Here is a 115,343-nt window from a genome sequence, read left to right on the forward strand (position 1 = left end):
GGCTTCTGCCCCCCAACCCCCAATTTTGGGGGACTTTCAGAGAGGAATTCTGGTTTAAAGTCCCTCACTCGTGGGGGATTTAGCGGGCGTTCCTGGATCTAAAAGCGAAGCGAAACGTTCATCGAACTGACGTAAAATTAGGCTTCCAGCGCCGTTGAAAATTCGCCTCACAATTTGCCTCACAAACAAAGATCCCCAACCTCTTGAAGAAATCGGGGATCTTGAACGTTTTGGGACTCTTTTTGGGACTCTAAAATAGAAGTTTTTAAGGCATCGTTTTGGGTCTGAGCCGCTCAAACCTCAATCTTTTCTTCGTTGGGATCGACTATCTTTTGGTCGATCGCTTCCTTGATATCCTGAGACTCTGCACCAGAAGGCACTTCTACAGAAAGCTTACGCTGTGAGAAACCCCATGCAAAAATCCCTGCGATGAATGCGACCATTACCCACTCAGGCGGCACAAAGTCAGGATTGACCACTCGTAGCAGCAAGCGCACCCCAACTAACGCAACCGTGAGATAGCCTGCATCTTCTAAATGCTCATACTCGGTCAACCAGCGAATAAATAGACCCGCCATAAAGCGCAACGCCACGATCCCAATCGTTCCGCCAACCAGAATCAGCCAGGTATCTTGAGAAACCGCGATCGCCGTCGTTACACTATCTAACGAAAACGCTAAGTCGGTTACCGCAATCACGGGGATCGCCTGCCACAGTGACGCAAATCGCGGCCCATGATGCGCCGACCCTTCTTCTGGCTGAGACGTGAAGTATTGAAATACAAGCCACAACAGATAGGCCGCACCCGCTAACTCAAATTGCCAATACTTCATCACCCACGATGCTGTCAATATCAGCGTCATCCGTAGAACATAGGCAAACACCAGCCCAATGTTGAGTGCGCGTTTTTCGAGTTCGGGGTCTTCTAATCCCTGGGTCAGGGCAGCAAGTGCGATCGCGTTATCCGCCGACAGCACAGCTTCTAATGCCACCAAAACAGGTAGGAGCAAAAGGGTTTGAGTGTTAAACTCGCTCGGCAAATTCAAAAACTGGTCTAGCATCAATCGTTTTAATCTAAGCGTGACAAACCACTCTTGACAATTTTACTTCTCAAGGCGAGGTAGACACTGTACCTACCTATCAGCCTACCCTCATCAAGGTGATTCTGGACGAGCCAGATTAATTCGCAGCTTAGAAAAAATTAGAGCCTTGATTCTTCAGATCAAAATCTTCTTTAACTCAAAAATCTTCTTTAACTCAAAAATCAATGCTGCTGCTCTGTTGCATCTTGTTACAAAGTCTTCCGCAGTGGCGCGTTTTCGTTCACATTGGGGAACTATAAACGCTGAGATAAGGAGTTTTCAAACAATGCCTTTATCGGATACTCAAATTCTGGTTGCGCTAGTCGTTGCCCTCATTCCTGGAGTGTTGGCGTTTCGGTTAGCGACAGAGTTGTATAAGTAGGTTCTGGTGACTTGGCGAGAAATGTGAGCAGTTGGCTGCTGGCAAGCGATCGAGCGATCCCCAAAATTTGGATGATCGTTTTTGAGCAAGCGAGTTAAACTAACAGGACAGATTTCTCGCCTGTCTGATGAAAAATAACTTCTTAGACAGGGAAGCTGGAAAGCTGCTTAGTTCAAACATACTTCTTGATTTTGACGGTTAGATTTGCGATTTTAGGTTAGCTCGATCGACTGATTCAGATAACTAATTTGGGGCGCGGTTTTGCTAGAAGTTTGACTTCTCAAATTTTATCCCTTCATTAGAAAAGCTTCTAGATTTGTGGTTTTGCCTCTTAGGGGCGAGAGATTTAGTCTAAAATTCAAACTCCGAAATTCAAAATTGCTTCTGGCAGTTACTCTTCAGGCATGGCTTTTAGTGCCTTAAATTCTGCCTTTGTTCTCGCACCGTATGAACTGATGAACGCACTCCAAACGCCCCCTCCTGTCCGTTCGACTCGATCTCCTCGATATACCCATAAGGGGTCGCCCCGATCCAATCCTCGCCCCATACAGCGCCACCATCATCGCGCGATCGCCGTAGAAACTTCGATCAAGCTGACGGTAAATCTAGTGATTTCGGGAGCAGCGATCGCGGCGTTAACACAGCTATTGCCCTACAGCATTGCTCAACAATCCAAACTTCAAGAAGTGAGAGCAGAGGTCAAAACGACCCAGGCGCGGGTTGGTCGCCTCAAGTCAGAATTTAATCGCTACTTTGATCCCCGTCAGGCTAAGAGCATCATGCAGGAAGAAACCAACCGGGCTGACCCCAATCAGCGAGTTGTAGTTTTAGAAGAACCTGTGCCTGACACGGCTGCTCAGTTGCCTTAACCTTTGTCAAAGTCTCACTTGCCGAAGCGTTCCCAAAAGGGGCGCTTTTTGGTGTTTGTGGCTAAGTTTGCATTAATGTGGTCAGTTCGACTACGGTTTTTCGCTGCGGTGTTCTGAAGGTGTTCTGAACTTTTGCCCTCCAAGCCGCTAGTTCTGGGGGTCTTTCAGTCCAGACTTTCAGTTCAAAGTCCCTCGCACATGAAATCTGGCAAGCGCCTCCGGAGTAAGATTTTTGCGGCGGCAATCCGATACAACTTTTTCGCTTCGTTGTGAATCACTTCTGCCCCCAACCTTCCAATTCTGAGGGGCTTTTGGATAAGATTTTCAGTTCAAAGTCCCCAGAATTGGGGGATTTAGTGGGGGCGAAAAGATGGACACTTCCCACAGATTCCTACCTCTAATCAGCAACGCCTAAAAAAACTCCACAACGGTCTTGCTGCGGAGCTTCTGCACTGGAGAGATTAAGTCGCCAAGTTAGCGTTTGTTTTTACCGGGGTTGCGTCAGTCTTCGTCATTGCTGCCACCGCGGGGACGAGAATTTCCAGGATCGCAACCTTCCGCACCGTTGCCAATCCCTTGATTACAGCGCCGCTTTCTGCCTTTCTTATCGTCGTCATCGTCATCGTCATCTGAGTCGTCATCTGAGTCGATCGTCTGATCAGTGGTCAATAGCCGATCTGCTTCATATACCGAAACATTTGTGCTGCTGATGTCGATCGTTTGCACCACTCGCCCCGGAGCCGACACAAACACCGAACTGAGGTCGGACTGAAACACCTCGATCGACTGGTTGACCAGCGAAAACGCCCCACTTGTGAAAGAAATTGGGTAGACACAATTAGAGCGCGGCATCGGCAGCCCAGACAGCGCAAAGGAACTCAAATTCTTCAGACTCCGAACGCTGCGAAAAAACGTCACTCGTGCATTTTGATAGCTTTGACGAGTCACTTGAGAAACCTGGGTGAAATAGTCGTAAATTTGCGTGTTGGAGTCGATCGCCCCATTTTGATCAGCGTCAATGCCATAAACGGTGCGGACGATGCGATCGGAGGAGCGATCGGGCAAAACTAAAGTCACGGCAGCATTTTCAGACAGCAGTTCAAATTCGCTGTAGCCGATGAATTGATTTTCCTGGTTAAAAAGTCGCACAATCACCCGATCGCCCGATTTCAAGCCCTTCATAAATTTGGCTTTTTTGTTGACCTTGTAGCGAAAGTCTCCTAAAAATCGCTCACTTGAAAAGCCCTGTGACGTTCTGTTGCGAACTGAAACCCGCGCCACTACTTTTTTGGAAGACGCTTGCTTTTGAGCGATCGCCAGACTAAAACTGCCTTGATTGACTCCATATTGGCTACTAATCTGCTGTGTGATCAACTGAGAACTAGTGGTTTGAGCGATCGTCTGATAAGACTGGGTTTGCTCAAAAAAGACGGATCTGTCGCGCACACTCCCCCGAACGTCATAGCGCAGTTGAGCCGTGACCCGCAGTTCAACATTGTTCAGGTTTATGTCACCTAGTTGTCGGCGCAAATCATTCAGCGAAATCACTTCGGGTGCCAGGATGGTTTGTCCTGCGTTATTGCTAATCAGCCGTGCCCCTGTCGAGGTAAAAATCTGCACCCATTGGTCATTTCGTCGCGCAAACACTTGATAAACCGCATTGGCATAGCTCGTTTGAGGCTTGTCGAGAATGCCCAGTTGCACCACCAGTGAGGTATCTTGTCGTGTTTGCACCAGTCGAGCCACCTTGAGAACAGCGTTCCAGCTTCGCTGTTGACTGATCTGTAAGGGAGCCGCGATCGCCATCTGCCCATAACTTCCCATCAGCAGCGTTGAAGACAGGAGGGCGATCGTCGCTTTTCTCCAAAGTGACTTGCGAGTATAACCAGGCACAGAGTTTTTCATGAGTTCCGTTAGTGAATGTGAGTGTGAATTTGCTCAAAATGACTTGAGTAGACACAGCAAAACCTTCCCTCACAGGCTCATTGAGCGATCCCCGCAAGCCAGTGAAGTTGGGTCATCCTGGCTTAAGTGACCTGTTGGAAATATGACGAGTTCCATACGGATGTAAAGCTTTTATCAAGAAATTTGCTCACTGTATGAATTTCAGTCCTTCACCTTCCGTTAGAATGAATGAGATTCCTGACCCGCTTTGAAAGAGGCGATTCACAACGATATTCGCGGCTCACCATATTGAAGGCTCTGTGTTGAGTACTCGCCCAGTTTATGGAAAGCTAGGCACCGCGCATCTTTTAGCGGATCGTGGCTGAAAGTCCTGTACAGTGGTTAGTCTGAGTACACTTTCTCTGGGAAGGTACTTTCTCTGGGAAGGTCATGAAGGACAGGCTGCTCATCTCTCCAGATTTTTTAAGCAGATATAGTGTTTTCTTAATTCATTTAGTTGATTTTCTGTTTGATTGAAAATTGACGCATCTTTACAATGTGTTACACAATGGGAGATACCGTTGCAGATAGAAACGATGTTCAATGGATTCACAAACGTGAAAAATTCTCCTGGAACTGACTTTGGGGAGCGGATGCTCAATGCAGCAGCAAGTGAATCTATCCGTCACCTATTTACCAAAAGTGAGTCAGTCGAAGTTTCTATTCGCTGCTTTCCGTCGAGCAAGCTCTTGCAGGGAAGCATTGACAACTTTAAGATGAGCGGACGCGGGCTAGTGATTCGCCGTGATTTTTGGGTGGAGGAGATGCGGTTTGAGACTGATGCAGTGGCGATCGACTTTGGGTCTGTCCTGGGGGGAAAAATTCGTCTTAAGCAGCCGACTCAAGCGATCGCTCAGGTGACCTTAACCGAATCGGGGATCAACGATGCCTTTAAATCAGAACTGGTCGTCAAGCGGCTGCAAAACATTACCGAACCCGCGCTGATGAATCTGTCTGGCGGCGAGCCTGTCTCGTTTGACGATGTGCAACTCAAGCTCTTACCAAACAACAAAATTCAGATCTTTGCCAAGGCGGTTTTGCCCAATAACACGGTGCCGATTAGTCTGACGGCGAGTGTGGCGATCGAGCGACGGCGACGAGTGGCGTTTCAAGACCCCAAGTTTGAGCCAGAAGCCGTTCCTGAAGCGCTACGCGGCATTTCTGAAATTCTCACAATGGCGTTTGCTGAGATTCTAGACAATATGGTGGATCTCGATCGCTTTGACCTCGATGGTGTTTTGCTGCGAATCAATCGTCTGGAAACGGAAGGCGACAAGCTAATTTTTAGCGGCTACGCCCAGATTGAGCGATTTCCGAACACGGGACGCAAATAACCTGTGCCAAGTGAGCAACTGAGGGATTAGAATAAACCCTGCTTCTACAAGTGGCTCGACGCGACATGCAGGCGACGAATTGGTTTACATCCGGTGGGATTGTCATGGTGCCTCTGTTGGGATTTTCGATCCTGGCGGTGGCGCTGATTTTTGAGCGGATTTCTTTTTGGGCAAAGGTGACAAAACGCCACGATCGCATCATCCGCGAAGTGTTGACGCTTTATCGGCGCAGTCCCAGAGCCGCCTTTTTGATGCTAGAACAAAACACGGATCTGCCGATCGCCCGCATCTTTCTAGCGGCTTTAGAACTCGAAGAGGCCACTCCCGAAGAGTTTCGTCTGGCGTTAGAAAGTGCGGCTCAAGCTGAAATTCCCCTTCTCAAGCGCTTCAACACTGTCTTTGAAACAATTATCAGTCTGGCTCCGCTGCTGGGACTATTGGGCACCATTTTGGGATTGATTGCTTCATTTGCCAATCTGCGTCTGGGCGACTTGGGCGGCACTAATACGACGAATGTGACAGGCGGGATCAGTGAAGCACTGATTTCAACGGCATCGGGACTGGTGGTGGCGATCGTCACGCTGGTGTTTTCCAACACGTTTCGAGGGCTATACATCCGTCAAATTGCGCTGATTCAAGAATACGGGGGACAGCTTGAATTGCTCTATCGTCGCCGCCACGAAAAAGGAGGGTCTTATGCGTCTACCTGAAGAACCGGATTTGCCGCCTCAAATTTATATCGTGCCGATGATCGACGTGATTTTTGCCCTGCTCACGTTTTTCATCATGTCCACGCTGTTTTTGACGCGCTCTCAAGGGTTGCCTGTCAGTCTGCCGACGGCCGTCAGTGCCCAATCTCAACAAGCCGCTCCCGCAACGGTGACGATCGACCAAAACGGCAAACTCGCCCTCAACCGCAAGGCCATTCAACTTAAAGATCTACAAGCTCAAGTTCAGGGATTAAAAGGGAAGAAAAATCAGATCCAGGTGATCGTCAATGCCGATCGCCGCGTCAGTCATGGGCTAGTGATTACAGTAATGGATCGATTGAGAACAATTCCGGGGGTGAGGCTGGCGATCGCAACCCAGCAGCCCTGATCCGTAGGGGTGACTTCCTTCACTGCGCTGCTTGAATCTTTTGCCCTCCAAGTTGCCAATTCTGAGAGACTTTGAACCAGGAGCTAGTGTTCGAGTGGGGACGCTAAGAAGGGGGAGAATGTATTTTAGAAAACCTCTGGCTGACGCTGATTTCTTCACAAGTCTTATCATTGGAAGGAAGCCCGATCGCAGGATTCCTATGAAAGACCGCATCAAAGAACTCGCTACTGCCCTTGCGCCTCGTTTGATTGAGATTCGTCGCCATTTGCATAGTCACCCCGAACTGAGCGGACAAGAACAGCAAACGGCCGCTTATGTGGCTGGAGTCCTCTCTTCCTGTGGGTTACAGGTGCGGGAGTCGGTAGGAAAAGTGGGCGTAGTTGGGGAATTGGCGGGAGGGAGCGATCGCCGTCTCTTGGCCATTCGCACAGATATGGATGCGTTGCCGATTCAGGAGCGCACGGGGCTAGAATTTTCGTCTCGCAAGTCAGGAATTATGCACGCCTGCGGTCACGATGTCCATACGACGGTGGGCTTGGGGACGGCCATGGTGCTGTCTCAGTTAGGTATTCAACTACCGGGTAATGTGCGGTTTTTGTTTCAACCTGCCGAGGAGATCGCACAAGGGGCGGAATGGATGATCCAGGATGGAGCGATCGAGCAGGTCAATGCGATTCTCTCAGTCCATGTGTTTCCGTCGATTCCGGCTGGGAAGGTGGGCATTCGCTATGGGGCACTAACGGCGGCGGCGGATGATCTGGAGATTACGATCGTCGGTGAGTCGGGACATGGCGCAAGACCTCATGAGGCAGTGGATGCGATCTGGATTGCGGCTCAGGTAATCACGGCATTGCAACAGGCGATCGCTCGCACTCAAAATCCATTGCGGCCGGTAGTGCTGACGATCGGCAAGATTCAAGGGGGACGGGCCCCGAATGTGATTGCGGATCAGGTGCAGATGATGGGAACGGTGCGATCGCTCCATCCCGAAACCAGTGAAGCGTTGCCGACCTGGGTTGAGAATATTGTGTCCAGTGTGTGTCAAACCTATGGGGCAAAATGTCAGGTCAATTACCGTCGAGGAACGCCTTCGGTACAAAACGATCTGAAGTTGACGAGTCTGTTGGAGTCTTCGGCGAAGGAAATCTGGGGCAGCGACAGTATTCAAATTATCCAAGAGCCATCGCTGGGTGCAGAAGATTTTTCTTGTTACCTGAAACACGCACCTGGCAGTATGTTCCGTTTGGGGGTTGGCTTTAAGGACAGGCGAAATTATCCCTTACACCATCCTCAATTTGAAGTGGACGAAACGGCAATCTTGACGGGCGTGGTGACGATGGCGAATGCGGCTTGTCGGTATTGGCAGGGATGAGGGATGAAAGGATTGATCTGTTTGGGTCAGCGTCTTTCATCTTTTCTTGAATCTTTGAGTCGTGGGTGGCTTTGAGGCAAAAATCATAACTCTGGAGAGATTTGCGATCGACTCGTCTGGCTGCACATTGGAAGGCGATGCAATAAAATTTTGGAGCAACTGATGGCATCCTCTACCCCACTGCAAGGTTTGGATTTGGTTGATTGTGCGCGGGCAAACGCGAAGCAAGGGGTCGAAACGGCGGCCGATTTGTGCGGCTATGGCTCAGATCTCAATCGCTTTCGACAAGAGTTGGCGGCAGCTTGTCACCATATGGGCGTTCAGTTTCACGAGTTGAGTGATTTGATCGCAGATGAAGCGCCTTTGCTGCAAATGGATGGAGAAGTTATTGCACCGGATGAATCTTCTGAACTTCTTAAATAATTCTTTGGAATCGGGTCGTTAAACAGAAATTGCCCTCTACCAGTTTTGGATAAAGGGCAAACAACAGAATTTTTGAGACTTTACGGATTCAGAATGGCGGACACGGTAAGAACGTCTTTGTCGCCACGACCTGAACAATTGATCACGATGCGAGGGCTGCCCGTGAGTTGGGGACAGAGGGTGTCAAGGTAGGCGATCGCATGAGCCGTCTCCAACGCAGGAATAATTCCCTCTAGCTGAGAAAGCTTCTGAAACGCTCCCAACGCTTGCTCATCGGTGACGGCGTAGTACTCAGCCCGTGCCGTTTCCATCAGATAGCTGTGTTCTGGCCCGACACCCGGATAGTCTAATCCAGCGCTAACGGAATGCGGCTCGATCACCTGACCATCGTCGTCTTGCAGCAGATAACTCATCGCCCCGTGGAGAACGCCAACTCGTCCCTTGGTCAAAGTCGCGGCATGTTTGTCGGTTTCCACGCCATGACCCGCTGCTTCTACACCGATCATTCTCACGCTGGATTCGTCGATAAATTCGTGAAAAAGTCCCATCGCATTAGAGCCACCGCCCACACAGGCCAGCAGAATATCTGGCAAACCGCCCCACTTTTCTTGAGCCTGAGCGCGAGTCTCCTGACCGATCACCGCATGAAAATCACGCACCATCATCGGATACGGATGCGGGCCAGCGACAGAACCCAGGATGTAATGGGTCGTTTCTACATTCGTTACCCAGTCCCGAATCGCTTCCGAAGTGGCATCTTTGAGGGTTCCTGTTCCCGATGAGACGGGGCAGACTTCGGCTCCCATCAGGCGCATTCTAAAGACGTTGAGCGACTGCCGCTCCATATCCTGCACGCCCATGTAGATGATGCACTTTAGCCCAAATCGAGCGCAAACTGTGGCGGTAGCGACTCCGTGTTGACCTGCTCCCGTTTCGGCAATGATGCGCTGTTTGCCCATGCGTTTCGCCAAAAGTGCTTGAGCGAGGGCATTGTTGATTTTGTGGGCCCCAGTGTGGTTGAGATCTTCGCGCTTAAGATAAATCTGCGGCCCGGTGCCGTCGGGTCTAGCGTAGTGAGTCGTTAACCGTTCGGCAAAATATAAGGGACTGGGGCGACCCACATAGTCTTTTAACAGTCCTTGAAGCTCTTGTTGAAAGTCAGGGTCTTGGCTGTATTGATGGTAGGCTGCCTCTAGCTCAAACAAAGCTGGCATCAGCGTTTCAGGGACATACTTGCCGCCAAACTGGCCAAATCTCCCCAACGGATCAGGGCGACTTTGAGGAGAAAGATCGGAGGCCGGCTGGAGATTTTTGGGAAGTGGGGTTGTCGTCACGATTCCTGAATCTTATAGGTGCAATTGATGCTTAATTTTGACACTCCCACCTCTAAAGAGAGTGGGATTCTTGGCTCTACGAATGACCTTAAAATTCACTATCCTTGCGGCAATGCTTAAACCTTTCAACCGCGCCATCGCGCCAATTGACGAGCTTAACTTAGTCAATCCCAGAGAGTCTATCTCCCCAAGCGTACTTAGGATACGAACCTAGCGTTTAGGCGTGCCCCGCCTTACGTTTTCGGACTCTCAAACAATATTCGGTGCTCTGGTGGTGGGAAGACGTGGCTATCCCTGACTGTTTTAAGAGTTTTCGCCGCTCTTTGCCCTACTCATTGATGCCTGAAAGTGTGTCTTAACGGTTTCACGATGGCAAAGGAGTTTCACCTTGACAAGTGTTATTGTACCAAATATTGACTCTGTGGCTTGCCAGCCACGCCCGAACCCTAACTACATCCCACGGGTGAACCACATGGGTTTTGTGGGTTCCCGAACCCTCCCACTTCTATAAGCTTGAGGAAAGCTGCGTTACACTGGCCCTTGCTGCTGATTTGGCACTGATTTTTATGGCGAGTTCTAAGAAAGCGAAGTCGGGCACCTCTCCGGGTGATCGCATCGTCTATTCCGAATTTGGTAACGCGAATCATTCAGACGCATTGGAACGAGGAGTTCCTGACCTGCCGCCCAATCAGCAAAACATTCGAGTTCAAGTGTCGCGCAAGGGACGAGGCGGAAAAACCGTAACGGTGATCAGTGGATTTCAGTCCAAGGCTGAGACGTTGACAGATTTGCTCAAAAAGCTGAAAGCTCAATGTGGAACGGGCGGCACCGTTAGAGAGGAGACGCTAGAGATTCAGGGCGACCATGCTCAGAAGTTACTTCAGATTTTGGTGCAGTTGGGCTACAAAGCGAAAATTAGCGGCGGTTAAAACGGGCAATTTTTCTCCTTTGCGATCGCGTCCTTTGGAATAGTGACGCATCAATGATCTCTCTCCAAAGCACGAGGGAGATTTGTGCGGCGATTGTCATGCTTATTTAGCGCTCAATAATTATCTAAAACAAAATCTAAAACAAATATTGGAGAATCACTATGGTAGAAGGAACTTCGAGAGACGTGAAGAAGATTGATGTAGGCGATCGTCCCTTAGTGCAGAACGATCCACTGGATTCGGCCAATCTAGATTCAGCAAATGACTCCTATGGAGTGGGCTACGATGGCGGAACTCCGCTCGACCAGGATCAAGATGGCGATCCAATCAATCAAGCGCATGGGGTGGGATACGACGGGACGAGTGCGATCGCGCCAAACGGTAACTCGGTTGATGAGTCCTACGGTGTAGGGTACGACGGCGGTACTCCTGTTGACCAAGATTCAGATCGCAACCCGGTGGATCAAGCGCATGGCATGGGATATGACGGGCTGGATACAGATGCCTCAAAGCACCATTAAGGTTTCACTGCGCTGAATTTTCTAAAAGATGGGCGAGGGCACAAACACCCTGCCTTTACCCATCTCTTTGCAATTCCTGGCAGATTGAAGCGATTTAACGAACCTAAGTGACGATCGTGAACTTGCCAGTTGTCAGGTCGTAGCGCCCCCCCACAATCTTGAGCTTACCCTTCTGGATCAAGTCAGCCAAGATAGTCGAACTCTCTGCTAGCTTTTGCGCCTGATACTGCACATTGGCGATAATCGAGTTTTGTTCTAAGTCTCCCGTTTTAGCCCTAACACGAGCGACAGCAGGCTTAATTTCTTCGACAAATATACCAATTCGGCCGGGTAGGGGATCTCCTTTTACGGCTGCTATGACTGCCCCACAGCGACTGTGCCCAACCACCACAATTAGTTGAGAACCCAGCACGGCTGTAGAAAATTCTAAACTACCGATCGCCGTTTGACTGGCGACATTTCCGGCAACTCGAACGACAAATAAGTCACCCAAGCCCTGATCAAACACGATTTCAGAAGGCACTCTAGAATCTGCACAGCCCAAAATCGACGCAAATGGATATTGAGCGACGGCAGTTTCTTGAAGACGTAAGCGAGATTGCCCAGGGTTTTGGCGCTTATCATCCACAAATCGCGTATTGCCGTCTAGGAGAAGCTTTAAGGCTGCATCCGGACTAACAGGTTGAGGTTTTTTAGAAGTCGCGGGGCTTTGTGCGAGAGCTTCTTCGGGATGCCAGATCGATCCACTTCCTGCGACCGCCGCAATGCCCAGTCCTCCCATTCCTGCCAGATGCAGAAACGATCGCCGTCCAATAAATCCATCCGTTCGAGTCATATAGTCAATCTCAAGCTATTTCTAATCGATGCAATAGAGTTAAATCCATAGCATCGCTACGAGTGATGAGGAGAAATATATCAGAATCCCTGTTCATCTATTCTGAGAACTTGAATTCGTCAACACGATATTTGAAAAAGTTTTGTTACGAGTGGTACGGGCGAGATTACCTTTTTGAAGAACGAATTACGGAACCGGACGGAGTTGATGCGAAAGTAGAAACCATGACAACATTTCTCCTGCATCAGGGAGTGAATTATGGCGCGGCGTTGGCGGTTTCTCTGGATTTGTTTGATCACTGGCTCGCTGGCCTTGACCGGAGTTTTTTCTGGTCGGTTAGAACCTGCCTCGGCTCAAGTTCGCTTTAACGATATTCAAAACTATTGGGCAAAAGCCTGTATCGAGTCGCTGGCTCAGAAAAAGATTCTTAACGGCTACCCGGATGGGAGTTTTCGGCCAAATGCGTCGGTGACTCGTGCAGAATACGCTTCGCTGATGGTGACGACGTTTCCAGGAATTGTGAATGCAACGCTGCCTGCCCGATCGCTGCAATTCAAGGACGTTCCCAGGCAGTTTTGGGCGGCCAGCGCGATCGGACAAGCTACCAACGCCAACTTTTTTTCGGGCTACCCAGATGGCACCTTTCGCCCCAATCAAAGTATTTTACGAGTCCATGCAATCGCGGTTCTCGCCAGTGCTGCGGCGGGTTCCACTTTGACGGCTCCAGTGGATCAGACGCTGGCTGTTTTTCAGGATGCTCAAGCGATTCCTGACTATGCGAAAAAGGCGATCGCAGCGGCCACAGATCAACGCATCGTCGTCAACTATCCCAATGTCAAGCAGCTAAATCCTGATGCGGCGGCCAGTCGAGGAGAAGTTGCGGCTCTAATCTGTCGAGCACTGCCAGAAACCGCTTCGTTGATTCCTGATCAGTACGTTGCGGGTAAGCCAGCGGTTCGCAGTGAGATTCGCGCCGTTTGGTTGACGAATATTGACAGTGACGCAATGTTTAGCCGCGATCGTCTCAATGCGGCTGTTCAAGATCTCGCTCAACTCAATTTCAATACCATTTATCCTGCCGTTTGGAATTGGGGCTACACGCTATATCCGAGTCAGGTCGCCAAACAAGCGATCGGGCTGTCCGTTGATCCGCGACCCGAAGCGATCGGCTTAAAAGATCGTGACATGCTCAAAGAACTGATCGAACAGGGACACCAACGCAAATTAACGATCATTCCCTGGTTTGAGTTTGGCTTTATGGCACCCGCCGATTCAGAACTGGCCAGTATGCATCCTGATTGGTTGACGCGACGACGAGACGGCACTCAAGTCTGGCAAGAAGGCAAGTATCCCCGTGTCTGGTTGAATCCGTTTAAGCCAGAGGTTCAGAAATTCATTAGCGATCTGGTTCTCGAACTCGTTGATAATTATGATCTCGATGGCATTCAGTTTGATGATCATTTCGGGTTGCCTTATGATTTTGGCTACGATGAGTTTACTGTTGCCCTTTACAAGCAAGAAAATCAGGGGAAACAGCCGCCGATCGACCCCAAAGATCCCAATTGGATTCGCTGGAGAGCTAACAAAATCACTGCTTTCACGGCTCAGATCCTCCATGCGATTAAAGCCAAAAAACAAAACGTTCTGGTCTCGTTGTCACCCAACAATTACAATTTCTCCTACAATCATTCGTTGCAAGATTGGCGCACATGGGATCAACAAGGACTGATCGAAGAACTGGTGCTGCAAGTTTATCGAGACAGCCGTCAGGGGTTTATCGACGAGTTAAATCAGCCCGAAGTGCAAGCGGCTAAAAGTCATATTCCAACAGGGGTTGGCGTGTTGACGGGACTCAAAGATCGTCCAGTGGGTATTCGGCAGATTCGAGATCAGGTGCAACTCGTTCGAGATCAAGGATTTGCCGGGGTTTCGTTCTTTTTTTATGAAACGATGTGGAACTTGTCTAATGAATCGGTGAGCGATCGCAAAGCTACCTTTAACACGCTGTTCTCTTCTGCTTTGCCCCGTCCCAATATTGCTAAAAAAGCTGCAAGTTGAGAAATGGAGCGATCGGATACGAAGTTTGGTTTCGTCACTTCCTAAGTCCTTCTGCCCTCAAGCTGCCAATTCTACGGCACTGCTGGAGTCTGTGAGTGAAGTGGGAGCGATGGAATTCGCGCTGGCTTGAGGAATGAACGATCGCTTTACCTCTATCCCAGGGGCGAATATTCTACAAAAATTCAATAATTTGTGAAATTTGGCGTTCTCTAACGGAATCTGTACTTAAAATCGATTCAGTAGTTGGGGCACCCTTTCATGACAGCAGCCACACCGTCCACGACACGCACTTACGACATTATTGGGTTTGGTGACGAAGTTCCGGGTATTCTCGCGATCGTTGCAGCCGCTAGAGAATATCGTCGCAGAATTGGCAAATTTCCCAAATCCCTGATCATGTTTAAGGGCAACTCTCAAGAAGGCGTGGGCGGCCATCTGGTACGAGGCGGATTGGCGTATCTCGATCGCACCCACGTTCCTCCAGATATCCGACAAGCGACGGGTGTAGGGTTGTTTGGTGATCCGTCTCGGTTATATACCGAACTTTTGCAGCGATCGGGCGTTCCTCAAATTGCGCTTGATCCCCGCAAGGCAAACACCGCGCTGCGTCAGATGTTGAGCGAAATCAGTGCAGACATCATCAGTCGAGTGCAGATTCAAGCCATTCTCAAACAGGGCGCAAAAATCTCTGGCATTCAGTTGATGAATGGAGAAACTTATCTTGCCAAACAGTTTATCGACTCGACCGTCAACGCCGAACTTGCTCAATACGCGGGAGCCGATAAGCTGCAAGGATTTGGCACTTTTGGACTCCCCGAATCAGAACTGCCCGTGACGCTGGTGTTTGAAACCGAGGGACTGACGATCGCCGAACTCAAATCCGTCGAAATGGCTTACCTCAGACGCTTCACCAACCCCAGAGACACCGAAGCGCAAAGATTTATGCAGCTTGCTGCCGGGGGCGACGCGAGAATTATAGAGCGCTTCAAAAAAGAAATGTTTGACAGCAAAGGCGCTCTGGCAGATATGAACGTCGGCTCTGATCACATCGATATTTGCAGCAAAGCGTTATCGATCGCCTATCACGCCTACCGGGGCACAAAATTTTCGCTCAATAGCAACAGTTCCGCCTTTGACTCCGGCAATATCGCCATTCTTCCAGGGGGTCGGCTTTCCTGGAATGCGCTGCTGTGTCATGTGTCCGGTTCTCAAGCCGAAGCGCTGGCTCGAAACGCCGCCAAACCCACGCCCACCATGCTAGAAGAAATCAAATTTCTCGATCGCTTCTTCAAAAGTCTCGGTGCCACCGCCGTTCGCCCCATGCCAGAACTCTACATTCGTCATGCCGGGAATGTGACGGGCGTGGTCGAACCCCTAAGCGGAGCCAGAATGCTCGAAGGCGGCGTGTCTAGAGAAGAAGCGATCGCCACCTTTGGCTACCCCTTAGACGTGCGCGGCGGCATCGAAGGTCTGGGACTCAAAGCCCTAGAAAGAGGCATCACCAGCATCTCCTTTCTCAAACCGCCCCTCTTCAACGTCGGCATTCGTCACGCCCTTCTCAGATCCGTCCCTAATCTTGCTGTCATCAGCCCCGCATCCGGCTTTGATGGATACGCCTGTGCCGCAGGTCGCATTGTCGAATTTAACGTCGCCGTCGGTCAAGGAGTCGGAATCGCCGCCGCCCTAGCCATCACCACCAATCGCGACCTAATGAATATTTCCAACACCGAAGTTCGACAAGTCCTGTCCCAAACCAAACAACTCCCCATCATCTACGGCAAAAACTACTCGATCGAAGCCTCCCGCCTCCAACAGTTCGAGGAAACGATGATCGCCTAATTCACTCCTCCCTCCTCCCTCCTCCCTTTGTAATGCTTTGTTGTAATTTCGTGCAAACCTGCTCATCTTGACGTAACCTACCGTTAACAATCGCTTTCAACCGACTGCATGATCGATTACAACGCGCTGTTTGATTTTTCGCGATCGCACTGCATTGCTATCTGCGCTTTTCTCGTCCCGGCTAATCTACTGACGACCTCCCAAACCCTGATATTGACAGGAATGCGTCGTCCTCCGATCCAAGTTTTATTAGCCGCTGGAGTCGCTTCTCTGTTTTCGGGCATTATGGTGCTGCATGTTCTCACCTGGTTTTTAATCGGCGTGGTGATGCCGCCCACGTTTATTTTGCTGTGGCTAGGAACGGTGTGTTTGGGAACTAACTTGTGGGCAGTTTTGGCAAGAGAAAGCCTGGCTCGATTGCTCGGTGCGATCTATAAAATTTGCACTAGAGTAGATCTGCCTGCATTCCGCCATTTGCATGAGTGATTCTCAAAACGCCAGCCCAAATTCGCCCAGCTCTAACCAGCCTTCCGATGAGGAAAACTGGCTCGACGACATCGTACCCGAAGTTCAGGAAGCCTCTGATCGACCGCGCTATGTTCGCAAGGTTGATCCCGCAAGTCCGATCGTCATGGTTGAGACGGCGTTTTTAGCCAGTGCGGCCAGTCTGATCTATCTGGTAAATTCCTACTTTCCGATGGGTCCGCTGTTGCAGATTTTTTTCCCGATTCCGATCGCGCTCGTCTATCAGCGATGGGGAAGTCGGGCTGCATGGATGGCGGCGTTGGTATCGGGGCTATTGCTGTCGGTGCTAATTGGCCCCACTCGCAGCATTCAGTTTGTGGTGCCCTTTGGGTTACTCGGCGTGTTGTTAGGAGCGTTGTGGTATCGTCGCGCTAAGTGGGCCGTTTCGATTCCCCTTGCCAGTTTACTGAATGTAACGGGCGCTTTTTTTCGCATCTGGCTACTGTCTATTTTGACGGGTGAAGATCTCTGGCTATATGGCACCAATCAAATAATTAACCTGTTGGAGTGGGTGTTTCTCAAACTGGGATTATTGATGCAACCGTCGTTAGTGCTGGTGCAGTTTGCAGTGCTGGCGATGATTGTCACCCACAGCGTTGTTTATTTGTTTGTGGTACATGTCGTGGCGTGGTTTTTGTTTGATCGCCTCAACAATCCCATTCCCAATCCGCCAAACTGGGTGCAAGTGTTGCTTAATTCAGAATGATTTCGATTTATACTCAGCCTCAACAAGCGCAGCAGTGGCTTCATCAGTATCAAGGACGATCGCCACTTTTTGCCTGTGTTTTGGGCTTTACCGAGACGGGACTGATTCCTGGAATTTCGGCTGCTGGTGCGACTCCGACCGATCGACAGTACACAGCGATCGCGGATGCAGAATTTCTAATCAATGGGGTGCAAAAATCGCCTCGTTACCCGTTGCCTCCTCTGCATGTGGGCGCGTCTCCCGTCTTAATTTCTCGTGCCATTCTCGCTGCCCAAAACATTCCCATTTATCTATTTAATGCAGGGTTGCCCAATCCGCCTGCTGTCTCTGCGATCGATCTGCAAGGAATGCCCGCCCGCTGTCTAAGTACAGGTCAAGCGATGGAGCGAGCGATCGTCGAACACCTATTTCAACAAGGACTCATCTGGGGAGAAAAACTAGCCGCTCAAGTTCCTGAGAGTTACTTAATTTTGAGTGAATGTGTGGTGGGAGGTACGACGACTGCATTAGCAATTCTCACAGGTTTGGGAATTGATGCCGCTCAAAAAGTTAACAGCAGCCATCCCGTCTGCAATCACGCCCAAAAGTGGCAGCTAGTCCAAGACGGGTTACAGAATTTCTCAAGCTTAAATTCTCACGCACCACGCCCATTACAGAAGTCTGATCAAAACCTCACGCCTCACGCCTCAGACCCGATCGCCCTCGTTGCCGCTGTCGGAGATCCGATGCAAATTGTGGTTGCTGGCATGACGATCGCCGCCAGTCAAACCTGTGGAGTTCTATTGGCCGGAGGCACACAAATGTTGGCCGTGTCTGCCTTGACACAAGCCATTTCCTCAACCCATTCTCTTCCCTGGCACCCTCAAAGAATTGTTGTCGGAACCACTCGCTGGGTAGCCGAAGATCCCACAGGCGATACGGTAGGGTTAGGCAATCAAATCGGAACCATTCCTCTCCTCGCCACACAGTTAAGCTTCGCAAAATCGCGCCATTCCCAACTGCGATCGTACGAACAAGGCTACGTCAAAGAAGGTGTGGGCGCTGGAGGATGCGCGATCGCAGGCCACCTCTTTCAAAACTGGGGACAACCCGAACTTCTTGAAGCGATCGAAACTTTGGCAGATCATCGTTTAAAGAGCGATCAACCACCAGAAACAAAGGACAAGGAATAAACGACTATCCGATTCATCCCTCATCCCTCATCCCTCCTCGCGAAGCGGATTACCCCCAAAGGGGGAACAGATCATCGAAGTTCTCCCTCATCCCTTTCTTAGGAATGAGAATTAAATAACTTCGACAATTGTAGAGTCTCGGATCGCCATCCTCACAAAGTGGGGCAAAGCCCTCGCCAACCCTTCTTCCTAAGAAGGAGGCTAAAGTCTGGTTCCCTCTCTTTGGGGCTACCGTGTACACACAAGTTGATTGATCCGTCATTGCCGAGACCCTTCGCCCCCTAAATCCCCCACAAGTGAGGGACTTTGAGCTGTCGTCATGGCTTTGAACTTTGGAAATCTTTCCTTTGTCAAAGTCCCCCAGAATGGGGGATTTAGGGGGCTGAAGCCGATTGAAACGAAGCGATTCCGGACTTGTGTGTACACGGTAGCTCTTTGAGGAGAGGGTTAGGGTTAGGGTGAAATTTCGGAGTTATTTAATCCACGATCCTTAGTGAACTCTCTGCGCCAACAACTGTTCTTCAAGCGCTGCAATCCGGTTGTAGGCGGCGGTCAGTTGTGCGGTCAGTCGCTGAATCTGAATTTCGGGTGAGAGGGGCTTTTCTCCACCTTGAATCGAGGCCTCGCTGCCCTGATTGTCTACCAAAACATCTTTGTGTTCCATCGACGGATCGCTGTAGCGATGACTCTGATAATAGCGCCCGTTGCTGGTGCCTGATAGGGTGTAGCCCATTCCCTGATTAGGGGTCTTGATCTCGGTGACGACTTGAGAAAGATTGTGAGTTAGCTGCTCGATAAGCTGATACAGGGTATCAATCTTGCTATCCATTGTGCCGATTTGCTGTTGAAGCGTGTCCATTTACTGCCCTACTTCCCCTACTTTTGTTATGGTTCATCTTAGTGAAAAAACCTGCGATCGCACGGTTACTCCCGAATCATTTAACTTTTCATGCAAAAACAAAATGTAGCTCAGGAAACGATTGAGCAACTGCTTTAAGAAAGGCTACAAACTGTTCGCACAGTTCAGAAAATGTTGAACGAATTTCGTTAAAATAAGCGTTCAAAATGCTTGTAAAACGCTGAAAGCGGGACGCTGTAAAGATCAAGCACTTATCTGCTTCTAGAGTGAAATGAAAGAGCCTGGTTACGATAGTTGAGGATTACAAAGAAAGTTTAGATCAAAGGAAAAAGATCTGCCTTTAAGCCATTTTTTCTGTTCTGAGAAACGAGCTATCACGCCTCATAAAAGCTTGTAACCTCTCAAGAAAAAGTGAGCCGTGCATTAACCCTTCTACTGGTGCAAAAAAGTACGATCGGTCGTCTGGCTCCAAAGTGAGATGCTGTCTGAGATTTAGAGCAGATGCTATGCTTTCGGAGAGTCGTTTGATTCAAGTGTTTTTGTGCTGAGTATTTTTGTTAAACGCCGTTCTACTAGAGAGAAAAATGCTGAGTTTTCAAGAATTCTTTGCTGTTTGTGCGGGCACCTGGACTACTGAACGCACCTACCACTACCTTGAGCAGGGAGAAGTTGAGCGCTCTTATACCGAGTTTAAAGTAGACGCGCTGACGGAAACCGAAAAACAGCGTATTCTCATTCCCTCTGACGAGTCTGCAACGGGGCACTTTCAAGTAGACACCGCTAAAGTGACTCAACCGGACACCTGCCCAGGGTTTGAGATCGCCTTCAATACCGTTTCTGAAAAAGGTGAAGAGGTGGCGATGAGTCTCAAAGCCTTGTTTGTGCCCGATGCCTACATGATTCAAAAAGTCACTCCAGAGGCGCTTTTACCCCTGGCAGCCCAGGTTTCTACAGACACCAATGGCGACATCATTCAAGGCTTTTACCTGCGAGATCAAGGCTACTCAGAGGCAGGCACGATCGCTGGACGCTTTACCTACCAGACGACTCGCCAAACCCTGGAAATGACAACCCACTACCAGCGATCGGTCGCGGTCGATCAGATGCGGCTCTTATCGCCTACCACCCGCCTGAGAACGATCGTCACTTACCAGCGCCCCCAACCCGGAGAAGTGCCCTCGGTCATGACCCTGATCGGCTTTGGGGTAGAACATAAGCAGTAGACTTAACTTTTTCCTTCATGATGGATCGTCGATCGTTTCTCACAGCCGCCAGCACCTTTGCCCTCAGTACGACGCTGACAGGTTGCAATTCTCAAGGTCAAGCCGCGCTCAAAATTCGGCTGTTAAAGAACTCTATTCCGGCTCAGTTGCCCGGTCAGTTTCGCAAAAGTTTGAACGATCGCCAGGTAGGACTCGACTTTAAGCCAGAAAATCAACTCCAAACGCTGTTCTCACTGCTGCAAGCCTGGAAACAACAGGAAGGCTCCCCTCAAAAATCCCCCTTTTCTCTCCCGTTTTTGGCAAATGATTCGGCAACACCCGACCTCGTGACCCTGGGCGACTACTGGCTAGAAACGGCCATTCGTCAGGGACTGATTCAACCCCTCAATCCTGATAATTGGCAACAGTGGAAGCAACTACCGGATAGATGGCGAAATATTGTGACTCGCAACGATCGCGGCATTCCAGACCCCAAGGGCAAAGTCTGGGCAGCTCCTTATCGGTGGGGCAGCACGGTGATTATCTACCGCAAAGACATTTTTCGTCAAAAAGATTTGCAGCTACCAACTGACTGGAGCGATCTCTGGCGCGAAGATCTCAAAGGTCACATTTCTCTACCTGACCAGCCCCGCGAGGTCATTGGTCTAACGCTCAAACACCTGGGTAAGTCTTACAACACGGCTGATCTCAAAACCGTCCCCAATCTAGAATCTGAACTTCTCAGGCTGCACCAACAAGTCAAGTTCTACAGTTCTGATACTTACCTGCAACCCTTGTTATTAGATGACATCTGGTTGGCGGTGGGGTGGTCTACTGATGTTTTACCGTTGATTCAGCGAAACCAGCCGATCGCTGCGGTTTTTCCCCCGTCTGGCACTGCTTTATGGACAGATCTCTGGGTGCGCCCTGCCCGTGTTCAAAACGCTTCAAACCTGCTGTCAGACTGGATCAACTATTGCTGGCGAACGGACGTTGCTACACAGCTTTCTCAATTTAGCTTTGCGGCCTCCCCGATTTTGACGACGTTGAATTCTACAACGCTGCCGCCGGAGGTGCAAAGCAATCCTCTTCTGATGCCCAGAGCAGAAAGCTTAGACCGCAGCGAGTTTCTCGAACCCCTCACCGATACTACGGTCGAGCAGTACCGCCGCCTGTGGGAGACCCTGCGTCTATCCCGTTAGGGCGACCCCGAAATCCTGCTTTGCCAGATGAGTCCAGCGAAAGGATGCAGGCAGCGGGTTGAGGGTTAGAGGCTTTTTCGACGGCTTGCTGAAACGCACAGGTATAGGCTGCTAACAGCGTTCCCTGACGGTTAAAAATTCTCATGTTGTAGCCATAGCCACTAGACTCTGTTCCTAACTCCTGGACAAACTTGTAGCGCTCTAAATAGTCTAACAAGCTCCAGACCTGCTGATTGACTACAAAATCTGCCTGACCGGGAGTTGTCCGTTGACCAGGGCAGGCCAGCCATTTGTCAAGTAACCTGCTCCCAAACTGAGGCTGGGCGGCAATTTGATCACGAGTCCACCAAAAGCTAGGGATGGTCAGATTGGTTTGAGAAATCGAGGTTTCGGTGATTCCTAATGTGTCATCTGCACAGCGCCCTTGTTGCAGTTTCTCAAAGTCCAGGGGAGCTAAAGAAGGCTGTAGGGCAGAGAGTAAGACTCTTTGTGGATCGCTCGAAGCGGTCGAGTCGGCAATGGCGCTTTGATTTCCCCAAACTAGCATCACCCCAATCAGCGTCTGAAATAAAAAAGCTGTTCTTTGAAGTGCTGAAACCTGCATGGATTGACCCTTGTCTTGCTCAACTAAATCGTATTCTCAAACTCAGGCGTACGGTCACAAATTGTAGCGATTGTCGTCCCAATCATAGGTAGGCGAGTCTGAGGTCGCTGGAATGAGCTGTTTTTGCTCACCTTTGCCTTCTCGCTTGGCTTTGCGAAGCGATCGCTCCACCACATCAACTAGCGTATCCCAGGAGAGATTTTCTTTCCCCAATAGCTGTCTGAGACCCTGTAAAGCAGTATAAGGTTCCAGTTCTTCTTCCGTGATTTGCAGGGGAGCCGCAACCCGCAGGGGATCACGCTGAACGGCGACTAACGCTTGACGGACGACTGTGTTAACCTGATTTTTGAGTTCGTTTTTGCCCCGGAGTCTTTGTTGTCTCCAGCCTTTTTCACTGGTGGCGTAGAGGGCGGGTAGTCGGTTGAGCGCGTAGGCGATCACTTCGGCGGTGCTGATGTATTCGACGAGTTTGGCGGGGAGGCGTTGAAGCTGGCGATCGACCTCCTCGACGACTAGAGATTCCATTGCGTTTCGATAGCTGATGGCGCGGTTAAATTGCATGATAGATGGATAAAGTGAAGTTCACAAGGATCACAACGGCTGGCGCGTGTCAAAATTGAAGTCTGCTAGAAGGGTCACCGAGCCGCAAATTTTTTAGTCTGCTCACGCTTAGATTTTTGATCTAGTTGATTTTTGGATACCCAAAATCAGATTGCAACTATCGAATCTAAGCGATCGACGGTTGATCGGCAGGGTTTTTTACGGTTGACAAAAATATGTTTGACCCGCTACGTCGTTTAAAGTTTCTTCCCTGGACGGCGCTGCTTCAGGTAGCTCTCGTGACGGTTGCGATCGTGGCTGCTTTTGATGTGCTGATTATTCAAATCTTTAGGGCAATTCCAGCGGCGCTTGAAGTGTTGACAACGGTGCTGAGTTCTCCTTTGATTTTGCTGATCGAGTTAGCGATCGCCGTTGGCATAGGAGCGTTGAGCGTTGCCATTTTGGAGCGATGGTTTCAAAGAGTCCCGATTACAAATGCAAGTCTCTGGGCGCTGGTTCCTTGTCTGGCGCTGTGGCTGTTGTTGCTCTCATTTTTACCAATTCCAGTCGCGCTTGTGCCTCAAATCAGTATCTTTCAGATAGTCGGAACTGTGTTGGGCGTTTTTTGGAAGGGGCGATCGTACTGGAGATAGTGTAAATTTTCTCAATGAATGCGACTGAGGCGGCAAAGACGGGAGACGTTGAGCGCTAAACACTATACCAAGGAGGTTGGACGTAAACTGAAGCCCCGAAACCGCTCTGTCCAACGTCAGTTCGATGAACGCTTCGCTTCGCTTTTAGATTCAGGAACGCCCCCTAAATCCCCCACGAGTGAGGGACTTTGAACCAGAATTCCTCTCTGAAAGTCCCCCAAAATTGGGGGGTTGGGGGGCAGGAGCCGTGAACAACGAAGCGAAAAAACTCTCATCGAATTCACGTTGTCCAGAGTCGAAAAAAGTTCAGTGTCCAAAATCCAGAGTCTCAAAGTCCTAAGTCCCCTTCATTCTTGCCACAGTCGTCGTCCTGGTTTGCCGTTTAGTCGCTGGTGGGTGTCTCTAAGCAGGGTGGGAATGTCAAGATTTTGGGGGCATCGAGGCAGACAGTCGCCACAATCATTACAGCGGTTGGCTTTGCTGCCTGGAAACCAATGTCCCGCATTTTCAAACATTCGATAGCGATACTCCCCAAAGGACTTCATGTCGTAGGCGACGGCCAGATTTCTCAACCGCAGTACTTCGGGGATGTGAATGTCGATCGGGCAGGGCAGACAAGCATAACATTGACTACATAAGTCCGTTTTGAGGGTTGCGGTCTGGTGAAGCTCAAGGCGGCTCAGGACAGCAATTTCTTCTGGAGTCAGGGGAAAGGTACGATCTCCTTGAGATACCTGCAAAGGGTCGCTCACCTGTAGAGGCAAGTCCAATTCTGTCGGGTGGGCGGCTCCGACGCTGAGGGTTGTAATCCGAGGATCACTGAGTAGAAATCGGTAGTTTAATTCTAGGGGCGAAAAGGGGACACACAGACGAGTCAACGTGTCTGGCGGCGTATAGAGCATTCCAGCTTTGTCGGCGGGGGAAATGATGAACACACCCATATCTTGCCGATGAGCCAGATCGATCGCTGCCGCATTGCGTTGAAAAAACAAAGAATAGTGCAGGTTGACAAACTCAAATTGTTGGGTGGCGATCGCCGCTAAAATCACGTCTAAAAATCCGTGGGTCGAAAACCCGACATGCCGAATTCTTCCATCTGCCACAGCCTGCCTGACTGCCTGCATACCGCCCTTTTCTGCCTCAACCCAGGCGAGATGTTCCCAGGTGTTTAAGCCGTGGATCGCTAAATTGTCTAAATAATCAACCTTCAGGTGCTGTAAGGATTCATCAATGTGGCGATCGACGATCTCAGCATCGGTAGGCGAAATTTTCGTTGTAATGTAAAGCTGACTCCGCGACAGCCCATTTTGAAGAGCCGTTCCCAAAAACTTCTCACTCTGACCGTAGCCTCGCGCTGTCTCCAGGTGATTGATCCCTAGCTCAATGGCCCGTCTTACCGTCTGTTCTGCGACTTCCTGCGACGCTAGACAGCGCATTGTCCCCAGCGAGAAAACGGACAGCGGTAGATTTGTTTGACCAAAGCGACGATAGTGCATTTAAGGAGAGCAATGAGAAATCAGGACAAAAGTTCTATTCAAAGTCCCTCGCTGGTAGAGAACTTAGGGAACGTTTCCGCATCTGTCAGCGAAGTCGCTCCTACCAATTCACGTCAACCCAGTTTCATCCCTCATCCCTTCCTACTGCGCTTCTCCACTGCTAAAGCGACCTTTTTGAATCAAGTCTTCGGGGCGCAGGGTCGCCAAAAACTCGCGGAAGGCTTTGCGCTCGGCTTCGTCAGCATCGCGATCGACCGGAATCGAAGCATCCGCAATCACTTCTTCCATCACCCAAATGGGACTATTGGTACGGAGGGCAATGGCGATCGCGTCACTGGGACGAGCATCAATCTCGCGCTTTGCCTCACCTTGAGAAACAATTAAGACTGCGTAGAACGTATTATCCTGTAGAGAGTGAATAATAATCCGCTCTAGCTCCATGTCCCAGATTTCCATGAGGTTGACAAACAAGTCATGGGTGAGCGGACGGGGCGGGGTTTGGTTTTCTAAGGCGTTGATGATCGCTTTCGCCTGATCCTGAGCAATATAGATAGGAAGTGCGCGGCGATCGGTGCCATCTTTGAGAAGCACGATCGGGCTACGAGTTGCCGCGTCCAACGCAATTCCAGCGACCTTCATTTCAATCATCGGTATAGCCTCTAGAACACCTGAAGCAAAGGAGGAACTCTTCATCGTGAAGACCCAGGAGAACCAGGCGTAAGACCTGGCACACCACGAGCAAGTTAAACACGAGCAAGTTAAAGTAGATGACCTTAGTATGCCCTGATCTCTGCCCTGATCCTAAATCATCCCTCCCAGATTTTGACAAAATAAAGAAGAGTTCTCGATTTCCCCAAATACTTGAGCAAAAGATTAATCTCAGGACAAGCTGGTAAAGTTTCTTTCATCCAACTACCCCATACTACTCGTGTTTACTGGACTCATCCAAACTGTCGGCACCCTGCACCCGATCGGGGTCGAACATTTACAAATCACATGCCCAGAGCCGGCTGCCGGACTTATTTTGCAGGGATTGGCGCTGGGCGACAGTGTGGCGGTCGATGGCGTTTGTCTGACGGTGACGGAGATTTTGGGGACGGGATTTGTGGCCGTGGTATCGCCGGAGACTCAGGTTCGCACGACCCTCAGCCAGACCGAGGGCGGCAGTAAGCGGGTCAATCTAGAAACGTCGCTCAAGGTCGGCAGCAAGCTAGGTGGCCACTTTGTCACAGGTCACATTGACGGGGTGGGCGTTCTCAAATCCTCGGTGCAGACGGCGAGTTCTTGGGAGATGACGTTTACGACAACGAGCGATCGGGTGTCTCGTTATATTCTTCCCAAGGGCAGCATTGCGGTGAATGGGATCAGTCTCACGGTAGCGGATTGTGACCCGTCAGGTTCCTGGTTCAAAGTAGCGGTGATTCCCCACACGTACGCTGAGACCAATCTTTCTCAACTCCATCCGGGTAGCTGGGTCAATTTGGAGGGCGACATTTTAGGAAAGTACGTCGAGAAGTTTTTGCGATCGAGTTCCGCTTATGGCGAGATGGGCGAGGCTTCTCCCAATGGTCTCAGTCCTGACTTTCTAGCCGAACACGGATATTTGTAGAAATGATGTGGGGCGAGTGAGCCGAGAATCTAGCAAAGGAAGAACTTAGCTCTGGCTGCCTAGAGCCTCTAAGCAACCATAGGGAAACTGCCCCCACAAATTTCATCCCTCATCCCTCATCCCTCATCCCTCATCCCTACCGAACGGCCGCAGTAATTTCGTCCAGAATCTCCTTTGCGCCCTGCTCGATCAGTTGGTGAGCCAGTTGAGTCCCCAGCGTTTCGGCATCGGCAGGAGAGCCAGAGACTTCACCTTTGACGATTTTTTGTCCATCGACACTGGCGACGATTCCGGTGAGCGTCAGCGTGTCGTCTTTGAGCAGGGTGTTGACCCCGATCGGTACCTGACATCCGCCTTCTAAGGCTCTCAAAAAGGCTCGTTCTGCATAACAGCGATCGGCGGTGGGCTGGTGTTGCAACACGTTGAGAACGTTCAGCACTTCTGGATCGTTGGTACGGCACTCGATGCCCAAAGCGCCCTGACCGACTGCGTGGAGAGAAATTTCGGGGGGGATAACCTGGTGGACGCGATCGCCCAGATCCAATCGTTCTAGTCCGGCTACTGCCAAAATCAGCGCATCGTATTCGCCTGCATCCAGCTTTGACAGACGAGTGATCACATTGCCCCGCACATCTTTGAAGACAAAATGAGGAAAGTGATGTCGCAGTTGGGCTAGCCGTCTGAGCGATGAAGTGCCAATGACTGCGCCTGCGGGTAGCGTGTCAAGCTGTTTGTCCTGGTGTTTTTCGTGAACGACCAGCGCATCGGCAGGATTTTCGCGATCGGTGACACAGCCCAACATCAACCCTTCGGGCAAGCGAGTCGGCAAATCTTTGAGCGAGTGAACCGCAAAATCAATGTCGCCGTTGAGCATTCCGACTTCTAGCTCTTTGGTGAAGAGACCTTTGTCGCCAATTTTTGCTAACGCCACATCCAAGATTTTGTCACCCTGGGTACTCATCGTGTGAACTTCAAAGGTGCGATCGGGAAACGCCTTTTGCAACTGAGCTTGCACCCAATGAGTCTGGACAAGGGCAAGCTGACTTTTGCGAGAACCAATCCGAATGGTGCGGTTAGAAACGGGGGTTGCAGTAGGAGACATATCAACGAGTGTTTGAAACAGGCTTCGATCGTGACTCTTTCCACATTACCGCAGTGAGTCGCCCCATTTGTGAGCATTCACCCTGATGGATCGTTACAGATAGTTAAGCATTCGATCTAGGCTCTTCGCTGCCTTGTTGAGCGCTTCTGCTCTCCGACCCGACAATTCTGGGGGACTTTTAGAGAAGGTTTCTCGTTTCGTTGCTGAAATCTTCTGCCCCCCAATTCTGCTACGGTGTAGACACAAGTCCATACTCACTTCGTTCTAGTCGGCTTCAGCCCCCTAAATCCCCCATTCTGGGGGACTTTAAGCAAAAAAGACTTCCAGAATTTAGAACCCTGATCAGCGTTCAAAGTCCCCCAAATTTGGGGGATTTAGGGGGCGAAGGATTACGGCAAGTACAGATCAATCGACTTATGTATACACAGGTAGCAATTCTGGGGGACTTTTCAACAAGAGTTTTACGCCCCAAAGTTCGACAACTTAACCTGATCGCCAAACTCGATCGTGAGATTTAACCGCCAAACTTAAATTGCTCTGTCATACCCAATCAATTTGTTAGTGCTACAGATCCTTCGCCCCCCAAATCTTCCATTCTGAGAGACTTTGAGAATCCGAGACTTCTTTGGCTTGAAGTCGCCCACAAGTGGGAAATTTAGGTTGCTCTCCCAGATCTGTAGCACTCAAAGATCAATTTGGTGTCAATCATCAAAATCAGTCTCGATAATGGAGTAGTACAAGTGACCATTTTTGAATGAATCGCACGATCGTTTGGTTTCGTCGAGACTTGAGAATTTCTGACCATGCGCCTTTACACCGGGCGGCTTCTAGAGGGTTAGTCATTCCAGTTTTTGTTTTAGACCGGGCCCTGTTACATCATCCAGAGACCAGTTCGGCGCGGGTGGCGTTTATGTTGGCATGTCTGCATGACCTGGATCAAGAACTGCAAAAACGAGGCGGACGACTGATATTGCGTTCAGGAAATCCGATCGACGTGCTGCCCCAACTGATTCGTGAAACTCAGGCGGACGGAATCTACGCCTACATTGACTATGAGCGGATTTATGGGCGAGTGCGAGATGCCCAGTTGAATGCGACATTGACTGAGCAAAACTTAAAGATTCGCTGGTTTGAGCCAACTGCGGGCATGGGCGATCTGGTTTCGGCTCCTGAATATGGCAAGCACTGGTATGCAGAAATGAATGAAGCCCAGGTGCCTACGCCCGGTCGGATTCTGACTCCTGATTTGCCCAGTGATCCGCTGCCGACTTTGGCTGAATTGGGACTGATCGCGGATCGCAAGCCCATTCCCCCAGGGGGCACGCAACCTGCTCGTCAACTATTACAAGATTTCATTAGTCAGAAAGCCGATCGCTACTACTGGCAACTGTCCTATCCCAATGCCAACGCGACTTCGGGACTTAGCCCTTACATCAAATTTGGCGCGATTTCGATTCGTGAATGTTACCAAACAGTACGCTTTCTCAAAGATTCTCCAGACTATCGCATCCAACGCAGTGGCCGCCAACTGATCAATCGATTGCGCTGGGGAAGTGGATTTGCTCAACGATTTCGCTATTTGCCTCAATTGGAACTGCGATCGCTTTATACCGTCTTTGAGAAAGAAGGCTGGACATTTAACGAAGACGACTACCAGGCATGGCAATCGGGAAACACAGGCTTTCCGATCGTCGATGCGGCCGCCCGCTGCTTGTTAGAAACTGGAGGCTGGAAAGAAATGAACTTTCGGACTCGCGCCCTGTATGCCAGCTTTTTGAGCAACCTTCTGGGAATGGATTGGCGATATGGAGCATTGCACTTTATGAGGCATTTAATCGATGGAGATTGTCCGATCGACCACTATCAATGGGCCATGCAAGCGGGCGTAACTCACTGTGCCAACAAAACCTGGACACGCATCTATAACCCTGGACAAACCGCCGTCAATCGCTGTGACCCAGAAGGTCTGTTTATCAAACGCTGGGTGCCCGAACTGGCAAACTTACCGATCGCAGCTTTAGGCTCACCGCCCCGCATCAACGGCTATCCATCGCCCATTTTGAACTACAAAACCGCCCGCCAGCAGCGAGTCCAACAGCTATTACACCAACGACAAACGTTTCTACAAAGCGAGAATGTCTTGCCTCAACTGGCTCGATTGCCAGATTCCTTTTTGCCGTTTGGGTACGATCGCGTTTCCTGTGACATTGCCTGGGCCCAATCAGAAAGCCGTGAGTTGTTTCCGCCTCCGCTCAATCTGGATGATTTAGACCTTGAACAGTCCAAACGCCTTCGCACTTGGTTTGTGTCTCCCGCACAGGCAACTTCTCGATCCAACAAATCCACGCCTCGCTCCTCAAAACCGCCCGCAAATGTCCAGTTAAGCCTATTGGAGTGAGTAAAGTGGGTGAGTCCAACGCCAATTTGAATACAGTTCTTTCGCTTCGTTTGGACAATAGTTTCGGTTCAAAATCTTTGATTGGTGAGGAATTTAGAGGCCTTCCTGAATGGACAATCGCAAAAGACTACATCAAATTTACGTCAGTTAGATTAGAGCTGCTCTCTAGCCCTGGTTCTCCAAAAAGCCCGATCGCCAGGGGAGCCTTATGGAATCCACTATACTGTCCATACTGTCTGGTTATTTTATGAACGTTTTACTGCTGTATCCCCGGTTTCCGAAGAGCTTTTGGTCATTTGAAAAAACACTGGCACTGCTTGATCGCAAAGCGATGTTGCCCCCTTTGGGGTTGGTGACGGTGGCGGCGATGTTGCCTCAAGACTGGGAATTTAAGCTGGTCGATCGCAATGTGCGGCAAGTCACAGAGGCAGAATGGGCCTGGGCTGATCTCGTCATTCTGTCGGCGATGATTGTTCAAAAAGAGGATTTACTAGAACAGATTCAAGAGGCAAAACGCAGAGGCAAACAGGTAGCCGTCGGCGGGCCCTATCCCACGGCGCTGCCCGATGATGCAAAACTGGCAGGAGCCGACTTCTTGATTTTGGATGAGGGAGAAATTACCCTGCCCTTGTTTATTGCAGCCATTGCTCAGGGCGATCGATCGGGTATCTTTCGATCGGATGGAGTTAAGCCAGATGTGACGCTAACTCCGGTTCCTCGCTTTGACTTGCTGGAGTTTGAGGCTTATGCCGAAATGTCGGTGCAGTTTTCGCGCGGCTGTCCGTTTCAATGCGAATTTTGCGACATCATTGTTCTCTACGGACGCAAACCTCGCACCAAGTCTCCCGGTCAACTCCTTGCAGAACTCGATCGCTTGTATGAACTCGGCTGGCGACGCAGCATCTTTATGGTGGATGACAACTTCATCGGCAACAAGCGCAACGTTAAGTTATTCCTCAAAGAACTGCATCCCTGGATGGTGGCTCACGAATATCCCTTCTCATTTGCGACTGAAGCATCGGTTGATCTCGCCCAGGATCAAGAGTTAATGGATGCAATGGTGTTGTGTAACTTTGGAGCCGTCTTTTTGGGCATCGAAACGCCCGACGAAGAAAGTCTTGCCCTAACTCAGAAGTACCAAAATACAAGAGATTCGCTCACCGATGCTGTAAATGCGATTACGCGCACAGGTCTCCGAGTCATGGCGGGTTTTATCATTGGCTTTGATGGTGAAAAGGCGGGAGCCGGGGCGCGGATCGTCAAATTTGTCGAACAAACTGCCATTCCCACGGCCTTGTTTAGTATGTTGCAGGCGCTTCCCGACACTGCCCTCTGGCACCGACTCGAAAAAGAAGGACGACTTCGCAGTAAGTCAGCCAACATTAACCAGACGACTTTAATGAACTATGTGCCCACGCGCCCTCTCGAAGACATCGCCCAGGAGTATGTAGAAGCCTTTTGGGAACTGTATGACCCTGAGAAGTTTCTCGATCGCGCCTACCGTCATTATCGTTTACTCGGAGAAGCGACCTACCCAAACAAGGGACGATCAACGCGCAAAAATGTCAACTGGGTGATGGTGCGAGCTTTATTAACGATCTGTTGGCGACAAGGGCTAGTTCGTAAAACACGCTGGCAGTTTTGGCGCAATCTAGCAAGTATGTATCGCCACAATCCTCGCGGTATCAGCAGTTATCTGGCAGTCTGCGCTCAAATTGAGCATTTTGTAGAATATCGGCAGATTGTGCGGGACGAAATTGAGGCACAGGTGGCTGAGTTTTTGCAAGGCGAGGCGCAACGGAAGGTGGAAGCGATCGTTTGAACCAAGTAGATAGGGAAGGGATGAGGGGTGAGGGATGAGGGATGAAATAGGACTGGCTTTGTCTCTCATTCTTTACTTCACGCTGCGTTCATCACACTGTTTGTTACACATTGTCAGTCACATTGTCTGTTGTTTCTAACGCATGACTAAGACGGGACAAGGGGCATGTCTGACTAGCTGCTCGGCGACGGAGCCAAATAGAAAATGACTGAATACACCTTCGGTATCGTCTTGAGCAGGAATCACAATTAAATCGATCGCCTGCTCTTTGACATATCGCACAATCTCCCCCGCCGGATGACCAATGACTACCGTAAAATTGGAGTCTGCTCTCTTGCGGGTGGTGAGGGTAATCCTTGTATGCAATCAGCCGTGGAATTAGGAGTCAAGAGGTATGGCTAGCGATCGTAATCTTGCCGCAACAAATACAGAAAATAGGGCGCACCCAAAACGGCAGTGATGACTCCACAAGGTAGTTCGATCGGGGCAAACACACTACGACCAACGAGATCCGCCGCTACCACAATCAAGCCTCCGATTAAAGCAGCAGTGGGAATCAATCCGGCGTGGGAAGACCCCACCAGTTGACGAGCTAGATGGGGAGCCATCAGCCCAATAAATCCGAGCGTTCCGGCAATGGCAACGCTGGCTCCCGTTAGTGCCACGCTAGTCAGCACCAGCAATCCTCGCTGCCACTCAACTTGGCTGCCCAAGCCGCGAGCAATGTCGTCTCCTAACGTCAGCGCATTCAACTCCCGCGCCAGCCCCCACGCCATCGGCAAGAATATCAGCAACCAGGGAAACAGCGTTGCCACCTGTTCCCAACCGCAGCCGTAGACGCTGCCGATGAGCCAGACCAATGCCTGACTTACCTCACGGATCTCCCCAAACGTAATCAGCAGCGTGGTCAGTGCCGTGGCGATCGCAGCCACCCCAATTCCCACCAGAACCAGCCGCAGCGGGGTGCTGCCCCGATTCCACGCCAGCAGGTAGACTAGCAGTGCGGTCAACAATCCGCCGACAAAGGCAGCAACAGGCAGCAGCACCAGCGGCAGCGCAGGCAGCAGCACTAGAATTGCTACCGCGACTAACCCTGCGCCTGCTTGCACACCGACAATTTCTGGAGCCGCTAAGGGATTGCGAGTCACCCCCTGTGAGATTGTGCCAGCCACCGCCAATCCCATCCCCACCTCCAGTGCCGCGATCGCCCGTGGCAACCGCAGCGTCAGCACCAGCAGAGACGCATCAGGATTGGTTGTTTCTTGTCCTAACAAGGCTCGAACCACTTCCAGCGGCGGCAAGAAATAATTTCCGTAGCCGATACTAACAATCAGCATCCCCAGGATCATCAGCACCAAAACCAACAGCACGCCAGGAACCCGACGATCGAGCCGAATAGAGAACAGCCGCGATCGCCAGACCAACCAGGGTTTTGTGAGTGCTGCTTTAGTTCCCTTTGACTTCATGACTTCACCCGCGATCGCGCCAGGTAGACAAAAAATGGCCCTCCCAGCAAGGTCATCATGACACCCACAGGCAATTCTTGGGGTTGCAGTAGCCAGCGAGCCGCTAAATCTGCCAGCGACAGCAAAATTGCTCCCCAAATAGCAGCATACGGCAGGAGCCAGCGGTAATCGACCCCGACCCAAAATCGCACTAAATGTGGCACCACCAAGCCCACAAAGGCGATCGGGCCTGCCAGTGCCACTGACCCGCCCGCCAGCAGCACCACTGCGATCGCGCTCATCGCCTTGACCCGTCCAATTCGCAGTCCTAACCCATGAGCCACTTCTTCTCCCAGTGCCAGTGCAGTCATTTGTCGTCCTAAACTAAAGGCGATCGCAAATCCAGCGATCAGGTAGGGAGAAACTTGCCAAAAGGCTTCCAAATTTTGTCCAGCGACCGATCCCGCCAGCCAAAAGCGAATCTCTTCTAGAGTGCGTTCGCTCAAAATTAATAGCCCTGTGGTGAATGCAGCCAGCAGATAGGACAGAACTGCCCCCGCTAGAACGAGCTTCAAAGTCGTCATGCCCCTGCGCCCCAGGGAACCGAGGAAGTAAACTGCACCTGCCGCGATCGCCGCCCCAACAAACGCCACCCAAGAGTAGAGTTGCATGGAAGCATTCCCCAGCCAAACGGTAGTAGCGACAACAGCAAGCGCGGCTCCTGCATTGATTCCGAGCAAACCGGAGTCTGCCAAAGGATTGCGGGTCAACCCCTGCATCAAAGCACCCGCGATCGCCAGCGCGGCTCCGACTGTGGGGGCAATCAAAGCGCGAGGCAATCGTGCTGTGCGGATAATCACCTGTTCGGTCGAGTCGTTAAAGGCAAAGAGGGCATTCCAAACCGTGTTGAAGTCAGTCCTAGCTGCGCCTGCAACCAGGTTGACTAGAAAGCAGCCGATCAGCAACAGCACCCCGATCGCCAGACCGATCATTCTGCTTCGCAGCCGTGGCGATTCGTTTGAGGAAGCGGGAGGATCAACCATCACAGCGCCTCAATTGACTGACGCGATATTGCTTTACAGGTTGCAGCTTTAAGCGTTGCCTTCGGCTCACGTGAGCGTGTCCGCCTGACTGCAAAGCACTGATTACTTCTCCACACACCTCAACTCGCGCTTCATAAGCACCTGCATCTGTACCATCGGGTGAGCTAAATTCAATCCGAATCTCTGCCCAATTTGGTTTATGGCTTCGCTGTTTGATCAAAAACTGCAATCGTTTGGAGGGAATCTGTTTGAGCAGTTGATAGAGGTAACGGCTGACTCCTCCCGGATCGCTAGTTAGAATTTGTCCAGTTTTGCGATAATCTAGCCAGTCCCAGCCTTCTCGCATCCAGATCTCTCGCTCGACCATTTGGGCAAATTTTTCCAACCCAGACCAGCCGCGATAGCACGATCGTAGCTTGGAGAGTTCTCCCCGGCGATACACCAACAAATCCAATAGATCAGGTTCAAGATGTCCCCAGTACTGTCCCTGTGGTAGGTCAATTAAGGTGGGTGCAAATTGGTGTCCCCCAAAGTGACTACAGCGCCAGACTCGCAGAGATCCCGCAGACTCAGGCGCATACTTGTCTCGCAGCGTTTTATAGATGGGGAAGCCGAATCGAGAACAAGCAACATCCACATTTCCATGAGTGCAGACCAATAATTCTCGGATGTGGCGGCTGTCAATTTGGTACGACTGAAAGGCTTCTAACTCATTTGGATGCCCTGCAATTTTTTGTAGTAAAGCCGTTGCTAATCGAGTAGTCTCTGCCTCTGGCACCCAATATTCCTGCTTTTCAAACTGGGTAAATAAACGAGTTGGTTGATGGTAGTAGAGAACACGATTGTAGCCAGCACGAGAATACTCACGATCGGGTGCAATCACGATGGGTCTCAGTTTAACTTGCTGCTCTAAAATCAATTTTTTTATCAGCGTGATCAGAGGCTTGATGGCAGGTTCTTCCATCAGTTTTTCTGACCAGGGGAGCGCTGCCTCCAGGATTAACCAGTGTTCATGATTGCCTGCTGTGCCGATCGGATCTTCTCCATTGGTTTTAGAGACAACGGAGCAAAACTGACAATTACTAAGGGGTTCTAACGCTGTCATAATCGATTTGCTATCTGATCGCTGTATCATGATCGGGGATAAGGGTTTCCACATCTCGCAAACGGTGGATACTATATCCACTCAAGCCGATCGCCAATCCACAGACTGCCAATAGTGCATATTGTAGAGCGATTCCTGCCCCGACTCCGGTGCCAAATAGCCCACCCAGTAAACCTGCTAGCCGTCCACCTGGCAGCATGGCAGGCTCAAATACATAATCTGCCAAAGGGCCCGCGATCGCAAATCCCAAGGGTGAGGCTGCTTGAGCAATCAGATACCGAGCCGCAAAAACTCGACCCTGCACTTCTGGCTCGACCTTAGCCAACCAAATTGCTTGATTGGCGCTGCCAACAAACGGAACAAAAAAAGCCGTAATCCACGCCGCAATCACCCAAATTGTGAGTCCTCGTCCCACACTCAGCAGCAATAGTCCGACTCGACTGAGGGCTGCGCCTAGTAATAAGCCATGAATGCGGGGAGTCGTTCCACCCCAAAGACTCAGCAAGATAGCTCCCACTAGCCCACCAATGCCAAATGCACTTTGTACCGTTGCCAGCGTTGTCGCACTGTTGCCGCTGCGAGCCAGAATTAAAGCAGGAGTTAACGCAAAATTGGCGCTAAAAAACAAATTAGAACTCAGCAGAAACAGCAGTATAGAAAGTAAACTCGATCGCTGCCAAATATAGCGAATGCCAAACGTCAATGTTTGCCAGGGAGTTTGCTCAGAGACTACGGCTGTTGTGGGTTGGGGAATTGGGATCATCAGAAGTGTGCTAATTGCAATCACAAACGTTACCAAGTCGATCGCCAGAATTCCAATTAGCCCAATCGATGGATAAAGCACTCCTGCCAACGCGGGCGAAAACACATAAGCACTGGAGCCTTTGATCGTTTCCATTGCAGAAGCTCTAGCGTAGTGCTGCTTTGGAACTAACACTGCCATTGAAGCAGAGTGCGCCAAACTTTGAAGGTAGCTAAACAACCCATTTGCAGCTCCGATTCCATAAAGATGCCAAACTTGTAAACGCTGAGTCAGCAACAAGCTCAACAGCCCGATCGTAGACAACCCTGCTACGAAATCTCCTAACAGCATCAACTGTTTGCGATCCCACGCATCCACCAGCACCCCGGCGAAAGCAGCAGCGATGACCTGGGGCGATCGCGTAAAAAAGACCATCCAAGCGATCGGGGAGGCTTGTCCCGTTTGCTCCCACACCCAAATCGTTAACGCAAACGTAGTCATTTCAGACCCCAAGAGGGAGACAAGCTGACCCAGCCAGAGGGTTCTGAATGTTCGCATTTGAGGGGGTTGCTCGGATTCCATGCAGGCTCCTAAGTTCCAGGTTTACGCGCCAGTAACGACTGTGACACCTCCTGCAAAATCTGATTCGCTGCCAGAATGCTGCGTCCTGCCGTCCACACTTCGGCATTCACGGCATACACTCGCCCTTGTTTGACAGCATTCAAGCGCGAAAATAACGGGTCAGACTTAAATTGATCGAGCGTCAGAGAATTGGGTGTAAACGAGGACTCAATTAAAAAAATCGCATCCCCATCTAAACTTGTGAGGTCTTCGCGCGACACTTGAATTGCCCATCGCTGACCCGATGCCTGAGTCGGAGGACGCGCCAATCCGAGATCCTGCAACACCGCACCCGAAAAGCTGCGGGTGGTGTATGCGCCGATTTGCCCAGTCCCCGTCGCCACAACAGACACCACAGGAGATTTGGAGAACTGCTGCTGAATTTGCTGCTTCAGGGTGTCGGCTCGCTGTTGATAGTCCTGTAGAAGTTTGTCTGCGGCGGCAGATCGATCGAGGACATTAGCATAAAAGCGAACGTTGTCTTTCCACTCGCCCGATCGTCCACTGCCTTCTGCCATGACAGTCGGCGCAATTTCTGCCAGCCGTCGATAGAGCCTGTCTAGCCCAATTTTGTTGCCCAAAATTAGATCTGGCTGTAACTGCGCTACTGCTTCTAAGTTTGGCTCATTCGTCTTTCCAATGACTTGAATTCCCTGAGTACGATCGCCCAAATAACTAGGAAATCGCTCTGGCAAAATGGAGCCAACAGGTTTTACGCCAAGGGCGATCGCGGCATCCAACGGAGCCGTATCCAAGACAATCACTCGTTTAGGCTGCATTGGCACTTGGGTTTTACCCATTGCGTGAGCAATCGATCGCGTTGGCGTTCCGGGGGGCAGAGTTGCAGTGGGGCTACTCATCCAGGGCAGACCACCCGTGCAAGCAGCCAGCCAGCACACCACAACGCTCAACAACAACAATTTGTAGATTGATCTCTTATGGATTGATCTCTTATAGATTGATCTCATTCCTGCGCCCCCGTCCTTAAAATGTGATGGCATAGCGGAGAAAGATCGTTCGTCCTCTGCCTGCAAATCGCAAGTTCTCCAACAGTCCCGTGCGCTCCTGACTACTGAGCGGCAGGTATTGATTATTCAACAGATTTTCAACTCCCAGTTCTAGTCTGCTTTGACCGAGCTTGAGGCTGCTGAGGAAATCCAAAGTGGTATAGTTTTCTAGCCTAAACGGATCAACGCGATCGTCAAACGCTCGATCACGATCGCCTACCAAAAGTAGCTGCAAGCGATTGCGCCAGTTAGGGAGCGTTTCATTTTCCACATAGAATGATAGTTTCAGGGGCGGCACCTGCAAAGAACTTAAGGCCAGAAAATCATCATCGTTGTTAGTATCGTTTTCGCCCTCGCTCCAAGTAAAGGTGCTGCCCAAGCGCCACTTTGTGGCTGGCTGCCAGTCTAGCGTGGCTTCTAGTCCATAGTTACGTTGGGGAGCGCGCTGTAGCTCGGTGGTACCATCCGGTCGAATCCGAACAGTTGCGCCAAGGTCAGAGGTGCTGTAAAAGCCTGCCAGAGAAGCCTGGACTGTTCCCCAATTGCCGCGAACTCCCAACTCAAAGCTGTCTACTTTTTGGGGTTCCAGCAGGTCAGAACCGCGAATGCTGGCTCTAGGGGCAACGCTGCTAAAGGCAGTGCCTAAGTCTGGCAGCGAAAATCCTTGAGCAAAGCTGGCAAACACACTCGTCTGGGGCGTGATCTTGTAGACGAGGCCTGTGTTAAAGGAGATGCCACTATTGTCTGCGCTGCCGCCGCGTCGAATTCCAGGTGCGGCAAAGGCCAACTCATAATCGCCCACCTCGTAGCTGAAGGTGTCATATCGTAGCCCCCCGCTCAGGAGAACCCGTGGGCTTAAATTCCATTGCAGTTGAGCAAACAAGCCCAGATTATTCAACGTGTAGAACGGGGTCTGCGGACGGGTGCTACTTGCCGTTAGAGTGCGGGTGCGATCGAAAACCGATGTCTCCGAAATCAACACAGGACGGCTATTTTCTTCATAACTGTAATCTACTCCCCAAAGCAGGTTAACTGCTGTCGAGAAGGGCGTTTGAATTTGCAGACGCGCTCCCAATTCCTGACTGTCCAGGCTAGTTTGCCAAAGTGCTGGAAAAAAGGCGGGAAATGGCCGTCCCCGCAGGTCTGTAAACGGTTGAACCAGATTGGTGTCGCGGAAAAAGAGTTGCGCTGTCACCTGAGAACCCAAGATGTTCTGGTGTGTGTAAGTCAAATTAGCAACTTGATTAGTCTGTTTCGGTTCTTCCTCGTACTGCGCCAAAAATCTCTGCGCTCTGGCGGTTTGCAGTCCTGGAATCGAAAAGACGATCGGGTCTGAGCGAAATGTAGTATCAAACGATTCGTTGTAAATGTTGTAGCTCAGTTGCAGTCGCTGCTGTGGGTCAATATCAATTCCCAGCTTTGCGAGCAGATTTAGGCTAGTTGTATCGTTAATCCCAGTTGGCGGAATGCGATCGCCGTTGGCATCGAAAAAGCTGCCGCTCTCGTTGAGGGAAGCTCGAACTGTAACGTCGATCGGCCCTTCTTTCCCCGATAAGCCATACTGAAAGTTATAGCCAAATCCTTCATCAGAAAACGCATCGAGAGCATTGCGAACCCCGATAGAGACTTGGCTTTCTAGTCGCTGTGTGGTGGCGCGTCGCGTGATGATGTTAATGATGCCACCCGTAGCACCGCGCCCGTAGAGTGCAGAGGGGCCCCGAACCACCTCAACTCGCTCAATGGCACTAGGGTCGATCGTATTTAACTCCGTTTGAAATCCGCTATTTGGGTTTTGCGGTACTCCATCAATGAGAATTAATGCCTGCCGACCGCGCAAAGTCAGCCCTCTTGTCAGGTTTCGCTGGGTGGGTGGCCCTAGCCCTGGCACCAGCTTTCCGAGCAAATCTGGCAGGTTATTGGTGAGGGCTGTTTGCTGCTGAATTTGCTCACGCGGAATAATCGTGACAGAGCGCGGCAGGTTTGATAGCGGTTCTTCTGTCCGGGTGGCAGTGACAACGACTTCTTCCTCTAATTCATCATCTGGCTCAACACTCAAAATCAATCCAGACCGATTTGGCACAATTTCTGCGAAGGGCGCTGTCTTTGTTCCCGTCACCGTTACCTGAATTCTGGTTGGCTCAACCTGAGTCACCGTTAAGTTTGAGATTCCTGAGAAAGGCTTCTGCGATCGAAACTCCTGACCCTCTGGCAGTACCAGCACTGCGTTGGGAATGTCTGCGATCAGCACATTGCCCTCAGTCCGCGTTTGAGCTTGCAGCGTTTGTCCAGAAGGAACTTCCAGGACAATTTCAAGACCTTGCTCGGTCTGGTTGAGCCTCACGCCTCGAACCTCGATCGCGCCTGATACAGGACGATCGACGGGTGCAGCATCCTGCGTCAGTAGATTTGCACGAGTATGAGGACGAGCAATTTCGCTCAGGCGTGGAATTGGAAGTGTAGAAGCCTTTGAACTGCCAGTTACAGGTGCAGCGATCGCAACCTCGGTATAAATCGGCAGCATAACAAAAACAGGAACGGCTCCAACTAACCAAAGATAGCTTGATAGCTGCTGTTTCACGGACTCCTCACTTAATTAGACTGATAGGTGGACTCAAACAATCCAACACAACGGACAATAACTATCCACAAGGCGGCCTTGTCAGGGTAAACCTGTGATCTAATATTGAGATAGATTCTCAATAAAATAATGCCCCTACTGATTAAAGACTGAAGTATTTTTATTGTCAAGAACCTGACAAAGCTCTGACTAAATATAAAGTTGAATCAAATCCATATATTGCAAAGGTCTAAGCTACTCAACTTTTATTTCATACTAATTCTCATTAGGTCTTGCTATTCTGCGGTACTTTGTGCATAATTCTCAGTGGATGTCCAAAAGTACTAGCTTTCATTCAAGTTAGCTCTCCCGTTCAGCCCTTTATTCTGCAAGAATCCCTCGATCGGGAGATTTGAAAGATCGCTACCAGCAATTAATCTAATCGCGCGGCTTCAGTTTGTCTTCACCACTGAAGACTGGATGTATCAGTCCTATATCGCCTACTCACCGTCATAGTTTCAAAGTCATACAGCTATTTGGACGCTTGCTCAGAGCCGTGCTAGATCGCCTTTGTCAAGTCTGGTCTTAGATTCAATAGATGGGGGTGCCTCCATGCGTGATCACGATCGTCTACCAGACGACTATCAGCCTATTTCTACGCTTGTTGATCTGCTGCGCTGGAGAGCGTTCTCTCAGCCTGATCACTCAACTTACAAGTTTTTGACAGATGGCGAATTGGAAGCCGTTTCGTTAACGAATCGAGAGTTGGACAGTCGGGCACGCTCTATTGCTGTGCAGCTTCAACAGATTGGAGCGGAAAAAGCGCCTGTATTACTGCTCTATCCGCCTGGTATTGACTACATTGCAGCATTTTTTGGTTGCTTGTACGCAGGCGCGATCGCAGTACCAGCCTACCCGCCTCGTCCTAATCGATCGGCAGCGCGATTGCAGGCGATTGTGGATGATGCACAACCCAGCATTATTCTCACAACGACGGCTATTCTAAATCACGCAAACCGTTTGGTGACCTGTCATCAATCCCATTGGATCGCAACAGATGTACTGACTGATTGTGCAACTGATTGGGAGGCACCACACATTCAAGCGGATGCGATCGCGTTTCTTCAATACACCTCTGGCTCAACGGCTGCTCCTAAAGGAGTAATGGTTACTCATACAAACCTGCTGCATAATTTGAGCTTGATTCGTCAGCAGTTTGATGTAACCTCGGAGAGTAGCGGTGTAATCTGGCTGCCGCCCTATCACGATATGGGCTTGATTGGTGGGGTCTTGCAGCCACTCTATAGCCAGTTCAGCGTGACGCTGTTTTCCCCAGTTCTATTTCTGCAAAAACCAGTTCGTTGGCTGTCGGCAATTTCCCGCGATCGAGCTACTATCAGCGGCGGCCCTAACTTTGCCTACGAGCTTTGTATCGACAAAATTACTCCAGAGGAACGCGCTACCTTAGATTTAAGCTGCTGGGAAGTGGCATTTAGCGGAGCAGAACCAATTCGCGCCGAAACCTTAGAGCGATTTGCGACCCAGTTTGCAGGCTGTGGATTTCGTCAACAAGCGCTCTATCCCTGCTATGGCATGGCGGAAGCGACGCTGTTTATTTCTGGAGGAGCAAAGGAAGCCCCACCCGTTTTTCAAAGGGTTGAGAGTCAAGCACTGGCAGAAAATCGCGTTGTTGTGTCCCCACAACAGTATGATCATCAACGGTACGATAGCCAACGGTTGGTAGGCTGTGGAACAGCGGCACCCGATCAGCAAATTCTGATTGTTGATCCAGAGACGCGAACTCCCTGCGATTGCGATCGAGTGGGCGAAATTTGGGTGGCGGGTTCCAGTGTAGCTCAGGGCTATTGGAATCAACCGGAAAAAACCAGCGAAACCTTTCAGGCAGCCCTTGCAAATACTCATGCAGGCTGTTTCTTGCGAACAGGAGATTTGGGATTTCTCAAGGATGGTGAACTATTCATTACGGGTCGATTGAAAGATCTCATTATCATTCGAGGTCGAAATTACTACCCTCAAGACATTGAATTGACAGTTGAGCAAAGTCATCCTGCACTGCGATCGGGCTGTGCGGCTGCGTTTTCAGTGGATGTAGCAGGCGAGGAGCGTCTAGTCGTTGCTCAGGAAGTGGAGCGACATGGCTCAAAAACTCTCAAGCTCGATGAAGTGATCCGGGCGATCCGTCAAGCAACTTCTGAGCAGCATGAACTTCAGGTTTATGCCATTCTTTTGCTAAAAACAGGGAGTTTGCCAAAAACCTCTAGCGGCAAGGTTCAGCGTTATGCTTGTCAGCAAGGATTTTTGGATCATTCACTGCAAGTGATCGGAGATTGGGTAGAAGCTTCTCTTGGTACAGACTTTTCACAATTACAGCATGAGATTGATGCACCTCACCCACAAGTAGAAGAGATCCGTCAATCTTCTCACTCTGATCAAACGGTGGAGGTCATTCAAGCCTGGTTAATTGACCAAATTGCTCAACGATCGCACTTGCCCTCTAATCAAGTCAATCTTCACGAACCCTTTGTGCAGTATGGACTCGATTCGGTTGCCACTGTCAGCATTTCAGGTGAGCTAGAGAAACGATTGGGAAAACGGCTTTCCCCAACCTTGATTTATGACTATCCCACGATCGCCTTACTAGCAGATTATTTAGCTGGAGATAGCACTACACCTGCCTCTAATCAGGATAAAAACTTGACTCGTACGACAGAGCCGATTGCGATCGTAGGTTTGGGGTGTCGCTTTCCGGGTGCAACTGATCCAGATGCTTTTTGGGAATTGCTACATCGTAGCACTGATGCAATTACACGAGTGCCCAGCGATCGTTGGGATGTGGATATGCTTTATACAGCCGATGCTCCAAAACCAGGAAAGATGACAACTTGTTGGGGTGGCTTTTTAGAGCAAGTCGATCAGTTTGATGCTGACTTTTTTGAAATCTCCCCGCGTGAGGCAAAGTCTATTGATCCACAGCAACGATTGCTTCTAGAAGTCTCCTGGGAAGCCCTGGAACAAGCGGGACAATCTCCTGCCCAGTTAGCAGGGAGCCAAACTGGAGTCTTTATTGGCATCAGCAGCAGTGATTATGCCCGGTTACTTGCCAGCGATGTTACCCAGCTCAATGCTTATTCAGGAACGGGCAATGCGATTAGTATTGCGGCAAATCGGCTGTCCTATTGGTTCGATTTGCGCGGCCCTAGTTTGGCGATCGACACGGCCTGTTCCTCTTCTCTAGTCGCAGTGCATACAGCTTGCCAAAGTTTGCGAACTGGGGAATGCAATTTAGCATTAGCAGGCGGCGTGAATTTGATGCTATCACCAGAGTTGACGATCGCGTTTTCTCAGTCGCAAATGATGTCAAAGGAGGGGCGCTGTAAAACATTTGATGCCAGTGCTGATGGCTATGTTCGCGGAGAAGGCTGCGGTGTTGTAGTTCTCAAACGCCTGTCTGATGCATTACAAGATGGCAGCCAGATTCTAGCGATCGTGAGAGGTTCAGCGATCAATCAAGATGGTCGTAGCAATGGAATCACGGCTCCAAATGGACTGTCTCAACAGGCAGTGATTCGTCAAGCATTGTCTAATGCTGGTGTGTTCCCCAACCAAATTGATTACATTGAGGCACATGGAACGGGAACTCCACTGGGCGATCCGATCGAAATCAATGCGATACAGACTGTATTAGGAGAAAACCGCGCTCCAGAGAAGATTTGCAGAATTGGCTCAGTCAAAACCAATATTGGGCACTTAGAAGCCGCTGCTGGAATTGCAGGGTTGATTAAAGTAGTTTTAGCCTTACAGCACCAAGAAATTCCGCCACATTTGCATGTAGAGACAATCAATCCCTACATCACATTAGAAACTCCGTTTGCGATCGCAACACAGTCCCAACCGTGGTTAGCAACTCATCAAGCGCGTTTAGCAGGCGTTAGTGCTTTCGGCTTTGGAGGCACCAATGCTCATGTGATTGTTGAATCAGCACCAGAATCGGCAGTTGTACCCGCTGAGGTCGAGCGTCCGTGTCATTTGTTCACGCTCTCTGCTAAAAGTCAGGCCGCATTACAGGCGTTAGTCCGCCGCTACCAGACCGTTCTGGCACAGCCCAATCTATCCCTGGCAGATGTCTGTTTTACGGCAAATACTGGACGATCGCAGTTCACGCACCGTTTAGCGATCGTTGCTTCCTCCACCGATCAGCTTTCACAACAGTTAAACACTGTATCTAGACAGTCCTGTTCTAATCAGCGCCCCAAACTTGCCTTCTTGTTTGCCGGACAGGGAGCGCAAGCGATCAACATGGGACGGCAACTGTACGAAACTCAACCGATGTTCCGGCAGATTCTGGACAAGTGTGAGCGCATATTGCAGCCTTTTTTGGAGGTGCCGCTATTGTCGGTACTTTATCGAGATCCTGGGCTGGCTCCACTGTTACACCAAACGGCTTATACTCAACCAGCCTTGTTTGTCTTGGAATATGCACTAGCGCAGCTTTGGCTGTCGTGGGGAGTGGTGCCGGATGTGGTGATGGGGCACAGCGTGGGTGAGTATGTGGCTGCCTGTATCGCGGGAGTCTTTAGTCTAGAAGATGGACTAAAATTGGTGGCTGAACGAGCACGTCTCATGCAAGCCCTGCCTCAAGATGGCATTATGGCAGCGGTATTTGCCGAAATTGCAACCGTTCAAGCGGCGATCGCACCTCATCGCGATCAAGTTACGATCGCCGCAGTCAACGGTTCTGAAAATGCAGTAATTTCAGGAGAGCGGCTGGCTGTCGAGGCGGTTTTACAGCAGTTCAAAGAAATGGGAATTCGTTGCCAACCGTTGACGGTTTCCCATGCTTTTCACTCGCCTGCCATGCAGCCGATTCTAGAATCATTTCAGCAAATCGCTGGAGAAGTGGCTTTCAAAGCTCCACAGCGAAAGCTGGTTTCAAATCTGACTGGAACGCTGTTTGATCCCACCACAATTCCTGATGCCGCCTATTGGTGCCGCCATTTGCGGGAACCCGTGCAATTTGCCGCAGGAATGCAAACCTTGCAGCAGGAATGCGCTGTCTTTGTAGAAATCGGCCCGGCTTCAACCTTATTGAATTTGGGGCGGCGCTGCTTACCACCGGGAGCGGGGCACTGGTTTCCATCGTTGCGATCGGGCGAGGAAGATTGGCGATCGCTACTTACCAGCTTGGGAGGACTGTATGTTCAGGGTGTTGAAGTGGATTGGGATGGTTTTGATCAAGGCTATCCCCGTCGTCGCGTATCTTTGCCAACCTATCCGTTTCAGCGTCAACGCTATTGGCTTGACTCGTTGAAGCCTGACTGGAATTCACCTCACGAGCAAATCCATCCGTTACTCGGTCAGCGGATGCAGTTGGCACAGTCGCCTAATGATCACACTTGGGAAAGCACCCTGGGATCACAACAGCTTCCGTACCTCAAAGACCACCGCCTCCGGGGTACTTCTGTGCTGTCAGTGAGTACTTATGTGGAAATGGCGATCGCTGCTGCAAAGCAGGCATTGGGCGCAGAAACACCGCAAATTGCTGACCTGACGCTTCATGCGGCCCTGCCAATTTTGCCACAACCGCGAACCGTGCAAATTTCGCTGTTCGATCGCGGCGATGGCTCGGTCGATTTTCAGGTCAATAGCTGCTCTACAGCAGCCAATGGTTCATCGCCGCAGTGGATTCGTCACGCCACGGCTGTCCTATTACCGTAGCAGGAATTTCTATGCAATTCGGTTTCATGTTCTTTGCCAGTGGCGAAGACGCGCTGCTAGAAGAAAAATATCGTCTGGTCATTGAAAGCGCCCGGTTTGCCGATCGCCACGGCTTTACAAGCGTGTGGGTTCCAGAACGGCACTTTACCCAGTTTGGCTGTCTCTATCCAAATCCTGCTGTACTTCATGCTGCCCTGGCGCGAGAGACAAAGCAAATTCAACTCAGGGCAGGGAGTGTGGTTTTACCGCTGCATCCTCCCGTTCGAGTTGCCGAAGAGTGGGCAGTGGTAGACAATCTCTCTGGTGGCAGGGTGGGCATTTCGTTTGCGGCGGGCTGGAATCCAAATGATTTTGCGGGTTGCTCTGATCGCTACGACGATCGGCATGACCTTCTGTTTGCCGGAATTGAAACGGTTCAAAAGCTGTGGCGAGGGGACTCTATCTGGATGCCGAATGGCAAAAATATTCCAGTTGAAATTCGCATTTACCCGACCCCGATTCAATCAGAATTGCCGATTTGGGTAACAGCAGCAGGCAGTCCCAAAACCTTTATTCGCGCTGGTGAAATCGGAGCCAATCTACTCACGCATTTGTTTGATCACACGGTGGAGGAACTAGCTGAAAAAATTGCGCTCTATCGGGAGGCTCGATCGCGGCAGGGTCACGATCCAGCAACAGGGCAAATCACCGTCACATTGCACACCTTGATTGGAGATGATCTGCAACAAACTCGTGAACAAGCGCGAAAACCCTACTGCAATTACCTAAAATCTAATCTGCCTTTGCTCAAGGGATTAGCAGAAAGTCGAGGCTTAACCGTTGATGTTACCCAGCTTTCCGCAGCCGATCTAGAAGCTTTGGCAAATCTGGTGTTTGAGAAATTTTCTGCGAGTCGATCGCTAATTGGCACACCAGAAAGCTGTTTACCGCTGATTCAACAACTGGAGCAATTGGGCGTTGATGAAGTTGCCTGTCTGCTGGACTTTGGATTAGCTGCAAATCAAATTCTCGATCATTTGCCGCACTTAACTCACCTTAAGGAAGCTTGTACTGGTGCAAATAGTGACTTGAGAAATCGATCGAGCGATCGTCCACAATCTACTACAGAGAATTCACTGCGTGAGATCCAGGTTCGTTGCTCCGAATCGGTGACTGCCTCAGAGTTTTATGAGAACTTGCTAACAGGGGGCGTGGAATTTGATCGCAGTTTTCAAGGAGTTCAGCAACTCTGGCGACGCGATGGAGAAGCGCTAGGAGATATCCATCTGCTGGAAATATTGGAATCAGACTGCGCCGATTACAGCCTGCATCCAGCCTTTTTAGATGCCTGCTTACAGGTATTTCTTGCCGCACTGCCCCGTACGATCGTGGATCAAGAGCGATCAATACAATATCTTCCCGTTGGCTTCCAAAGATTGAAGCAGCATCGCCCCCTGGAAAAGCGGGTGTGGAGCCATGCGATCGTACACTCAGAAATCAGCCCGACTGCTGAACAGTTTGAAGGAACGGTACAAATTTTGGATCAAACGGGTGCTGTGTTAATGGAGGTGATTGGACTCCGGTTGCAGCGGGTGTCTGAGCCGCAGTTACCCCCCCAAAAACTACCTGAGAACTGGTTTTACCAAATTGAGTGGCAACCGATCAGCCCCCCCATTGCTGCGCTTCAGCCTGCCGATTGGCTGCGATCGCCCCAGCAAATTACCGAGTGTTTGTCTCCATCCACACCGTCTGAACTCTCGATTTATCGGGAGCTTAACCCGCAGCTAGAAATCCTCAGTACGACCTACATTCTCTCGGCATTTCAGCAGTTAGGCTGGAATTTTTCAGACGGTGCGATCGTCTCCACTGCTTCCCTGACTGAATTAGGAATTGCACCAGCGCATCAACAGTTATCAGAACGCCTGCTGCAAATTTTGCAGGACGATGGAATTTTGTGCCAACTAAATTCAACCCAGTGGAAATGCAATCTTCCAGCTCACAGAGAGGCTTCACAGCTATGGAATGATCTATGGGCAATTTATCCTGCCTGTCGTGCCGAATTAACGCTGTTGGAGCGCTGTGGAACCCGACTAGCAGACGTGTTGCGAGGACAATGCGACCCCCTGCAACTACTCTTTCCTGACGGATCGCTGGATTTAGTCGAGCAGCTTTATCAACACGCTCCAGCCGCTCAAGTCATGAATCGCTGGGTGCAACAAACGATCGCTGGAGCTGTGAACAATCTACCCAAAGGTCGCCAAATCCGCATTCTAGAAATTGGGGCTGGAACCGGAGGCACGACGGCTCAGGTGCTTCCATCCCTACCTGCCACGCAAACAGAGTATTGGTTCACTGATGTTTCGCGGTTGATGACAGCGAGAGCAGAACAAAAATTCCACAACCATCCATTTGTGCGGTATGGAGTGCTGGATATTGAGCAAGATCCACAGTCTCAAGGCTTTTCTCCACAGCAGTTTGATGTGATTCTGGCAGCCAATGTTTTACATGCCACAGCAGATTTGCGGCAGACCTTAGAGCATGTGCAGCAATTACTGGCACCGGGCGGATTACTCGTATTGCTAGAAGGGACACAGCCTCAACGATCGCTCGACTTAGTTTTCGGTTTAACAGAGGGATGGTGGAAATTTACAGATCGATCGCTGCGTCCTGATTATCCGTTACTTAGTCAAGAGCGCTGGTGTGAACTGCTAAAAAGCACTGGATTTGCTGAGGTGAGCGCGATCGCGCCTGAAGGAACTCCAGTACACCAAGCGGTGATTGTAGCTCAAACACCTGCGATCGTTGAGGACTGGCTGATTTTGGTTGATCAGAGCGGAGTCGGCACAGAACTAGCGAAACAGCTTCGAGCAGATGGAAAGCGGGTGAGCCTGGTTCAGGGCAAGGGGTCTGAAGACGCTCGATCGTGGTTACAGCAGTTCGACCAGACAGCCGCTCTCAAGGTAATTCACCTCAGCAGTCTGGATCTACCTGACACCAACAGTTTAACAACCTCTGAACTAGAAGCGGCTTCAGGGGGACTTTGTTCTGATGTTTTGTCTCTTCTTCAGTCGCTCACATCCAGTCAGTCGCAACTATGGCTAGTGACTCAGGGGAGCCAGTTTGTTCAACCGACTGATTCACAAGCTATTGTTCCGTCCTTACTCTGGGGATTGGGGCAAGTGATAGCAGTGGAGCAACCCCAACGTTGGGGCGGATTGATTGATCTTGATCCGAGTGCATCAGTTGAACAAAATGCTGCTGCACTATGGCAAGCAATCTCTGGGAATCCCCCGATCGCTTACCGACAGGGGGAATGGTATACGCCTCGCTTGGTGCAGCATCAGGCTACTGTCCAATCCGCAATTCAGGTTCAGTCAGAGGGTAGCTACTTGCTGACCGGAGGATTGGGAGATCTGGGTCTGTTGGTAGCACAATGGCTAGTTCGACAGGGAGCGCGACATCTGATTTTGCTAGGACGATCGCTCCTGCCGCCTCGCAGCCAGTGGGATGCGCCCCAAGAGAGCCGTGTGGCAAATCAAATTCAGACCGTTCGGACGATCGAGGCATCTGGGGCAACCGTTTATCTAGCGACTGCCGATGTAGCAGACGAAGCCCAGATGATCGCAGCGCTACATCACCTACAAGAACAGGGATGTCCCGAAATTCGTGGGGTGATGCACTTAGCAGGAGTTCCTCAACCGCTGGTTCCACTTCAGCAGTTGGATCAGGAAACCTTGACAGCGGTGTTGCGCCCGAAGGTGCTGGGCAGTTGGGTTTTGCATCGACTGTTTGACCATCAGACGCTCGATTGGTTTGTTCTATTCTCGTCCTGGGCAGGACTGTTGGGAGCCGTTGGGCAGCAGTTGGGCAGCTACAGTGCCGCCAATGCGTTTTTGGATACCCTGGCTCACTACCGTCGTTCGCGGGGGCAACCCGCTCTGAGTATTGCCTGGGGAGACTGGGCGGAAGTGGGAATGCGATCGCGCTACGTCCAGGAGGGTTATCGACTGTTGCCAGATAGCTGGACTCTTCTGCCTGAACAGGGTCTAGCCGCGCTGGAACATCTGCTGCATCAGGAGATAGCGCAGGTGGCGGTGTTACCTGTGCCCTGGTCGGAGTTCTTCCAGGTGTTCCCAAATGCTGACTCGTCGCTGTTGCAACAGCTTGCCAATCAAGCAACCAATCAAGCAACTGAAACTCAGCCATCGATCGCCCCAACTTCCTGGTTGCAGGCGCTAGAGAGCCTTCCTACCAACGGACGCATAGAGGCGCTGCAAGCTCACATTCAGGAACAAGCTGCCCATGTGTTGGGAATTCAACCTCCCCAGCGCTTAGACCCGCAACGAGGATTGTTTGAACTGGGGATGGATTCTCTTATGGCGCTGGAACTAAAGCATCGATTGGAATCCAGCTTGGGATGCTCAATTCCGGCAATTCTGGCGTTTGAGCATCCCACAGTCAGCGCTCTGACCAACCATCTAGCTCAAACCCTGTTGAACTGGAAGGAACCCACGATCGCGAAAGAGATTGCTCCTGCGATCGACTTAACTGATCCTTTAGCCAAAATTCAGCAGTTGTCGGACGACGAAGTTGAGCGGCTGCTATCCGAAAAAATGTCTGGGGCAATCCTATGAATGCATTTCTAGAACAAATTACAGACCTTTCTCCAAAACGGCTGGCACTGCTGGCGGTGGAGTTGAAATCCCAACTGGATGCCCTTCAGCAGTCCAAGACCGAACCGATCGCGCTGGTGGGCATGGGCTGTCGGTTTCCTGGAGCCAATCATCCGGCTGCATTTTGGCAACTGTTGCGGGATGGAATTGATCCGATTTCAGAAGTGCCCCCAGAACGCTGGCAGGTAGATGCTTACTATGATCCCAATCCGAATGCTCCTGGTAAAACCTACACGCGCTGGGGCGGATTCTTATCGCAAGTGGATCAGTTTGATCCCGATTTTTTTGGTATCAGTTCACGGGAAGCCATTAGCATAGACCCACAACAACGGTTGCTTTTGGAGGTTGCCTGGGAAGCACTGGAACATGCCGGACAAGCCCCACGCGATTTGATGGGCAGCAAGACTGGGGTATTTGTTGGGATTGGCACCAGTGACTATGCCAACTTGCAAGCCAGAGCCGAAAATCCGGCCGCGATCGATGCCTACCTGGGTACGGGAAATGGCTTTTGCTTTGCCGCAGGTCGCCTGTCTTATCTATTGGGATTACAGGGCCCAAGTCTGGCGTTGGATACCGCCTGTACCTCGTCGCTGATGGCAGTTCATCTGGCGTGTCAGAGCCTCCGCAACCGGGAGTGCAATTTGGCGTTAGCTGGAGGCGTGAATTTGATTCTGTCACCAGAGGCGAACGTGATTTTTTCTAAAACTCGGTTGATGTCTGCTAAGGGTCGCTGCCGTACCTTTGATGCAGCAGCCGATGGCTATGTGCGATCGGAAGGCTGCGGCGTGGTGGTTCTGAAGCGGCTCTCTGATGCACAGGCGGCGGGAGATCACATTTGGGCGGTGATTCGCGGGACGGCGGTGAATCATGGCGGTGCGAGTGGTGGCTTAACGATTCCTAACGGGGCAACACAGCAGACGGTAATCCGAGAAGCCTTGTCGCAGTCCGGCGTTCAGCCTGCTCAAATTTCGTATGTCGAGGCGCAGGGAACCGGAACCCCGATCGGTGATCCGATCGAAGTTCGGGCGCTGGCGGCAGTGTTGGGGGAAGGGCGATCAGGAGAAACTCCGCTGTTCCTCGGCTCTGTCAAAACCAATATTGGACACACAGAGACTGCTTCGGGGATGGCCAGCTTAATTAAGGTGGCGTTGGCGCTGCATCATCAAGAATTACCGCCGCATCTCCATTTTCAGCAACTTAATCCCACGATTTCGCTGGAGGAGATTCCTGCCAAAATTCCAACTCAGCGCACGCCTTGGATGCCCATTCAGGGAAGACGGATTGCTGGAATTAATGCGTTTGGTGCAAATGGCACGAATGCTCATGTGATTGTGGAAGCGCCTCCGGATCAGCCAGTTCAGTCTATTGAGTTCGATCGTCCCTTGCACCTGTTCAGCGTTTCGGCAAAAAGTCCAATTGCTCTGCGATCGCTAGTTCAGCAGTATGTGGAGTGTCTCAAGGATCAGCCACCTGAGAGGATTGCAAACCTTTGCCATAGTGCAACAGTCGGACGATCGCATTTTAACTACCGCTTTGCCTGTGTTAGCCATTCTTTAGCAGAAATTCAGCAGCAGTTAGTGATCTGGTTGCATCAAAATGCGAGCGAATTGATTGATCAGCCAACAACAACAGAGCGACACAAAATTGTCTTCTTGTTTCCCGGTGACACAGCGGCATGGGTAGGAACTCAGCTATACCAAACTCAGCCGACGTTCCGACAGATTTTGCAGCAGTGCGATCAGCGATTGCAGCCTATTCTGAAACAGTCACTTCTTTCGCTGCTTTATCCCAACAATGGCACTGTAGCAAAAGTGAGTGAGTCAGATTCGGCAGCGATCGCGTTTGTACTAGAGTATGCGCTGGCGCACTTGTGGCAGTCTTGGGGAATTCAGCCGGATGCTGTTCTGGGATACGGAGTAGGAGAATTGGTAGCCGCTTGTGTGGCGGGCGTGTTGAGCTTAGAGGAGGCGTTACGGTGCATTACTCACCCATCAGAACATCCTTTGCAGACTGCGGCTCCCTGTCTGACACTGGTTTCTGGAGCAACCGGACAACTTCTAGATCACAACACTGCAAAGACTGATTGGCAACAATGCTTGTCTCGATCGACCAATAGCCTGACAGGAATTCAAACGCTTCTAGAGCAAGGGTTTCAATCCTTTCTAGAAATTGGACTGCACTCCACATCGCTGGAAGCTTTGCGGCAAAAGTTCTCTACTCAAACCCAAGTGTGGCTGCCGTCTCTTGAACCTCAAACGGGCGACTGGGAAACCCTATTGAATAGTCTGAAGGAACTTTATCTACACGGCTTTGAGGTTGATTGGGCTGGCTTCGATCGCGATTACCCCCGTCAACGGCAACCGCTCCCTACCTACCCATTTGAACGTCAACGGTACTGGCTAGAGTTAGACGATCGTCCGCCAATTGAAGCCCGATTATCCCGCTCTAGCGTGTCCCGTGAAACGCTGCTGACCCTGAAACCAGAGTCGCAACAGCAAGCATTAGAGAGCTACTTGCGCGATCGCATTGCTCATGTGCTAAGAGTTCCATTGGTAGAGATTGAATCATCGCGATCGCTCAAAACCCTGGCGCTGGATTCCATTATGGCACTGGAACTAAAGAGCGATTTAGAAACTGATCTAGGAGCCACGATCGCCCTTACAACGCTGCTGGAAGAGACTTCAATCACAGATTTAGCGGCTCAGTTGGTTCACAAGCTTGCCACCGCAACTCACCCAGTTCTGCCCCAAATTCAACCCGACCCAGAGCAGCGCTATCAGCCGTTCTCACTCAACGACATTCAGGAAGCATACTGGATTGGTAGAACGCAATCGTTTGAGATGGGCAACATTGCCGCTCATGTCTATGCCGAGTTCGACAGTTCCAATCTAGATTTACATCGGTTGAATGATGCATTTCAACAGTTAGTAGTACATCATGATACGCTGCGGACAATCATCTTGCCCGACGGACAGCAGCAAGTTCTCGCCTCGGTGCCTCCTTATCAAATTCACGAGTGGGATCTGCGCGGCAAGTCTCCAGAAGCCATGACCGCCGAACTCGCCGCGATTCGACAGCAGCTATCCCATCGAGTACGCCCGCCCGACATCTATCCCCTCTTTGAAGTTAGTGCAGCGCGATTGGATGACCAGCGAATCCGCGTGTTTCTCAGCTTTGATAATCTGCTCGTAGATGCTGCTAGTCTGGCGCTGTTACTCAAACAGTGGCGGCAGCTTTACCAGCAGGACACTGCGCTTTCTAAGTTGGATCTCAGATTCCGCGATTACGTTCTAGCGCTGAAGACCCTGGAAGCCTCCGAGGTGTATCAGCGATCGCTCACCTACTGGCAAGCCCGAATTCCCCAACTGCCCCCTGCACCAGAACTTCCCCTGGCGATCGCACCGACTGCCATTGACACCCCTCGGTTTGTACGTCGGACTGTCACACTGTCGCAGGAAATTTGGCAGCAGTTGAAGCAGCGCGCCGTTCAAGCAGGTTTGACTCCATCGGGAATCCTGCTGGCTGCCTATGCCGATGTGTTAGCCACCTGGAGCAAAACTCGTCACTTCACAATTAACCTGACGACGTTCAATCGGTTACCGCTCCATCCTCAAGTTAACGATCTTGTCGGTGATTTTACGTCCCTTACTTTGCTTGCAGTCGATTACAGTCAATCAGCTTCCTTTCAACAGCGTGCCCAACAGCTTCAGCATCAATTGTGGCAAGATCTGGAACACAGTGCAGTTAGCGGTGTTCGGGTTTTGAGAGAACTCTCTCGCGCTCAAGCAGGGGCCGGACGAATCACCATGCCCGTGGTGTTCACCAGTCTGCTGGCAAATCCGCAGATGCAGGATGAAACAGCATTTGCGACCGAATGGCTGGGCAAGTTGGTCTACAGCATTGCTCAAACCCCTCAAGTTTGGTTAGATCACCAGGTTTACGAGGACAACGGAGCGCTGGTGTTCAATTGGGATGCTGTGGAGGGATTATTTCCAGACGGGATGGTAGATGCGATGCTGACTGCTTACTGTCGCCTGCTGGAAGATTTAGCAACTTGCGATCGACCCTGGCAGGCAGATCGATCAGTATTGCTACCAACGGCAGATCAAGCGTTGCAGACTACCTTGAACGAGACGACCGCTCCTGTATCAAAGCATCTGTTGCATACTCTGTTCATCGCACAGGCTCAAATGCAGCCGGATCACTCTGCGGTGATTGCACCCGATCGCACCCTTACCTATGCAGAACTCTTGCGTCGGGCTACTTACATTGGGCATCAGCTACGACGATCGGGAGTGCTGCCAAATCAACTGGTGGCGATCGTCTTAGAAAAAGGATGGCAGCAAGTTGTTGCGGTATTGGGAGTCCTGATGGCGGGGGGTGCCTATGTGCCGATCGATCCGGAACTGCCGCAGGAACGCCGCTGGTATTTGCTAGAGCAAACTGCCGTTCGGCATGTTCTGACGCATCAATGTCTCCAAGCGTCGTTCGCTGCTAGCCATTTGCAGGTTTGGGATGTTGAGGATGCAGACTGGACTGACGAGCCGCTTCTAGAACCTGTGCAGCAGCCAACTGATCTTGCCTATGTGATCTACACCTCCGGATCGACAGGGCTTCCCAAAGGTGTAATGATCGACCATCAGGGAGCCGTTAACACGATTCTGGACATCAATCAGCGCTTCCTGGTCGGATCACAAGACCGCGTGTTTGCCCTTTCTTCTCTCAGCTTTGACCTCTCTGTGTATGACATTTTTGGAACGCTGGCAGCGGGCGGCACGATCGTCCTGCCACCTGCAACAGCCACGAAAGATCCCGCCGTTTGGTCAGAGATTTTGGAGCGCGAACACGTCACACTGTGGAATTCAGTTCCCGCCTTGATGCAAATGCTTCTGGAGTATGGCGCAGGGCGCTGCGGAGTGTTACCGGACAGCCTGCGGCTGGTGCTGCTGAGTGGAGACTGGCTGCCACTTTCCTTGCCCGATCGCCTCAAACAATTCGTTCCAGCAGTGCAAGTGGTCAGTTTGGGCGGAGCGACTGAGGCTTCGATTTGGTCGATTCTGTATGCGATCGCGGCTGTTGATCCAGCTTGGAAAAGCATTCCCTACGGGCAGCCGATGCGAAATCAGCAGTTTTATGTACTAGATGAGCAATTAGAGCCGCGTCCAGTCTGGGTTCCGGGGCAGTTGTATATTGCGGGGATGGGTTTAGCGCAGGGCTACTGGCAGGATGATGCTAGAACGATCACCAGTTTCATCGACCATCCTCGACTCGGACGGCTCTACAACACTGGAGATTTAGGGCGATATTTACCCAACAGGCAGATCGAGTTTCTGGGGCGCGAAGATTCTCAAGTGAAGCTGCGGGGCTATCGGATTGAGCTAGGGGAAATTGAAGCGACTCTGGAGCAACATCCAGCGGTTCAGGAAGCAGTTGTTTTAGCAACGGGAGACGGATCACTTCAGCAACTTGTAGCGTATGTAGTTCCTGCTGTAGATAAATTAGATTCACTGTTTTTGCAGCGGCAAGCATCAATGACACCCAAACAGTGGGAGGTACTAACGAAGTCGCTCCAGCCGTCCCCATCTGTTGAGGCGATCGATCTCAAGACGTTCTCAGAATTTTGGCACTCTCTAGAGCAGCTTTATCTCCACGCTACAGGCGTTGCATTACAGAAGCTAGGAGCCTTTCAATCTGACAATGATGCTGATGTGACAGAACTATTGCGGCACTGTCAGATCCAGCCCCGCTATCAACGCTGGCTGCAACGGGCACTGACTCAACTAACGCAGCATGGCTGGCTGAGTCAGCAAGGCGATCGCTTTGTGCAAGTATCTCCCTTACCGACCCATCTATCTCGCGATCTGATTGCCCGTGTTCACACAGGAGCGACACAAGGTTGGGGATTGAGTCAGGAAGCAACCCAACTACTCCTTCAGGTAGCTGAAAATCTGGCGGATATCCTAACTGAGACGCAGCATTCAGCCGAAATTTATGCTGCCGACGCAGTTCCAGAAATTTATCAAAAGCAATTTCAGGCAAGCAATGCCGTAATGCGATCGCTAATTAGCAAGATTGCCGAATCCTGGCAGTCAGAACCGCTGCGAATTCTGGAGGTTGGTGCCGGGATCGGTTCCACGACGCTGCATTTATTGCCTGTGCTTCCCCCCGATCGTACAACTTACCTATTCACCGACATTTCTAGCTATTTCTTGCAGCGGGCGCGATCGCGGTTTGCGGCTTACCCATTTCTGCAAACCGGACGGCTAGATTTGGAGCAAGACCCGCAGGAACAGGGCTATGAATTGCATACATTCGATATCGTAATTGCCTCCAGCGTCCTTCATGCCACCCGCAACATCAGCGAAACCTTGCACCACATTCGTTCGCTTCTAGCACCAGGGGGACTCTTACTGCTACTAGAGGAAACCCAGTTCCATCCTGCCTTTGATCTCAGTATGGGGCTGCAACAGGGCTTCGATCGATTTGAAGACACCCATCTGCGACAACAGCATCCCTTGCTGTCTCAGGCACAGTGGCGGCAGGTTCTCACCGCTACCGGGTTTACCGATTGTCAAATCCTGGCTCAATCTGGCTCGATCGCTGAGTGGCTAGGGTTTGATGTGCTGCTGGCGCGAAGTCCTGCATCGGTTCAGCACTTTCAGCCACAGAAGCTCCGAACGTTTCTAGCGGAGAAGCTACCAGAGTACATGCTACCGTCTGCCTATATGCCGATGGAAACCTTACCGCTAACGGCAAATGGGAAAGTTGATCGTCGATCGCTGCTGGCTTTGAAGCGTCCCACTGCACCGAGTTTAGACTCTACGTTTGTGGCTCCGCGCACAGCGATCGAAACAGCACTAGCAGACATCTGGTGCCAGCTTTTGAGCCGTGATCAGATTGGCATTCACGACACTTTCTTTAATCTAGGGGGAGACTCCCTGCTAGCAACCCAGGTAATTTCCCGCGTTCGTGAAACCTTCTCAGTAGAGGTGTCGCTGCGGAGCTTGTTTGATCAACCTACCGTGGCAAAGCTGGCTGAGGTGATTGCTCAGTCGATTGCCGATCAAGTTAATCCTGACCTGCTGGCAGAACTAGAAGCTGAATTCTTAGGGGGAGATTATGAATAATGCCGATCGGATAGCCAACCTATCGCCGGATCAACTGGCGAAACTGACTCAGCGGCTTCAGCAAAGTCGGCAGGCGCGATCGCGAATTCAGCCCCAACCTCGAACAGGTCATGCTTTTCCGCTGTCATTTGCTCAACAGCGATTGTGGTTTCTACATCAGCTTTATCCAGAAATTCCGCTTTACAACGTGCCCGCAGCCGTCGATCTCAAGGGTCGGCTACAGGTATCTGGTTTGCAGCAAAGTCTGACCGCGCTCTGTCAGCGCCACGAAGGACTACGAACCATCTTTACCACATCGGATGGAGAACCGATGCAGGTCATTCAACCTGCTGCATCCTGGGATCTGCCAATGATAGATTTACAATCTCTGCCCCCATCTGAGCAGGAAGCAGCCGTGCAGCAGTTGGCAACTGAGGTAGCACAACGCCCGTTTGATTTAGCGCAGGGCCCACTGCTACGAACAACCCTGCTGAAGTTGGATGCAGAGACGTATGTTCTCCTGCTCAATGTGCATCACATCGTGGCGGATGGTTGGTCGCTAGGAATTTTCGTTCGAGAACTGGCACTGCTATACGAGGCGGTTCTGGATGGGAAGTCCTCGCCGCTACCGGATTTGCCCATTCAATACGTCGATTTTGCAGTGTGGCAGCGGCAGTGGTTGCAAAAGGATCTGGAGCAGCATTTATCCTACGGCAGACAGCAGCTTGCGGAAGCTCCGGCAGTTTTACCACTCCCCTGCGATCGTCCCCGTCCTCCAGTGCAAAGCTTTCAGGGAGCCGTGCAAGCGCTTCACCTACCTAAGTTACTCATTCAACCGCTGCGATCGCTGGGACAGCAGCACGGGGCGACCCTGTTTATGACGTTGCTGGCAGCCTTCAAAACACTGCTCTACCGCTACACGGATCAAACCGATATTTTGATTGGCGCTCCGGTAGCAAACCGCAATCGCGCTGAGACAGAAGCTCTGATGGGGGTGCTGGTAAATCCGCTGGTATTGCGAACCAACCTGGAGGGCGATCCCACATTTCTGGAACTGCTGCAACGAGTGCGATCGGTTGTCCTAGAAGCAAGTCATCATCAAGATTTACCGTTTGAAAAACTGGTGGAGGCGGTGCAACCAGAGCGGAGTCTCGGTCATGCGCCACTGCTTCAGGTGATGTTTACCCTGCAAACCGCGCCGATCGCGCCGCAGAGGTGTGGTGGATTGAGTCTAAAACCGCGCCCTCTGCACACAGCAACGACACAATTTGATTGGGTGATGAACTTGCTGGAAACCGCCGACGGCGTTGAAGGCTGGATCGAATACCGCACTGATCTCTTTGACGCTGCAACGATGCGCCGCATGGTGGATCATTTTCAGACGCTTCTGACTGGAATTGCGTCAACCCCTCATCAGCGGCTTTCTCAGTTACCGCTTTTAACAGAACCAGAGCGGCATCAGCTACTAGAAACCTGGACTCAAACTCAGACGGACTATCCGCAGGTATGTCTGCATCACTGGGTGGAAATGCAGGCGCAACAGCACCCAGACGCGATCGCCGCTCTATGGAACGAGCAACCGCTTAGCTACGGGGAACTGAACGATCGAGCAAATCAGCTTGCTCACTTCCTCCAAAGTTGGGGAGTCGATCCTGATCAACGGGTCGGGATCTGCTTAGAACGGTCTCTAGACATGCTGATTGCGATCCTGGCAGTTCTCAAGGCTGGAGGCGCTTATCTGCCGCTTGATCCTGACTACCCTAGCGATCGATTGGCATTTATGCTGGCTGATGCACAGATCGTTGGCTTAGTGACCCAGCGTGATCTGCAAAGTCGATTGCCGTCTTACTCAGGTTCGATTGTCTGCCTGGATGCAGATTGGAGCGCGATCGCTGCCTGTTCCACCACAAATCCTGCCAGTTCTGTCACGCTGGATCATCTGGCTTACGTCATTTACACATCTGGTTCTACCGGACAGCCAAAAGGCGTGCTGCTGACTCATCGCGGACTGGCAAACCTGAGTCAGGCACAACAGCAAACCTTTCGCTTATCGTCAGACAGCCGCATTCTGCAATTTGCCTCGTTTAACTTCGATGCGTCGGTATGGGAACTGGTGATGGCATGGCGATCGGGAGCCACACTGTATCTAGGTCGATCTGATCAGCGATTGCCCGGTTCGCCATTGCAGCAGTTTTTGCAAACTCACGCCATTACTCACGCAACGCTGCCCCCGTCTGCTCTCGCCGCTCTGTCTCCGTCTAATCTGCCTGCTCTGCATACACTGATTGTGGCGGGAGAAACCTGTCCAGCGGCGTTAGTTTCCACTTGGGCAGTGGGGCGACAATTTTTCAATGCCTATGGCCCGACTGAAACAACCGTGTGCGCTACGGTGGCTGAATGTACGGCGACGGATACGAACCCCTCGATCGGGCGTGCCATTGCGAATACCCAAACCTACGTGCTGGATCGTCACAAACAACCCGTTCCGATCGGGGTCATTGGTGAACTGTATCTCGGCAGCGTCGGGTTGGCGCGGGGATACCTGGGTCGATCAGACCTAACAGATCAGGCGTTTCTGCCCCATCCGTTCAGTTCTGTGGCAGGTAAGCGCTTGTACAAAACCGGGGATCTCGTGCGCTATCGCGCCGATGGCAGGCTGGAATTTGTCGGACGGGCAGATCAACAGGTGAAATGGCGCGGCTTTCGGATTGAACTGGGAGAAGTGGAAGCTGCGCTACGAAAGCATTCTGCGGTTCAAGACGCTGTAGTGATCCTGCGGCAAGATCCTGCCCAATTAGTTGCCTACGTTGTGCCAGAACCTGCCACGGACTTGAATTCCAACAGCTTACGGCGTGATCTGCTGCAACAATTACCCAGCTATTTGGTACCCTCTGTCTGCGTGCTACTGGAGGCGCTGCCGCTGAATCAAAATGGCAAGGTCGATCGCCGTGCCCTTCCTGCTCCAGATGCCACGCCTGCGGAGAGTTCTCCCATTCCAGCCCGCACCGCCACAGAAGCGATCTTAGTTGAAATTTGGACGCAGATCTTAGGGCGCAAGTCGATCAGCATTCACGATAACTTTTTTGAATTAGGTGGACATTCGCTGCTGGTGGCGCAAGCGATCGCACGGGTGCAATCTGCCTTACAGGTGGAGGTTCCGCTGCGGCGCTTATTCGAGGCTCCAACCATTGCAGAATTCGCCGAGAGCTTGAAATCAGAGCAGGCGATCGTTCAGTCGTTCCAGCCGATTCGACCCATTTCCCGTAGTGAAGTCTTACCCCTCTCCTTTGCCCAGCAGCGGATCTGGTTTTTGCAGCAGTTAGAACCCAATAATCCGGTTTACAACATTCCCACGGTGTTACATATCAGCGGTTCCTTGAATCTGTCCGCTTTGAAGCAAAGTTTCAACGCCCTCTTGCAGCGGCATGAAGTCTTGCGTACCAGTATTGAAGCTAAGGATGGGCAGCCCCAAGTAGTCATTCACCTACCTTTCAGCTTCAATCTACCCGTTGTTGATCTACAAGCACTCTCAGCCATTCAGCAGCAAACCGAGACGCAGCGGCTGGCGGCAGAAGTAGCGCAACACAGCTTTGATCTGAGTCAGGCTCCTCTTTTGCGGGTCACGATCGCGCAACTCCAACCCACTAAACACCTGCTGTTTGTCACTCTGCACCACTTGATTGGAGATGCCGGATCAGCACAAATTCTAGTGCGGGAACTGGCGGTTCTCTACGATGCCTTCTGCCACGGGAGATTTGCTCCCTTACCAGACCTCTCGATTCAGTACGTTGATTTTGCTGACTGGCAGCGGCGCTGGTTGCAAGAAGACGTGATGCAAGCCCAGTTAGCATACTGGCAGCAGCAATTGCACAACCCTCCCACTCTGCTCCCGCTACCCCTCGATCGCTCCCGTCCAGCCGTTCAGAGTTTTCGGGGTAAAACCGAACGGCTGCGAATACAGTCTCCGCTCAAACAGGCACTCCAGCAGTTAGGACAGCAGCACGGGACAACCCTATTCATGACCTTGCTGGCGGCATTTGCCACGTTACTGTCCCGATACACCCAGCAAACCGATATTTTGATTGGCACCCCGATCGCGAATCGCCATCATCCAGGGCTTGCCGATTTGATTGGCTGCTTCCTCAACACGCTGATCCTCCGTACCGATCTATCGGGCAATCCTCAGTTTTCTCAGGTGCTTGCCCAAGTGCGTGAAACGGCACTGAACGCTTACGCCCATCAAGATGTGCCGTTTGAGCAAGTAATTGAGACTCTAAACCTGGAGCGTCAGACCAGCCATACGCCTTTGGTGCAGGTGATGCTGAGTGTACATCCCGCGATCGCACCGCTCGAAACTTCTGGCTTAACCTTGACTCCACAAGCGAGCGTAACCAATACCGCCAAGTTTGATCTGACCCTGGTGTTTAGCGACTCAGAGGAAGCACTGCTGGGGGCACTAGAGTACAACACTGATCTGTTTGATGAGAGCACGATCGCGCGGTTATTGGAGCATTTTCAGACTTTGCTGGCTGGCATCGTGGCTGACCCAGAGCAGCGCCTTGCCAATCTGCCGTTGTTAACATCCACAGAGCGCCAAATCATGCTAGTGGAATGGAATCAAACCAACACCGAGACTCCTGAAGTGTGCCTGCATGAATGGGTAGAAGCTCAGGTGCAACAAAGACCAGAAGCGATCGCCCTGCGCTACCACGACTCCGCCCTCACTTACGACACCCTCAACCAGCGTGCCAACCATCTCGCTCACCATCTGCAACAGGTGGGAGTTTGCAGCGAAACTCGCGTCGGTCTATTTCTGGAGCGTTCCCCTGACCTCTTAATTGCTCTACTCGCCGTTCTCAAAGCGGGTGGCACCTATGTTCCCCTTGACCCTGCTTATCCCCCAGACCGCCTTACCTTCATCCTCACCGATGCTCAAGTTGCCGTGCTGCTGACCGACACAACTCTGGAAAATGTCTTACCTTTTGCAGGTCTGGTTTTGCCGCTCGATCAAGTCTGGCGTGATTGTTCATCTCGATCGCCTCTCCCCTGCCCAGCGACTTCAGCCCAGTTGGCATACATCCTCTACACGTCTGGCTCCACGGGCAGACCAAAAGGGGTGCAGATTCCTCATCGCGCGGTGGTCAACTTTCTCTACGCGATGCAGCAGGACTTGAACCTGAGTCCGGGCGATGTGCTGCTATCTGTCACCTCGCTCTCGTTTGATATTGCGGTGCTGGAATTGCTGCTGCCTCTCGTTGTGGGGGCCACGGTAGAACTGGTAGACCGAGCCACGGCAGTCGATGGCAGGCAGTTAGCCACCTCGCTCGCTCAGACACAAGCCACCTTCATGCAAGCAACTCCTGCCACCTGGCGACTGCTACTAGAAGCCGATTGGCAGGGATTACCGGGTCTAACGATGCTGTGTGGCGGAGAAGCCCTCACCCCCGACCTTGCTGCCCAGTTGTTACCACGCGGCGTGGCACTATGGAATCTCTACGGCCCCACGGAAACCACAATCTGGTCTACGCGCCATCGCCTCACTGATGCCACAGAAGCCGCCGTGATTGGACGTGCGATCGCCAACACCCAACTCTACGTTCTCGACAAAGAACAACAGCCTGTGCCCATTGGCATCATCGGAGAACTATACATCGGCGGAGCAGGCGTGGCGCGGGGGTATGTGGGACGAGATGACCTGACAGCAGAGCGATTTGTCCCGGATGGATTTAGTGCAACCCCAGGAGCGCGGTTGTATCGGACGGGTGACCGCGTGAAGTATCGAGCGGATGGCAGCATCGAGTATGTGGGGCGAGTGGATCATCAGGTGAAGCTGCGGGGATTCAGGATTGAGTTAGGAGAAATTGAAGCAATACTGTCTCAGCATCCTCAAGTCCGCCAAGTTGTCGTATTGCTCTCAGGAGAACCCCATCCGCACCTGCTGGCATTTGTTGTACCGCACGACTCACCGATCGCCGACTCTGCCTTACGAGAATTTCTCAAAGCGCAGCTACCAGAGTATATGGTGCCCAGCGAATTTCGAGTGCTGGAATCGTTCCCTCTGACTCCGAATCGTAAAATTGATCGTCGGGCGCTGGCGGCTCTGAAGCCTAGTCGATCGGAGTTAACCAACATTGCGGCACCCCGCGATCCGATCGAGTCCGCGATCGCGGAGATCTGGCAGCAGGTACTTAGTGTGGAATCCGTTGGCATAGATATCAATTTCTTTGAACAGGGCGGTCACTCTCTGCTTGCCACGCAGGTGGTCTCCCGGATTCGGGAATCATTTCAAGTCGAACTTCCACTACGTTGCCTGTTTGAATCTCCCACGATCGCAGCCTTAGCAGAGGAGGTGCGATCGCAGATCCAAGCTAAGTCAGAATCCCAGGTTCCGCCGATCGAACCCGTTCTCCAACGAGACAATTTGCCGCTGTCATTTGCTCAAGAGCGACTGTGGTTTCTAGATCAACTGCAACCAGGCGATTTTGCTTACAATATGCCGATCGCATTACGCTTGAGCGGCTTCCTGGATATCGCCATCTTGGAACAGAGTTTGAACACGATCGTGCAGCGCCATGAGATTTTGCGGACTACGTTTCCGCTCGTTGATGGCAACCCTGTTCAGGTGATTGCTCCGGTGCAAACAGTAAAAATTCCCATTGTTGATCTCAGTAGCCTGGAGCCAACACAACGCAATCTGGAGCTACAACAATTGCTTACCGAAGCGGCTCGTCTCCCCTTCGATCTGGCGCAAGGTTCATTAATGCGGACTGAGTTGCTGCGGCTGTCGGAGTCTGAGCATGTGGCGCTATTGACCCTACACCATATTGTTTCTGATGGCTGGTCGCTAGGCGTGCTGGTACAAGAATTGACCATTTGCTACAACGCCTTGCTAACAGGAAATCCTGCTCCACTGCCAGCCCTGCCCATCCAGTACGCCGATTTTGCTGTCTGGCAGCGACAATGGTTGCAGGGAGAAGTGTTGCAGCGGCAGATGTCCTACTGGCAGCGGAAACTCACCGGACTGCCCCAACTGAAATTACCGATCGACCCACCCCCATCCATCCCAACTGCACCGGGTGCGATCGCGACGTTCACCCTACCTCCCAATTTGGCGATAGCACTGAAGCAGTTGAGTCATCAGGCAGGAGCGACAATGTTCATGACGCTACTAGCAGCATTTCAAACACTGCTTCACCGCTACAGCGGAGCGGAAGAGCTTGTTGTTGGTACTGATGTAGCAAACCGCAACCATGCTGGAATTGAACCATTAATTGGTTTCTTCGTTAATTTACTGGTAATCCGAACGGATCTCTCTGGCAATCCCAGTTTTAGGAATTTGCTGCAACGGGTGCGAACGGTGATGCTGGAAGCCTATGCCCATCAGGATTTACCATTTTCTCGCCTAGTAGATGCATTGCGTTCCGATCGCCGCAGCCACACGCCCCTGTTTCAAGTTTTGTTTGTTTTACAAAATGCTCCCATGCCCCCGCTAGAGCTATCTGGATTAACCGCAACGCCTCTAGTGGTTGAAACAGGAGCCGCTAAATTCGATTTGGCATTGTTTATGGAAGATACGGATCAGGGAACCGTTGGCACCTGGAATTACCGCACAGATCTGTTTCGCCCAGACACGATCGCAGCCTTATCACGACAGTTTGAAGCCTTGCTCAACAGTATTGTGGCCCAGCCCGATACACCGATAGGTCATTTGAATCTGTACACCGATGCCGAAAAATCGCAAAAAGCAATCGCTCAAAAACAACGCAAGTTAGAGAGCCTGAAGAAATTTAAGCAAATCGTGCCAAAAGCGATCAGCCTGCCGCAAGGAGAACTGATTAGAACGCGAGTGTTACAATCCCATGCGCCGCTGCCGCTAATGGTAGAACCCGCGATCGAATCCTTAGACGTAGCAGATTGGGTCAGAGAAAATTGCGATTGGATTGAAACCCAACTATTGCAGCATGGAGGCATTCTATTTCGAGGATTTCAGGTTCCATCGGCTCAGGCGTTTGAGCAATTTGCTCAAGCAATTTGTCCAGAGTTATTTGAGGAGTATGGCGATTTACCCAGAGCAGGCATTAGCGGAAAAGTGTACGGCTCCACTCCCTATCCTGCTGACAAAGCAATTCTGTTTCACAACGAAAGCTCTCACCTGCATCGCTATCCGATAAAAATCTGGTTCTACTGTGTGCAACCTGCTGAACAAGGCGGAGAAACCCCGATCGTCGATTGTCGGCAGATGTATCAGCATCTCAGTTCGGCAGTCCGCGATCGCTTATCAGAAAAGCAACTAATGTACGTCCGCAACTACACGAAAGGGTTAGATGTAAGCTGGCAAGATTTCTTCCGCACCAGCGATCGCGCTATTGTTGAAACCTACTGTCACCAAACAGGAATCGAGTTTGAATGGCTGGATCATGACGGCTTAAGAACTCGCCAGATTCGACCTGCGATCATTCAGCACCCAAAAACCCAGGAGTGGGTATTTTTCAATCAGTTGCAACTCCATCATCTATCGTTCTTGGAACCGTCTGTCCAGGCATCCTTACTAGATTTATTTGGCGCAGAAATGCTGCCGCGTCAAGTTTACTACGGCGATGGGTCGGACATTGAAGCATCTGTTTTAACGGAAATTGAAGAGCTTTATCAACAGCTAAAACAGCAGTTTACCTGGCAGCCAGGAGACATTTTGATGTTGGATAATTTGCTGGTTGCTCACGGGCGTAATCCTTACATTGGGTTCCGCAAAATTGTTGTGGCAATGGGAGAGATGTCTGTCGATCGCCGCCTATCCGCCAATTAAGACTGAGTTAAGAGAAATAGATTTATGCAAAACCCAATCATTACAGGATACAGATTGTCTCCCCAACAACAGCGCTTGTGGAGGCTACAGGCATCTGGCGATCGCTACATCGCTCAATGTGTGATTCAGTTAAACGGAGAGATTGATCGCGATCGCCTACACGCTGCTCTCCAAGCTGTTGTTAATCGCCATGACAGTTTACGAACTACGTTTGGTCGTCGGGCTGGGATGAAACAACCGCTGCAAATCATTCATCCTATAGCTTCACTCGTCTGGCAATCCTTTGATCTGAGCATTGAAGCTAAAGCTTCTCAGATCGAATCCTTGATCGAAGCAGAACAAGGCAAGTTCGAGAGTCTAGAGCAGTTGCCATTGTTACGATCGCTCCTACTTGAACTGTTACCCCAAGAATTCTTACTGATCCTGACATTGCCTGCGCTCTGTGCAGATTCGAGAAGTTTACAAAATTTGGTAAAGGATTTATTTCAAGCTTACACGCATAACTTGATAGATCAAATTTCATCAGAGGAAGTGGTGCAATATGTACAGTTCTCAGAGTGGCAGAATGAACTGTTAGAAGAAAATAACACTACGGAATCGTACTGGCAGCAAAATTCGCAGCTAACCTCATTAAAGTTGCCATTTAGAGTGATCACAGATGGGATTACTTCATTTAAGCCACAGGTTTATTCTGTTCCCCTCTCGCCTGAAATTAACACTCAAATTCAAGCGACAGCAGAGCGGTATGGTGTGTCGATCGCACTCTTTTTACTAGCGTGTTGGCAGGTGTTAATTGGGCGATTGACCGGACAAGCAGAAATCACGATCGGAGTCGTTTGGAGCTATCAACAGTATGAAGAATTAGAGTCTGTTGTTGGCTTATTGAGCCAGTCTCTACCATTAAAAAGTCAGTTAACAAAAGGGATTTCATTCAGCGAAGTGCTGCGTCAAACTCATCAAACCTGGCAGGCGATGGAGGAGTGGCAGGACAGGTTTGATGAATTGAAGGATCAAGAATTCTTTCCCTTAAGCTTTGAGTTTTCTGAGCAGTTATCCCAATCTGTGCCAGAACTATCCTGGGAAATTGAGCGACAGCAAGTTTATAGCGATCGCTTCGACCTAAAACTCAGCAGCTTTATACAAGCAGGTCATCTAACTATCGAGTTGCAGTACAATTCCAACCTGTTCTCTACTCAAGCAATTTCCTGTCTTGCGTCTCAGCTACAAACTCTACTCGAAAGTGCCACTGCTCAACCAGAAGGCTCGATCGCTCAACTTAATCTTCTAAGCGCTGAAGACCTTGATCAACTGCTAGTCAAATGGAACAACACGGCGGTTGTCTACCCACTCAATGCGTGTTTGCCTCAGCAATTTGAACAGCAAGTTGAGCAAAATCCAGATGCCACTGCATTGGTGTTTGAGAGCCAATCGATGACATATCGAGAATTAAATAGTCAAGCTAACCGACTCGCTCACTATATACAACAATGCGGGGCTAAACCAGATACTGCAATTGCGATTTATCTGGAGCGATCGTTAGAGCTAGTTATCGCAGTTCTAGCAGTCCTGAAAGCAGGAAGTTCTTACCTACCAATCGATCCAGCTTTACCAACTGCTAGCTTAGGGTTTCGGTTACAGGATGCTCAGGTGTCGATCGTCCTCACTCAGAAATCGTTATTGCATCGCCTACCTGAATCCCGACCGCAGGTGATCTGCTTGGATGACGATCAAGTGACGATCACTCAACACAGTCCTGAGAATCTCAATCTTGCGATCGCTCCGAATAACATTGCCTACATCATTTACACGTCTGGTTCGACTGGACAGCCCAAAGGAGTAGTCATTGAACATCGACAGATTCTCAACTACCTGCACAGCATTTCAGAGCGGTTAAGTTTTCCACCTAACGCCAGCTATGCGATCGTGTCCACGCTGGCAGCAGACCTCAGTTACACAATGCTGTTTCCCTGTCTCTGTAGCGGCGGCTGTTTACATATCATTGCGGCTGACCGCGCCTGTGATGCTCAAGCACTGGCTGAATATTTTAGTCAGCACCCGATCGACTGTCTCAAGATCGTGCCCTCCCATCTACAAGCTTTACTCGATTGTCCAGATCCCACCAAAATTTTGCCCCGACAGCGATTAGTTTTGGGCGGAGAAGTTTGCCGTTGGAGCTTAATTGAGCAGATTCAACAACAGATGCACACCTGCGAAATCTTTAATCATTATGGGCCGACAGAAACAACGGTGGGAGTACTCACGTATGCTGTTAAGCCAGAAGATTTAGCGAACCGCATTTCGGAAACAGTGCCGATCGGACGAGCGATCGCCAACACGCAGATTTATGTTCTGGATAGTCACGGACATCCTGTGTCGATCGGAGCCACAGGTGAACTTTATATTGCTGGTGCAGGACTAGCGCGAGGATATTTGAACCGTTCTGATCTAACAACTGAAAAATTTATCTCTCATCAGCTTGATCGACGGCTCTACAAAACTGGAGATTTCGTTCGATATTTACCCAACGGCAACCTGGAGTTTTTGGGGCGCGTTGACCAGCAAGTTAAATTGCATGGATTTCGGATTGAACTGGGAGAAATTGAAGCGCGATTGCTACACCATCCAGAGGTGAGAGAAGCCATCGTGCAGTTGAGGGAAGACGATCCGAAAAATCCGGTGCTGGTTGCTTATGTAGTACTACAGGCTTCAATTCCTGTGTCAGACCTGCGGCAATTTCTGAAGCAGAAGCTACCGGAATACATGATTCCCGCCGCCTTTGTGGAATTAAAAGCGTTGCCCTTGACTGCCAATGGCAAAGTTGATCATCATGCGCTGCCTACACCTGAAAAAGCCAAATCTGTCCAATCGTATGTTGCGCCTCGCAATTCGGTTGAAGCGACGATCGCGACTATCTGGTCAGAAATTCTGGGGGTGGAAAAGGTCGGCATTTACGACAACTTCTTTGAGCTAGGTGGACACTCCCTGCTGGCAACTCAAGTACTGGCTCGATTACGACAGATCTTTCAGGTGGAACTCCCGCTGCGGCAACTCTTTGAGGCGCACACAGTTGCAGCCGTTGCTGAACAGATCGAAGCAATCCTACTGGCGGAAATAGAAGAATTAACCGAAACAGAAGCGCAAGAACTTGTCCAGAAGAGGGGGTAGAATTATGCAGCACAATGACTCGATCGCAACTCGAAAATTGCAGCTTTCAGACGCAAAACGCGCCCTGCTGGAAAAGCGTCTGCGCGGCGAATTTATAGATTCTGATAAGCAGTCGATCGTGGCTCGTTGTCCTGCACAGGTAGGAAACCCGCTGTCTTTTTCGCAGCAGCGTATGTGGGTTTTGAATCAGCTAGAACCAGAGAACGCTGTTTACAACATTCCCACAGTTCTGCACTTGCAAGGTTGTTTGAATATTCCAGCGTTGGAGCAGAGTTTGAATGAAATTTTACGCCGTCATGAGGTGTTGCGGAGCAGTTTTACCACGCTTCAAGGGCAACCGCTTCAAGTCATTCATCCCGTTGTCAGTCTAAATATTCCTGTGGTGGATCTATCTGAACAATCCACGACTCAACAGCAAACAGAAATTCAGCACCTTGCGATCGAAACGGCTCAAAAACCGTTTGATCTGAGTCAGGTTCCGCTTTTACGAATCACACTGCTGCGGTTGCGATCCTCTGAGCATGTGATTTTATGTACAATTCACCACATTGTTTCAGATGCATGGTCAGCGCAGGTACTGATACGTGAATTGATGATTCTTTACCGTGCTTTCTCTCAAGGTAATCCCTCTCCATTGCCAGAACTTCCGATTCAATATGCTGATTTTGCTTACTGGCAGCGTGAATCTCTCAAGGGCGATCGACTGAACACACATTTATCCTACTGGAAACAACACCTACAGTCTTTACCCCCACTGTTATCGCTACCCACCGATTATCCGCGTCCTCCGGTTCAAACCTTTCGGGGAAAAACCTGCTGGCTGCAACTTTCGGCTTCTCTCACTACCAAGCTCAAGCAACTGAGTCAACAACACAACGCTACGCTATTCATGACCCTGCTGACAGCCTTCACGACGCTGCTCTATCGCTACACTCAGCAGACAGATATGTTAGTTGGTACGCCGATCGCGAATCGCACCCAAAGCGTGACAGAATCCCTGATTGGTTGCTTCGTTAACACACTGGTTTTACGAACGGATCTATCGGGCGATCCCCCATTCAGCGAGTTACTGGCGCGGGTGCGAGAAGTGACATTGCAGGCTTACACTCATCAGGATCTCCCGTTTGAACAACTGATCGAAGCGCTTAATTTAGAGCGAACATTGAGCCATGCTCCCCTGTTTCAGGTCATGTTCGGGGTGCAAAATGTGCCTACAACTACACTAGCATTGCCAGAACTAACAATCACTCCTCAACCCTTGGAGAGTAGCACTGCCAAGTTTGATTTATCGCTTCTCTTCAGTGAAACTGAACAGGGATTGTTAGGCGGACTGGAATATAACTGTGATTTGTTCGCAGTCGATACGATAGAGCGATTGATCGGACACCTGCGAATGTTGCTGGAAGGAATCGTCACCAATCCACAGCAACGCCTCAGTCAGCTACCGTTACTGACCGCAGCAGAACAGCAACTCCTGATTCAATGGAATCAAACGCAGGTTGTTTATCCAGAGCAGCTTTGTTTGCATCAACGGGTAGAAAGACAAGTCGAGAAAACTCCCGACGCGATCGCTGTTGTGTTTGAAGGGCAACACCTTTCCTATCGAGAATTAAATACTCGCGCCAATCAACTCGCTCATTTCCTACATCGATTAGGAGTCGGAGCAGAGGTACGAGTAGGAATTTGCCTGGAGCGATCGCTAGAAATGGCGATCGCGCTGCTAGCAGTTCTTAAGGCGGGTGGAGCTTACGTGCCGCTTGATCCAGACTATCCAGGCGATCGATTAGCATTTGTGATGACAGATGCTCAAGTTCCAATTTTACTCACCCAACAGCATTTGAAGCCGATCGTCTCGGATTTTCAGGGGCAGATTCTTTGTCTAGACACCGATTGGGGTCAGATTGCTCAGGAATGCTCCACTAATCCTGATCCTGTTGCCAGCTTAGGGAATTTAGCATATGTGATTTACACTTCTGGCTCTACAGGCAAGCCGAAAGGGGTGATGAATACCCATCGAGGCATCGATAATCGCCTTTGCTGGATGCAAGCAACGTATCAGTTAACGTCCCGCGATCGCGTTCTCCAAAAAACACCATTTAGCTTTGATGTCTCCGTCTGGGAGTTCTTTTGGACGCTGGCTACAGGTGCTTGTCTGGTTATGGCGCAACCAGGGGGACATCGAGACAGTGCCTACCTTATCCGGTTAATTGCAGAACAGAACATCTCGGTGCTGCATTTTGTTCCATCTATGCTTCAGGCTTTTCTAGAGGAGCCAGAACTACCAGAAGCCTGTGGCTGCATTCGGCAGGTTTTTTGTAGTGGCGAAGCTTTACCTGTGGAACTACAAAATCGCTTTTTTGAGCGACTAAATGCCGCCCTACACAATCTCTACGGGCCTACAGAAGCCGCGATCGATGTGACGTACTGGGAATGCAATCCTCATTCTGAGCAAGTCACAGTTCCAATCGGTCGCCCAATTGCTAATACACAAATTCACTTGCTTGATCACTCCTTGCAGCCTGTACCGATTGGGGTTCCTGGTGAGCTTTACATCGGCGGAATGGGTTTGGCAAGAGGCTATCTCGATCGTCCGGTACTTACGGCAGAGCGATTTATTCCCCATCCTTTTAGTGATGTACCGGGAGCAAGACTCTACCGCACAGGAGATCTGGCTCGCTACAGAGCAGATGGAGCGATTGAATTTTTGGGTCGGACGGATTATCAAGTCAAAATTCGGGGATTTCGGATTGAGTTAGGTGAAATAGAAGCGGTTTTGAGTCAGCATCCCCAAGTACGGGAAGCGGTAGTGGTCGCGCGGGAAGAAGTAACCGGACAGAAATACCTAGTTGCCTATGGAGTTCTGCGAGATGCTGAGGAAATTGCAGTTCAGACGCTACGAAACTGGCTAAACCAGCGATTGCCAGAGTATATGATTCCTTCAGCCTTCGTCTGGTTGGAACAGATGCCGCTAACTTCTAGTGGAAAGACCGATCGCCGCGCCCTACCTGCACCGGAGATCTCCCGATCAAGGTTAGCCACTCGCTACATCGCTCCCCAAACATTCATAGAACAGCAGCTTGTGGAGATTTGGTCACAGGTGTTGGCGATCGAGACAATCGGAGTGCAGGACAACTTTTTTGAATTGGGTGGGGACTCTATCCTCAGCCTGCAAATCATTGCAAAAGCAAATCAAGCTGGGTTGCATTTAACTCCCAAGCAGTTGTTTCAACATCAGACCATCCAGGCGTTAGCAGCGATCGTTAGCACTGCCTCTCACACAACGGCTGACCAGGAGTTAGTCACAGGTTCACTGCCGCTGACCCCGATTCAACACTGGTTTTTTGAGCAGTCATTGCCAGACATACACCATTGGAATCAGGCAGTATTGCTGACAGTGCATCAGCGGCTAGATCTCACTGTTCTCAAACAGGTGATGCAGCAGTTACTGAGCTATCATGATGCACTACGATCGCGGTTTTATCAAGAAGGAAACTGTTGGAAAGCGGTCAATGCAGAATGGTCACCTGATCCCTGTGCTGAGATCGATCTTTCTGAACTACCAGACACCCAGCAAAATAGTGCAATGGTTAGAGCGATCGAGCAACTGCAAGCCAGCCTGAATCTGGCAGAGGGATCGCTGATACGGGTGGTCTGGTTTGATTTTGGCGCTGGCAAGTCCAGTCGTCTGTTGTTCATCATTCATCATTTGGTTGTGGATGGAGTGTCTTGGCGCATCTTGTTAGAAGATTTTCAAATGCTCTATCAGCAGCAGCTTCAGGGACGCACCATCCAGCTACCCCAAAAAACGACTGCATTTAAACAATGGGCGCAACGGTTGCAACTCTATTCACAGTCTGAGGAATTACAACAAACTCAAACCTATTGGCTGTCTCCTAGTCCAACAGAGCCAATTCCGATCGATTTCCCAAATGGAATGAACACTGTTGCCAACACTCATACACTGTCCGTTAAACTGAATCAGGCAGAAACACAGGCGTTGTTGCAGCAGGTGCCTGCTGTTTATCGTACTCAAATCAATGACTTACTCCTAACCGCACTGGTTCAGGCATTCGCTCAATGGACTGGAACTTCCCGGTTGTTGGTCAATCTGGAAGGTCACGGACGCGAACAGCTTTGGGAAGACATAGACCTATCGCGCACGGTTGGCTGGTTTACCACGCTATTTCCAGTACAGCTAGATTTGACAAATATCACTGATCCGGCTGAGGCATTGAAATCAATTAAAGAGCAGCTACGCCGGATTCCTACTCGTGGATTGAGCTATGGAGTGCTGCGTTATCTCAATCAAGACACCGTTGAACCACTACGATCGCTGCCTCAAGCCCAAGTTAGCTTCAATTATCTGGGTCAGTTTGATCAGTTGCTGCCAGAGTCTTCCCTGTTCGAGCTTGCGCCAGAGTCTGCTGCGCCCCTGCAAAGGTTGTCCGGCAGTCGCTATCATCTATTAGACATTCAGGCTGGAGTCACAGGAGGACAACTGCATCTCAACTGCACCTACAGTCAAGCAGTGCATCAATCCACCACGATCGCCGCGCTCATGCAAGCCTTTGTCGCATCCTTGAGAACATTGATCGATCATTGCCTGTCTCTTGGTGCTGGAGGAAGCACCCCTTCAGATTTTCCCCTTGCAGAACTGGATCAAATCACTCTGGATCAGTTGGTTGGCAGCGATCGTACGATCAAAGATTTGTATCCGCTCTCTCCAGCACAGCAGGGAATTTTGTTTCACACGCTGTATGCGCCAGACCACGGACTCTACAGCACCCAACTATCATTTAATTTATGCGGAAAATTGGATACCGTTGTTCTCCAGCAAACTTGGCAGCGGATCGTTGATCGCCATCCTGTTTTTCGGACTGCTTTTGTTTGGGAAGGACTCGATCGACCCTTGCAAGTTGTGCGACAGCAGGCTTCCCTATCCTGGCAGGAGGCAGACTGGCGCAACTTGTCTTCAGAACAGCAGCAAGCCCAGATTGCCGCTTTATTAAAAGACGATCGACAGCGTGGGTTTCAAATCCATCAAGCTCCACTGAGTCGGATTCTCCTGATCCGACTGACAGAAGACACCTACCGATTTATCTGGCATTTCCATCATTTGATTTTAGATGGATGGTCTGTGCCGCTGGTGTTTCAGGAAGTGTTCGCCACCTATGAACGGCTCTATCAGGGACAATCAGTTCTTGCGCCGCCGACTCGTCCCTATCGGGATTACATCACCTGGTTAATCAACCAGGATCTTGCGCCAGCCAAAGCCTTTTGGAGCCGAATGCTGCAAGGATTTACAACCCCAACCCGCTTCAACAACTCGTCAGCCAAAATCGATCGAGCCAGTGAAGCCACAATTCTGTCGCGATCGTTCACGCTCCAAACCACTGCCGCACTGCAATCCCTGGTTCAACAGCATCGGCTAACGCTGAATACACTGATTCAGGGAGTTTGGGCACTGTTATTGAGCTATCACAGTGGCAGCAAGGATGTAGTATTTGGTGCAACAACAGCAGGTCGTCCGGTGACGCTATCTGACTCGAATTCTATGGTTGGAATGTTTATCAATACTCTGCCTGTGCGGGTGCAGATTAATCCGGATGCTGCTTTCATTCACTGGCTTCAAGCAATTCAAGTTCAACAAAGTGAAGCCCGACAGTATGAATACACGCCACTGGTACAAATTCAGCGGTGGAGTGATCTTGCTCCAGGCTTACCACTATTTGAGAGCCTGATTGTGTTTGAGAATTACCCGATCGATGAATCCCTAAGACAGCGATCGACTCAATTAGACATTCAGCGAGTCAGTTCCAGCGTGAATAATGGCTATCCGCTCACCGTGCGGGTGATTCCCGAAACAGAGTTGTCGCTGCAACTGTTGTACGACCCGGCTCGGTTAGATAGCGACGTTATGAGTCAATGGCTACAGCGTTTTTCAACGGTTTTACACCGAATTGCCGAACAACCGGAGGTGCCGTTAAAAGAACTCATTACCTGGATCGTTGCAGCCGAGCAGCAACACCAGCAAACCAAAGCACAGGAACTAGAGCAATTAAGCCTTCAGAGGTTGAAATTGACTAAGCGACGCAAACAGCATTAACCCTTGATGGAATTCCCTACTATGAATCAGATTCCAGATCCCACGACTTTCATCCGGCAGCATCGACGTAAGTTAGTGACTTCTACAACTCAGCTTGTTCAGATACAACCGTCTGAACAACAGCTTCCTCTGATCATTCAGCCAACATTGGAAGGGCTGAGTTTAGCGACGTGGGCAAAGGAGAATCGACGACTGATCGAAACAGAGTTGTTGAAACATGGCGGGATTCTGTTTCGTAACTTTCAAGAGTTAGGGGATGCAGATTTTGAGACATTCATGCAGGGGGTTTCCCAAACCGCAATGCCTTATTCCTATCGATCGACTCCCCGCACCCAAGTTCGCCCTAATGTCTACACCTCCACAGAATATCCAGCGGATCGGGCGATTCCACTTCACAACGAAATGTCCTATGCGCGGCAGTGGTGCCTGAAAATTAGCTTTTATTGTGTTCAGCCTGCTCAACAGGGGGGAGAAACTCCGATCGCGGATAGTCGCCGGGTTCTAGCGCAGATTCCTAACAGCATTCGATCGCGATTTCAGGATGGCGTGCTGTATGTGCGGAATTATGGTGGGGGGCTGGATTTGCCCTGGCAGGAAGTCTTTCAAACGGACGATCGATCAGTCGTTGAAAAATACTGCCATCAGGCTGGAATTGCAATTGAGTGGTGGGGACAGGATCAGTTAAGAACTCGTCAGGTGTGTCAAGCGATCGCTACCCATCCTCAGACGGGTGAAGCGGTTTGGTTTAATCAGGCGCACCTATTTCACATCACGAGTTTAGGAGCAATGCTCCAGACCGATCTGATTCAGGGAATTCCTATGGAAGCGCTACCGCGCAATGCTTACTATAGCAACGGCACGGAGATTGAACCCTCTGTTCTCGAAGTAATTCGCTCCGTCTATCAGCAGGAGACAGTGCGATTTCCCTGGCAAGCCGGAGATGTACTGCTTTTGGACAATATGCTCACTGCACATGGACGCTGCCCATTTTTGGGTTCACGTCGAGTTCTAGCGGCAATGGCAGATCCTCACAGTCCAGATATGCTATGGGCGACAAACAATCATTGATAAGTAGGAACTGAACTATGCAATTACCCACGATCGAGGGATACCGACTGTCACCTCAACAAAAGCACCTGTGGTCTCTACAGCGATCGCATCCTGACGTTCCGACGATCGCTCAGTGTGTCTTGCTATGTGAGGGAGCGCTTCAGGTTCAAACTTTGAAGACAGCGATAGAAAAGGTGATTCAGCGACATGAAATCCTCCGAACAGCGTTTCAATGCTTGCCGGAGATGATTCTGCCGCTTCAGGTGATTCAGGAGGAAACTAATCTCAGCATCTCTGTGTCAGAACCTTTATTCGATCGTGGACTGGTTCAAAATCTGGAACTAGCTGTTCAGGACTACTTACAAAAAAATAGCCAAGTCCCCAGTCTTGAGCAATCTCCATCACTACGAGTGGCGATCGTTCCCCTGGCTCCACAGCAACATTTGTTGATTTTGAGTCTTCCGAGTTTATGTGCAGATGCAACGACGCTACAGCTTCTTGCTAGCGAAATTAGCCGTACCTATGCTGGTGATTTTGATAGTCAACTAGATGAGCCGATGCAATATGCAGATCTAGCAGAGTGGCAAAATGAACTGCTAGAAGCGGAAGCAACGAATTGCGGTAAAACTTATTGGCAGCAGCAATTCATGGATTTAAGCAGATGGAAGCTTCCCTTTGAGCGCCAAGGTCTTCAGTCTGTACCCTTTCAACCGCGCTGCTTCACCGCTCACCTGGATGCTGAAACCATTAGCCAGTTCGCTCAATATGACAACGGCTCGATCGCGGCGGTATTGCTGACCTGCTGGCAAGTGCTGTTGTGGCGGATGACGAGTCGATCCGATATCACCGTCGGTGTTACCAGCATGGCGCGAAAGTACGAGGATTTGCAACACGCTCTGGGACTCTTGGACAAATGCTTACCATTACAGAGCCATTTGGAGGAGCATGATCTCTTGAGTCAACGGGTGCAGCAGACGGCTCAGATCATGCAGGAAGCACACCAATGGCAAGAATACTTTACAGGATTGCCTCTAGTAACTTTGCCCGTTGGTTTTGAGTTTGCGGAATGGTCTGTGGCATCAACGCCTGACCTGACTTTTTCTATCTATCAGCAAGCAGTTTACCTGAATCGTTTCAAAATTAGACTGTCCTGTGTTCGTCAATCCGGGCAGCTTCGAGCCGAATTTTATTATGATGCCAATTTGTTTGCAGCCAATGCGATCGCTCAAATTGCGAACAATTTTCAAACCTTACTGACTTCAATTATTCATCAACCGAATGCTAGACTCGCAGACCTCAATTTGCTCAGCGATCGCGATCGACAGCGGCTCTTAGTGGATTTCAACCCAACAACAATCAACCATTGCAGCTACAGCACAATCCATCAATGGTTTGAACAGCAGGTAGAACAATCACCCGATCGCGTTGCCGTAGTCTTTGAGGATCAATCCCTCACCTATGCGGAACTAAATGCCCGCGCCAATCAACTGGCTCACTTCCTGCGGACACAGGAAATTGAACCTGAACAGCTTGTGGCGCTCTATATCGATCGTTCTCCAGAAATGCTGAGCGGCTTATTGGGAGTTCTTAAAGCGGGCGGTGCGTACTTACCTCTTGATCCGGGCTTACCTGCGACGGCAGTTGAGCAGCGGTTACAGCAGGTTCAAGCCTCAATTCTCCTGACCCATCAGAAACTTGCAAATGATTTGACATTGACGATGCGGGTAATTTGTCTGGATACGGACTGGTCTACGATCGCTCAACAAGCCACCACCAATCCAACCCACTGCACAACACCCGAAAACTTAGTTTATGTCCTGTTCACATCAGGTTCAACAGGTCAACCGAAAGGGGTAGCTGTAGAGCATCGACAGTTGTTGAATTATGTCAACGGCATCTTAACCAGGCTGGCTATCCCTGAAGGGGCAAGTTTTGCCACAGTTTCTACTCTGGCTGCGGATTTGGGCAATACTACGCTGTTCGCCTGTCTATGTACAGGTGGCTGTTTACACCTGATTTCCCAGGAACGATCGCTCGATCCCAATGCACTAGCAGAATACGGTCGTCAGCACGCGATCGACTATCTCAAAATTGTTCCTTCTCATCTCAAGGTGTTGCTCGACGCTGCTGATTGTCGGGCAATTCTGCCCCAACGACAGCTAATCCTGGGTGGAGAAACGCTTGATTGGCATCTCGTTGAACGAATTCGGCAACTTGCGCCCACTTGCCAGATACTCAACCATTACGGGCCGACAGAAACCACTGTGGGCGTGTTGACTTATGAAGTTCGAGAACGCCTATTGGCAGCTGATTCTGAGACGGTTCCATTAGGCTACCCGCTGCCAAATACCCAAGTTTATCTACTAGATACTCACCTCCAACCTGTCCCGATCGGTGTTGCGGGTGAAATTTACATTGGTGGCGCTAATGTAACCCGTGGCTATCATGCCCAACCTGAATTCACAACTGCTGCTTTTGTGCCGCATCCGTTTAGCAGCGATCCAGATGCCCGATTGTACAAAACCGGAGACTACGCTCGTTACCGTCTAGATGGAACGATCGAGTTTTTGGGACGTGCAGACCAGCAAGTGAAAATTCGGGGTTTCCGAATTGAACTGGGAGAAATCGAAGCGGCGTTGAAGCAACATCCAGAGGTGCGAGAGGCGATCGTGCTTGCTACAGAAGCAGAACATCCACAACTGATTGCCTATGTAGTTTTTCAGGCTGCTGATGCGATCGTGAATCTGCGCCAATTTCTGCAAGCCAAACTTCCCGAAGTCATGGTACCGTCCGCAATCATCCCTTTGAAGGCACTGCCATTGCTGCCGAATGGCAAACTCGATCGTCACACGTTGTTAGCAATGGAGCTTCCCCAATCAGATACCGCTAACGCATTTGTTCCACCGCGCACTTCCATCGAAGCAACAATTGCACAAATTTGGGAGACTGTTCTCAGGCTGCCACAAGTGGGAATTGATGACAACTTTTTTGAGTTAGGCGGGGATTCCATTCTCTGCATTCAAGTGATTGCGAAAGCCAGTCAAGCTGGACTCCGATTCACGCCCAAACAATTGTTTGAGCATCCCACCATTGCGACGCTGGCAGAAGTGGTCAATACGGCTCCCATCATTGCCGCAGAGCAGGGAGTTGTAACAGGAATTGTGCCGCTGACTCCAATTCAACACTGGTTTTTTGAGCAAAATCTCCCAGAGCCACATCACTGGAATCAATCGATCCTGCTGCAAGTTCAGCAACCCCTTAATCCAGTTTTGCTGAGGCAAGCACTGAGTCATCTGCTGCAACATCACGATGCCCTGCGGCTGCGGTCTCATCGAGATGCAACAGGCTGGCAACAGATTAATACTGATGTTGATACGATCGTGCCATTCACTCAACTAGATTTGTCTACCCTTGCCGCCACAGAGCAATCTCAGACAATAACCACCGTTGCTACCGACCTACAAACAAGCCTGAATCTTGCGGACGGTTCATTAATGCGAGTCGTTCTGTTTAACTTGGGCAATGATCAGCCCGATCGCCTGTTGCTGATTCTGCATCATCTCGTGGTTGATGGGGTGTCCTGGCGCATTCTGCTAGAGGATTTGCAAACAGCTTACCAGCAATTAGCTCAGGGTCAAGCGGTACAGCTACCTGCGAAAACAACCTCCTTTAAGGAGTGGTCAACCCGTTTGCAGAACTATGCTAACTCGGAGGCACTCCAGCAAGAACTCACTTACTGGCAGCAAGAGAGTGGAGCCGCCACACTGCCAATGGATAATCCGACTGGAGCCAATACGGTTGCCCTGATCCAAACAGTGTCCGTCGCGTTGACCCAAACAGAAACCAATGCTCTCCTCCAGGAGGTTCCAGCCACCTACCAAACTCAAATTAATGATGTGTTGCTCACGGCGCTGGTGCAGACATTTTTTCAGTGGACTCAAATTTCCTCGCTTTATCTCGATTTAGAAGGACACGGGCGAGAGTCGCTGTTTGAAGATGTGGAGGTGTCCCGCACGATCGGCTGGTTTACCACAATTTTTCCTGTGCAATTGCAATTGGATGATCCTCAGCATTCCGAAAAATGTTTGAAATCCATCAAAGAGCAACTGCGCCAGATTCCTCGACAGGGCATTGGTTACGGCATCTTGCGCTATCTCAATCAGAACGAAGTGACAGCTAGTTTGCGCGATCGTCCGCCCGCTTCTGTGAAGTTCAATTACCTGGGGCAAGTAGACACGATCGCTGCCCCAACGTCCTTATTTGCCCCGGCACCGGAATCGACAGGACTGGGGCGCAGTCCTCAAGGCAACCGCCGTTATCTGCTCGATATCACTGCAATTGTGAGCGAGGGACAACTGCACCTACGGTGGGATTACAGCGCGGAAATTTACCAACGTTCTCGCATTGAGCAGCTCGCCCAAAACTATCTCACTGCTCTGCGATCGCTGATTGCTCACTGTCAGTCGCCAGACGTAGGCGGTTACACTCCCTCAGATTTTCCAGATGCTCAACTCGATCAAGAAGACCTCGATTTACTGATTGCTCAGTTAGATTAACCAGGAAGCCAAACAGATTATGAAAGCGAAAAATGTAGCTGATATCTATGAGCTTTCGCCTATGCAGCAAGGATTGCTCTTTCACACGCTGCACGACCCGGAATCGATCGCCTATTTCGATCAAAATAGCTTTACGCTGCGTGGCAAGCTGCATATTCCCACTTTCAAACGAGCCTGGGAAATTGTGCTGGAGCGGCATTCTATCTTGCGAACCTCTTTTCATTGGGCAACTCTCAAAAAGCCTGTACAAGTTGTTCATCAACAAATCGAATTGCCTTGGCAAGAACTGGATTGGCGCGAACAAACCCCGATCGAACAACAGGAAAACCTCCAGGCTTTTCTGGCAGCCGATCGCATTCAGGGATTTGAGATGACAACTGCACCCTTGCTGCGGCTCACGCTAATCCACCTTACAGAAGACACTTGCCAATTCACATTTAGCAAACATCACATTTTGCTGGATGGCTGGTCGCGATTGCTTGTGTTCAAGGAAGTCTTTGATCTCTACACGACCCTGACCACCGAAGGAACTTTCCAGCTTCCACCCTCGCCTTCCTTCCGCAACTACATCACTTGGCTGCGGCAGCAAGATTCTCTGCAAGCCGAAACCTTCTGGCGTAAAATGCTTCGAGGATTCATCGTACCAACGCCGATGGGTGTTGATCAGCCAATTTCTAAACCGCCCTTCACAACTGACTCCTACAAGGTTCAGCGGCTCGATCTACCTCAAATCGGTGTCGACCTCCAGCGGTTTGCTCGACAGCATCAGCTAACCCCTACTACGCTAGTTCTAGCAGCTTGGAGTCTTTTGCTTAGCCGCTACAGTGGAGAATCCGATGTAGTTTTTGGCATCACCTCGTCCGGGCGACCCGCTTCGTTATCCGGCGTAGAAGCGATCGCGGGACTGTTTATCAATACGCTACCTGTCCGCGTTCAAGTTAATCCAGAAGCAGCACTGGTGCCTTGGCTGCAACAGTTTCAGGCGAGACAGGTCGAAATGCGGCAGTACGAATATAGTTCACTGGTTCAGATCCAAGGCTGGAGCGAACTGCCTCGCGGTGTCCCGCTGTTTGAGAGCCTGGTCATTACTGAAAACTATCCAGTTGATACCTCGCTACAAAGACAAGCCAGCGATCTTAGCGTTGAAGGCGTTCTTTCATTTGGTCGATCGCACTATCCCCTCAGCCTCGTCATTGGATTGGGATCACCGTTTTTCTTGGAACTAACTTATGACGATCGTCGATTCGGTGATAACGCAATTCATCGCCTGTTAGGGCATTTGCAGACGATTTTGGCAGGGATGACTGTAGATCCAAATCAATATCTTAGGGAGCTTCCCCTCTTAACCGCTAAAGAACAACAGATCCTTGTAAAAGAATGGAATCAGACAGCAACTAAGATTCCCAACCTGTGCCTGCACGAATGGGTCGAAGCGCAAGTGCAACGCACCCCAGCCGCGATCGCTCTCCGCTTCCACGACTCCTCCTTCACCTACGACACCCTCAACCAGCGCGCCAATCACCTTGCTCATCGCTTGCAACAAGCAGGAGTCACGTCACAAACCCGCGTCGGTCTTTTCCTAGAGCGTTCTCCCAACCTGCTGATTGCCCTACTTGCGGTACTCAAAGCAGGCGGCACTTATGTTCCCCTCGACCCTGCTTATCCGGTAGAACGCCTCACCTTCATTCTTTCGGATGCTCAAGTTGCCCTGCTGCTGACCGACACAACTCTAGAAACTCCCTTCCCCTTTGCAGGTCGAGTCCTGCCGCTCGATCAAGTCTGGAGTGATGGCGTGACCTCAACGCTCTCCCCGCCCTGCTCTGTCACCCCCGACGCTCTGGCATACATTCTCTACACCTCTGGTTCCACAGGCAGACCGAAAGGGGTACAAATTCCCCATCGGGCGGTGGTCAACTTCCTCGACTCAATGCAGCAGGACTTGAACCTGCATCCGGCTGATGTACTACTGTCTGTGACCTCGCTCTCGTTTGATATCGCAGTGCTGGAATTGCTGCTGCCTCTCGTTGTGGGGGCAACGGTAGAACTGGTAGACCGAGCTACGGCAGTCGATGGTCAGCGATTGGCAGCCACGCTCACTCGCGCTCAAGCCACCTTCATGCAAGCAACTCCTGCCACCTGGCGACTGCTGCTGGAAGCAGGGTGGGTTGCCCGCCCAACGCTCACGATGCTGTGTGGCGGAGAAGCACTCACGCCTGACCTTGCCACACAGTTGTTACCACGCGGAGCCGCGCTGTGGAATCTCTACGGCCCCACGGAAACAACGATCTGGTCTACTCGCTATCGCCTCACGACGGCGGCGGATGCTGCGGTGATCGGCTGTCCGATCGCCAACACACAACTCTACATCCTTGATAAGCAGCAGCAGCCCGTGCCGATCGGTGTGGTGGGAGAACTGTACATCGGCGGCGCAGGCATAGCACGGGGGTATGTGGGACGAGATGACCTGACGGCAGAGCGATTTGTACCTGATGCGTTCAGTGGTGTCCCAGGGGCGCGGTTGTATCGCACGGGCGATCGGGTGAAGTATCGAGCCGATGGCTGTGTCGAGTATGTGGGGCGGGTAGATTATCAGGTGAAGCTGCGCGGTTTTCGCATTGAGTTAGGGGAGATTGAAGCGGTACTGTCTCAGCATCCTCAGATCCGACAGGCTGCCGTATTGCTCTCTGGAGAACATCCTCAGCAATATCTCTGTGCCTTTCTTGTCGCTGAGAACGATCAGGCGATCGCTGATGACAAGTTGCGATCCTTCTTAAAGGAAATCCTACCTCAGTATATGATTCCCTCTACTTTTGTTGTTCTGGAGTCTTTACCACTGACACCTAATCGCAAGATTGATCGTCAAGCATTGGCTGCGATCGACTCCATCAAACTACCAGCTACCACAAGTTATATTCAGCCTCAAACGCCTGACGAACAGCAGCTTGCAGCGATTTGGACGGAGATTTTGGATGTTCAGCAGGTTGGAACGCAGGATAATTTCTTTGACTTAGGTGGGCATTCCATTCTCGTGATTCAACTTTGGGCGCGAATCAAGGAACTATTCCAGGTGGAAATTCCTCTGCGAAGTTTGTTTGAAGCACCAACGATTACAGAGCAAGTAAAGGTAATCACCAGTCTGCAACAGCAAGTTCAGTCCACTCAGGAATTGATGACAACAATAGCAGTGGATTTGAGAAAAGAAGCAGTCCTCGATGCTGACATTCAACCTGCAACAGAATACTCAGTAGAAATATCCCCTCCAGAGGCAATCTTCTTAACCGGGGCAACTGGATTTCTGGGAGCTTTCTTACTACACCAGCTTCTACAACAAACTTTTGCGACGATTTATTGTTTAGTACGTGCTTCCACGATTGAACAAGCGAGAGAAAGACTTCAACAAAATCTTGAGGATTATGCTTTGTGGGATCAGAGTTTTGCCCACAGAATTCTTCCAGTTTTAGGAGATTTAGCTCAACCAAAACTGGGACTTAGTTCTGATCAGTTTCAGACTCTAGCCGATCGCATTGATGTGATTTATCACAATGGCGCTCTGGTCAACTTCGTCTACTCTTATTCCACACTGAAAGCCGCAAATGTTTTGGGGACTCAAGAAGTTTTGAGACTGGCGGCGATGGTTCGCACAAAGCCTGTCCACTTCATCTCAACGTTTAGTGTCTTTTCTAATGTCGATCGTTTAGAAAAAATAGAGGTTAGAGAAGAAAACACGCCAGAGGCTTGTGAAAGCCTTCAAAGTGGATATGCTCAAAGTAAGTGGGTTTCAGAAAGGCTAGCCGCGATCGCAAAGTCTAGAGGAATTCCAGTTTGCATTTACAGACTAGGAAGAATCACCGGAGATAGCCAAACTGGAATCTGCAACACGGATGATTTCATGTCTCGTATGATCAAAGGGTGTATTCAAATCGGGTATATTCCAGAATCAGACAGTGATGTCTTAGTAGACATGACACCCGTTGACTATGCAAGTCAGGCGATCGTGCATCTTTCTCAACAGCAACAGCTTCTCGGACAGGTATTTCATATTGTCAATCCAACTCCCATCCGGATTCAGCAGTTACTAAACTGGCTAATTAGCTCATCTGGCTACTCGTTAAAACCTGTGAGTTACGAGCAATGGCGTGAAGAGTTAATCAAAGTAACAAAATCTGCTCAAGACAATGCCCTATATCCCCTGCTGCCCCGATTCCTGCTCAAATCAACCGAGAAATTTAAAGACAGTCAATTAAATCTATCCGAATCCAAGTTTGATTGTCGTAACACTTCAGAGGGGCTTCAAGGAACAAGTATCTCCTGCCCCCAAGTGAGCGATAAACTGCTAAAAACCTACTTTCAGTACTACAGGCAGAGTGATTACTTGGAGGGCAGCTCGAAAAATTAACCTCCAGGCAGTTGTTTTCCGTCCCGATAAAAGGTTTCAATTGTCCAGCGCTGCAAATATTGAGACAGCACCTGCTTCGCCGTCCAATCCGTGCGGTTAGTGACCAGAACAGCATAAGGTTCTTTCAAATATCACAACACTCAAGTTAATAATTGGATCAACGGTTGCGAAGTGTTCCCTGTGATGAAGAGATAGCATCCTCTAATGGAATGATCATCGTAAACGTTGACCCTCTGCCAAGCTGACTCCGTAGTTTAATTTGTCCATGATGAGCTTCCACGATCGCTCGAACGATCGCTAATCCTAGTCCTGCTCCTTCCGAGCGACGACGACTTTTTGCAGAACGGGCAAAGCGCTCAAAAATTCTTTGCTGATCGACTAAAGAAATTCCTTCTCCTGTATCGCGCACCCAGAAGCGAACTGTCTTTGAGGAGATTGCTGAACCGATGGAGATCGTTTGAGTTGTTTGAGTGTGCTGGGTTGCATTTTGAGCTAAATTCATCACAGCCTGGGTAATTCGTTGTCGATCGACAATGATTTCTCCTTGCCCAACATTATCTAACACCCAGTTTCGATCTGCTAGGGCACAGGCTTTCGTAAAAAGCTCCTGAGTTAGAGATTCTAAAGACACTGGTTCAAGCTGCAAGAAATCTGGACGCTCTGATTTTGCGAGTAGAATCAAGTCATCGACAAACCGATTCATGCGATCGAGTTCATCCATCACAATGTTCATGGTTTCTTGCTGCTCGATCGGGTCATTGCCCATCAATTCGATATGCCCACGAATAATCGTTAAGGGAGTTCGCAATTCGTGCCCTGCATCATTGATAAAGTTGCGCTGAGTAGTAAATGCACTTTGAAGACGATCCATCATGTCATTAAAAGTATTTGCTAAATCAGCAATCTCACCTGCACCCTGGATCGAAATGCGTTGAGTCAGATCAGATTCACCAATCGATCGTGCTGTCGAAGACAATGACTGTAGTGGAGCAAGAATCTGACCAGAAGCAAACCAACCTAAAAGTAAAGCTAAGACAAGCACTCCCCCGGTCACTTGAATCACAACATCCACTGCTTCTAGAACTTCTCTCTGCTCTCCTGCTGTCGTGTGCGCCATGATAAACACACCGATCGTTTGCCCATTGGCTTGAATCGGTTGAGCAATGTAGATTAATTTTTCTAGCTCTGGATCATCAACGGGCTTTTCTCCTTGCTGGGGAATTGTAAGGGCTGCCCATTGATTCATCAGTGAACTACCTTGTTTAAGGATTTCTGGTCTAGCTCTGGGACTAGATCGATAGAAATCTCCATCTGTGAAAGTAATCAAGTAGACATCATCTTCGGGCACTTGGCGAGAAAGATAAGCATCAAAAAAAGCTTCCAAATCTTTTATTGAGGTAGGCGGTTTCAATCGCTCATCTCGCCTTTCAGACCAATGAGAACCTTCGAGAGAACCATCCAGCTTCCCTTCAACTAAGGCATTAAAAGTACTTGCTTTTTCGGTCATGTCACCCCGAACTCGTTCATTGACGCGAAGCATCAATATTGATCGAAATGCAGGAATGACCGCAATAAAAATCAATGCAAGCAGCAAACCATAGCAGAATAAAATCCGATTTTGAGCCGCCCAAAAGATGCCTTTATGGCCGACCGGAAGCCTAGGACTCTCTTTCAGTTGTTCATCATCTCCACTCATGATCTGCCACCTAAATGCTAGTCTTGTTCTCGATCGTAAATCCGAATTCGCCCAAAGCCGAGGAATTGGCCCGCAGGTTGCTCTCCTACTGGAAATGCTGTGACTCCATATAAATAAGTTCCTCCCGTAGCAGGATTGCGAACAGGGTAGACTCTCACGGTTACGGTTTTTCCTGGTTTAACAGGTGGATCAAATGTCACAGAGATGACTTGAGCTTGAGCATTGATCATGACATTTTTGACGGGAATTTTATTGCCTGGTTTCCTCCGCTTGCCTTCAAACGCTTCTAGCTTAGACGCATCGAAAAATGGGCGACCCGGACTTGCTTCGAGTTCGATTTCTAGCTTTTGTAATGGTTCACCCGCATCTTCTGGAACTGCAACCGTGAAGTAATAATTTGCGCCCCAGACGTAAGTTCCATTTTGGCTTGTTGCTATACCAAGTAAGCGCGGGGGCTTTTCAAAATAAGTTCTCCCATCTTTGAGTTCAATCGCTGAGGTAGAAGCAACAATGAATAGAGAAATTAGAATTGCGATCGCAAAAAACTTCGAGCTAGATTGCGTGAGCATTTTGAGGTAGATAAAAGGATTCAGTTAACTCAGACATCAAAAGCTAAAGGTTGTTCGGATTGTCCCGATGAAGATATTGTTGTTATTGCGATTATGTTCAGGGTTAGTAATCAAAATAACTCCTGGTGTGATACTGATAAAATCATTCACGCGACACCGATAAAATGCCTCGAAATGTAAAGAAGTATCCTTATCTTCCAGTGCTTGACCACCTTGAGAAAAATCGTTACGGGTCAGTTTAGGCGGTTGACCTATCACAAATCCTGCCAAACTGCCTTCCCTCAGTAGATCTGGCAATGCGATCGTGACTGCCCAGTTAAAAATACTAGCGCTCGGATTGTTGTCTAGATCAGTCGCTCTAGCACGGGTAAAGCCTGCCCACGCTGAGAACGAGAGCTTTTTACTCGGTGCGATCGCAGCTTGAATGCCAAAGGAATCTGCGGTGACTGCATCACTATCACCATCAAAAGGATCATTTGCAAGTTCGCTTCCACTTGCGGTACTGACGCTATTGAAAGAGCGCACATAAGTCAAACCAATTCCGAATCGGTTACTTAGCTCTAGAGACAATTGAGCGATCACGCCATACGATGACTTGTTGAAGCCTTGTTCTGGATCATTCAAATCCGAACCCAGGTAGCCTACTGTGAAAGCAATATCATCGGTGAACTCATACTCTAAACCAATTCCGCTCCCTCCTCCAATTCGATAGATAGGATTGCGCTGCCCAAATCGAGAGACTGATCCTTCTGCACTTCCAGAAAGAAACGGATTGAAGGTATTTGCGAAGTCGTTTAAGCTTCCACCGACTGCGGCAACATACAGCGTTGCTTGTTTACTAATTGGAGTTCGATACTCTAATCGGCTCACTTCTAATCTGCCTTCACTGCCCCCCTGGTAGGCTAATCGCGCCATGTCTGTCCCCGCTGCTTGGTCAATTCGGCTAAGATTGCTTGCCTGCAATCGAGTTCTCAGCCGATCTTTCCCAAAAAGACTGGTATCAAAATTGAGGCGAACCCGACTTCCTAAAGTGAGATTGCTATCCGTACGATCGTCACTTCCATCTGGTTTCTCTGCATCAGCGACACTGGTTACTGCAAACACAACCTCGCCTATTAGTTTAGTTGTTGCCGAAAATGAGTTAGATAATCGTCGTTCCGAATCAAGGGTATCAATCTGACTGTTGACGATCGCGAGTTCTTTTGCGAATTCTGCTTGGAGCTTCTTAAGCACTTCTAAATCTTGCTGAGTTGCATATTGCTCAGGCAAGGTCTTCAGAACTTCATCGACTTGATTCATCGCACGACTTAAGCCAGCCGCAAATTCATAGCGACTCATTGCCCGATTTCCTCGAAAAGTCCGATTTGGATAGCCTGACACGACACCATATCGTTCAACGATCGACTTTAACGCCTGAAAGGCCCAATCACCAGGCTGGACATCTGACAGCTCAGAAACAGAGGTGACTTGAGCCATTGGGGCTGGCTGTGTCAAAAACTCAGGCAGTGTTACTTCAGACGGAGACGTTAAAGCAGAAAAAGTTGGCTCAGAAGATTCCTGCTGGAAAGCAGTTTGAGAAACAGAGGATTGAGGAAATTCTCTCTTAACTGTGGGAACTTCTTCCGCGATTGCAGTTTGAGCAACCAGCAGGTTGAAAGCGCACAACATCAAAGCCTTCTGAGTGGAGCTAGACATATCTAGTTTTCTTTTTTACTGAGTCATCAATCGCATCGACTAAATTAAAGCAGTGGCTGAACGCTGATGATACTTGTTTCTAGAAGGTGTTTCGTAGTACTCGCGATACCACTGCACAAACTGGAACAATCCTTCTTCTAAAGAAGTTTCTGGCTTGAAGCCAACCTCCTGCATTAAGTCATCGACATCTGCATAAGTCATGGGAACATCTCCTGGCTGCATGGGAAGAAATTTTTTGATGGCAAAACTACCGAGTAATTGTTCGATCGTTTCAACAAACTGCATTAGCTCAACTGGGTTGTTATTGCCAATGTTATAGAGCTTATAAGCTGCATTACTATTCAAAGCTGCATCGGTATTAGTGGTGGGAATTTTCGTCATGACCCGTACCACACCTTCAATAATGTCATCAATAAAGGTAAAATCTCGCTGCATTTTACCGTAGTTGTAGATTTCGATGGGTGTCCCTTCTGCGATCGCTTTCACGAATTTGAAGTAAGCCATATCAGGTCTACCCCAAGCCCCATAGACCGTAAAGAACCGAAGTCCAGTCGTTGGAATGCCATACAGATGACTGTATGAGTGAGCAATCAATTCATTCGATTTCTTGGTTGCAGCGTAGAGAGAAACTGGATAGTCAACATTGTCCTGAACCGAGAAAGGAATCTTCGTGTTTGCACCATAGACAGAGCTTGAGGAAGCAAAAATGAGATGCTGAATATCACTATTTCGGCAGCCTTCTAGTAAGTTCACAAACCCAGTAATGTTGCTATCAATGTAGGTATGTGGATTTTTCAGCGAGTAGCGTACACCCGCTTGAGCCGCCAAGTTCACAACATAGTCAAATTTGTGATCCTGAAAAAGTTGTAGAATGCCCTCTCGATCGACGAGATCCAGAAGTTGAAAGCTGAACTGTTTATGATGCTTGAGCCTTTCTAGTCGTGCACATTTGAGCGCAATATCATAGTAATCATTAAGATTGTCAATCCCATGAACTTGATAACCATCACTCAGAAGCCGTTTTGCCAAATGAAACCCAATAAAACCAGCAGCACCAGTGATTAAAATCTTCATAGTAGTGTGTTGGGGATAAAGTTGAATGCTTGCAGAACAGGGCGATGATTGATCGGGTAATGCAGAATGCTCATTGTTCCTGGCTCTAGGTCGAAAATCGATGAATCTGCGGGAATCTCTAGCGTGTGAGCAAGCAATTGACGAATCAGATTTGGAGAGAGTGTCGCGACTCCAGTCGTCAATGATTCTGAATCCATCTGCCATGCCAATTCTTGAGTAACGTCTATGCGATCGCAACTCAAACAGAAGTCTAAGCTGACCGATTTGAGAAACTTAGCAAAATCCAGCAAAGAATCAGAGTTTTGAATGAGAAGCAATCGTAAGCCCAGTTTGCCTTCTTTGAGCTTAGGAAGAGACTCGCCGAGATGCTGAGTACGATTCATCGCTCGCAACGTTGCAGGCTGCTCTAAGCCCTGTGGAAACTCTAGCACGCTCACCCCACAGTTCGATTGCTGTAAGGTGTGAAAAGTTTGACATCCCATCCCGATCGCCGTTCCGATCAAAGCTCGAATCGTTCCACCGTGACTGATGATCAAAATCGTTTCATCAATGTGGTGCGGAATCACCTCTTTCCAAAATTGTTGGGCTTGCACATACAAGTCTAGAACTGGAAAGCAAGGCTCTGTGAGTGTTGCAACTGAGCTTTCTGCTTCAGCAAGTTGCATTTGAAATTCATGCGGTCGCTCTTTCCAGCATTGATAATCCTCTGCAAAGTGTTGTCGCACATATTGAAAGGGTAATCCTTCCCAAGTTGGCATCGCAATTTCTTTCAAATGATCGTGACAGTTCAGTTCTAGCCTGGAATTTTGCAGAATCGCGATCGCTGTTTGCTGAGTTCTTTGCAGAGGACTACTATAAGCGGCATGAATTTTAGTGTGTTTCAGCAAATCTCTTGTCTGCTGTGCCATCATCAATCCAGCTTCCGTCAATACAGACTTATCGCAGCATCCTTGATAGCGTTTTTCAGCATTGTAAGTACTTTGCCCATGCCGAACTAAAATGACTCGTGTTGCCATGTTACACCTCAACTGCACGAGCAACATGGACTTCATAGCCTCCTGCTGTCAGCATCTTAGAAATTCGATGAACCGATTCACCCACACCACCCACATCCGGCGGAAACTCTAACGTCGTGATACAAACTTTCATGCTTTCACTACCTCCACACTACTTTGCTGCTGCTGCCGCAAAAATTGCTTCAATTGCATTGCGGTTTTCTCAACGCCTGCACAATCAAATTTCAATCGAGTCGGTTGCTGTTGCAGGTAGAAAACAATCTTTTTCGCGAATTGGTTCGGCTCTAAATCGCTGGGTTGAATGACTTCAACAACTCCCAAATGAGCTAATTTCTCTGCTCGAATGCGTTGTTCCTGGTCGTCATTTCCTGTAAACGGTAACAGCAGAGAACGCACTCCTGTTGTCAACACATTCATCGTTGTATTGTAACCAGACATACTAATCGACAAATCTGCTTTTTGCATATAGCTCAAGAGGCTTGGCGTATAGCGATCGATACGAATATTAGAAGAAGTTGCTGCGTTTGATTGCAGTTCAAGCAGTTTCCACTCTGGCATAAATGGGCCTGTGAACACTTGTATCTGATGCGGCAGTTGATGCTTCAAAATAGGAGCTGTCTCCACGACACAATCAAGAAGCTCATGCCCAAATCTTCCACCCCCCACACTGACTAGGATGAGAGGCCTGTCAGGATTGACATTTGGAAGCTCTGCAACTGGCTCCGGTTGAGGTTGAACAACATAGCCTGTAAATTTCACCTCACAGGTCAGGTCTGTCACTCTAGAGAAGGTTTCCTCTAAGGGTTGGAACTGTGGATCGCCGTGGACAAGGAGTAGATCAAAGTACTGATTCATCAACTTGCAGACTTTCTCTTCGTGCTTTGTGCGATCGCTTTTCGTCACGACAATATCTCTTAAGCTACAAACAGCTTTTGCGCCACGAGTTTTCGCCCGTTCTAGCAGTGGAATCAATTCAAAGGAAAATCTGCGTCGTCCAAAGGGAAACAGCTCAACCATCAAAACATCAGGCTGAAAGCGATCGAAGGCTTCCAATAGCTCCGCACATCGCATATCTTTCACTTCTTCTAGTGTGTAGGCTGAATTTACAACTTGAAGTTCCTGAAATTCTGAATCAGTTTTAATTGCAGGAAGATTGACAACCTCAATTCCAGCGGGAATCTCGAAGCCTTCTACAATCTCTCCACCATTGATAAAACAAACCTGAAAATCTGGTATTAATCCACGCACAATCTCCATACTGCGGACAAGATGCCCCATTCCTAGAATGTGCTGACAGTAAAACATTAACCGTGGCATGAACATTTCTCCTTAACGAATCGCATAGGGGTTTTGTTTAGCGGAATCTCTAGGATCGACTTTCATCAAGCTAGAAAGATGATGAGCAATTCTGGACAGCCCATTGAGATCAATCTGAGGAAGTGGATGATTGACTTGATCCATTTGCCATTGGACTGCCTGGAATAGCGTCTGTGGACTGAGTTGGCTAGGTTCGATCGCGCTAAAAAAGCCAAACCTCGCCATACAATTTGTCCGAATAATTTGCTCTTGCGAAGGCTTCACCCTGGGGACAATTACTGCCCGTTTTCCTGCGGTTAGCACTTCGCAAATCGTGTTATACCCGCCCATTGAGACAACGATATCTGCTGCCCCTAAGTAACTCATCAAGTCGTCGCTAAACTCACGCATTTCGACTTGAGGTAGATGTGCTGCGGTTTGGTAGAGTGCTTGCCTTTGCTGAATTGGCATTTCTGGGCCGCAAATGACCAAGCTCTTGAAAGTTGAAGTAGAAACTCCTTGTAGAAAGGCATCAACCATCGGATAGCCATCTTCTCCCCCGCCAGGTGTTACCACGACGAGCCGATCAGAATCTGCTAGTGCGAGTTCTTGACGAACTTCTGCTTCAGATTTACACCCTTGCGGACGACGTAAATAACCGCAGTATCTTGCTTTGTAAGCAATATGAGACGGAAGTTGATAAGCGTGACAGAAATCAAAAATTTCAGGGGTTCCAACAATCAATAAGCGATCGTAAAATTCTTCAACCGTCTGCTCAAATCCATGCTTCTGCCATTCTGCGATCGTCACTTCAGGGGAATCTAGAATATCACGGAGCAGCAAAACCATCTTTGTTTCTGGCTGAACGGTCTTGAGGTAGGTCAGTGTTGGCATTAGCTCATTTTGAATGCCGTAGGGCTTCTTATCAACTAAAACCATGTCTGGTTTGAAACTGGCAGCCGCAGAACGGATCAGCTTCGATCGCAGTTTCACGGTTTCGTCTGCGTCCATTCCTAGAAATTTGGTCGCAATCTTGCCAGTAGTCCCACGATTGAGACAGGGGAGTTTGATGTAATCTAAGTTGTTGGAAATTCTGAACCCTTGCATCATCGGAGAACCCGACAGAAGCAAAATAGACAAATTAGGAATCGTTTGGAGCAAATATTCGCAAATCGCTAACATTCTACGAATATTGCCCAAGCCGAAAGCGTCGTGGGAGTAAACCAGCAATTTCATAAGAAAGGGTGGGGTGAAGGGTCAAAGCGAAAAGATGACAAACCTTCTTCAAATTGTTGGAGAATATCTAGTAAATTCTGCTTTGTAGATGCGGAACCTACAATCTAAGCGATCGTACTCATTTGAGGTGTAGCAATCTTAGGGGTTAGGAAGCCTCGATTTGGGCGACCAATCCCAATATAAGCAAAGCCTGCTTCAGTGATCTGAGCGGGATCTAAAAAGTTTCGTCCATCAATCATCAATGCAAATGCCATTTTTTGAGCAAGCGCAGCATAATCTAAATCGCGGAATTCTTTCCAGTCGGTGACGAGAACCAGTGCATCACAGCCCTCAGCAAGTTGTTCAGGAGTTTCAGCTAAGTCAGCATGATCTAATTCAGAAACAATCGGGTCATAAGCTTTGACTTTCGCACCCAAACGAGTCAACGCAGCAATGATTTCCAGCGCAGGAGCATCTCGCAGATCATCAGTATCGGGTTTGAATGTTAAGCCGAGTAAGCCGATCGTTTTACCTTTGAGGATCTTGAGAACTTGCTGGAGCTTTTCAACAACAATTAGTTTTTGACTCTGATTCGTCTCCACCGCAGCATTAAGCAGTTCTGTCTTGTATCCATAATCATTTGCAGTATGAATCAAAGCAGCAACATCTTTCGGAAAACAAGAACCTCCCCATCCGATGCCAGCTTGGAGAAATTTACTTCCAATTCGAGAGTCTAATCCAATGCCGTGAGCAACTTGAGTGACATCTGCACCCACTCGATCGCAGATATTCGCAACTTCATTAATAAAGCTGATCTTCGTTGCTAGAAACGCATTCGCCGCATACTTAATCATCTCAGCCGAAGTGAGATCAGTAACCACGACGGGAACAGGCGGCAATGTCGGATCTTGAGCAAAGGTACGATCCATTAAAGGCTGGTAGAGTGCCTTCATTTTCTCGATCGCTTGCTCACTATCACTCCCCAGCACAATGCGATCGGGGTTAAATGTATCATAGACGGCTGAACCTTCTCGTAGAAATTCAGGATTACTGACAACATCAAACCCTGTAATTTGCTGCTGTCGCTCTGCTACACCATCCATCACAATTCGACGCACCCAATCTCCTGACCCAATGGGAACAGTAGACTTATTCACAATGACTTTATATCCACCATTCAGGTGCTGTCCGATTCCACGGGCAACTGCTTCCACATAGCGAGTATCACTCTCTCCATTCGGTAAAGCAGGTGTACCGACTGCGATAAATAGCACTTCGCCATGTGCGACACCCTGACTCAAATCCGTTGAAAACTGCAGCTTGCCTGCTTGCATTGCAGCCTGCATAATCTCTTTAAGTCCAGGCTCAAGGATTGGGGCAATACCAGCTTGCATCTGCTCAACCTTTGCAGCATTATTATCGATACAGACTACATCATGACCAATTTGAGCAAGACACGCTCCTGTGACTAAGCCAACATATCCGGTTCCGATTACACAAACTCGCATTGGAAACCTCTCTTAGAAAAACTCAGAGCCTTTCAGCTCAACAGCCATTCAGTCAACAGCGCTTCGGTTGCGCTAATATACAGCCTCTTAGTTTTTGCTAAGACTAAAGTGAAAGCTGCATGAGAAAAGTCTCATGAAAGGATTCTTAAGTTTTCTTCACTTGTGTCTTAATAATCTACTGAAGGCATCGTCTACTAGAAGGTAGAAGAATAGCAGCATCTAACTTGAGTAAAGCCATAAGCGCTGTTTGAAAGTAATAAACCCCAGTAGAAGCAAACAACCAACACTCTTTCATATACTGGAAAAATTTAGGAAACCCTCTGTCTTTCTCAATTAAATAAAGCTGAATATCAGGAATAGTATACCGATCCTTTAGTCCTGCCGTAAGCAATAAAATGTGAGTAGTAATAAATCCCAAATCTGTCAAAAAGAGCAGCCAAAATAGTTGGCTGACCAACTATTACTGATAATAAATCTCCTATGAGTTTCCACTGGGCGAGAAAACGACGGTTTTCATTGCAGCAAATGAGGGAGAAGCAGAAGAGTTTGCTGAATCGATCAATCCTTTCTTTGACGGAGATAGCAGCAGTGGTTCAATTTCTAAATTTGGAACTCGCAACCCAATTTATTATCTGTTAGAAGGTGCGGGTGTCGGTGTCACGCATGAATTTAGTGATGCACTAGAGTTGAGTGTGGGTTATCTTGCGGGTGATGCCTCAGATCCGACCGATAATAATGGTCTGTTTAATGGGTCTTATGGCGCGATCGCACAATTAACTTTCGAGCCTTCTGAAGCGCTGGGGTTTGGCTTGACTTATATCCATGCCTACAACACTGACTATACGACTGAGGGCAGTGCAGGCAGCCTGAATGCGAACTTATTTACGGCAACAGGTCGCGCAGTTGTCACCAATTCGTTTGGGGTACAGGCTTCTTTTCGACCGAGTTCGGCGTTTATCATCAATGGCTGGGTTGGCTATACAGGAGCGCGAGTATTGAGGTTAGGAGATGCTAATATTTGGAACTGGGCAGTGACATTAGGGTTTCCCGACTTGGGTAAGAAAGGCAATCTTGCAGGTTTAGTCATTGGTATGGAACCCAAACTAACCCAGATTGATGGTGCAGTGACGGCTGCAACGGGAGTAGGACGCGATCGCGATACTTCCCTGCATTTTGAAGCATTCTATCAATATCGAGTGAATGACAATCTCAGCATTACTCCAGGCGTGATTTGGCTAACGGCTCCCAATCATGACCAGCGGAATCAGGATTTGGTGATTGGTACGATTCGGACAACCTTCACATTCTGATTGACAGCGGTCTGTCGCTTGATCGCAATACGGGTTATTCAAAGTTCGCTCTCCATACCTTGATTCTGGGAAGTTTGGGGAGCAGCAAGCTGTCTAAAACGCAGCGATCGCTTACAACAGTAGCCAAACTTAGGATTGTGAATTAAATAACACCGGATAAACGCCCCGGCGAATAGAATTCGCGACTAAACCAACAAAGTCTGCCTTCGCAGACTAATCGCCATTTTCTTAACCTGCGAAGGCAGGTTTTGTTCTCATAGTCGCGAATTCTATTCGCTGGGTTTATTAAATGCGCGTTCCTTAAAAAACACCTAAACCCGAAAGTATCCTGAGCTTTTCTCTAGCAAAAAATCAACAAACGTCCTTGCGGAAGTTGAAAGCACTTTATCTTTACGAAAAACTAAAAACCACTCCTGCACAATTGGAAAGTTCTCCACATCAAGTACCACAAAATGATGATCTAGCTCAAACTCGCTCAGACTATGCAATGACATGATAGCTAACCCAAACCCACCTCTCACTGCCTGTTTAATCGCCTCATTATTGCTCATTTCTAACTTCACTCGCACCGGAATATCATACTGCTCAAAGAGGCTCTCAGCCGCTCTCCGAGTCGCAGAATCCGGCTCCCGCATCACAAAAAACTCACGGGCTAGATTCTGAAGCGTAATGCTCTGCTTCTTAGCCAGTGGATGCTGCCGTGGAGCGATGACCACCAGCGGGTTCTGCAAAAACGATCGGGCTTCAATCTCGCGTCGATAGACAGGTAGCCGACTCATGATGTAGAGATCATCAAGATCTGCATTCATTCGATCGAGAACAGCCTTGTGGCTGAACCAACTAAGTGAAATATGAATTCCTGGATAATCTTGGCAAAATGGTTGCAGCAATTTAGCGAGACAATACTGTGAAGATGGAGTTGCAGCAACTTGTAACCTACCATGATTCAGCCCTTTCAATTCCAGCAGGTTAATCTCTGATTGTTCAATCCGGACAAAGATTTCCTGACAAGTCTTAAATAGTAGTTTCCCTACATCTGTTAAATACATTCGTTTTCCAATATTTTCAAATAGTGGAGAACCAATCAAATTAGACAGATGCTTGATTTGTATGGATATTGTTGGCTGTCTGAGATTTAACTCTTCCGCAGCACGAGTAAAGCTCCGATGCCGCGCAGCTACTTCAAAAACCTGTAACTGATGTAATGTGATTGATTGCCAAATTGCTGGGCTAATTTCATGATTGGAACGTCTTTTCATAGCTCCTAAAATCTAAACATCTTAAACCAGAGCAGCTTAGACGTTGCCCTAAAAGAGACGCTACTAATATGAATAGAAGATCAGCAGTTCAAATTACGATCGCACCCCAAAACTCAAGCATCTCAACGCTGGAATCCTGAAGCTCGCACAAATGCCGCATGGGTGCTTTTACTTTTTTGAACTGTCGTATCGATCAAATTATACACAACTTTAGCAACGTTAGTATTGTTTAAACGAAAAAGCTGACCTGTGATTTCTGTTAATTGAGATTTAGACAAGACTGAACAGTTGCTAGCAAATCGTTAAAGCGAAACGGCTTAGTAATAAACTCATTCGCCCCGGCTTGTAACGCTGCTAACTTTTCACGTTCATCTGCTCGCGCCGTGACGACAATAATTGGAATCTTTGCTCCTTGATCCCGAAGCTCCTGTAAAACAGTCATACCATCCATCAATGGCAATCCCAAATCCAAGAGCAGCAAATCGATTTTCTGAGCTTGTATTATTTCAATCGTTTGCAATCCATCTTGAGCGATCGCAGTCATAAACCCTTTTCTTCTCAGCCCTTTTTCAATGAACGCAGCAAGCCGCGCTTCGTCTTCAGCAATCAAAATCTGACACATTCTGACACATGTAGTATGAGGTCGTACCCACCAGAAGACAAGCCAATTCTAAGGTACGACACAGGCTCCAAAGGTTAAGAAAACCTTGACCTATAAGTTAGCACCTCTCAGCTATCTGTCACTTAACCGCAGGCCACACTATGAAAACTTTAGATAAGAATAAGATGAAATCTAGATGAGAAAATTCTCATAATTTTAGTCTGTAGCCCATTCCTCGGACAGTTTCCAACAATGTACTGCCTAGCTTTCTACGTAAATAGCCGACATAGACATCAACAACATTCGACCCTGGATCGTAGTCATACCCCCAAACTCGATCGAGCAACTGCTGACGGCTCAAAACCTGACCCGGATGGCGAAAGAACATCTCTGCTAAAGTAAACTCACGTGCAGGTAGTTCGATCGTTTTATTTCCTACCGTTGCTTTACGAGTCCGCAGATTTAACACCACATCCCCCGCGCTCAACATTAGTTCTTCTTGAACAGGTATAGTTGACTGGGTTCGCAATCTCAATCGAACTCTTGCGAGTAGCTCTTCAAATCGGAAAGGCTTCGTCATATAGTCATCTGCGCCACCTTCCAGCCCTGAGATTTTATCCTGAATGTCATCTCGCGCTGTCAAAATCACGATTGGAATCTGAGAACCCTGACCCCGCAGTTCTTCTAGTACTTCTAATCCATCTTTCTCAGGCAACCCCAGATCCAAAATCAACAAATCAAATTCGTTGCCCATAACCATGTTGAGGACATCACTCCCAGTCGTCGCGATCGTCGTTGTAAAGCCATTTGAGCGCAGACCTTTCTCAACAAATGCGGCAATTCTTGGCTCATCTTCTGCAATCAGAATTTGCATCATTGCTCCTTACTCCTGACTTGAAGCGGAATCACGATCGAAAAAGTCGAACCCTGACCGATCTGGCTACGAACTGATACTTCTCCCCCATGTGCCTCTACAATTGATTTTACGATCGACAACCCCAATCCGGCCCCTTCTGATCGTCGCCGACTATTTGCAGCCCGCGCAAATCGATCAAAGATGCGAGGCTGATCATGGGGAGCAATCCCCTCGCCCGTATCGCGCACCCAGAAGTGGAGCTTTCCTTTACTGATCGCCAAGCCAATTGAGATCGTCTCACCAACCTGTGTAAATTGTGTGGCGTTCTGTGCCAGATTCATCACTGACTGAGTGATTCGCTGTCGATCGAAAAAGCCTTGACCCTTTACTGTGCCTTCCAGCATCCATCTCCGATCCGCTAATGCTTGCGCCTTTACCAACAGTTCTTCAGCAAATGACGCTAACTCAACGGTTTCAGGCTGCAAAAAATCAGGATGCTCTGACTTAGCCAGCAAAACTAAGTCATTGACAAACCGAGTCATTCGCTCCAACTCATCCATCACGATCGTCAAGGTTTCTTGTTGCTCGATCGGATCATCTCCCATCAGCTCTAGGTGCCCTTGAATGATCGTGATTGGCGTTCGTAGCTCATGCCCAGCATCATTAATAAAATTTCGCTGGCTTATAAACGCCGATTCCAGTCGATCCATCATTTCATTAAAAGAATGTCCCAAGTCTGCAAGCTGCCCTGTTCCCTGCACTTCTAGCCGTTGATTGAGGTCTGCTTCACCAATCAAACGAGTTGCATCACTCAGCGATCGTAAAGGAGCTAGCACCCGTTCTGATGCAAACCAAGCTAAAACCAATGCAACCAAAAGCACGCCTGCGATGACCTTGATGATGACTCCAACGGCTTCGATCGCTTCTGCTTGCTCTCCCGCAGTCGTATGTGCAACCACGAGTACTCCCAGACTTTTCCCGCCTACTTTCACAGGTTCAAGAATGTAAAGGACATCTCCGATCGCCGCATCATTTGTGAAATGTTTGCCTTGAGCAGATTGAGTTTGCTGCGCCCAGCGTTGCATCAAAACTGAATCGCGCTTAAGAACTTCAGGTCTTGCCCTTGGACTGGATTTGTAGAATTTGCCCTCTACAAAAGTAAGAATATAGATTTCATCTTCAGGAATTTGACGGGCTAAGTAAGCATCAAAAAAGCCAGCCAACTCCTCTTTAGAATAAGGTTGTTTGAATCGCTGATCTTGTCGTGCAAGCTCTGGATCATCTAATTCGACAGTCCCTTCATCTGGCAATTCTCCACTCATTAAACTTTTGAAAACATCCACTTTCTCACTCAAATCTTGACGTACCCGTTGGTCAATTTGAGCAGACAGAAGTTGCCGAAATGCTGGAATCGAAGCGAGAAAAATGAAGACCAAAATCGCAACATACCAGAGCAAAATCCGAGTTCGAGCTGCCCACAAGATTTTTTGCAGAGCCGTTTGCTGATTCGCGAAAGGTTTATTTTTGAGTTTTACACTTGCTGATTGCTTTGTCGATTCAATGAGATCCTTAGACTCCATAATTTTTTCACGACTTTATCTCTACAGCAGCTTAAATGATCTAACCCACTTTTACAATTATGTTCACTTGATCGTAGAAGTATGATCAAGGTTACTTTACGATGACTAAGCCTTTCAGAAGACCTGGTAGGCAATATATCCCGGATAAAGTGGCTGTGCAGGGAGATTTAGGATTTCAAGGCTTACAAACTGATAATTCCTAATCCTTTTCCCTGAACGATGTTTGATCCAACTAATACAATCGGCTTCCTGCCTGAATACCTAGCCATTTGGTTAAAGCGCATCTGCCGCAAGCGCAAGCCAAGCGCGAGGAACTGACGGGAATTCATTGCGTCACCGGGAAACCCAATCCCCTTGTGGGTTGGGAGGGATAGGTGCGCCAAGCAAGCGGCTCAATGCCGCGCAGATTGGCAATCATCTGTGCCACTGACAGCGTGTTTTCTGGTACCATCGAACCCCTAGACAAGCCCACTCCTTTAACAAAGGCACGACCTGCAAGACTACGCACGACAGGGGATACAGTTTCGGAAGCAATGCGCTTTCTGTCCGAGAGGGACGAGAACACTCTGGGGTTGCTCCTTGCAAAAAAACTAAACACTTCGGGCTGCGGTCAATCAGCCTATTGCGCTCCGACTTCTAGACGGCTAGATGGACTTGGAAGTGCAAGCCCCATCCCCTTGTGGGCTACCGTGTATACATAAGTCAATTGATCTGTACTTGCCGTAATCCTTCGCCCCCTAAATCCCCCAGAATGGGGGATTTAGGGGGCTGAAGCCGACTAGAACGAAGTGAGTAGGACTTGTGTGTACACCGTAGTCCCCTTGTGGGTGGGGTAGTTGACCACAGTCCCAATCAAGTGCGTGCTTTTCTTAAACGTATCGGCATGAAACGGTGCAAAGTTGGGTTTGTCCCTGGCAAAAGTAGCACTCTCGACAAGATGGCGTAGCAGGAAATGTGTCGGGTCGGTGCTTTGTCTGGGTGTTCATGCCGTCCCCGTCTGGACGCAAATGCGTTAACGTCCGTGCCATGAATGCCCTCAGTTTAGACATCATCACGGTGACGAACGAAATCGTAGAGGTACACGGTCATTACTTGCTCATTGCACCAGCAAGCGATCGCTTAAATTTAGCTGCTCGACTGAAGCTTTTGAAGTTTGTCCTTGACTCTTTGAAAATTTTTTAATTTTCCTTCTAATTTTTTAGCCTGATCCTTATAGTTCTTTAGAGGGCTTCCAAGATCTACTTGATTGCTTCTCACTTCGAGAATACCTTCGCTCATAGCAGTATTTAAGAAGAGCTTAATGGCTTCCTCAAATCTGCTTAGTTCCTGCTTCAAAGAAGCTTCTAAGGCTTGTGAGAGCTTCTCAACAAAACGATTTTTGACGACTTTATAGTAATAATTCTTTAACTCCTGCTTGACTTTTTCTGATGATTTACGAATCTCAAATTTCTTATCTTTTTGATAACCTCTATATAAGTTATAAATTAACCAAACACTAGCTCCAGCGACGAGAATGGATAGAAAAATAGAACTAGAAACCTGTTTGTTGACGCTTTTGATAAAACTGGTTCTGCTAAGACCCAAAAAACTGAGAAGAAATAGAATCCCCATGACTTGAAAGACAGAACTTCTAATCTTCTTAATGAAATAAAGCCATATCGGATCTTCATGATATTCAATTCTGACCGGAATTCTTCTAAGAGGAGCTTTAAAAACTCCTTCAAGTTCAATTTTAGGCTTGACTCTCAAAGTAAAGGTGTTTTTATTCCTCTTACAAATCGGTTTTAGAATCGTATTTGAGCTTCTGACTAAGCCTTCTAAACCACCGTTGCCGTACTCCTGGCAAATCTTTCTCCATTCCTCACCAGCCCAATTCAGAAGTTCATTCTCGCAACCATGTACGATGAAATCATTTACGTTCGCCTCAAAGTCTTTAGCTCTTAGTTCTAGATATTTCTTTCCGCCTTGCTTGACGATTTGCGCCTCCAATTCATCTATGAGTTCCTGAGTTTTTTGCAAAATACTATTGGACAATGAATCGTCTAGTAAATCCTGTTTTGAGTGAGCTAGTGAGGACTCGATCGCTCTCAGCAAGCTTGCTTTTTGTTCATTAATTGTCTTTAGCAGAAAGGAAGTATCTTCTACGGGAGCTTTTTTCCGTTCCTGAGATTGCTGAGTTTCAACTTTCTCAATTTCTTGCTTGATTTTTGCTTGCTTACCTAAAAGAAATTGGTTAATGTTATCAACACTTGAGACGATCTGAAATAAGACACGTTGAATTTTGATTAAATAACTCTGCTTTTCGCCAGTAGAAGCCATGTACTCATTCAGATCTTCTAAACTTGTAGAAGTATGAGCCTCTTGAGTTACTCGAAAAACCTCGATCGACTCGTGTGATAGAACTACCAGAAAAGCTCGATTGACTAACGATGTACTTGCTAATTGCAATACTTTTTCTTCTAAAGGTTCACAGTGAGAATCAATCTGAGAATCAACGATCAAAAATAGAATATCGCAGTTTACTAACTTCTTGAGCCTCTGATCCTCATCGAACTTTGTGAAAGGGTCATCTGAAGTAGGTTGATCCTCAAAAACGAGTTGGGGACTTTTAGAACCTAGTAATTCATCTCCTAAAACCAGTCGATCGCCAGATTTTAGAATTTGACTTTCTACAAGCTGTTCGCCATTCAGGTAAGTACCGTTTTTACACCCATCGCAGTTTTGAACTTGCCATTCAGGACTAGAGTTAAGATCGATCGCTGGGAAACACTGTAATTTCAAATGTTGACCACTGACACGGGTGTACTGGTCTGGAATAGAGATCGTGCATCCAGGTTTACGCCCAACAATCACGGCTCCTTCGGCTAAAAGCTCATAGCGAGTTTGTTTAATCTCTTCTATATCCTCTCTTAGTTCTTGAAGGACTAGAAAGGCTGATGACACAGGCTTCTGTTCTAGTGGTAAGGATTTTGGTAATTTGTATAGCTGAACCTGATAGCTCTTTTCTAGACCTTGACCAGAGTTCAACAGATGATAAAACGAGTTTGCCAAATTTGAATCAGCGCTTAGAATATGAACAGCTAATTTTTCTGAGCCTAGCTCACTGGTCATTTCATCCAAGTCTTGATTAATCTGCTGAAGAAACTGATCCTGACATACATCATCAGCGATTAGCTGCTTTAGGTCTTGGATGAAAGTGAGTAGCTGATTATTTCTAGTAGCCATACTGTTCAGAATCCTAACTAAAAAATGAGCAGTTACTTCAAGGCGTAAAGTACAATCTTTCCGTCTACATCCCCCACAGCCAACAGTTGACCATCTGGGCTAAACGCCAATGCTGTGACTTCTGTTGAATGATTTGAAAGATTCGCGATCAACTGACCTGTTTGCCAGTTCCAAAGCTTAACTGTGCCATAAGAGCCGCCTGCTGCAATTATCTTTTCAGTCGGACTACTGGCGATCGCCTTCACGCCACTCAAATCAGCTTGGATAACAGGCAGTGTATGTTCATTCAACGCATACAAATTCCAGAGGCGAATCGTATCATCTTCGCTACCCGTAAATAGAACTACACCGTTAGCCTCGATCGCAACCGTGTTCACCGCTTTTGAGTGCTTGTGAAAGCGGCGCGATGTGTTGAATGCAAGGTTAGAAATTTTGACAGTGCCCTCTGCATTTCCCCCAGCCAAAATTTCGGCAGCAGGGTTAAAGGCGATCGCTTGAATCGGTTGAGGACTCTCATAGGATTGAGGCTTTTTCAATTGCTTTGGTTGGGAATAATTCCACAACTTGACAGTCCCCAATCCACTCTCGGCTAAAAGTTGACCATCGTGGCTGAGTGCAAGTGACCAGGTAAGTTGCTGAGTTGAGATTTGATTTAGCTTTTGATGATTGTTCAAGTTCCAGATTTCGATTTGTTTGTTTTCAGTTGCGATCGCTAGAGTTTTTCCATCAGCGCTACTAGAGACTGCTAAAATCTGACTTTGAGTTTGAGTTAAGATCTTGATGGACTGGCTCTGCAAATCTCGAAGCTTAATCAATCCTCCTTCACTACTAGAAATCAGCGTCTTTCCACTGAGGGCAAAGTTTAGTGATTTTATAGATGACGGGTGTTCTTGAAAATTACCTTGTTCTTTGAGAGTCGCTAATGGCGCTGTGTTGTTTTCTTCACGATTCAACGCATCTGGAACCGGAGAGGCTTTGTAGCTGTTTTTGTAGATAAAAATGGAGAAGACCGATAACCCGATTAGCGTAAATACTAGAAGTCCAGACCAGATGATCCGCTCCTTTCTTAACGACTGACGAGTAATATCAACTGCCTTTCTCAATGGTGTTAATTTTTGTCCATTCTGGAAGCACTCACTTAGTTCCAGCAATAATTCTTTAGAGTTTAATTTCTTCGACTGAGGCTCCGCAGGTTTGAGGATGTCTGATTCTAGCTGCTGGTCGAATTCTTCCTCTGTATTGTATAAATAAACGTCTGTGGACTGGTTAATCCTCAACTCTGTGGGAGTATAAGCTTGTGATGTTGGCTCTATACTCTCTTTGCTAGAGATGCCGATTTCTGTCGGTGTGTAGTGAGTGGAACCAGCTTGCTTCAGCAATTCTAAATCCTGTAGGGCACTGTTAGCACTTACATAGCGATGTCGAGAATCAATACATACCATCTTCTCAAGGATGGACTTGAACTCAGGTCGAATACTTAAACGTTCAGGCCAAATGATTTGTTGAGTTCTGGAACTTCTAAGCTGTGTTAGTGACTCTGGTTTGACTCCAGTTAATGTCTCAATACAAGTCATGCCTAGTGCATAGATATCGCTGCTTGGTTCTGGGATGCCAGCTAGTTGTTCTGGAGGCGTGTACCCACGACTATGAACGATCGTTGAAGAGATCTGTGCTCGATCGCGCCATAACTGTTTGACCGCTCCAAAATCAATTAGAAACAATGCCTGGTCTTGAAGTCTGCGGATGATGTTTTCTGGTTTAACATCACGATGAACGATCCCCTGGGTATGAACAAAGTCTAAAATTTGAAGGATTTCTTGCAGAAACAAAATCGCCTGGCTTTCACTCCAAAGCATTTGGCGATCAAGTTCTTCTCTCAATGTTCTTCCTTCGATGTACTCCTGCACCAGGTAGAATTCGTGATCCGCTTCAAAGTTGTCCAGAACTTGAGGAATGCGATCGTGATGACCAATTTGGCGAAGGGTTTCTACTTCCCGATCGAACAATGCTTTTGCGACCTTAAATAATGCAGGATCAGCACTTTGTGGCTTTAGTTGTTTGACGACGCACACAGGTTCATCAGGTAGCGCTAGATTCTTAGCCAAATAGGTTTGCCCAAATGCTCCTGAGCCTAACGGTTTGATGATTTCGTATTGGGCGTGAATGATCTTGTCCAGCATGTTGATCTTCACCTGAGAATCGAGAGTCTCCGCAGTTTATAGCGATAGCAAGTGCGCGTACTTTGTTGAGGTGGCAACATGATTCATCACCACGCCAAGTAGCTTAATGTCACTGTCTGTTAATTTCTCAATCACCACTTTGAAGCTATTGCGATCGGTGTAACCCGGTCGAGTAATCAGAACTAGTCCATCGGTGAAAGGTTCGATCAGAAGAGCATCACTAAAGCGTAAAGTCGTTGCGTCGATCACTACAAAATCAAATTCATCTCGTGACTGCTTTAACAATTGCTGTGTCTGACTAGATTCTAAAACTTCTGTTACCTGCTCTGCACAACCAGGACTAGGTAGAACAAACAGGTTTTTAACATCAGGCACTGGCTGAATTCGGTCAATCTGCATCCCCTCTGCTAGAGAACCAGACTCTTCGCCCTGATAAGCAGAAACTCCCAAAGTATGCGTTTGTGAAGCGGCTCGAAGATTGGCTTCCACCAGCAACGTTTTCTTTCCGGCTCTCGCGGAGGCGATCGCTAAATTGTAAGCGCTGGTTGTTTTCCCTTCGCTATTTTGAGTGCTAGACAAAACAACAATCTTAAGAGGCTGATTGCGGCTATGGCGATGTAGGCTGCTGCGAAGTAACTCATAATCCTCTAAGTAGGGTGAGTCCGTCTTGATGAGAACGAGGGATTGCTTGGCTGGCTTGGGAATACGAGGCAAAACGCCCAAGAAGGACACCCGCTGTCGCAAAATTGCTTGAACTTCCTCTGGAAGTAACAGTTTATCTCGCAGGACATCCCACAGCAGCACCGTTACGCCCCCCACAAAGACCCCCAACACACCACCCGCCAACCAGATGACAGGACGGCTCAAAAACTGATTGGATACCTCCTTAACCTGTGGTGAGCCTTCATTCACCCAATCGCTTCTGGTTTCCGCCTTTTTTAGTTCGGCAGCGGCCAGTTGCTTTTCTGTCTGATCAAAGGCTTCTCGATCGCGAGCAACGTCTCTGGTGAGTTTTTCTAATTCTAGTTTGAGTTCCGTTCCGTCTGTGTAGTTCTGTCGTAGTTCTGGCTCCGATCGACTAAGAATATCTAATTCTTGTGACAAACGATTTCGCTGGGTTTGCAGGTTGACTAGCTTATTCGCCAAATCTTGTCGCGCCTTGTCCAAACTACTCACCCTGAGAAGTGCAACCGTTTGAATTGGAGAACGATTCTGATTGTTGCCTGCAATTTCTGCAATTCTCTGCTGACGTTGAGCCTCAATAACTTGCTGTTGTTGTTGGAGCGCAACCATATCTGGATGCTTGGGTAGAAGTTCTCGCTGCTGTAGTTTGATTTGTGATTCAATTTCGGCGAGTCTTGCGGTTGAGTTGGCGATCGTCGGATCTGCACTCAAGGCTGAAGCAACATAAGCTTGCGCTGGAGTCATTTCGAGTTGATTCTGAATGCTGTTAATTTCTGCATCTGTTCCTTCGAGCTGCTGACGAAGCTGGCGCTGTTGCTGTTGAATGTTGGTGATCGCAGAAACTAAACTTCCGTCTACTGCTGCTTGAACTGCGGGCTTCTCCTGTCTGCCAAATTCCCTCAGCTTCTCTTCAGCGACGCGCAAATCACTCGTCAGCAATCGCTTGCGTTTTTCCAATAGTTTGAGAGAGGCATCAACGTCTCCCCGTTTGTCTGCAAGGCTTTGATTGCTTACTGTCTTAATAAATGATTCAACCGCCAGTTTTGCTTGCTGTGCGTCGTTGTCTGAATACTGAACTAAAAATCGATTTTCTTGTTTGGGGTCTTTCTCTAACTTGAGGCGATTCCGTAGGGTATTGGGTGCGATCGCTTCGAGATACCCGCTAGGGGTCGCGGGTTCGTTCAAGGTGTCAGAGGTGCGTTGTAGTAGTTGATCTGACATCAAAGATTCAGGGCTGGGAGGCGACGCTTGGGCGGGTGGGGGCGTTCCCGGTGAAGCGGCTTCAACAACGGGGGTATACACCAATTCTCCGTGAGCAACATAGGTCGTTTTAGTCTCAGGCAGCAATGCAGTCAGGACTCCAGTCACGACTGAAATAGAAGCAAAAGAAGCCAGTCCTGCCCACTTATACTGATTCAATGCGGCGAAGTAGCGCTTCAGAAACAGATGAACATTCATAGATTTATCCCTGGTTTCGACGGGCTTATTTTTCAGAGCCAAACACTTTGTTAACACCCTCACCTGCGGTGTCAAAGAACAATAGAAATCCCAACGTATCTTTAAAGGGTTGTGTTACTTGATTGAGAAAATGATTGATTTTGGAGATCAGATTGCGGTTGATCACAATCACATCATTGTTTTCTAAGATCGGATTCTGCGAAGAGTTGCCTTTCAAAGCATCTCTAGCATTAATTTTGATCTCGATCGCTCTCCCTTTTGCTTGATCAAACCGAATCAAACTCACTTTTTTCAAGTTGGTATCTTTGAGATTTGGCTTAATTGAGGTTAGTGCATCCACGAAATCGCTGCCGTTGGGTAAACGGACTCGATTCACTCCACTGGAATAGTCCAACACCCGAACGGTGATTTCTTTTTGGGCTACATTTGCCCCTGCAACCAGGTTACGATCGTACTCGTTCACTTTCTCAGGAGCTAAGGCAGAGATTGCAACTACATCGCCATCGACTAATCGCAGATCGGGTAGTTCGCTGCCTTTGAGCAGAGGTGTGTATAGGTCGATTTGCTGCTCTTGTGAGGTTTTGTTTCCGGATCGTCGTCTCACCTGTACTGTCCTCAAATCAGCAAGCCGAGTCGTGCCACCTGCTTCAATTAAGGCAGCCGGAAGCCGAGGATCTTGTAGAGGATAAAACCCAGGCTTTACAACTTCACCCATGACCATCACTTTGACAGGTCTGGTAGTAGCTAAAACTAATCCAACTTGAGGATTGACCAGATACTCTGCTAAACTAGTCCGGATCTTTTCCTGAGCTTGCTCCAGAGTCAGATCCTTTAAAGATAGAAGTCCAACTAAGGGCGCTGAAATATTCCCAGCCCAATCTAAGGTTGCATTAAAGTTGTAGTCTTTTCCGCGTGGCGAAATGTTGACAGAAATAGCGTCTCCGGCACCTAAACGATAAGTACCAAATTCTGTCTGGTCTGAAGGGTTGGAGTCAGCGCGATCGCCAAACTCTTGTCTGAGCTTTCTAAGCAGTTCTGGAGTCCGAAGGTAGTCAGAAGCATTGATCTCAATAGGTTTGTTTTCTTGTTCTTGACTAACTGCGGCTGGAGTGAAACTTGCTGCACTCAGTCCCCATAGAAGACAAGAGAACGGCAAAATCCGAAGTAGTGCTTGAGCGTTTTCAACAGGTGAATGAGGGTGGTGAGAAATTGTGTGGTTCATGATGGCGACCCTTTGGCGATCGAGGTGAAGTCATTTTTGGCGATCGACAAACTCTAAAGTTTTTCCAGCGATTCCTTAGCGTCTGACAACAACTGAATGGCTGTTTTGCAGTTGTCATTGGTTAATTCTGTACCGTCTACTAAAGTTCGACCAGCATCCACAACACTGGAACTAGCAGTCTCAACGGCACTGTTTAGCTTACCCATGAGTTCTTCTAGCTGTTGAGCATTGTCTTCAAGCTGATCAAACAGGGTTTCCTGCCCCTGCCCAACTTGCTCTATTAACCCCTGCATGGACTGTTCAATACCATCTCCCACTGCCCGGATTTGCTCGTTGAACTGATCCACAATGCCATCCAAATGATCAGCTAAACCAGTAACACTATTGGTAATTGCCGGAACAGCTTGATCTGAAACAACTCCCTCAAAAGATTCGGTCTGCTGGTCGAGTTCAGTTTGAAATCCTTGTAGGTCGCTATTAACCGTTTGAAGCTCTTGTAAGGTTTGTGTGACTGCCTGTTCTAACTCAGTCCCAATGTCTTTTTCGTCGAGGTGGTTGAGTGCGCCCTCAGCCTCTTGTAAGTCTCCTTCTAACTCAGGAGTTAGTTCATTCAATTTGTCATCAACGGCAGCGATCGCTCCTTTTGTATCCTCCAACTCCTGCACTAATTCTTGCTGAACGGTATCAATCTTTTGCTTGAGTTGCGCGATCGTTTGCTCGACAGAATCCGCTTCGGCAGTGAGTTCGCTTTTGCTGGTGGTGACTTGTTCTAGAAGTGACTGTGCCTGATCACTAAACTTAGCCCAGGCTTCCTCAAGCTGCTGTTTGAAGTTTGTGAGTTCTGTTTTTGTGTTTTGCAACTGGTTATGAGTTTGATCTACTTCATCGAGTAAAGCAGACAACTTTCCGGTTGTTTCCGCTGCCGCACTTTGAAAATCTGCCATCGATCGTGTCTCCTAATAACTGATAGGGTTCTCGCCTCAAACTCTAAGCCCACGGAAGCGCAAATTTATCTGCTAGTTCACGGGCATCATCGACACCCTTTTGCAGTGGTTCAATGAGTTCTTTGAGTTCGTCAAACTGAGCATCTAACTCCTCACGCTTTGACGAAATCTCTCCCTCAACATCCGATAGATCATCACTTAATCCGCGAATGGCTTCTACAACCGGGTCGATCGCGCTTTCAACTGTTGATTTCAGGGTCTCAACTTCTTGGTTAGCGGTGTCTAACAATCCATCCAGCTCAGTCTTTACTGCTTTGTCTTGAATATCCGTCAGTTGCGTATCTAGTTCTTCGATGTCGGTAAAGGCATCCACTACTTCCTGAACTTTACTGTCTATTTCTTTCTGTGCCTGATCGAGTTCGTCTGTAAGCTGACTAACTTGAGTGGTGAGCGTAGTTTTTGCGGTTTCGATGCCCTGTTGGACTTCTTGAATTTCTTGAGCGATCGCATCCACGACACCATCCAACTGTTCTTGGCTAGATTGCACTTTGCCCTGTGCCTGACTCAGCATCGTCAGCGCATTTTGCCCCGATGTTCCAATCGAATTTTGCCCCTCTTCTAGATTTCCTTTGAGTTCTGTCAGCTTTCCTTGCGCTTCTTGAAGCTCTGTCGCTAACTCATCTTGTGCGGCTGAAACTTCACTCTTCAAAGATTCAAATTCACCGTCTAACGATGACACTTCTTCGGTGAGTTGCGATCGTTGATTCGACAATTCTGTTTGCAAACCATCTAACGCCGTTTCAACCTGACTCAGCAGATCTGCTACTTTGTCGTTCATATCATCCAGATGGCTTTCTAATCCATCTACTTCTTCCTGAACTGCCGATAGTTCTTGAACTAAGAGGTTCATTTTCTCTGGCACTTCAGTTGCAAGTTGTTCTAATGAAGCTGTGTCAGTCATCGTGATTACCTCTCGATCAATGATTAGAAATGCTGAAAACTCTGAAGGATCAAGCTTGAAGCTTAAACAACGCTGCTTTAAACCCGACGGTTGAGGTTTTGAGAAGGAAATGTTTTGTTTCGATCGCGAGCATGGGTGCTAGTTAGTTTGTATAGCCTGCTCTTTAAGAAACTTGCTGCTGACTATCTCTCGATAGATATCTATGTCAGTTTCCCACTCCATTATTAATTGGCGTAAAGTGTGCGCTCTCTCCTCTTTTGGAATTCGAGACATATCATGATTGAAATTGGCAGAAAACTTTATCACTGAAAGACTTTCCTGCTCTGACACTGCAATTTTTGTATTTCGAGCCGTCAGAGCCAATACACCTCGCTCAAACTTGTAAAGACAATTGACAATAGCCTGTGTTAAATACTGGTCAGATTCCTGTTGCATATCTGAATTGAGAAAAGTTCTGAGGAATTGATTTCGTGCCATGTCTTGATTAGAGAAAGCGGTATAACCCTCGATATTGATACCAAGTGCTTGATAGGATCGCTCTGGAACCTCTGCTAGATATCTATTTACTACATCTGGTACAACTAAATTAGATATATTTTCATTGTTGATAGTTTCCAAAAATGCAAGTATATCTCCTCGATCCAGAATATAGATGCCACTCTGAAAAACCATTAAATTCGTCTCTTCTGAATGAGTAGAAGATTCTGTCAACCGCCAATCATAAGGAATAACTCCTTTGCTTTTGAGAGTTTGTAGGTCTAGTCCGATTTCACTCCTTTCTTCACCAGCTAATACGAACTCAATTTGGTTGATTTCAAGTTGTCGATTCATGGAATTTACTCCTTTTGTTGATTCCGTTTTCTAATACAGTTAGAGTGCTTCACCAATTGTTTCACCAGCCATACTGCCTAAAATTCCTCCGATGAGTCCACCAATTACTGTGCCAACGATAGGAACAGGAACGAGAGTGCCGATTGCCGCACCCATTGCAGCGCCTCCTGCTATACCTCCCACAACACCCCCTGCCGTTGTCTTAAATTCTTCTCCAAATCTGCCACCATCAGCCTCATAAGCCTCATAAAGGCTATAGGCATCTAAACCTACGCCAAGCAATCCTAAAGCTCTGCCCGCTCCTTGGACTCTTGTAAGACCACCCTCAGCAATGTTCGTAGCTTGTGTCGCAGGTACCTCATCAAAAAGGGATCTCGGTGCATTCCATCCTGGATGTGTTGGTGCATTTCTGACTACACTTTCATCAATGTAACCAAGCTCTGCGTACATCCTTGCAGTTCGCGCCTCAACGGGAACACCTCCAATGTCTAGAGCTGTTTTGTCCAGGATGACTCCTCCCGACTCTCCAGATGGTCCATAAGCATCAGTTTGGTTAAGATATCCATCCTCCACAGCGAATCTTTCTAGCTCGCCATCTTGAAGACCGTGGCGACTTGTGAGGTGACCTGCCTGTTGACCTACCGTATGCTCTGAAGGTCGTCCATAATCTCTACCACGCCATTCACCTTGATCGTTCAGAAGACGCCTCAATGGATGAAGGGGATCATTTTGGATGATCCTGCGTTGTTCATCCATGAACGTTCTTCTGTTCCGGCTGCTTATTCTGTTAGAGTCACTCCTTTCGACGTATGTAGGATGACTAGTTGAATTGGATGACATCCATATTCCTACCTCGTTTACTATGCCGATGCCTATGAAAGCTCCACCAATTCCAGTCAACTGATCCCTAGCTGACTGCTGACGGTTTCTAGCTGCATCGATTCGAGCCATTAAATCTGCTGCACTCATGATGTTTTACTGAAGTAGACAACACTGAACTGGCACGATCGCTACTCAACTCACAACGATCGCTTAACCAACCATCTCTTTAACCATTTCATCAGCAGCCACTAAAACATTTCCGGCCGTAACGATGTCATGAACGATCGGTTTGATCTCATTCGCGACAGACAAGCCATCCTCAAATGAAGTATTAGCTTCGTTCACTTCGCTGATTAGTTCATCAGTTGCACTGTCTGCAACATCATTCACAGCCTCTTCAATCCTGGTTTTAAACTCGTTCTCGCACTCATCCGCAAGGTCAGAAATCACCTCTGAAACATCCTGCTCGTACTGATCAGCTAATTCTTCGGCTTCTTTGCTGAACGCTTCAAACTGTTCTCTCAGACTGGTTTCGCAACTATCAGCCGTCGTTTGAATTTCGCTGGCTTGCTCTTGACGCAGATCTTCACTGAGTTCACTGAAGCCTGTTTCAATTTCCTCCCGATGAGTTTCAGTCATATCGCTAATTAACTCATCTAGATCGCTGTCCAGTTCTGACAATGGCTCAACTTGCTGCTGAAACTCCGCAAGCCCCTGATCTAAGGTTTGAAATGCCTGCCGTGTCTCCTCGATCGATTGGGTCAGCGCATCCTCTAGTTGACTAATTGCATCTGCTGTCTGAGCCAGTGCTTGCTCTACTTCGGCGGCTTCTGCCTCAAATTCTGGGATAGCATTTGCCACTTCTTGAAACCCCTCTTGGAGTTCGTCGATCGCACCTCCCGCTTCCTCCAATCCATTCGTAGCTTCCGTCACCGCTTGCTGCCACTCATCCAACTCCTGAATGACTTCCGACTCCGCCCCTTCTAGCGTGTCCTCTGCCTGCTGCAAACTCTGCTCTAGCGCGTCCAGATGAGCTTCGATTTCATTCCCCTGACTTAGGGCATCGCTCTCCGATTCCACCTCCGAACACGCATCTTTTAACTGTGTGGAGACTTGCTCAAGCACACCCGACAATCGCTCCAAACTCTCAACAGTTTCCTCAACGTTCTGATTAAGCTCTACAACTTCTGACATTACTCATCTCCTTTCAAACTAAAGGGTTAACCGAGTTCTTCTTCAACGGCTTCCAACACTGGCACGATTTCTTGAATCACAGAAACTGCATCACCAGCGCGATCGATCACTTCCCCAAACTTGTCATTCATGCGCTCACAGTCGTCA

Annotated in this window: 72 protein-coding genes (1 of these 72 running past the window's edge); 30 read left to right on the forward strand and 42 right to left on the reverse strand. The window is 49.1% G+C overall.

Annotation, left to right across the window (positions count from 1 at the left end; genetic code table 11):
- Positions 1-293: 293 nt before the first annotated feature.
- Positions 294-1,061 carry a TerC family protein gene (locus tag ACJ2PR_RS05800; RefSeq protein ID WP_446856897.1) on the reverse strand — a complete coding sequence of 256 codons (768 nt, stop codon included), beginning with the start codon at positions 1,059-1,061 and terminating at the stop codon, positions 294-296.
- 307 nt (positions 1,062-1,368) lie between these two features.
- Between ACJ2PR_RS05800 and psaM the strand changes: the two genes are divergently transcribed.
- Together psaM and ACJ2PR_RS05810 are read left to right on the forward strand one after the other, a co-directional pair.
- Positions 1,369-1,464, forward strand: coding sequence for a photosystem I reaction center subunit XII (psaM, locus tag ACJ2PR_RS05805; protein ID WP_446856898.1), 96 nt, complete (start codon positions 1,369-1,371; stop codon positions 1,462-1,464).
- Between the two features lie 404 nt (positions 1,465-1,868).
- Positions 1,869-2,333, forward strand: a complete 465-nt coding sequence (locus tag ACJ2PR_RS05810; protein ID WP_446856899.1) for a slr1601 family putative cell division protein — start codon at positions 1,869-1,871, stop codon at positions 2,331-2,333.
- 501 nt (positions 2,334-2,834) lie between these two features.
- Here ACJ2PR_RS05810 and ACJ2PR_RS05815 read toward each other — a convergent pair.
- Positions 2,835-4,238, reverse strand: a complete 1,404-nt coding sequence (locus ACJ2PR_RS05815) for a hypothetical protein (RefSeq protein WP_446876320.1) — start codon at positions 4,236-4,238, stop codon at positions 2,835-2,837.
- A 596-nt stretch (positions 4,239-4,834) separates the two neighbouring features.
- Here ACJ2PR_RS05815 and ACJ2PR_RS05820 point away from each other — a divergent pair.
- From ACJ2PR_RS05820 to ACJ2PR_RS05840, 5 genes are all read left to right on the forward strand, one after another.
- Entirely contained in the window at positions 4,835-5,611 is a 777-nt protein-coding gene (locus ACJ2PR_RS05820; RefSeq protein WP_446869159.1) for an LmeA family phospholipid-binding protein, read from the forward strand.
- A 65-nt stretch (positions 5,612-5,676) separates the two neighbouring features.
- Complete coding sequence (locus tag ACJ2PR_RS05825) at positions 5,677-6,321, forward strand: MotA/TolQ/ExbB proton channel family protein (protein WP_446857106.1); 645 nt, start codon at positions 5,677-5,679, stop codon at positions 6,319-6,321.
- Entirely contained in the window at positions 6,308-6,709 is a 402-nt protein-coding gene (locus tag ACJ2PR_RS05830; RefSeq protein WP_446856902.1) for an ExbD/TolR family protein, read from the forward strand. The genes ACJ2PR_RS05825 and ACJ2PR_RS05830 overlap by 14 nt, the downstream gene beginning before the upstream one ends.
- A 199-nt stretch (positions 6,710-6,908) precedes the next feature.
- A complete protein-coding gene (locus ACJ2PR_RS05835; protein ID WP_446869160.1) occupies positions 6,909-8,081 on the forward strand; it encodes a M20 family metallopeptidase in 1,173 nt (390 codons plus the stop codon).
- A gap of 162 nt (positions 8,082-8,243) precedes the next feature.
- Positions 8,244-8,504 carry a hypothetical protein gene (locus ACJ2PR_RS05840; protein ID WP_446876321.1) on the forward strand — a complete coding sequence of 87 codons (261 nt, stop codon included), beginning with the start codon at positions 8,244-8,246 and terminating at the stop codon, positions 8,502-8,504.
- 80 nt (positions 8,505-8,584) lie between these two features.
- Here the strand turns inward: ACJ2PR_RS05840 and trpB are convergent, their stop codons facing one another.
- On the reverse strand, positions 8,585-9,838 hold the full coding sequence (gene trpB / locus ACJ2PR_RS05845; protein WP_446876322.1) for a tryptophan synthase subunit beta: 1,254 nt from the start codon (positions 9,836-9,838) through the stop codon (positions 8,585-8,587).
- Positions 9,839-10,389: 551 nt separating this feature from the next.
- Between trpB and ACJ2PR_RS05850 the strand changes: the two genes are divergently transcribed.
- Positions 10,390-10,767 carry a translation initiation factor gene (locus tag ACJ2PR_RS05850; protein ID WP_446876323.1) on the forward strand — a complete coding sequence of 126 codons (378 nt, stop codon included), beginning with the start codon at positions 10,390-10,392 and terminating at the stop codon, positions 10,765-10,767.
- A 161-nt stretch (positions 10,768-10,928) separates the two neighbouring features.
- Positions 10,929-11,288, forward strand: a complete 360-nt coding sequence (locus ACJ2PR_RS05855) for a hypothetical protein (protein ID WP_446876324.1) — start codon at positions 10,929-10,931, stop codon at positions 11,286-11,288.
- 103 nt (positions 11,289-11,391) lie between these two features.
- Here the strand turns inward: ACJ2PR_RS05855 and ACJ2PR_RS05860 are convergent, their stop codons facing one another.
- Positions 11,392-12,123, reverse strand: a complete 732-nt coding sequence (locus tag ACJ2PR_RS05860; protein WP_446876326.1) for a carbonic anhydrase — start codon at positions 12,121-12,123, stop codon at positions 11,392-11,394.
- A 258-nt stretch (positions 12,124-12,381) separates the two neighbouring features.
- On the opposite strand from ACJ2PR_RS05860, the gene ACJ2PR_RS05865 reads away from it, so the two are divergent.
- The 5 genes from ACJ2PR_RS05865 (at position 12,382) to cobT (ending at position 18,423) form a co-directional block, all read left to right on the forward strand.
- Positions 12,382-14,181, forward strand: a complete 1,800-nt coding sequence (locus ACJ2PR_RS05865; protein ID WP_446876327.1) for a glycoside hydrolase family 10 protein — start codon at positions 12,382-12,384, stop codon at positions 14,179-14,181.
- A 258-nt stretch (positions 14,182-14,439) separates the two neighbouring features.
- Positions 14,440-16,020, forward strand: coding sequence for an FAD-dependent oxidoreductase (locus ACJ2PR_RS05870; RefSeq protein ID WP_446876329.1), 1,581 nt, complete (start codon positions 14,440-14,442; stop codon positions 16,018-16,020).
- Positions 16,021-16,128: 108 nt separating this feature from the next.
- On the forward strand, positions 16,129-16,506 hold the full coding sequence (locus tag ACJ2PR_RS05875) for a hypothetical protein (protein ID WP_446856912.1): 378 nt from the start codon (positions 16,129-16,131) through the stop codon (positions 16,504-16,506).
- Positions 16,499-17,251 (forward strand): DUF2232 domain-containing protein, encoded by a 753-nt coding sequence (locus ACJ2PR_RS05880; protein ID WP_446856913.1) that lies wholly within the window; start codon positions 16,499-16,501, stop codon positions 17,249-17,251. The genes ACJ2PR_RS05875 and ACJ2PR_RS05880 overlap by 8 nt, the downstream gene beginning before the upstream one ends.
- Positions 17,248-18,423, forward strand: coding sequence for a nicotinate mononucleotide-dependent phosphoribosyltransferase CobT (gene cobT, locus ACJ2PR_RS05885; RefSeq protein WP_446869168.1), 1,176 nt, complete (start codon positions 17,248-17,250; stop codon positions 18,421-18,423). Before ACJ2PR_RS05880 ends, cobT begins: the two co-directional genes overlap by 4 nt.
- A 490-nt stretch (positions 18,424-18,913) precedes the next feature.
- On the opposite strand, the gene ACJ2PR_RS05890 is transcribed toward cobT, so the two are convergent.
- Positions 18,914-19,282 (reverse strand): hypothetical protein, encoded by a 369-nt coding sequence (locus ACJ2PR_RS05890; RefSeq protein ID WP_446856915.1) that lies wholly within the window; start codon positions 19,280-19,282, stop codon positions 18,914-18,916.
- 584 nt (positions 19,283-19,866) lie between these two features.
- Between ACJ2PR_RS05890 and ACJ2PR_RS05895 the strand changes: the two genes are divergently transcribed.
- Together ACJ2PR_RS05895 and ACJ2PR_RS05900 are read left to right on the forward strand one after the other, a co-directional pair.
- Positions 19,867-20,505 (forward strand): phycobiliprotein lyase, encoded by a 639-nt coding sequence (locus ACJ2PR_RS05895; protein ID WP_446876331.1) that lies wholly within the window; start codon positions 19,867-19,869, stop codon positions 20,503-20,505.
- Between the two features lie 17 nt (positions 20,506-20,522).
- Positions 20,523-21,686 (forward strand): extracellular solute-binding protein, encoded by a 1,164-nt coding sequence (locus ACJ2PR_RS05900; protein ID WP_446876332.1) that lies wholly within the window; start codon positions 20,523-20,525, stop codon positions 21,684-21,686.
- On the opposite strand, the gene ACJ2PR_RS05905 is transcribed toward ACJ2PR_RS05900, so the two are convergent.
- Together ACJ2PR_RS05905 and ACJ2PR_RS05910 are read right to left on the reverse strand one after the other, a co-directional pair.
- Positions 21,634-22,290 carry a hypothetical protein gene (locus ACJ2PR_RS05905; RefSeq protein ID WP_446876333.1) on the reverse strand — a complete coding sequence of 219 codons (657 nt, stop codon included), beginning with the start codon at positions 22,288-22,290 and terminating at the stop codon, positions 21,634-21,636. The genes ACJ2PR_RS05900 and ACJ2PR_RS05905 overlap by 53 nt on opposite strands.
- A gap of 54 nt (positions 22,291-22,344) precedes the next feature.
- A complete protein-coding gene (locus ACJ2PR_RS05910; protein WP_446876334.1) occupies positions 22,345-22,851 on the reverse strand; it encodes a late competence development ComFB family protein in 507 nt (168 codons plus the stop codon).
- Positions 22,852-23,066: 215 nt separating this feature from the next.
- On the opposite strand from ACJ2PR_RS05910, the gene ACJ2PR_RS05915 reads away from it, so the two are divergent.
- Positions 23,067-23,483 carry a hypothetical protein gene (locus tag ACJ2PR_RS05915; protein ID WP_446876336.1) on the forward strand — a complete coding sequence of 139 codons (417 nt, stop codon included), beginning with the start codon at positions 23,067-23,069 and terminating at the stop codon, positions 23,481-23,483.
- 347 nt (positions 23,484-23,830) lie between these two features.
- Here the strand turns inward: ACJ2PR_RS05915 and ACJ2PR_RS05920 are convergent, their stop codons facing one another.
- Together ACJ2PR_RS05920 and ACJ2PR_RS05925 are read right to left on the reverse strand one after the other, a co-directional pair.
- Complete coding sequence (locus ACJ2PR_RS05920) at positions 23,831-24,979, reverse strand: aldo/keto reductase (protein ID WP_446876338.1); 1,149 nt, start codon at positions 24,977-24,979, stop codon at positions 23,831-23,833.
- A gap of 141 nt (positions 24,980-25,120) precedes the next feature.
- Positions 25,121-25,627: a bifunctional nuclease family protein gene (locus ACJ2PR_RS05925; RefSeq protein ID WP_446876339.1), complete on the reverse strand. Its 507-nt coding sequence runs from the start codon at positions 25,625-25,627 to the stop codon at positions 25,121-25,123.
- Positions 25,628-25,907: 280 nt separating this feature from the next.
- Between ACJ2PR_RS05925 and ribE the strand changes: the two genes are divergently transcribed.
- Positions 25,908-26,588 (forward strand): riboflavin synthase, encoded by a 681-nt coding sequence (gene ribE / locus ACJ2PR_RS05930; protein WP_446876340.1) that lies wholly within the window; start codon positions 25,908-25,910, stop codon positions 26,586-26,588.
- A gap of 136 nt (positions 26,589-26,724) precedes the next feature.
- Here the strand turns inward: ribE and hemC are convergent, their stop codons facing one another.
- Positions 26,725-27,690, reverse strand: coding sequence for a hydroxymethylbilane synthase (gene hemC, locus ACJ2PR_RS05935; RefSeq protein ID WP_446856924.1), 966 nt, complete (start codon positions 27,688-27,690; stop codon positions 26,725-26,727).
- A gap of 754 nt (positions 27,691-28,444) precedes the next feature.
- Between hemC and ACJ2PR_RS05940 the strand changes: the two genes are divergently transcribed.
- Positions 28,445-30,088 (forward strand): cryptochrome/photolyase family protein, encoded by a 1,644-nt coding sequence (locus ACJ2PR_RS05940; RefSeq protein ID WP_446876341.1) that lies wholly within the window; start codon positions 28,445-28,447, stop codon positions 30,086-30,088.
- Between the two features lie 247 nt (positions 30,089-30,335).
- Positions 30,336-31,910, forward strand: coding sequence for a B12-binding domain-containing radical SAM protein (locus ACJ2PR_RS05945; RefSeq protein WP_446876342.1), 1,575 nt, complete (start codon positions 30,336-30,338; stop codon positions 31,908-31,910).
- Between the two features lie 135 nt (positions 31,911-32,045).
- On the opposite strand, the gene ACJ2PR_RS05950 is transcribed toward ACJ2PR_RS05945, so the two are convergent.
- From ACJ2PR_RS05950 to ACJ2PR_RS05980, 7 genes are all read right to left on the reverse strand, one after another.
- Positions 32,046-32,276: a universal stress protein gene (locus ACJ2PR_RS05950; RefSeq protein WP_446876343.1), complete on the reverse strand. Its 231-nt coding sequence runs from the start codon at positions 32,274-32,276 to the stop codon at positions 32,046-32,048.
- 32 nt (positions 32,277-32,308) lie between these two features.
- On the reverse strand, positions 32,309-33,376 hold the full coding sequence (locus ACJ2PR_RS05955; protein WP_446876344.1) for a FecCD family ABC transporter permease: 1,068 nt from the start codon (positions 33,374-33,376) through the stop codon (positions 32,309-32,311).
- A complete protein-coding gene (locus ACJ2PR_RS05960) occupies positions 33,373-34,398 on the reverse strand; it encodes a FecCD family ABC transporter permease (RefSeq protein ID WP_446876345.1) in 1,026 nt (341 codons plus the stop codon). Before ACJ2PR_RS05960 ends, ACJ2PR_RS05955 begins: the two co-directional genes overlap by 4 nt.
- Complete coding sequence (locus ACJ2PR_RS05965) at positions 34,391-35,503, reverse strand: sucrase ferredoxin (RefSeq protein WP_446876346.1); 1,113 nt, start codon at positions 35,501-35,503, stop codon at positions 34,391-34,393. Before ACJ2PR_RS05965 ends, ACJ2PR_RS05960 begins: the two co-directional genes overlap by 8 nt.
- 10 nt (positions 35,504-35,513) lie before the next feature.
- Positions 35,514-36,827 carry an MFS transporter gene (locus tag ACJ2PR_RS05970; protein ID WP_446876347.1) on the reverse strand — a complete coding sequence of 438 codons (1,314 nt, stop codon included), beginning with the start codon at positions 36,825-36,827 and terminating at the stop codon, positions 35,514-35,516.
- Between the two features lie 8 nt (positions 36,828-36,835).
- Positions 36,836-37,780 (reverse strand): ABC transporter substrate-binding protein, encoded by a 945-nt coding sequence (locus tag ACJ2PR_RS05975; RefSeq protein WP_446876348.1) that lies wholly within the window; start codon positions 37,778-37,780, stop codon positions 36,836-36,838.
- Between the two features lie 70 nt (positions 37,781-37,850).
- The gene (locus ACJ2PR_RS05980) at positions 37,851-40,451 is read right to left on the reverse strand and encodes a TonB-dependent receptor domain-containing protein (RefSeq protein WP_446876349.1); all 2,601 of its coding nucleotides are present in this window, start codon (positions 40,449-40,451) and stop codon (positions 37,851-37,853) included.
- Positions 40,452-41,042: 591 nt separating this feature from the next.
- Between ACJ2PR_RS05980 and ACJ2PR_RS05985 the strand changes: the two genes are divergently transcribed.
- Genes ACJ2PR_RS05985 through ACJ2PR_RS06025 form a run of 9 tightly spaced genes read left to right on the forward strand, consistent with a single transcriptional unit; the run spans position 41,043 to position 86,000 of the window.
- A complete protein-coding gene (locus ACJ2PR_RS05985) occupies positions 41,043-46,166 on the forward strand; it encodes a beta-ketoacyl synthase N-terminal-like domain-containing protein (protein WP_446876350.1) in 5,124 nt (1,707 codons plus the stop codon).
- An 11-nt stretch (positions 46,167-46,177) separates the two neighbouring features.
- The gene (locus ACJ2PR_RS05990; protein ID WP_446876351.1) at positions 46,178-50,779 is read left to right on the forward strand and encodes a MupA/Atu3671 family FMN-dependent luciferase-like monooxygenase; all 4,602 of its coding nucleotides are present in this window, start codon (positions 46,178-46,180) and stop codon (positions 50,777-50,779) included.
- Entirely contained in the window at positions 50,776-57,945 is a 7,170-nt protein-coding gene (locus ACJ2PR_RS05995; protein WP_446876352.1) for an amino acid adenylation domain-containing protein, read from the forward strand. Before ACJ2PR_RS05990 ends, ACJ2PR_RS05995 begins: the two co-directional genes overlap by 4 nt.
- Positions 57,938-66,727: an amino acid adenylation domain-containing protein gene (locus ACJ2PR_RS06000; RefSeq protein WP_446876353.1), complete on the forward strand. Its 8,790-nt coding sequence runs from the start codon at positions 57,938-57,940 to the stop codon at positions 66,725-66,727. Before ACJ2PR_RS05995 ends, ACJ2PR_RS06000 begins: the two co-directional genes overlap by 8 nt.
- Positions 66,728-66,751: 24 nt before the next feature.
- Positions 66,752-69,892: a non-ribosomal peptide synthetase gene (locus ACJ2PR_RS06005; RefSeq protein WP_446876354.1), complete on the forward strand. Its 3,141-nt coding sequence runs from the start codon at positions 66,752-66,754 to the stop codon at positions 69,890-69,892.
- Positions 69,893-69,896: 4 nt separating this feature from the next.
- Complete coding sequence (locus ACJ2PR_RS06010; protein WP_446876355.1) at positions 69,897-75,998, forward strand: amino acid adenylation domain-containing protein; 6,102 nt, start codon at positions 69,897-69,899, stop codon at positions 75,996-75,998.
- A gap of 21 nt (positions 75,999-76,019) precedes the next feature.
- Positions 76,020-77,066, forward strand: a complete 1,047-nt coding sequence (locus ACJ2PR_RS06015) for a TauD/TfdA family dioxygenase (protein WP_446876356.1) — start codon at positions 76,020-76,022, stop codon at positions 77,064-77,066.
- 17 nt (positions 77,067-77,083) lie between these two features.
- Positions 77,084-81,604, forward strand: a complete 4,521-nt coding sequence (locus tag ACJ2PR_RS06020; protein WP_446876357.1) for an amino acid adenylation domain-containing protein — start codon at positions 77,084-77,086, stop codon at positions 81,602-81,604.
- A 19-nt stretch (positions 81,605-81,623) separates the two neighbouring features.
- Positions 81,624-86,000 carry an amino acid adenylation domain-containing protein gene (locus ACJ2PR_RS06025; RefSeq protein ID WP_446876358.1) on the forward strand — a complete coding sequence of 1,459 codons (4,377 nt, stop codon included), beginning with the start codon at positions 81,624-81,626 and terminating at the stop codon, positions 85,998-86,000.
- On the opposite strand, the gene ACJ2PR_RS06030 is transcribed toward ACJ2PR_RS06025, so the two are convergent.
- From ACJ2PR_RS06030 to ACJ2PR_RS06075, 10 genes are all read right to left on the reverse strand, one after another.
- Positions 85,997-86,128 (reverse strand): hypothetical protein, encoded by a 132-nt coding sequence (locus tag ACJ2PR_RS06030; RefSeq protein ID WP_446876359.1) that lies wholly within the window; start codon positions 86,126-86,128, stop codon positions 85,997-85,999. The genes ACJ2PR_RS06025 and ACJ2PR_RS06030 overlap by 4 nt on opposite strands.
- Positions 86,129-86,157: 29 nt before the next feature.
- The gene (locus ACJ2PR_RS06035; protein ID WP_446876360.1) at positions 86,158-87,696 is read right to left on the reverse strand and encodes a sensor histidine kinase; all 1,539 of its coding nucleotides are present in this window, start codon (positions 87,694-87,696) and stop codon (positions 86,158-86,160) included.
- Between the two features lie 17 nt (positions 87,697-87,713).
- Positions 87,714-88,265, reverse strand: coding sequence for a DUF2808 domain-containing protein (locus tag ACJ2PR_RS06040; protein WP_446856943.1), 552 nt, complete (start codon positions 88,263-88,265; stop codon positions 87,714-87,716).
- A 36-nt stretch (positions 88,266-88,301) separates the two neighbouring features.
- On the reverse strand, positions 88,302-89,960 hold the full coding sequence (locus ACJ2PR_RS06045; protein WP_446876361.1) for an iron uptake porin: 1,659 nt from the start codon (positions 89,958-89,960) through the stop codon (positions 88,302-88,304).
- A gap of 39 nt (positions 89,961-89,999) precedes the next feature.
- Positions 90,000-91,034, reverse strand: a complete 1,035-nt coding sequence (locus ACJ2PR_RS06050) for an NAD-dependent epimerase (protein ID WP_446876362.1) — start codon at positions 91,032-91,034, stop codon at positions 90,000-90,002.
- Positions 91,031-92,050: a histidine phosphatase family protein gene (locus ACJ2PR_RS06055; protein ID WP_446876363.1), complete on the reverse strand. Its 1,020-nt coding sequence runs from the start codon at positions 92,048-92,050 to the stop codon at positions 91,031-91,033. The genes ACJ2PR_RS06050 and ACJ2PR_RS06055 overlap by 4 nt, the downstream gene beginning before the upstream one ends.
- 1 nt (position 92,051) lies before the next feature.
- Positions 92,052-92,183, reverse strand: a complete 132-nt coding sequence (locus ACJ2PR_RS06060) for a hypothetical protein (RefSeq protein ID WP_446876364.1) — start codon at positions 92,181-92,183, stop codon at positions 92,052-92,054.
- Positions 92,180-93,367: a glycosyltransferase family protein gene (locus ACJ2PR_RS06065; protein WP_446856950.1), complete on the reverse strand. Its 1,188-nt coding sequence runs from the start codon at positions 93,365-93,367 to the stop codon at positions 92,180-92,182. The genes ACJ2PR_RS06060 and ACJ2PR_RS06065 overlap by 4 nt, the downstream gene beginning before the upstream one ends.
- 12 nt (positions 93,368-93,379) lie before the next feature.
- Entirely contained in the window at positions 93,380-94,582 is a 1,203-nt protein-coding gene (locus ACJ2PR_RS06070; RefSeq protein ID WP_446876365.1) for a glycosyltransferase family protein, read from the reverse strand.
- A 104-nt stretch (positions 94,583-94,686) separates the two neighbouring features.
- Positions 94,687-96,069: a UDP-glucose dehydrogenase family protein gene (locus ACJ2PR_RS06075; RefSeq protein WP_446876366.1), complete on the reverse strand. Its 1,383-nt coding sequence runs from the start codon at positions 96,067-96,069 to the stop codon at positions 94,687-94,689.
- A 473-nt stretch (positions 96,070-96,542) separates the two neighbouring features.
- Here ACJ2PR_RS06075 and ACJ2PR_RS06080 point away from each other — a divergent pair, with 473 nt between their 5' ends.
- Entirely contained in the window at positions 96,543-97,379 is an 837-nt protein-coding gene (locus tag ACJ2PR_RS06080; protein ID WP_446876382.1) for an iron uptake porin, read from the forward strand.
- A 311-nt stretch (positions 97,380-97,690) separates the two neighbouring features.
- Here the strand turns inward: ACJ2PR_RS06080 and ACJ2PR_RS06085 are convergent, their stop codons facing one another.
- From ACJ2PR_RS06085 to ACJ2PR_RS06155, 15 genes are all read right to left on the reverse strand, one after another.
- Positions 97,691-98,638 carry a LysR substrate-binding domain-containing protein gene (locus ACJ2PR_RS06085; RefSeq protein ID WP_446876367.1) on the reverse strand — a complete coding sequence of 316 codons (948 nt, stop codon included), beginning with the start codon at positions 98,636-98,638 and terminating at the stop codon, positions 97,691-97,693.
- Between the two features lie 259 nt (positions 98,639-98,897).
- Complete coding sequence (locus ACJ2PR_RS06090) at positions 98,898-99,260, reverse strand: response regulator transcription factor (protein ID WP_446876368.1); 363 nt, start codon at positions 99,258-99,260, stop codon at positions 98,898-98,900.
- Positions 99,261-99,447: 187 nt separating this feature from the next.
- Positions 99,448-100,116 carry a response regulator transcription factor gene (locus tag ACJ2PR_RS06095; protein WP_446876369.1) on the reverse strand — a complete coding sequence of 223 codons (669 nt, stop codon included), beginning with the start codon at positions 100,114-100,116 and terminating at the stop codon, positions 99,448-99,450.
- Positions 100,113-101,675, reverse strand: a complete 1,563-nt coding sequence (locus ACJ2PR_RS06100; RefSeq protein ID WP_446876370.1) for a sensor histidine kinase — start codon at positions 101,673-101,675, stop codon at positions 100,113-100,115. Before ACJ2PR_RS06100 ends, ACJ2PR_RS06095 begins: the two co-directional genes overlap by 4 nt.
- Before the next feature lie 325 nt (positions 101,676-102,000).
- Positions 102,001-102,126, reverse strand: coding sequence for a hypothetical protein (locus ACJ2PR_RS06105; RefSeq protein WP_446876371.1), 126 nt, complete (start codon positions 102,124-102,126; stop codon positions 102,001-102,003).
- A 674-nt stretch (positions 102,127-102,800) separates the two neighbouring features.
- Positions 102,801-104,900, reverse strand: coding sequence for an FHA domain-containing protein (locus tag ACJ2PR_RS06110; RefSeq protein ID WP_446876372.1), 2,100 nt, complete (start codon positions 104,898-104,900; stop codon positions 102,801-102,803).
- Between the two features lie 32 nt (positions 104,901-104,932).
- The gene (locus ACJ2PR_RS06115; protein ID WP_446876373.1) at positions 104,933-107,080 is read right to left on the reverse strand and encodes a protein kinase domain-containing protein; all 2,148 of its coding nucleotides are present in this window, start codon (positions 107,078-107,080) and stop codon (positions 104,933-104,935) included.
- Between the two features lie 36 nt (positions 107,081-107,116).
- On the reverse strand, positions 107,117-109,222 hold the full coding sequence (locus ACJ2PR_RS06120; RefSeq protein WP_446876374.1) for an AAA family ATPase: 2,106 nt from the start codon (positions 109,220-109,222) through the stop codon (positions 107,117-107,119).
- Between the two features lie 25 nt (positions 109,223-109,247).
- Positions 109,248-110,444 carry a polysaccharide biosynthesis/export family protein gene (locus ACJ2PR_RS06125; RefSeq protein ID WP_446876375.1) on the reverse strand — a complete coding sequence of 399 codons (1,197 nt, stop codon included), beginning with the start codon at positions 110,442-110,444 and terminating at the stop codon, positions 109,248-109,250.
- A 53-nt stretch (positions 110,445-110,497) separates the two neighbouring features.
- A complete protein-coding gene (locus ACJ2PR_RS06130; RefSeq protein WP_446876376.1) occupies positions 110,498-111,388 on the reverse strand; it encodes a hypothetical protein in 891 nt (296 codons plus the stop codon).
- Positions 111,389-111,431: 43 nt separating this feature from the next.
- Positions 111,432-112,349: a hypothetical protein gene (locus ACJ2PR_RS06135; RefSeq protein ID WP_446876377.1), complete on the reverse strand. Its 918-nt coding sequence runs from the start codon at positions 112,347-112,349 to the stop codon at positions 111,432-111,434.
- A gap of 138 nt (positions 112,350-112,487) precedes the next feature.
- Complete coding sequence (locus tag ACJ2PR_RS06140) at positions 112,488-113,180, reverse strand: hypothetical protein (RefSeq protein ID WP_446876378.1); 693 nt, start codon at positions 113,178-113,180, stop codon at positions 112,488-112,490.
- Between the two features lie 39 nt (positions 113,181-113,219).
- On the reverse strand, positions 113,220-114,149 hold the full coding sequence (locus tag ACJ2PR_RS06145) for a polymorphic toxin type 5 domain-containing protein (protein WP_446876379.1): 930 nt from the start codon (positions 114,147-114,149) through the stop codon (positions 113,220-113,222).
- Positions 114,150-114,212: 63 nt separating this feature from the next.
- Positions 114,213-115,196 carry a hypothetical protein gene (locus ACJ2PR_RS06150; RefSeq protein WP_446876380.1) on the reverse strand — a complete coding sequence of 328 codons (984 nt, stop codon included), beginning with the start codon at positions 115,194-115,196 and terminating at the stop codon, positions 114,213-114,215.
- Positions 115,197-115,222: 26 nt separating this feature from the next.
- On the reverse strand, positions 115,223-115,343 hold the final stretch of the coding sequence (locus ACJ2PR_RS06155; protein WP_446876381.1) for a hypothetical protein. It continues 767 nt past the right edge of the window; 121 of the gene's 888 nt are visible here — the last part of the coding sequence; the start codon falls outside the window, past its right edge; the stop codon is at positions 115,223-115,225.

It is taken from the genome of Phormidesmis sp. 146-33, assembly GCF_052939515.1.

Coding starts and splice junctions, on each gene's coding strand:
- ACJ2PR_RS05800 (WP_446856897.1), bottom strand. CDS start 1,061: ATGCTAGACCAGTTTTTGAATTTGCCGAGCGAGTTTAACACTCAAACC.
- psaM (WP_446856898.1), top strand. CDS start 1,369: ATGCCTTTATCGGATACTCAAATTCTGGTTGCGCTAGTCGTTGCCCTC.
- ACJ2PR_RS05810 (WP_446856899.1), top strand. CDS start 1,869: ATGGCTTTTAGTGCCTTAAATTCTGCCTTTGTTCTCGCACCGTATGAA.
- ACJ2PR_RS05815 (WP_446876320.1), bottom strand. CDS start 4,238: ATGAAAAACTCTGTGCCTGGTTATACTCGCAAGTCACTTTGGAGAAAA.
- ACJ2PR_RS05825 (WP_446857106.1), top strand. CDS start 5,677: ATGCAGGCGACGAATTGGTTTACATCCGGTGGGATTGTCATGGTGCCT.
- ACJ2PR_RS05830 (WP_446856902.1), top strand. CDS start 6,308: ATGCGTCTACCTGAAGAACCGGATTTGCCGCCTCAAATTTATATCGTG.
- ACJ2PR_RS05835 (WP_446869160.1), top strand. CDS start 6,909: ATGAAAGACCGCATCAAAGAACTCGCTACTGCCCTTGCGCCTCGTTTG.
- ACJ2PR_RS05840 (WP_446876321.1), top strand. CDS start 8,244: ATGGCATCCTCTACCCCACTGCAAGGTTTGGATTTGGTTGATTGTGCG.
- ACJ2PR_RS05855 (WP_446876324.1), top strand. CDS start 10,929: ATGGTAGAAGGAACTTCGAGAGACGTGAAGAAGATTGATGTAGGCGAT.
- ACJ2PR_RS05860 (WP_446876326.1), bottom strand. CDS start 12,123: ATGACTCGAACGGATGGATTTATTGGACGGCGATCGTTTCTGCATCTG.
- ACJ2PR_RS05865 (WP_446876327.1), top strand. CDS start 12,382: ATGGCGCGGCGTTGGCGGTTTCTCTGGATTTGTTTGATCACTGGCTCG.
- ACJ2PR_RS05870 (WP_446876329.1), top strand. CDS start 14,440: ATGACAGCAGCCACACCGTCCACGACACGCACTTACGACATTATTGGG.
- ACJ2PR_RS05875 (WP_446856912.1), top strand. CDS start 16,129: ATGATCGATTACAACGCGCTGTTTGATTTTTCGCGATCGCACTGCATT.
- ACJ2PR_RS05880 (WP_446856913.1), top strand. CDS start 16,499: ATGAGTGATTCTCAAAACGCCAGCCCAAATTCGCCCAGCTCTAACCAG.
- cobT (WP_446869168.1), top strand. CDS start 17,248: ATGATTTCGATTTATACTCAGCCTCAACAAGCGCAGCAGTGGCTTCAT.
- ACJ2PR_RS05890 (WP_446856915.1), bottom strand. CDS start 19,282: ATGGACACGCTTCAACAGCAAATCGGCACAATGGATAGCAAGATTGAT.
- ACJ2PR_RS05895 (WP_446876331.1), top strand. CDS start 19,867: ATGCTGAGTTTTCAAGAATTCTTTGCTGTTTGTGCGGGCACCTGGACT.
- ACJ2PR_RS05900 (WP_446876332.1), top strand. CDS start 20,523: ATGATGGATCGTCGATCGTTTCTCACAGCCGCCAGCACCTTTGCCCTC.
- ACJ2PR_RS05905 (WP_446876333.1), bottom strand. CDS start 22,290: ATGCAGGTTTCAGCACTTCAAAGAACAGCTTTTTTATTTCAGACGCTG.
- ACJ2PR_RS05910 (WP_446876334.1), bottom strand. CDS start 22,851: ATGCAATTTAACCGCGCCATCAGCTATCGAAACGCAATGGAATCTCTA.
- ACJ2PR_RS05915 (WP_446876336.1), top strand. CDS start 23,067: ATGTTTGACCCGCTACGTCGTTTAAAGTTTCTTCCCTGGACGGCGCTG.
- ACJ2PR_RS05920 (WP_446876338.1), bottom strand. CDS start 24,979: ATGCACTATCGTCGCTTTGGTCAAACAAATCTACCGCTGTCCGTTTTC.
- ACJ2PR_RS05925 (WP_446876339.1), bottom strand. CDS start 25,627: ATGATTGAAATGAAGGTCGCTGGAATTGCGTTGGACGCGGCAACTCGT.
- hemC (WP_446856924.1), bottom strand. CDS start 27,690: ATGTCTCCTACTGCAACCCCCGTTTCTAACCGCACCATTCGGATTGGT.
- ACJ2PR_RS05940 (WP_446876341.1), top strand. CDS start 28,445: ATGAATCGCACGATCGTTTGGTTTCGTCGAGACTTGAGAATTTCTGAC.
- ACJ2PR_RS05945 (WP_446876342.1), top strand. CDS start 30,336: ATGAACGTTTTACTGCTGTATCCCCGGTTTCCGAAGAGCTTTTGGTCA.
- ACJ2PR_RS05955 (WP_446876344.1), bottom strand. CDS start 33,376: ATGAAGTCAAAGGGAACTAAAGCAGCACTCACAAAACCCTGGTTGGTC.
- ACJ2PR_RS05960 (WP_446876345.1), bottom strand. CDS start 34,398: ATGGTTGATCCTCCCGCTTCCTCAAACGAATCGCCACGGCTGCGAAGC.
- ACJ2PR_RS05965 (WP_446876346.1), bottom strand. CDS start 35,503: ATGACAGCGTTAGAACCCCTTAGTAATTGTCAGTTTTGCTCCGTTGTC.
- ACJ2PR_RS05970 (WP_446876347.1), bottom strand. CDS start 36,827: ATGGAATCCGAGCAACCCCCTCAAATGCGAACATTCAGAACCCTCTGG.
- ACJ2PR_RS05985 (WP_446876350.1), top strand. CDS start 41,043: ATGCGTGATCACGATCGTCTACCAGACGACTATCAGCCTATTTCTACG.
- ACJ2PR_RS05990 (WP_446876351.1), top strand. CDS start 46,178: ATGCAATTCGGTTTCATGTTCTTTGCCAGTGGCGAAGACGCGCTGCTA.
- ACJ2PR_RS05995 (WP_446876352.1), top strand. CDS start 50,776: ATGAATGCATTTCTAGAACAAATTACAGACCTTTCTCCAAAACGGCTG.
- ACJ2PR_RS06000 (WP_446876353.1), top strand. CDS start 57,938: ATGAATAATGCCGATCGGATAGCCAACCTATCGCCGGATCAACTGGCG.
- ACJ2PR_RS06005 (WP_446876354.1), top strand. CDS start 66,752: ATGCAAAACCCAATCATTACAGGATACAGATTGTCTCCCCAACAACAG.
- ACJ2PR_RS06010 (WP_446876355.1), top strand. CDS start 69,897: ATGCAGCACAATGACTCGATCGCAACTCGAAAATTGCAGCTTTCAGAC.
- ACJ2PR_RS06015 (WP_446876356.1), top strand. CDS start 76,020: ATGAATCAGATTCCAGATCCCACGACTTTCATCCGGCAGCATCGACGT.
- ACJ2PR_RS06020 (WP_446876357.1), top strand. CDS start 77,084: ATGCAATTACCCACGATCGAGGGATACCGACTGTCACCTCAACAAAAG.
- ACJ2PR_RS06025 (WP_446876358.1), top strand. CDS start 81,624: ATGAAAGCGAAAAATGTAGCTGATATCTATGAGCTTTCGCCTATGCAG.
- ACJ2PR_RS06035 (WP_446876360.1), bottom strand. CDS start 87,696: ATGAGTGGAGATGATGAACAACTGAAAGAGAGTCCTAGGCTTCCGGTC.
- ACJ2PR_RS06040 (WP_446856943.1), bottom strand. CDS start 88,265: ATGCTCACGCAATCTAGCTCGAAGTTTTTTGCGATCGCAATTCTAATT.
- ACJ2PR_RS06045 (WP_446876361.1), bottom strand. CDS start 89,960: ATGTCTAGCTCCACTCAGAAGGCTTTGATGTTGTGCGCTTTCAACCTG.
- ACJ2PR_RS06050 (WP_446876362.1), bottom strand. CDS start 91,034: ATGAAGATTTTAATCACTGGTGCTGCTGGTTTTATTGGGTTTCATTTG.
- ACJ2PR_RS06055 (WP_446876363.1), bottom strand. CDS start 92,050: ATGGCAACACGAGTCATTTTAGTTCGGCATGGGCAAAGTACTTACAAT.
- ACJ2PR_RS06060 (WP_446876364.1), bottom strand. CDS start 92,183: ATGAAAGTTTGTATCACGACGTTAGAGTTTCCGCCGGATGTGGGTGGT.
- ACJ2PR_RS06065 (WP_446856950.1), bottom strand. CDS start 93,367: ATGCCACGGTTAATGTTTTACTGTCAGCACATTCTAGGAATGGGGCAT.
- ACJ2PR_RS06070 (WP_446876365.1), bottom strand. CDS start 94,582: ATGAAATTGCTGGTTTACTCCCACGACGCTTTCGGCTTGGGCAATATT.
- ACJ2PR_RS06075 (WP_446876366.1), bottom strand. CDS start 96,069: ATGCGAGTTTGTGTAATCGGAACCGGATATGTTGGCTTAGTCACAGGA.
- ACJ2PR_RS06085 (WP_446876367.1), bottom strand. CDS start 98,638: ATGAAAAGACGTTCCAATCATGAAATTAGCCCAGCAATTTGGCAATCA.
- ACJ2PR_RS06090 (WP_446876368.1), bottom strand. CDS start 99,260: ATGTGTCAGATTTTGATTGCTGAAGACGAAGCGCGGCTTGCTGCGTTC.
- ACJ2PR_RS06095 (WP_446876369.1), bottom strand. CDS start 100,116: ATGATGCAAATTCTGATTGCAGAAGATGAGCCAAGAATTGCCGCATTT.
- ACJ2PR_RS06100 (WP_446876370.1), bottom strand. CDS start 101,675: ATGGAGTCTAAGGATCTCATTGAATCGACAAAGCAATCAGCAAGTGTA.
- ACJ2PR_RS06105 (WP_446876371.1), bottom strand. CDS start 102,126: ATGGTACCAGAAAACACGCTGTCAGTGGCACAGATGATTGCCAATCTG.
- ACJ2PR_RS06110 (WP_446876372.1), bottom strand. CDS start 104,900: ATGGCTACTAGAAATAATCAGCTACTCACTTTCATCCAAGACCTAAAG.
- ACJ2PR_RS06115 (WP_446876373.1), bottom strand. CDS start 107,080: ATGCTGGACAAGATCATTCACGCCCAATACGAAATCATCAAACCGTTA.
- ACJ2PR_RS06120 (WP_446876374.1), bottom strand. CDS start 109,222: ATGAATGTTCATCTGTTTCTGAAGCGCTACTTCGCCGCATTGAATCAG.
- ACJ2PR_RS06125 (WP_446876375.1), bottom strand. CDS start 110,444: ATGAACCACACAATTTCTCACCACCCTCATTCACCTGTTGAAAACGCT.
- ACJ2PR_RS06130 (WP_446876376.1), bottom strand. CDS start 111,388: ATGGCAGATTTTCAAAGTGCGGCAGCGGAAACAACCGGAAAGTTGTCT.
- ACJ2PR_RS06135 (WP_446876377.1), bottom strand. CDS start 112,349: ATGACTGACACAGCTTCATTAGAACAACTTGCAACTGAAGTGCCAGAG.
- ACJ2PR_RS06140 (WP_446876378.1), bottom strand. CDS start 113,180: ATGAATCGACAACTTGAAATCAACCAAATTGAGTTCGTATTAGCTGGT.
- ACJ2PR_RS06145 (WP_446876379.1), bottom strand. CDS start 114,149: ATGAGTGCAGCAGATTTAATGGCTCGAATCGATGCAGCTAGAAACCGT.
- ACJ2PR_RS06150 (WP_446876380.1), bottom strand. CDS start 115,196: ATGTCAGAAGTTGTAGAGCTTAATCAGAACGTTGAGGAAACTGTTGAG.